Annotated in this window: 109 protein-coding genes (2 of these 109 running past the window's edge); 68 read left to right on the plus strand and 41 right to left on the minus strand. The window is 68.9% G+C overall.

Translation table 11 applies throughout. The features are described 5' to 3' along the window. The 4 genes from aroQ to ACQP06_RS34515 form a co-directional block, all read left to right on the plus strand. Window positions 1-197: the 3' end of a type II 3-dehydroquinate dehydratase gene (gene aroQ, locus ACQP06_RS34500; RefSeq protein ID WP_357097348.1), read on the plus strand. Its footprint begins 241 nt before the window's first position; 197 of the gene's 438 nt are visible here — the last part of the coding sequence; its start codon lies beyond the left edge, outside the window; the stop codon is at window positions 195-197. Between the two features lie 159 nt (window positions 198-356). Further along, complete coding sequence (locus ACQP06_RS34505; protein WP_433669268.1) at window positions 357-1286, plus strand: ABC transporter ATP-binding protein; 930 nt, start codon at window positions 357-359, stop codon at window positions 1284-1286. Then, window positions 1283-2134, plus strand: coding sequence for an ABC transporter permease (locus ACQP06_RS34510; RefSeq protein ID WP_433669270.1), 852 nt, complete (start codon window positions 1283-1285; stop codon window positions 2132-2134). The genes ACQP06_RS34505 and ACQP06_RS34510 overlap by 4 nt, the downstream gene beginning before the upstream one ends. After that, window positions 2124-2366: a helix-turn-helix transcriptional regulator gene (locus ACQP06_RS34515; RefSeq protein ID WP_433669272.1), complete on the plus strand. Its 243-nt coding sequence runs from the start codon at window positions 2124-2126 to the stop codon at window positions 2364-2366. The genes ACQP06_RS34510 and ACQP06_RS34515 overlap by 11 nt, the downstream gene beginning before the upstream one ends. Here the strand turns inward: ACQP06_RS34515 and ACQP06_RS34520 are convergent. Beyond that, a complete protein-coding gene (locus tag ACQP06_RS34520; RefSeq protein ID WP_433673520.1) occupies window positions 2294-3289 on the minus strand; it encodes an NAD(P)-dependent oxidoreductase in 996 nt (331 codons plus the stop codon). The two genes, ACQP06_RS34515 and ACQP06_RS34520, sit on opposite strands and share 73 nt — an antisense overlap. Window positions 3290-3364: 75 nt before the next feature. Here ACQP06_RS34520 and ACQP06_RS34525 point away from each other — a divergent pair, with 75 nt between their 5' ends. Further along, window positions 3365-3721 (plus strand): winged helix-turn-helix transcriptional regulator, encoded by a 357-nt coding sequence (locus ACQP06_RS34525; protein WP_379272881.1) that lies wholly within the window; start codon window positions 3365-3367, stop codon window positions 3719-3721. Here the strand turns inward: ACQP06_RS34525 and ACQP06_RS34530 are convergent. Then, on the minus strand, window positions 3718-4833 hold the full coding sequence (locus tag ACQP06_RS34530; protein ID WP_433669274.1) for a glycerate kinase: 1116 nt from the start codon (window positions 4831-4833) through the stop codon (window positions 3718-3720). The genes ACQP06_RS34525 and ACQP06_RS34530 overlap by 4 nt on opposite strands. Before the next feature lie 98 nt (window positions 4834-4931). Between ACQP06_RS34530 and ACQP06_RS34535 the strand changes: the two genes are divergently transcribed. Beyond that, window positions 4932-5255, plus strand: coding sequence for a GNAT family N-acetyltransferase (locus tag ACQP06_RS34535; protein WP_357097358.1), 324 nt, complete (start codon window positions 4932-4934; stop codon window positions 5253-5255). 3 nt (window positions 5256-5258) lie between these two features. Here the strand turns inward: ACQP06_RS34535 and ACQP06_RS34540 are convergent, their stop codons facing one another. Next, a complete protein-coding gene (locus ACQP06_RS34540) occupies window positions 5259-6020 on the minus strand; it encodes a lysophospholipid acyltransferase family protein (RefSeq protein ID WP_433669276.1) in 762 nt (253 codons plus the stop codon). A gap of 123 nt (window positions 6021-6143) precedes the next feature. Here ACQP06_RS34540 and ACQP06_RS34545 point away from each other — a divergent pair, with 123 nt between their 5' ends. The 3 genes from ACQP06_RS34545 to ACQP06_RS34555 all read left to right on the plus strand — a co-directional run bounded on the left by ACQP06_RS34545 (window position 6144) and on the right by ACQP06_RS34555 (window position 8163). After that, a complete protein-coding gene (locus tag ACQP06_RS34545) occupies window positions 6144-6758 on the plus strand; it encodes a YqgE/AlgH family protein (RefSeq protein WP_433669278.1) in 615 nt (204 codons plus the stop codon). A gap of 176 nt (window positions 6759-6934) precedes the next feature. Then, window positions 6935-7441, plus strand: coding sequence for a sigma-70 family RNA polymerase sigma factor (locus ACQP06_RS34550; protein WP_433669280.1), 507 nt, complete (start codon window positions 6935-6937; stop codon window positions 7439-7441). After that, on the plus strand, window positions 7438-8163 hold the full coding sequence (locus ACQP06_RS34555; protein WP_433669282.1) for an anti-sigma factor family protein: 726 nt from the start codon (window positions 7438-7440) through the stop codon (window positions 8161-8163). Before ACQP06_RS34550 ends, ACQP06_RS34555 begins: the two co-directional genes overlap by 4 nt. On the opposite strand, the gene ACQP06_RS34560 is transcribed toward ACQP06_RS34555, so the two are convergent. From ACQP06_RS34560 to ACQP06_RS34570, 3 genes are all read right to left on the minus strand, one after another. Then, on the minus strand, window positions 8160-8930 hold the full coding sequence (locus tag ACQP06_RS34560) for an ABC transporter permease (protein WP_433669283.1): 771 nt from the start codon (window positions 8928-8930) through the stop codon (window positions 8160-8162). The two genes, ACQP06_RS34555 and ACQP06_RS34560, sit on opposite strands and share 4 nt — an antisense overlap. Next, window positions 8927-9886: an ATP-binding cassette domain-containing protein gene (locus ACQP06_RS34565; protein WP_433669285.1), complete on the minus strand. Its 960-nt coding sequence runs from the start codon at window positions 9884-9886 to the stop codon at window positions 8927-8929. Before ACQP06_RS34565 ends, ACQP06_RS34560 begins: the two co-directional genes overlap by 4 nt. A 118-nt stretch (window positions 9887-10004) precedes the next feature. Then, a complete protein-coding gene (locus ACQP06_RS34570) occupies window positions 10005-10520 on the minus strand; it encodes an EXLDI protein (protein ID WP_404205185.1) in 516 nt (171 codons plus the stop codon). Between the two features lie 154 nt (window positions 10521-10674). On the opposite strand from ACQP06_RS34570, the gene ACQP06_RS34575 reads away from it, so the two are divergent. The 4 genes from ACQP06_RS34575 to ACQP06_RS34590 are packed head-to-tail and all read left to right on the plus strand — an operon-like array spanning window position 10675 to window position 15209. Further along, window positions 10675-12378, plus strand: a complete 1704-nt coding sequence (locus ACQP06_RS34575) for a thiamine pyrophosphate-binding protein (RefSeq protein ID WP_433669288.1) — start codon at window positions 10675-10677, stop codon at window positions 12376-12378. A 3-nt stretch (window positions 12379-12381) separates the two neighbouring features. Beyond that, a complete protein-coding gene (locus ACQP06_RS34580) occupies window positions 12382-13041 on the plus strand; it encodes an SRPBCC family protein (protein ID WP_357097374.1) in 660 nt (219 codons plus the stop codon). Between the two features lie 9 nt (window positions 13042-13050). Beyond that, window positions 13051-14094, plus strand: coding sequence for a 3-oxoacyl-ACP synthase III family protein (locus tag ACQP06_RS34585; protein WP_433669289.1), 1044 nt, complete (start codon window positions 13051-13053; stop codon window positions 14092-14094). After that, entirely contained in the window at window positions 14091-15209 is a 1119-nt protein-coding gene (locus ACQP06_RS34590) for an aminotransferase class I/II-fold pyridoxal phosphate-dependent enzyme (protein ID WP_433669291.1), read from the plus strand. Before ACQP06_RS34585 ends, ACQP06_RS34590 begins: the two co-directional genes overlap by 4 nt. Here the strand turns inward: ACQP06_RS34590 and ACQP06_RS34595 are convergent. Next, window positions 15163-16131, minus strand: coding sequence for a bile acid:sodium symporter family protein (locus tag ACQP06_RS34595; RefSeq protein ID WP_433669292.1), 969 nt, complete (start codon window positions 16129-16131; stop codon window positions 15163-15165). The two genes, ACQP06_RS34590 and ACQP06_RS34595, sit on opposite strands and share 47 nt — an antisense overlap. Before the next feature lie 127 nt (window positions 16132-16258). On the opposite strand from ACQP06_RS34595, the gene ACQP06_RS34600 reads away from it, so the two are divergent. Genes ACQP06_RS34600 through ACQP06_RS34620 form a run of 5 tightly spaced genes read left to right on the plus strand, consistent with a single transcriptional unit; the run spans window position 16259 to window position 19321 of the window. Beyond that, window positions 16259-17197, plus strand: coding sequence for a TIGR04222 domain-containing membrane protein (locus tag ACQP06_RS34600; protein WP_433669293.1), 939 nt, complete (start codon window positions 16259-16261; stop codon window positions 17195-17197). Beyond that, the gene (locus tag ACQP06_RS34605; RefSeq protein ID WP_433669294.1) at window positions 17194-18078 is read left to right on the plus strand and encodes a DUF692 domain-containing protein; all 885 of its coding nucleotides are present in this window, start codon (window positions 17194-17196) and stop codon (window positions 18076-18078) included. Before ACQP06_RS34600 ends, ACQP06_RS34605 begins: the two co-directional genes overlap by 4 nt. Continuing rightward, a complete protein-coding gene (locus ACQP06_RS34610) occupies window positions 18075-18425 on the plus strand; it encodes a hypothetical protein (RefSeq protein ID WP_433669296.1) in 351 nt (116 codons plus the stop codon). The genes ACQP06_RS34605 and ACQP06_RS34610 overlap by 4 nt, the downstream gene beginning before the upstream one ends. A gap of 27 nt (window positions 18426-18452) precedes the next feature. Continuing rightward, entirely contained in the window at window positions 18453-18875 is a 423-nt protein-coding gene (locus tag ACQP06_RS34615; protein ID WP_433669298.1) for a cupin domain-containing protein, read from the plus strand. A gap of 14 nt (window positions 18876-18889) precedes the next feature. After that, entirely contained in the window at window positions 18890-19321 is a 432-nt protein-coding gene (locus ACQP06_RS34620; RefSeq protein ID WP_433669300.1) for a GNAT family N-acetyltransferase, read from the plus strand. A gap of 1 nt (window position 19322) precedes the next feature. Here ACQP06_RS34620 and ACQP06_RS34625 read toward each other — a convergent pair whose 3' ends face one another. Then, window positions 19323-19727, minus strand: coding sequence for an SdpI family protein (locus ACQP06_RS34625; RefSeq protein ID WP_433669301.1), 405 nt, complete (start codon window positions 19725-19727; stop codon window positions 19323-19325). A 161-nt stretch (window positions 19728-19888) separates the two neighbouring features. On the opposite strand from ACQP06_RS34625, the gene leuS reads away from it, so the two are divergent. Next, window positions 19889-22762, plus strand: a complete 2874-nt coding sequence (leuS, locus tag ACQP06_RS34630; RefSeq protein ID WP_433669303.1) for a leucine--tRNA ligase — start codon at window positions 19889-19891, stop codon at window positions 22760-22762. A gap of 96 nt (window positions 22763-22858) precedes the next feature. On the opposite strand, the gene ACQP06_RS34635 is transcribed toward leuS, so the two are convergent. From ACQP06_RS34635 to ACQP06_RS34645, 3 genes are all read right to left on the minus strand, one after another. Next, window positions 22859-23641, minus strand: a complete 783-nt coding sequence (locus ACQP06_RS34635; protein ID WP_433669305.1) for a polysaccharide deacetylase family protein — start codon at window positions 23639-23641, stop codon at window positions 22859-22861. A gap of 54 nt (window positions 23642-23695) precedes the next feature. Beyond that, window positions 23696-24496, minus strand: coding sequence for a polysaccharide deacetylase family protein (locus ACQP06_RS34640; protein ID WP_433669307.1), 801 nt, complete (start codon window positions 24494-24496; stop codon window positions 23696-23698). An 85-nt stretch (window positions 24497-24581) separates the two neighbouring features. Further along, window positions 24582-25286: an SDR family oxidoreductase gene (locus ACQP06_RS34645; RefSeq protein WP_433669309.1), complete on the minus strand. Its 705-nt coding sequence runs from the start codon at window positions 25284-25286 to the stop codon at window positions 24582-24584. A 226-nt stretch (window positions 25287-25512) separates the two neighbouring features. On the opposite strand from ACQP06_RS34645, the gene ggh reads away from it, so the two are divergent. Both ggh and ACQP06_RS34655 read left to right on the plus strand, forming a co-directional pair. Further along, a complete protein-coding gene (gene ggh / locus ACQP06_RS34650; RefSeq protein WP_379272837.1) occupies window positions 25513-26853 on the plus strand; it encodes a glucosylglycerate hydrolase in 1341 nt (446 codons plus the stop codon). A gap of 140 nt (window positions 26854-26993) precedes the next feature. Continuing rightward, complete coding sequence (locus ACQP06_RS34655; protein ID WP_433669311.1) at window positions 26994-27668, plus strand: glycoside hydrolase family 25 protein; 675 nt, start codon at window positions 26994-26996, stop codon at window positions 27666-27668. Here the strand turns inward: ACQP06_RS34655 and ACQP06_RS34660 are convergent. From ACQP06_RS34660 to ACQP06_RS34670, 3 genes are all read right to left on the minus strand, one after another. Then, on the minus strand, window positions 27665-28390 hold the full coding sequence (locus ACQP06_RS34660) for an amino acid ABC transporter ATP-binding protein (protein WP_433669313.1): 726 nt from the start codon (window positions 28388-28390) through the stop codon (window positions 27665-27667). The two genes, ACQP06_RS34655 and ACQP06_RS34660, sit on opposite strands and share 4 nt — an antisense overlap. Further along, window positions 28387-30180: an ABC transporter substrate-binding protein/permease gene (locus ACQP06_RS34665; RefSeq protein ID WP_433669315.1), complete on the minus strand. Its 1794-nt coding sequence runs from the start codon at window positions 30178-30180 to the stop codon at window positions 28387-28389. The genes ACQP06_RS34660 and ACQP06_RS34665 overlap by 4 nt, the downstream gene beginning before the upstream one ends. Window positions 30181-30282: 102 nt before the next feature. Next, complete coding sequence (locus tag ACQP06_RS34670; RefSeq protein WP_433669317.1) at window positions 30283-31059, minus strand: LLM class F420-dependent oxidoreductase; 777 nt, start codon at window positions 31057-31059, stop codon at window positions 30283-30285. A gap of 117 nt (window positions 31060-31176) precedes the next feature. Here ACQP06_RS34670 and ACQP06_RS34675 point away from each other — a divergent pair, with 117 nt between their 5' ends. After that, window positions 31177-32247, plus strand: coding sequence for an ABC transporter ATP-binding protein (locus ACQP06_RS34675; RefSeq protein WP_433669318.1), 1071 nt, complete (start codon window positions 31177-31179; stop codon window positions 32245-32247). Window positions 32248-32277: 30 nt separating this feature from the next. Here ACQP06_RS34675 and ACQP06_RS34680 read toward each other — a convergent pair whose 3' ends face one another. After that, window positions 32278-32778, minus strand: coding sequence for a winged helix-turn-helix transcriptional regulator (locus ACQP06_RS34680; protein WP_357274614.1), 501 nt, complete (start codon window positions 32776-32778; stop codon window positions 32278-32280). A gap of 98 nt (window positions 32779-32876) precedes the next feature. Here ACQP06_RS34680 and ACQP06_RS34685 point away from each other — a divergent pair, with 98 nt between their 5' ends. Beyond that, window positions 32877-34046: a thiolase family protein gene (locus ACQP06_RS34685; protein WP_433669320.1), complete on the plus strand. Its 1170-nt coding sequence runs from the start codon at window positions 32877-32879 to the stop codon at window positions 34044-34046. A 56-nt stretch (window positions 34047-34102) separates the two neighbouring features. On the opposite strand, the gene ACQP06_RS34690 is transcribed toward ACQP06_RS34685, so the two are convergent. Next, window positions 34103-34957 carry a hypothetical protein gene (locus ACQP06_RS34690; protein ID WP_433669322.1) on the minus strand — a complete coding sequence of 285 codons (855 nt, stop codon included), beginning with the start codon at window positions 34955-34957 and terminating at the stop codon, window positions 34103-34105. Window positions 34958-35078: 121 nt separating this feature from the next. Between ACQP06_RS34690 and ACQP06_RS34695 the strand changes: the two genes are divergently transcribed. Then, window positions 35079-36056 (plus strand): o-succinylbenzoate synthase, encoded by a 978-nt coding sequence (locus ACQP06_RS34695; RefSeq protein WP_433669324.1) that lies wholly within the window; start codon window positions 35079-35081, stop codon window positions 36054-36056. Between the two features lie 8 nt (window positions 36057-36064). On the opposite strand, the gene ACQP06_RS34700 is transcribed toward ACQP06_RS34695, so the two are convergent. Both ACQP06_RS34700 and ACQP06_RS34705 read right to left on the minus strand, forming a co-directional pair. Beyond that, complete coding sequence (locus ACQP06_RS34700; RefSeq protein ID WP_433669326.1) at window positions 36065-36577, minus strand: TIGR04338 family metallohydrolase; 513 nt, start codon at window positions 36575-36577, stop codon at window positions 36065-36067. Window positions 36578-36588: 11 nt separating this feature from the next. After that, a complete protein-coding gene (locus tag ACQP06_RS34705) occupies window positions 36589-37431 on the minus strand; it encodes a DUF2786 domain-containing protein (protein ID WP_433669328.1) in 843 nt (280 codons plus the stop codon). A gap of 149 nt (window positions 37432-37580) precedes the next feature. Here ACQP06_RS34705 and ACQP06_RS34710 point away from each other — a divergent pair, with 149 nt between their 5' ends. The 6 genes from ACQP06_RS34710 to ACQP06_RS34735 all read left to right on the plus strand — a co-directional run bounded on the left by ACQP06_RS34710 (window position 37581) and on the right by ACQP06_RS34735 (window position 44294). Then, complete coding sequence (locus ACQP06_RS34710; RefSeq protein ID WP_433669329.1) at window positions 37581-38885, plus strand: ABC transporter substrate-binding protein; 1305 nt, start codon at window positions 37581-37583, stop codon at window positions 38883-38885. Between the two features lie 122 nt (window positions 38886-39007). After that, complete coding sequence (locus ACQP06_RS34715) at window positions 39008-40000, plus strand: carbohydrate ABC transporter permease (RefSeq protein ID WP_433669331.1); 993 nt, start codon at window positions 39008-39010, stop codon at window positions 39998-40000. Continuing rightward, a complete protein-coding gene (locus ACQP06_RS34720; protein WP_433669333.1) occupies window positions 40000-40890 on the plus strand; it encodes a carbohydrate ABC transporter permease in 891 nt (296 codons plus the stop codon). The genes ACQP06_RS34715 and ACQP06_RS34720 overlap by 1 nt, the downstream gene beginning before the upstream one ends. Before the next feature lie 126 nt (window positions 40891-41016). After that, window positions 41017-43230 (plus strand): transglycosylase domain-containing protein, encoded by a 2214-nt coding sequence (locus tag ACQP06_RS34725; RefSeq protein ID WP_433669335.1) that lies wholly within the window; start codon window positions 41017-41019, stop codon window positions 43228-43230. A gap of 175 nt (window positions 43231-43405) precedes the next feature. Next, a complete protein-coding gene (locus tag ACQP06_RS34730) occupies window positions 43406-43861 on the plus strand; it encodes an effector binding domain-containing protein (protein WP_387305169.1) in 456 nt (151 codons plus the stop codon). A 7-nt stretch (window positions 43862-43868) separates the two neighbouring features. Then, window positions 43869-44294, plus strand: a complete 426-nt coding sequence (locus tag ACQP06_RS34735; RefSeq protein WP_357097430.1) for a GyrI-like domain-containing protein — start codon at window positions 43869-43871, stop codon at window positions 44292-44294. Window positions 44295-44358: 64 nt separating this feature from the next. On the opposite strand, the gene ACQP06_RS34740 is transcribed toward ACQP06_RS34735, so the two are convergent. Then, window positions 44359-45456, minus strand: coding sequence for an inositol-3-phosphate synthase (locus tag ACQP06_RS34740; RefSeq protein ID WP_379276733.1), 1098 nt, complete (start codon window positions 45454-45456; stop codon window positions 44359-44361). Next, window positions 45449-46006 (minus strand): PadR family transcriptional regulator, encoded by a 558-nt coding sequence (locus ACQP06_RS34745; protein WP_357097434.1) that lies wholly within the window; start codon window positions 46004-46006, stop codon window positions 45449-45451. The genes ACQP06_RS34740 and ACQP06_RS34745 overlap by 8 nt, the downstream gene beginning before the upstream one ends. Window positions 46007-46200: 194 nt before the next feature. Between ACQP06_RS34745 and ACQP06_RS34750 the strand changes: the two genes are divergently transcribed. The 3 genes from ACQP06_RS34750 to ACQP06_RS34760 all read left to right on the plus strand — a co-directional run bounded on the left by ACQP06_RS34750 (window position 46201) and on the right by ACQP06_RS34760 (window position 51267). Continuing rightward, window positions 46201-46614 (plus strand): DUF5318 domain-containing protein, encoded by a 414-nt coding sequence (locus ACQP06_RS34750; RefSeq protein WP_357097436.1) that lies wholly within the window; start codon window positions 46201-46203, stop codon window positions 46612-46614. A 771-nt stretch (window positions 46615-47385) separates the two neighbouring features. Beyond that, a complete protein-coding gene (locus ACQP06_RS34755) occupies window positions 47386-49560 on the plus strand; it encodes a transglycosylase domain-containing protein (protein ID WP_433673521.1) in 2175 nt (724 codons plus the stop codon). A gap of 93 nt (window positions 49561-49653) precedes the next feature. Further along, a complete protein-coding gene (locus ACQP06_RS34760) occupies window positions 49654-51267 on the plus strand; it encodes a glycosyltransferase family 87 protein (protein WP_433673522.1) in 1614 nt (537 codons plus the stop codon). A gap of 33 nt (window positions 51268-51300) precedes the next feature. Here ACQP06_RS34760 and ACQP06_RS34765 read toward each other — a convergent pair whose 3' ends face one another. Further along, window positions 51301-52614, minus strand: a complete 1314-nt coding sequence (locus ACQP06_RS34765; protein ID WP_433669338.1) for a TerD family protein — start codon at window positions 52612-52614, stop codon at window positions 51301-51303. Between the two features lie 111 nt (window positions 52615-52725). On the opposite strand from ACQP06_RS34765, the gene ACQP06_RS34770 reads away from it, so the two are divergent. The 4 genes from ACQP06_RS34770 (at window position 52726) to dhaM (ending at window position 55902) form a co-directional block, all read left to right on the plus strand. After that, window positions 52726-53466 carry a hypothetical protein gene (locus ACQP06_RS34770; protein ID WP_433669339.1) on the plus strand — a complete coding sequence of 247 codons (741 nt, stop codon included), beginning with the start codon at window positions 52726-52728 and terminating at the stop codon, window positions 53464-53466. A gap of 101 nt (window positions 53467-53567) precedes the next feature. Further along, a complete protein-coding gene (dhaK, locus tag ACQP06_RS34775; RefSeq protein WP_433669341.1) occupies window positions 53568-54569 on the plus strand; it encodes a dihydroxyacetone kinase subunit DhaK in 1002 nt (333 codons plus the stop codon). Further along, window positions 54569-55180: a dihydroxyacetone kinase subunit DhaL gene (gene dhaL / locus ACQP06_RS34780; protein ID WP_433673523.1), complete on the plus strand. Its 612-nt coding sequence runs from the start codon at window positions 54569-54571 to the stop codon at window positions 55178-55180. Before dhaK ends, dhaL begins: the two co-directional genes overlap by 1 nt. Next, window positions 55177-55902 carry a dihydroxyacetone kinase phosphoryl donor subunit DhaM gene (gene dhaM / locus ACQP06_RS34785; RefSeq protein WP_433669343.1) on the plus strand — a complete coding sequence of 242 codons (726 nt, stop codon included), beginning with the start codon at window positions 55177-55179 and terminating at the stop codon, window positions 55900-55902. Before dhaL ends, dhaM begins: the two co-directional genes overlap by 4 nt. A 3-nt stretch (window positions 55903-55905) precedes the next feature. Here dhaM and ACQP06_RS34790 read toward each other — a convergent pair whose 3' ends face one another. From ACQP06_RS34790 to ACQP06_RS34805, 4 genes are read right to left on the minus strand one after another with little or no spacing between them, the layout of a single operon-like run. Beyond that, on the minus strand, window positions 55906-56712 hold the full coding sequence (locus tag ACQP06_RS34790) for an HAD family hydrolase (protein WP_433673524.1): 807 nt from the start codon (window positions 56710-56712) through the stop codon (window positions 55906-55908). A gap of 21 nt (window positions 56713-56733) precedes the next feature. After that, entirely contained in the window at window positions 56734-59160 is a 2427-nt protein-coding gene (locus ACQP06_RS34795; protein WP_433669345.1) for a phosphoribosyltransferase, read from the minus strand. After that, the gene (locus ACQP06_RS34800) at window positions 59157-60368 is read right to left on the minus strand and encodes an HpcH/HpaI aldolase/citrate lyase family protein (protein WP_433673525.1); all 1212 of its coding nucleotides are present in this window, start codon (window positions 60366-60368) and stop codon (window positions 59157-59159) included. The genes ACQP06_RS34795 and ACQP06_RS34800 overlap by 4 nt, the downstream gene beginning before the upstream one ends. Before the next feature lie 40 nt (window positions 60369-60408). Further along, window positions 60409-61611, minus strand: coding sequence for a hypothetical protein (locus ACQP06_RS34805; protein WP_433669346.1), 1203 nt, complete (start codon window positions 61609-61611; stop codon window positions 60409-60411). Window positions 61612-61874: 263 nt separating this feature from the next. Here ACQP06_RS34805 and ACQP06_RS34810 point away from each other — a divergent pair, with 263 nt between their 5' ends. Together ACQP06_RS34810 and ACQP06_RS34815 are read left to right on the plus strand one after the other, a co-directional pair. Further along, entirely contained in the window at window positions 61875-62450 is a 576-nt protein-coding gene (locus tag ACQP06_RS34810; protein WP_357097452.1) for a TerD family protein, read from the plus strand. Window positions 62451-62595: 145 nt separating this feature from the next. Then, complete coding sequence (locus ACQP06_RS34815; protein WP_433669348.1) at window positions 62596-63705, plus strand: DUF475 domain-containing protein; 1110 nt, start codon at window positions 62596-62598, stop codon at window positions 63703-63705. 56 nt (window positions 63706-63761) lie between these two features. On the opposite strand, the gene ACQP06_RS34820 is transcribed toward ACQP06_RS34815, so the two are convergent. Further along, a complete protein-coding gene (locus ACQP06_RS34820) occupies window positions 63762-64721 on the minus strand; it encodes a DUF389 domain-containing protein (RefSeq protein WP_433669350.1) in 960 nt (319 codons plus the stop codon). 35 nt (window positions 64722-64756) lie between these two features. After that, on the minus strand, window positions 64757-65671 hold the full coding sequence (locus ACQP06_RS34825) for a DMT family transporter (protein ID WP_433669352.1): 915 nt from the start codon (window positions 65669-65671) through the stop codon (window positions 64757-64759). 84 nt (window positions 65672-65755) lie between these two features. Between ACQP06_RS34825 and ACQP06_RS34830 the strand changes: the two genes are divergently transcribed. Continuing rightward, window positions 65756-66316, plus strand: a complete 561-nt coding sequence (locus tag ACQP06_RS34830) for a CGNR zinc finger domain-containing protein (RefSeq protein WP_433669354.1) — start codon at window positions 65756-65758, stop codon at window positions 66314-66316. Here the strand turns inward: ACQP06_RS34830 and ACQP06_RS34835 are convergent. Continuing rightward, a complete protein-coding gene (locus tag ACQP06_RS34835) occupies window positions 66218-67636 on the minus strand; it encodes a hypothetical protein (RefSeq protein WP_433669355.1) in 1419 nt (472 codons plus the stop codon). The two genes, ACQP06_RS34830 and ACQP06_RS34835, sit on opposite strands and share 99 nt — an antisense overlap. A gap of 236 nt (window positions 67637-67872) precedes the next feature. Here ACQP06_RS34835 and rpsF point away from each other — a divergent pair, with 236 nt between their 5' ends. From rpsF to ACQP06_RS34885, 10 genes are all read left to right on the plus strand, one after another. Then, window positions 67873-68163, plus strand: a complete 291-nt coding sequence (gene rpsF, locus ACQP06_RS34840; RefSeq protein WP_357097462.1) for a 30S ribosomal protein S6 — start codon at window positions 67873-67875, stop codon at window positions 68161-68163. 104 nt (window positions 68164-68267) lie between these two features. Next, complete coding sequence (locus ACQP06_RS34845; protein ID WP_433669357.1) at window positions 68268-68831, plus strand: single-stranded DNA-binding protein; 564 nt, start codon at window positions 68268-68270, stop codon at window positions 68829-68831. Between the two features lie 61 nt (window positions 68832-68892). Continuing rightward, on the plus strand, window positions 68893-69162 hold the full coding sequence (gene rpsR / locus ACQP06_RS34850; RefSeq protein ID WP_040814320.1) for a 30S ribosomal protein S18: 270 nt from the start codon (window positions 68893-68895) through the stop codon (window positions 69160-69162). Window positions 69163-69179: 17 nt separating this feature from the next. Next, window positions 69180-69635, plus strand: a complete 456-nt coding sequence (rplI, locus tag ACQP06_RS34855) for a 50S ribosomal protein L9 (protein WP_379276715.1) — start codon at window positions 69180-69182, stop codon at window positions 69633-69635. A 490-nt stretch (window positions 69636-70125) separates the two neighbouring features. After that, window positions 70126-71520 carry a replicative DNA helicase gene (dnaB, locus tag ACQP06_RS34860; protein WP_433669358.1) on the plus strand — a complete coding sequence of 465 codons (1395 nt, stop codon included), beginning with the start codon at window positions 70126-70128 and terminating at the stop codon, window positions 71518-71520. 37 nt (window positions 71521-71557) lie between these two features. Then, window positions 71558-72913, plus strand: coding sequence for an LAGLIDADG family homing endonuclease (locus ACQP06_RS34865; RefSeq protein WP_433669360.1), 1356 nt, complete (start codon window positions 71558-71560; stop codon window positions 72911-72913). Between the two features lie 166 nt (window positions 72914-73079). Then, entirely contained in the window at window positions 73080-74465 is a 1386-nt protein-coding gene (locus tag ACQP06_RS34870; RefSeq protein WP_433669362.1) for an MFS transporter, read from the plus strand. Window positions 74466-74510: 45 nt separating this feature from the next. Beyond that, window positions 74511-76442: a CocE/NonD family hydrolase gene (locus ACQP06_RS34875; RefSeq protein ID WP_433669364.1), complete on the plus strand. Its 1932-nt coding sequence runs from the start codon at window positions 74511-74513 to the stop codon at window positions 76440-76442. Window positions 76443-76558: 116 nt separating this feature from the next. After that, entirely contained in the window at window positions 76559-78484 is a 1926-nt protein-coding gene (locus tag ACQP06_RS34880; RefSeq protein ID WP_433669366.1) for a DUF6301 family protein, read from the plus strand. A gap of 9 nt (window positions 78485-78493) precedes the next feature. Beyond that, window positions 78494-79132, plus strand: coding sequence for a class I SAM-dependent methyltransferase (locus ACQP06_RS34885; RefSeq protein ID WP_433669368.1), 639 nt, complete (start codon window positions 78494-78496; stop codon window positions 79130-79132). A gap of 12 nt (window positions 79133-79144) precedes the next feature. Here ACQP06_RS34885 and ACQP06_RS34890 read toward each other — a convergent pair whose 3' ends face one another. Next, window positions 79145-79567: a winged helix-turn-helix transcriptional regulator gene (locus ACQP06_RS34890; RefSeq protein ID WP_433669369.1), complete on the minus strand. Its 423-nt coding sequence runs from the start codon at window positions 79565-79567 to the stop codon at window positions 79145-79147. 66 nt (window positions 79568-79633) lie between these two features. Between ACQP06_RS34890 and ACQP06_RS34895 the strand changes: the two genes are divergently transcribed. The 3 genes from ACQP06_RS34895 to ACQP06_RS34905 all read left to right on the plus strand — a co-directional run bounded on the left by ACQP06_RS34895 (window position 79634) and on the right by ACQP06_RS34905 (window position 83748). Then, window positions 79634-80557, plus strand: a complete 924-nt coding sequence (locus ACQP06_RS34895) for an NADP-dependent oxidoreductase (RefSeq protein WP_433669371.1) — start codon at window positions 79634-79636, stop codon at window positions 80555-80557. A 68-nt stretch (window positions 80558-80625) separates the two neighbouring features. Continuing rightward, window positions 80626-82161 carry an FAD-binding protein gene (locus tag ACQP06_RS34900; protein ID WP_433669373.1) on the plus strand — a complete coding sequence of 512 codons (1536 nt, stop codon included), beginning with the start codon at window positions 80626-80628 and terminating at the stop codon, window positions 82159-82161. Window positions 82162-82197: 36 nt separating this feature from the next. Beyond that, complete coding sequence (locus ACQP06_RS34905; RefSeq protein ID WP_433669375.1) at window positions 82198-83748, plus strand: phytoene desaturase family protein; 1551 nt, start codon at window positions 82198-82200, stop codon at window positions 83746-83748. A gap of 10 nt (window positions 83749-83758) precedes the next feature. Here ACQP06_RS34905 and ACQP06_RS34910 read toward each other — a convergent pair whose 3' ends face one another. Together ACQP06_RS34910 and ACQP06_RS34915 are read right to left on the minus strand one after the other, a co-directional pair. Next, on the minus strand, window positions 83759-84403 hold the full coding sequence (locus tag ACQP06_RS34910; RefSeq protein WP_433669376.1) for a class I SAM-dependent methyltransferase: 645 nt from the start codon (window positions 84401-84403) through the stop codon (window positions 83759-83761). A 35-nt stretch (window positions 84404-84438) separates the two neighbouring features. Then, window positions 84439-85359, minus strand: coding sequence for a LysR family transcriptional regulator (locus tag ACQP06_RS34915; RefSeq protein WP_433669378.1), 921 nt, complete (start codon window positions 85357-85359; stop codon window positions 84439-84441). A gap of 256 nt (window positions 85360-85615) precedes the next feature. Between ACQP06_RS34915 and ACQP06_RS34920 the strand changes: the two genes are divergently transcribed. After that, the gene (locus tag ACQP06_RS34920) at window positions 85616-87043 is read left to right on the plus strand and encodes a threonine/serine ThrE exporter family protein (protein WP_433669380.1); all 1428 of its coding nucleotides are present in this window, start codon (window positions 85616-85618) and stop codon (window positions 87041-87043) included. On the opposite strand, the gene ACQP06_RS34925 is transcribed toward ACQP06_RS34920, so the two are convergent. After that, window positions 86989-87615 carry a GDSL-type esterase/lipase family protein gene (locus tag ACQP06_RS34925; RefSeq protein ID WP_433669381.1) on the minus strand — a complete coding sequence of 209 codons (627 nt, stop codon included), beginning with the start codon at window positions 87613-87615 and terminating at the stop codon, window positions 86989-86991. The genes ACQP06_RS34920 and ACQP06_RS34925 overlap by 55 nt on opposite strands. A 196-nt stretch (window positions 87616-87811) precedes the next feature. Here ACQP06_RS34925 and ACQP06_RS34930 point away from each other — a divergent pair, with 196 nt between their 5' ends. After that, window positions 87812-90253 carry a lysylphosphatidylglycerol synthase transmembrane domain-containing protein gene (locus ACQP06_RS34930; protein WP_433669383.1) on the plus strand — a complete coding sequence of 814 codons (2442 nt, stop codon included), beginning with the start codon at window positions 87812-87814 and terminating at the stop codon, window positions 90251-90253. Between the two features lie 18 nt (window positions 90254-90271). Here the strand turns inward: ACQP06_RS34930 and fadD5 are convergent, their stop codons facing one another. Continuing rightward, window positions 90272-91837 (minus strand): fatty-acid--CoA ligase FadD5, encoded by a 1566-nt coding sequence (gene fadD5 / locus ACQP06_RS34935; protein WP_433669385.1) that lies wholly within the window; start codon window positions 91835-91837, stop codon window positions 90272-90274. Window positions 91838-92120: 283 nt separating this feature from the next. Here fadD5 and ACQP06_RS34940 point away from each other — a divergent pair, with 283 nt between their 5' ends. The 5 genes from ACQP06_RS34940 to ACQP06_RS34960 all read left to right on the plus strand — a co-directional run bounded on the left by ACQP06_RS34940 (window position 92121) and on the right by ACQP06_RS34960 (window position 98048). Beyond that, the gene (locus ACQP06_RS34940) at window positions 92121-93095 is read left to right on the plus strand and encodes an NAD(P)H-dependent flavin oxidoreductase (RefSeq protein WP_433669387.1); all 975 of its coding nucleotides are present in this window, start codon (window positions 92121-92123) and stop codon (window positions 93093-93095) included. A 158-nt stretch (window positions 93096-93253) separates the two neighbouring features. Next, the gene (locus tag ACQP06_RS34945) at window positions 93254-93421 is read left to right on the plus strand and encodes a type II toxin-antitoxin system VapB family antitoxin (RefSeq protein WP_357098794.1); all 168 of its coding nucleotides are present in this window, start codon (window positions 93254-93256) and stop codon (window positions 93419-93421) included. Between the two features lie 184 nt (window positions 93422-93605). Beyond that, complete coding sequence (locus ACQP06_RS34950; RefSeq protein WP_433669389.1) at window positions 93606-96431, plus strand: acyltransferase domain-containing protein; 2826 nt, start codon at window positions 93606-93608, stop codon at window positions 96429-96431. 56 nt (window positions 96432-96487) lie between these two features. Further along, window positions 96488-96877, plus strand: coding sequence for a hypothetical protein (locus ACQP06_RS34955; RefSeq protein ID WP_433669390.1), 390 nt, complete (start codon window positions 96488-96490; stop codon window positions 96875-96877). A gap of 7 nt (window positions 96878-96884) precedes the next feature. Then, window positions 96885-98048, plus strand: a complete 1164-nt coding sequence (locus ACQP06_RS34960) for a cation:proton antiporter (protein ID WP_433669392.1) — start codon at window positions 96885-96887, stop codon at window positions 98046-98048. Between the two features lie 9 nt (window positions 98049-98057). On the opposite strand, the gene ACQP06_RS34965 is transcribed toward ACQP06_RS34960, so the two are convergent. From ACQP06_RS34965 to ACQP06_RS34975, 3 genes are all read right to left on the minus strand, one after another. Continuing rightward, the gene (locus tag ACQP06_RS34965; RefSeq protein WP_433669394.1) at window positions 98058-98453 is read right to left on the minus strand and encodes an RNA-binding S4 domain-containing protein; all 396 of its coding nucleotides are present in this window, start codon (window positions 98451-98453) and stop codon (window positions 98058-98060) included. 16 nt (window positions 98454-98469) lie between these two features. Next, window positions 98470-99078: a C40 family peptidase gene (locus ACQP06_RS34970; protein WP_433669395.1), complete on the minus strand. Its 609-nt coding sequence runs from the start codon at window positions 99076-99078 to the stop codon at window positions 98470-98472. A gap of 284 nt (window positions 99079-99362) precedes the next feature. Next, window positions 99363-99617: a hypothetical protein gene (locus ACQP06_RS34975; RefSeq protein ID WP_433669396.1), complete on the minus strand. Its 255-nt coding sequence runs from the start codon at window positions 99615-99617 to the stop codon at window positions 99363-99365. Window positions 99618-99773: 156 nt separating this feature from the next. On the opposite strand from ACQP06_RS34975, the gene ACQP06_RS34980 reads away from it, so the two are divergent. Beyond that, window positions 99774-100958 carry an AAA family ATPase gene (locus ACQP06_RS34980; protein WP_433669397.1) on the plus strand — a complete coding sequence of 395 codons (1185 nt, stop codon included), beginning with the start codon at window positions 99774-99776 and terminating at the stop codon, window positions 100956-100958. A gap of 90 nt (window positions 100959-101048) precedes the next feature. After that, window positions 101049-103004 (plus strand): acyl-CoA dehydrogenase family protein, encoded by a 1956-nt coding sequence (locus ACQP06_RS34985; protein WP_433669399.1) that lies wholly within the window; start codon window positions 101049-101051, stop codon window positions 103002-103004. Window positions 103005-103063: 59 nt separating this feature from the next. On the opposite strand, the gene ACQP06_RS34990 is transcribed toward ACQP06_RS34985, so the two are convergent. Continuing rightward, the gene (locus ACQP06_RS34990; protein ID WP_433669401.1) at window positions 103064-103552 is read right to left on the minus strand and encodes a hypothetical protein; all 489 of its coding nucleotides are present in this window, start codon (window positions 103550-103552) and stop codon (window positions 103064-103066) included. Window positions 103553-103698: 146 nt separating this feature from the next. Next, window positions 103699-104127, minus strand: a complete 429-nt coding sequence (locus ACQP06_RS34995; RefSeq protein WP_433669403.1) for a hypothetical protein — start codon at window positions 104125-104127, stop codon at window positions 103699-103701. Between the two features lie 229 nt (window positions 104128-104356). Here ACQP06_RS34995 and ACQP06_RS35000 point away from each other — a divergent pair, with 229 nt between their 5' ends. Together ACQP06_RS35000 and ACQP06_RS35005 are read left to right on the plus strand one after the other, a co-directional pair. Beyond that, on the plus strand, window positions 104357-105343 hold the full coding sequence (locus ACQP06_RS35000; protein WP_433669405.1) for an alpha/beta fold hydrolase: 987 nt from the start codon (window positions 104357-104359) through the stop codon (window positions 105341-105343). Window positions 105344-105525: 182 nt separating this feature from the next. Beyond that, a complete protein-coding gene (locus ACQP06_RS35005; RefSeq protein ID WP_433669407.1) occupies window positions 105526-105813 on the plus strand; it encodes a hypothetical protein in 288 nt (95 codons plus the stop codon). A 12-nt stretch (window positions 105814-105825) separates the two neighbouring features. Here ACQP06_RS35005 and ACQP06_RS35010 read toward each other — a convergent pair whose 3' ends face one another. Continuing rightward, window positions 105826-107148 (minus strand): acetyl-CoA acetyltransferase, encoded by a 1323-nt coding sequence (locus tag ACQP06_RS35010; RefSeq protein ID WP_433669408.1) that lies wholly within the window; start codon window positions 107146-107148, stop codon window positions 105826-105828. A gap of 335 nt (window positions 107149-107483) precedes the next feature. On the opposite strand from ACQP06_RS35010, the gene ACQP06_RS35015 reads away from it, so the two are divergent. The 4 genes from ACQP06_RS35015 to ACQP06_RS35030 all read left to right on the plus strand — a co-directional run bounded on the left by ACQP06_RS35015 (window position 107484) and on the right by ACQP06_RS35030 (window position 111376). Further along, window positions 107484-108314, plus strand: coding sequence for a hypothetical protein (locus ACQP06_RS35015; RefSeq protein ID WP_433669410.1), 831 nt, complete (start codon window positions 107484-107486; stop codon window positions 108312-108314). A gap of 40 nt (window positions 108315-108354) precedes the next feature. Further along, on the plus strand, window positions 108355-110283 hold the full coding sequence (locus ACQP06_RS35020; protein ID WP_433669412.1) for a fumarate reductase/succinate dehydrogenase flavoprotein subunit: 1929 nt from the start codon (window positions 108355-108357) through the stop codon (window positions 110281-110283). Window positions 110284-110285: 2 nt separating this feature from the next. After that, a complete protein-coding gene (locus tag ACQP06_RS35025; RefSeq protein ID WP_357274730.1) occupies window positions 110286-111032 on the plus strand; it encodes a succinate dehydrogenase/fumarate reductase iron-sulfur subunit in 747 nt (248 codons plus the stop codon). A 146-nt stretch (window positions 111033-111178) separates the two neighbouring features. Further along, on the plus strand, window positions 111179-111376 hold the full coding sequence (locus ACQP06_RS35030) for a hypothetical protein (protein ID WP_357098833.1): 198 nt from the start codon (window positions 111179-111181) through the stop codon (window positions 111374-111376). Window positions 111377-111475: 99 nt separating this feature from the next. Here the strand turns inward: ACQP06_RS35030 and ACQP06_RS35035 are convergent, their stop codons facing one another. Both ACQP06_RS35035 and ACQP06_RS35040 read right to left on the minus strand, forming a co-directional pair. Then, the gene (locus ACQP06_RS35035) at window positions 111476-111679 is read right to left on the minus strand and encodes a DUF397 domain-containing protein (protein ID WP_357274734.1); all 204 of its coding nucleotides are present in this window, start codon (window positions 111677-111679) and stop codon (window positions 111476-111478) included. Beyond that, a protein-coding gene (locus ACQP06_RS35040; protein ID WP_433669414.1) for a helix-turn-helix domain-containing protein crosses the window boundary here: on the minus strand, window positions 111676-112227 show its 3' portion. The gene runs 336 nt beyond the window's last position; the window shows 552 of its 888 coding nt (coding positions 337-888); its start codon lies beyond the right edge, outside the window — the gene reads right to left on this strand; it ends in the stop codon at window positions 111676-111678. Before ACQP06_RS35040 ends, ACQP06_RS35035 begins: the two co-directional genes overlap by 4 nt.

Genomic DNA, 112227 nt, shown 5'->3' on the forward strand with positions numbered 1-112227 from the left:
TCACGCACACCTCGGTGGCGCTGCGGGACGCGCTGGTGATCCCGGAGGTGCCGATCGTGGAGGTGCACATCAGCAATGTGCACGCCCGCGAGGAGTTCCGGCACCACTCGTTCGTGTCCCCGATCGCGACCGCGGTGATCGCGGGCATGGGCATCCAGGGCTACGCGGCGGCCGTCGAGTTCCTCAGCACGCGCTGACCGGTTCCGCGCCCGCGCCGAGCGGCGCGGATCCTTCGCAGCAGGGCCCGGCTCTCCCCAGAGCCGGGCCCTTTTTCACGTTCTCGATAAATAGCTTGAGCACCTCAAAATGTAGTAGTTATGCTACATCCAATCCGGCTTCTACTACGGAGGGGTGCCATGACGGTCGGCGAGGACGTCGTACTCGACGTCGAGAATCTGCGTATGCGCTACGGCTCGCGCGACGTACTGCACGATGTCGGTTTCCAGGCGCATCGCGGCGAGGTGGTGGCCCTGCTCGGGCCCAACGGCGCGGGCAAGACCACCACCATCGAGATCCTCGAGGGCTTCCGCATGCGCTCGGCGGGCCGGGTCGAAGTACTCGGAACGGACCCCGCGCACGGCGAGGAGGCCTGGCGGGCGCGTCTGGGCGTGGTGCTGCAATCGTGGCGCGACCACGGCAAATGGCGGGTGCGCGAACTCCTCGAGTACCTGGGCATGTACTACGCGCCCTACTCCACCCCCGCCATCCGCCGGCCCTGGGACACCGACGAGCTGATCGCCGCCGTCGGCCTCACCGAACACGCGGGCGCCAAGGTGATGACCCTGTCCGGTGGCCAGCGCCGTCGCCTGGACGTGGCCATCGGCATCGTCGGCCGCCCCGAACTGCTGTTCCTGGACGAGCCGACCGCGGGCTTCGATCCGCAGGCCCGCCGCGAATTCCACGACCTGGTGCACCGTCTCGCCGACGACGACCACACCACCATCCTGCTCACCACCCACGATCTGGACGAGGCCGAGAAGCTGGCCGACCGCATCCTGATCCTGGCCGGCGGGCGCATCATCGCCGACGGCTCCGCCGATCAGCTCTCCCGCCGCATCGCCGGTGAGGCCGAGGTGAAGTGGACCCGCGACGGGCAGCGCTTCGTGCACACCACCACCGAGTCCACCAAGTTCGTCCACGAGCTGTTCAAGCAGTTCGGCGAGGCCGTCGAGGAGCTGGAAGTGCGCCGCGCCTCGCTCGAGGACACCTACATGACCCTGGTCCAGCGGTTCGAATCCGGCCAGGGCGACATCGAATTGCACAGTCTGGAAGAGGTGGCCCGATGAACGCGACGACCGTGGCGATCCGGGCCGGGCTCCGGCGCGGCCGCATCGAAGTGGTGCAGACCCTCACCAACGGGATGGACATCTTCTCGCAGTTCTTCTGGCCGGTGGCCACCATGGTCGCGGTGTTCTTCATGCGCCACGGCGACTTCGAGGGCACCGGCGTCGGACTGGGCGCGCTGGCGCTGCCCAGCGTGCTCGGCATGCTGGTCGCCTTCACCGGCATGTTCGGCATCGCCCAGGGCCTGGCCATGGACCGCGAGGACGGGACCCTGTTGCGCGCCAAAGCCACTCCCAACGGAATGCTGGGCTATCTGATCGGCAAGGTCGCCGCGGTCTCCGGTGTCACCGTGGTGCAGGTGGCCCTGATCCTCGGTTTCGGCCTGTTCGCGATCGGCGGGGTGAGCCTGGACAGCGTCGGCGCATGGGCCACGCTGATCGGCATCCTGGCGCTCGGCCTGCTGGCCTGCCTGCCGCTGGGCGCGATCATCGGCTCGGCGTTCGACAGCCCGCGCAGCATCGGCTTCGTGTCGTTCCCCATCATGGGTCTGGTGGCGATCTCCGGAATCTTCTACCCCATCACCAGCCTGCCCGGCTGGCTGCAGGCGGTGGCGCAGGTGTTCCCCATCTACTGGATGGGCCTGGGTATGCGCTCGGCCATGCTGCCCGACAATGCTTCGGTGGTGGAGCTGACCCACTCCTGGCGGCACCTGGAAACCGTCGCGGTGCTGGGCGCGTGGGCGATCGCGGGCATCCTGATCGCGCCGATGGTGCTGCGCCGCATGGCCCGCCGCGAATCCGGGGCGGCCGTGGCGGCCCGCCGCGAGAGGGCCATGGCGCGTGCCTACTAACAGCGAGGTCATCTACAACCGGATCGCCATGTTGCGGGCCGAGCGCGGGATCTCGCGGCGGGAACTGGCCGAGGCCCTGGGCGTGCACTATCAGACGGTCGGCTATCTGGAGCGCGGCGAGTACAGCCCGAGCCTGCACCTGGCGCTGCGGCTGGCGGCCTATTTCGAGGTGCCGGTGGAGATCATCTTCTCCACCGCCCCGTTCCCGCGCATCGGCTCCGAAACCGCCTGAGCCATCAGCTCGTAGGTCGACACCGGGCTCCCGGCCGCCCGGCTGGCGGCCACCGCCCGGCGCCAGAACGCCTGGGCGGTGTGCGAGAGCGTGGCGTCCACGCCGGCCTCCTCGCTGGCGTCGATGACGTGCTGCGCGCCCGCGTCCATCATGCGCAGCCCCGCCAGGTCGGCCCAGCCGCCGCTCGCGTTCCGCAACGAGAACTGCTCCATGAAGTACGGGAAGGCGGCATTGGAGCGCACCGCGAACGGCACGAACTGCGCGATGTCGTGACCCGCCCGGGCGATCATGGCCGTGGCCTGGTCGAAAGCCAGCAGCCAGGGATGGAAGATGGTGAGCAGGCCCTGGTAGAAGACCTGGGCCAGACCGTCATCCGCGCCCAGGTACTCCGGCGGGCTGAGCGGGCGCAGCAGCTCGGCGTGCGCGTCGAAGACCGCGCGCGGGCCGCTGTAGAAGATGTACGACGCCGGGTGCTCGATATTGTTGCCCGCCGACATGACGCCGCCGGACAGGAATTCGGCGCCGTGTTCCCGCACCCACGCCGCGCCCCGGCGCGCCTGCTCGGGCGAATCCGAGGACAGGTTGGCGATCACCTTGCCGCGCAGGCGATCCGCGACCGGGCCGAGCACGTCGTACATGGCGGCGTAGTGGGTGAGGCTGAGCACCACCACCTCGTTGGTGTCGAGCGCCTCGGCGACGGTGCCCACGCGCGTCGCCCCGAGCTCGACCATGGCGTCCGCCTTCTCGGGGCTGCGGTTCCACACCGTCACCTCGACCCCGGCCTTCAGGAAGGCCTTCACCATGGCCCGGCCCATCGGGCCCAGGCCGATGACGGTGACGGAACTGCGCTGATCGGACATGCTGTACCCCTTCGATTCCGGCTGTTCTGCGGTGGCGCGCCGGAATCGATGGTGGTCCGGGATCGGTAGCCTCGGGAAGACCGCACTCGCGGGTGCGGTTGCTTACCTGGAGGTTGGCAATCTGGTCAGGAGGGCGCGATGAGTACCGGCGGTGACGGGGATCACGAGGTGTGCGGCATGTCCATCGCCATCGGCGCGGTCGGCGGCAAATGGAAACTGCACCTGATGTGGGTGCTGGCCGAGGGCACCCAGCGCTTCGGGCAGATCCGGCAGCTGCTGACCGGCGTGAGCGAGAAGGTGCTCACCGAGAACCTGCGGCAGATGGAGGCGAGCGGCCTGGTGCACCGGGAGATCTTCCCGGAAATCCCACCGCGCGTGGAGTATTCGCTCACCGAGCTGGGCCAGGAGCTGAGCGCGGCGCTGCGACCGCTGGAGGAGTGGGGCGACCGCAATCGGAACCGGATTCCCGGCCGCGCGCTCACCCCGTCCGCCTAGGCTCCGCCGATCCGCTCACCGATCCGTTCCAGCAGGTCCGCGGCGTCCGCCATGCTGCGGGCCGGGTCGGGCTCCAGTTCCGACAGGGCATAGGCCGCCTCGAATCCGGCGTCCCGCACCTGGTCCGGGGTCAGTCGTACCCGGCCCGCGACCGCGATGACCGGCAGGTCGGCCGCCCGGGCCGCGCGGCAGACCCCGATCGGGGCCTTGCCGGACAGACTCTGCGCGTCCAGCGAGCCCTCCCCCGTGACGACCAGGTCGGCGTCCTTCAACTGGGCCGGGAAGTCGATGAGGTCGAGGATCAACTCGATGCCGGGGCGCAGCCGCGCGCCGAGGGCGGCGAGCGCCCCGAATCCGGCGCCGCCCGCCGCGCCCGCGCCCGCCCGGTCCGCCCATTCCGGCCCGAGCACGGCGGCCCAATTCTTCAGTGCCGCTTCGAGAGTGGCGACCTGCTCGGGGTCCGCGCCCTTCTGCGGGGCGTAGATGGCGGCCGCGCCGCCGGGCCCGAGCAGCGGGTTGTCCACATCGCTGGCCAGGGTCACGGTCGCATCGGCCAGTCCGGGATGCAGATCGCCGCGGTCCACCCGCACGGCGCGCGCGAGTGCCGCTCCCCCGCAGGGCAATTCATTGCCGTCGACGTCGAGGATGCGCAGGCCGAGAGCTTGCAGCAGGCCCGCGCCGCCGTCGGTGGAGGCGCTGCCGCCCAATCCGAGCACGATGTCGCGCGCACCCCGGTCGAGCGCGTCGCCGATCACGTCACCGACGCCGTAGGTGCTGGCGTGCAGGGGATCCGGTTGCCCGTCCGGTAGTTTCGCGAACCCGCTCACCGCGGCCAGCTCCACCACGGCCGTGCGCCCGCGCACCGCGTAGGAGGTGGTCACCGGTGCGAGGGTGGGGCCGAAGCTCTCGACCTCGACCCGCTCCCAGCCCGCCGCCACGAAGGCGTCCACGGTCCCGTCGCCGCCGTCGGCCACCGGTGAGCGTTGCACCTCGGCGCCCGGGTCGGCGCGGGTGATTCCCGCCGCGAGTGCGTCCGCCACCTGCGCGGCGGTCAGTGAGCCCTTGAATTTGTCCGGGGCGAGCAGCACCCGGCGCGGCCGTGGGTCCGTCATGCGTCCAGTGTGATCGCTGCGCCGGAAAGCGACACGCCAGGCGACACGGTTCGGTCGAACGGACAAATTGCCAGGGCCGGGGAACTAGCGTCGCACGCATGCCGAGTCAGTCGATCGAGGTCCGTAAGAATTCCGCGCTGGAGCGGTTCGAGTTGTATATCGACGATTACCTCGCCGGGGTCGCGGCGTATCAGGACACCGCCAATGAGCGGGCCTTCGTGCACACCGAGATCTATCCCCAGTTCGAGGGGCAGGGCTACGGGCGCAAGCTGGTGCAGGGTGCTCTCGATCAGACCCGGGACGCGGGGTTCGGGATCCTGCCGCTGTGCCCGATGGTGCACCACTTCGTCGAATCCCGGCCCGAATACCTGGCTTTGGTGCCGCACTGGTCCCGGGAACGGCTCAATCTGCCGCAGCACTGACGCCTAGTACGCCTTCACCGCTCCGTCCAGCGCGACCTGCAGTTCGTCGCGGACCACCCGGGTGATCTCGGCGGGTTTGGCGGGCAGCTCGGCGACCGGCACCCCGAAGTAGAAGCTGGCCGAGTACGCCTCCTCCTTGGTGGGTTCCACCGCCGGATCCAGGCGCGGTCCGTAGCTGAGCCCGAGGCTCACCAGCGCGGGTTCGGCGCCGAGCTTCTTGGCCCGGAAGGCGATGTGGCCGATGCCGCTTCCGATGGTCTGCACCTGGGTGGGGTCGACATCGTTGCAGGTCCCCTCCGGGAACACCGCGATCCCGTCCCCGCGCGCCATGCGCTCGGCGCAGATGTCGATCATGCGCTGTCCGGCCGCATTGACCGCGCGCACCCCGTGGTCCTTGCCGCGGAAGACCGGAATCCCGCCCATCATGTCGATGCGTCCGCGCAGCTTGGGCTCGGTGAACAGCTCGTCCTTGGCCAGCACCCGGGTGCGCCCGATGACCGGCCGCATGGCGCTGCGCCAGGCCGCGGCGGCGACCGTGTACGGATCCAGCTGGGAAAGGTGGTTCACCGCAATGAGCAGCGGACGCCGCTGGGAGATCAACTCGCGCAACTTCTCCCGCGCCCCGGCCGCGTAGGTGATACGGGGCCGGTAGCGACGACCGAGCAGCCAGTAGGCCGCCTTCGCCTTCAGCACGTTCTGCTGGTCATCGCGGTAGAAGTCGTACACGGTGTCGGCGTTCTCGAGGATGACCTCGGGGCGTTCCATAGCGCCCACCCTAGCTACCAACCGCAAGGTATGCGGGACAAGTTCTTCCGCCCCCGACGGCACAAAAGGGTAACCAGCAAATTAAGCAACGCAATTACCGTGTCTCAGTGCGATGATGGCTGAGTGGCGCGTGCAGAGGAACACGGTGACCGATCTCGACGCGAATTCCGGCATGAGGACCAGGTGGTTCGGCCAGGAACTCTGTTGGTGTCGGCAACCGATCTGACCGAGCCGTCCTTCCGGCGCTCGGTGGTCTACATCCTCGAGCACAATGACGGCGGCACCTGGGGCGTGGTGCTCAACAAGCCCAGCGACACCGCCCTGCACGATGTGCTCCCCAACTGGTCCGAACTCGCCGCCGGGCCGCGCGCCCTCTACATCGGCGGCCCCGTGAAACGCGATGCGGCACTCTGCCTGGCCACCATCAAGGTGGGCGCGTCCATCGCCGGGGTGGCCGGCGTGCGGCGGGTCGACGGCCGGGTGGCCCTGGTGGACCTGGATTCCGACCCCGACCGGATCGAAGGTCTGGTCGACGGCATCCGGGTCTTCGCGGGCTACGCCGGCTGGACCTTCGGCCAGCTGCAAGGCGAACTGGACCGCGGCGACTGGATCGTCCTCTCGGCCCTGCCCACCGACCCCCTGGCGGGCCGCGTCGACCTCTGGGCCCACGTCCTGCGCCGCCAACCCCTCCCCCTCGCCCTCCTCGCCACGCACCCGATCGAACTGGAACGCAACTAGGATCGTGGATCCGGTATGGCACACACTGCCGTCCCGAACGCGACCACTGATCCGGTGACCTATGGGTAACTCACCGGGTACGACCAGAACTCGACCAGCTTCACACCGCCGGTCCGGTGCGCGACCGATGTGGCACCCGGCCGTCGGCAAGAGTCGCGGAGAGGCGGGTTAGCGCGATGCCGGAGGACCAGGCCGCCTTGCTCCGTGCGCTCTACGAGGAGCACGCGGGCGCGTTGTGGCGCTACACCTACGGGTTGGTCGGGGATCCGGGCCGGGCCGAGGACATCGTGCAGGAGACCCTGCTGCGCGCCTGGCAGCGGCCGAATGTGCTGGATCAGTCCACCAGTTCCGCGCGAGCGTGGCTGTTCACGGTCGCCCGTAATCTGGCGGTCGACGAGCATCGCAGCGCGCGCAGCCGACGCGAATTCCGCACCGATCACCCGCCGGAGGTGCCCGAACCGGACAAGACCGATCGGGCGCTGGACGGCTGGCTGGTGGCGGACGCGCTGGCGCGGCTGAGCGTCGATCACCGCGAAGTGATCGTCCGCGCCTACTACCGGGGTCTGTCCACGCATCAGATCGCGGGGGAACTGGAGATCCCGGAGGGCACGGTCAAGTCCCGCATGCACTACGGCATGCGGGCATTGCGATTGGTGCTGCAGGAGATGGGGGTGACGAGATGACCGAGGGCCATGAGCTGTGCGATGGCTACACCACGTGGGATGGCGCGTATGTGCTCGGCGCTCTCGCCCGGGACGACCGCCGCGAGTACGAGGAGCATCTGACCGGATGCGAGTCCTGCCGCGCGGCCGTGTCGAAACTGGCGGGACTGCCCGGCCTGCTGGGGCTGGTGGACCCTGAGACCGCGCTGTCGATTACGGCGCAGGAGGATCCGTCCGCGAGCGTGCCGCCGCCGCCCGAACGCCTGCTGCCCGCCCTGGCGGACCGGGCGCTGGCGAGCCGTCGGCGCGGCCGCCGGTGGTCGATCGGCGCGGCGGTGGCCGCGGCGGCCGCGGCGATAGCGATCGCGGTGCCGGTGACCGCCACCGTCGCACAGTCCGACCGTCCGGCGGTGGTGCAGCAGGTGGTGGCGCAGGGACCGCTGAAGCCGCAGACCGACACCCCGATCCAGGCCACCTTCAAGGTGGTGTCGATCAACGGCCAGACCCGGGTGGACATGTGGTGCTCCTACCCGCCGTCCGACGAGAAGGACGAGGTGTACGGGTGGACGCTGTCGATGTGGGTGACCCGCGATGACGGCGTGCAGTCCAAACTCGCCGAGTGGACGGTCAAGTCGGGCCAGAGCCTGACCGTGGACGGCACCGCGTCGGCCTCGCCGGAGCAGTTGAAGACGGTGGAGATCCGCAATCCGTCCGGCAAGGTCCTGCTGGCGGCCGGGCTCTAGGTGGTCTTGCGACGGAAAGTCGTGGTGGCCCAGAAGTATCCGGCGACGGTGATCACCACGCACCAGCCGATGGCGAGCGCCCCGTTGTGCCCGATCGGCCCGCCCATCAGCAGCCCGCGCAGGGTTTCGGTGATCGGCGTGAACGGCTGGTACTCGGCGAACTGCTTCACCCCGGCGGGCATGGTGTCGGTGGGCACCAGCCCGCTGCCGAGGAAGGGCAGCAACATGATCGGCATGGGCAGGTTGGAGGCGCTCTCCGGGGTCTGGGCGACCAGGCCGAAGCCCGCGCCGAGCCAGTTCACCGCGAACACCATCAGCCCGAGCAGCCCGAACGCCGCCAGCCATTCCAGCGCGTTCGCGTGCGGCCGGAAGCCGATGGCGAGCGCGGCCAGCGTCATCACGACCACCCCGGCCATGCCCTGGATCCAGGTGCCCACCACATGCCCGGTCAGCACCGACGGATGCGAGAAGTGCATGGTGCGAAAACGATTGATGATGCCCTTGGTCATATCGGTGGACACCCCGACCGCGATGCCCGCGACCATGTAGGCCGGGATCAGCAGCATCATGCCGGGCGTCAGATAGTCGATGTACCGGCCGCCGGTAGCGGACTTCAGCGCGCCGCCGAACACGAAGTTGAACAACAGCAGCAGCACCACCGGCATGACGACCAGCGCGAAGGTCATGCCCGGATACCGCTTGGCGTGCACCAGATTCCGCCGCAGCATCGTCTTGGAATCGGCGAACGACGTGGTGAGAGTGCTCATCTCAGGTTCTCCTTTGCGGGAGCGTGGCCACCGGTGAGGGCGAGGAAGACATCGTCGAGGTCGGGGGTGTGCACGGACAGTCCCGCGGGCTCCACCCGTGCGGCGTCCAGCCGGTCGAGCACCTCGCGGACCGAGCGCACCGCGCCGTCGCTCGGAATGGCCAGGGTGAGATCGCCGTTGACCTGCGCCGCGTCGCCGAACAGCTGTGCGGCGGAGTCGAATTCACCGCGTTCGAGGAAGTCGAGCCGGATGTATCCGCCCGGCACCATGCGCTTGAGCTGGTCCGCCGTGCCCTCGGCCACCAGCCGCCCCTGATGCAGCACGGCGATGCGATCGGCCAGCTGATCGGCTTCTTCGAGGTACTGGGTGGTGAGGAAGATGGTGACGCCTCGCGCGGTGAGGTCGCGAATGATGTCCCACATGGCCCGGCGGCTGCGCGGATCCAATCCGACGGTGGGTTCGTCGAGGAAGATGATGCGGGGATCGCCGACCAGCGTCATGGCCAGATCCAGTCGCCGCGTCATGCCGCCGGAGTAGCTGGACGCGATCTTGTCGGCGGACTCCTCGAGATCGAAGGTGGCCAGCAGTTCCGCTGCGAGCCTGCGGTTCTCGGCGCGGGGCAGATGGTGCAGGTCTCCCATCAGCAGGAGATTCTCGCGCCCGGTGAGCAGTTCGTCGACGGCCGAGAACTGGCCGGTGACCCCGATGACCGACCGCACCCCGTCGGCATCGGTGACCGGATCGTGCCCGCCGACGCTGATCTCGCCGCCGTCGGGCCGCTTCAGTGTGGACAGGATCTCCACGGTGGTGGTCTTGCCCGCGCCATTGGGTCCGAGCAGCGAGAACACGCTGCCCGCGGGCACGGTGAAGTCGATGCGGTCGAGCACGATCTGCTCGCCGAAGGATTTGCACAGGCCGGTGACGCTGATGGCCGCCGGACCGGGGTCGAGGTTCATGTCTCCCTCTCATCAATTAATAGGCATGAATGCATGCGTTACCTACGCCGTGACCGCCGAGGCTTGCGGTCAAGGTTGCCGGTTACAGCTGTTCGGTTGTGCTACCGGGATTGCCGGATCAGATGTCGAGGTCCTCGACGTTCGGATGTTCGGTGGCGTCGATGACGCGGGCGTAGAGCCGATCCGGGATCTTGCCCTTCAGCTCCCGCACGGTGTCGAAGACCTCGAGGGTGAAGTCCCCCCAATTCTGTTCCCCCACACCGAGGAAGCGCCGCCACTGCCGCCAGTCCTTGAGGATGTTGGTGTCGGCCGGGAACTCCGACCAGTTGGAGAAGTGGCTGTGCACCGCGTACGCGCCTTTGCGTGTGCGGTACACCCGGATGTCCTCGATGCGCTCATTGGTCACCTGGTGCCAGTCGGTCAGCAGGGTGGCGGAGAATCGAACCTGTCGGATCCCGTCCTTGCCGACTTTGAGGACCACCTCGTCGTAGCCCTGCCGGCGGCCCTCCTCGAGCTCGATGAAGCGCCGCAACGCCGTCACGATCGCCCCCGAGAGATTGCCCCCGACCAGCTCCTGAGCCCGCTGAAAGAGTGCGAGGTCGTCATCGGACACGTAGATCGTCTTGTTCGGCATGACCCAACTATACGTAGACGTATACATACACGGCAAGGTTCGGTTCGAGAACGCCGGCGGTCGAGCAGCGGCATTGAACCGCTAGGTACCCGGATTTCGTATCCCGAGTGAGCGGTACTCGGTCGCCGGTGGCGACCACCGAAAGGAATCGCCCATGCATAGCGGGACACGGGTCGCGGACCGGCTGGTCCAGGCGATCTCGACGCTGGGCGTCCGGCACCTGTTCGGGGTCGGCGGCGCGAATATCGAGGATCTGTACGACGCGGCCTACGAACAGCGCGACCTGATCACCGCGGTGGTCGCCACGCACGAGTTCGGCGCGGCCACCATGGCCGACGGCTACGCGCGCTCCACCTCGGGCCTCGGAGTGGTCTGCGCGACCTCCGGCGGCGGGGCCGTGAACCTGGTCGCGGGACTCGCCGAATCCTTCGCCTCCCGGGTGCCGGTGCTGGCCCTGATCGGCCAGCCCCCGACCGCGTTGGAGGGCAAGGGCGCGTTCCAGGACTCCAGCGGGCAGGCGGGCAGCTTCGACGCGGTGGCGCTGTACTCGCCGATCTCGCGGTACTGCGCGCGCGTGGAGGCCCCCGCCGACCTGCCCGCGCACCTCGCCCGCGCCGTCGCCGCCGCCCGCCGCGGCGGCCCCGCGGTGTTGTTGCTGCCCAAGGACATTCAGCAGGCCGACCTGGTCACCCCGGATTTCGTGCCGCCCGCGCGCACCTACCGTCGGGAGATCGAGAGCCTGTGGCGGGTGGTGCACATCGTGCGCGGCGCCCGGGCCCTCGGCAAGATCGTGATCATCGCCGGGGATCAGGTGGCCCGCGACGACGCCCGTGAGGAACTGGCCCGCTTCGCCGCCCGGCTGGACGCGGCCGTCGGGGTCGCGCCCGACGCCAAGGACGTCTACCACCACGCCGACCCGGGGTTCTGCGGCGTCTCCGGCAGCATGGGCAATCCGGAACTGCTCGACGCGCTGCAGGGCGCCGCCCTGTGCCTGTTGATCGGCACCCGCATGCCGGTCACCGCGCGGGCGGGTATGGAGGACGCGCTGGCGGCCGTGCCGCTGGCGAGCGTGGGCGCGCTGCCGCCGTTCCTGCCCACCGCCCACGCGCACAGTAACTATCTGGCCAAGACACTCGACGAGCTGATCGCCGAATTGGATTCCGGCCCGGCCGAGGACACGGCCCGGATCATTCCGCTGCGGCCGCACCCGCACCGCGAGCCCGCCCTCACGCCGCTGCCCGTCCCGCCCGCACACGGTCCCGGACTGCGGTATCGCGAGGTGGTCGAGATCGTCAACGACGCGCTGCCGCCGGGCGCGGACGTATTCGCCGACGCGGGCAATACCGGTGCGGCCGTGGTGCATCACCTGCGGCTGCCGCGCGGCGGCCGGTTCACGGTGGCGCTCGGCATGGGCGGCATGGGGTACGCGTTCGGGGCGGGCATCGGATCCGCGTTCGCCCGCCACCGCCGCCCCGACGGCGGTCCGCGGCGCACCTTCGTGATCGCCGGGGACGGGGCGTTCTTCATGCACGGCATGGAGATTCACACCGCCGTCGAGCACCGGCTGCCGATCACCTTCATCGTCCTCAACAACAACGCGCACGCCATGTGCGTCACGCGCGAACAGCTGTACTACGGGGATCGGTACAGCTTCAACCGATTTCGTCCCGCGTATCCGGGCGCGGGGATGGCCGCCATGTTCCCGGATCTGTGCACCCACGCACCGGAGAACCGGGCCGAGCTCGCCGCGGCACTGCGGCACTGTCTCGACCGCCCGGGTCCGTCGTTCGTCGCGATCGACTGCGATCCCGACGAAATCCCGCCGTTCACACCGTTCCTGACGCCACCCAGGAGGTAATCCGTGACCACCAGCGCCCTGCCCGCCCTCAGTGACATTCCGGACGGAGTCGTGCCCGGCGTGCTGCGGATCGAGAACTCCGATCGCGACGCCACCACCCCGATCATCCTGGACATGCTCCGCTCGGTGTATCCGCACGACCAGATCTTCGGCGACTTCTGCCCGGTGCAGGGCTATATCGACGCCCCGCCCCGCGACCTGTACGAGTACCTCGCCGACACCCGGTGCCTGGAGGAGTGGACCTACAGCCTGCGCGGATTCACCGAGACCGAGGAACCCGGACTGTGGGAGTCCTACGACCGGCTGGGCGACAGCACCCGGATCTACACCCGCACGGTGGCCAATCCCGAGGCCATGACCGTGGACTACCACTGCGCCTGGGATCAGCGCGAACACCTGTGGATGGTCTATCTGATGCGGGTGGTCGACGCCCAGGTGGTGTTCGACAAGCCGGGCTCGGTGGTGCTGTGGACGAACTGCCATCACCCGTTCTACGACAAGAACCCCTACAAGGACACCGCGCCGGACAAGCGCAAGGTGTGGGTGGGCGACTTCTGGGAGATGTTCTCCGCCGGGCACCAATTGGAGCTCGACAACCTGCGGGTCATCGCGGAGTACCGCGCCTCGCACGGACTGCCCATCAAGCCCGCCTGGATGAAGTGAGGATGCGCCATGGACTTCACCGATCCCGCCCTGCGGACGCCGCCGGCGGTCAGCCTGGTCGACGTCGCCGGGTACCTGCCCGGTGATCCGGTCGGCACCGAGTACTTCACGCAGTTCTCGCGCTCGGACCGGATGGCCAAGAACGTCATGTTCCGCGCTCCCCAGGGCCGTCACCACGTGGGCCGCGACGAGACCGCCGTGGACATGGTCGAGCGGGCCGTCGCCCCGCTCATCGAACGCCATGGCGCATCGGAGATCTCGAACATCGACGTGCTGCTCACCCACACCCAGCTGCCCGACAATCCCGTGCTGGGGGCGGGACCGGAGGTGGCGCGGCGGCTGAACATGAAGCCGCGCTGGGTCTTCGACATCCACAACGGCGGCTGTGCGGCGTTCGTGCACATGATGTGGACCGCCCGCATGATCCTGCAGACCACCGACGCGCGCACCGCGCTCATCGCCTGCACCCAGAACTGCGCGGGCCCGGTGTTCACCCAGCCCGATATCCGCGGGCTCGCGCAGGCCCCCGTCCCCGGCGACGGCTGCGGGGTCGGCCTGCTGATGAAGAACAGCTCCGCGCCCATTCTCGACATCGAATGCCGCACCTATCCGGAGTTCGCGGGCGATATGGAATTCAGCACCAATGGCGACCGCAAGTACTGGGAGCCGGGCGAGGGCCAGGGTTGCGTCAGCTTCACCGAATCCAAAGTGGCCAAGGTGATGACGCGCGGCAATCGGCTGGTGCCGGAGGTCGCGCAGGCGGTGTGCAAGCGGATCGGCGTGAAGTCCAGCGATCTCGACACCTTCGTCACCAACCAGCCCAACCGGCTGTTCCTGCGCAACTGGAACGAGGCCATGGAACTGCCGCCCGAACGCCATCCCGACACCTTCGACAGCTGCGGAAACCTGTTCGCCGCGGGCATTCCGGTGACGCTCGACGCCGAGAACCGGGCGGGACGGCTGCGCAACGGCTCGGTGGTGCTGATGGCCGCCTTCGCGCACGCGGGCGACTTCGCCGGAGCCGCCGCCGTGCGCTGGGGAGCCGCCCGATGACGCGCCCGGTGCCGTGGCCGACGGGGCTGCGCGGCGACTCGTCCGCCGTCCGCTACGACCTGAGCCTGAGCGAGAATCCGTTTCCACCACTGCCTTCCGTCATCGCCGCGATCGACACCAGTCTCGGCGGTGCCAACCGGTACCCGGAATTCCTGCCGCAGCGGCTGCCCCGGCTGATCGGCGAGCACCTCGGGGTGGACGCCGACCGGATCGTGGTGGGGGCGGGCGCGACGGGGGTCGCCATGCAGATCATGCAGACCCTCCCCCGCCGCGGATCCGAATTCGTCTACGCCACACCGACCTTCGACGGCTATCCGATCATGGCGAACATGGTGGGACTGCGGCCGGTGGCGGTGCCGCTGGACGCCGACGGCCGCCAGGACCTGTGGGGCATGGCACGCGCCGTCGGCGATCGCACCGGACTGATCGCGGTGTGCCGGCCGCACAATCCGACCGGCACCGTGGTCGGGGCCAGCGAGCTGAAGGCGTTCCTGTGCTCGATCCCGGCCCGGGTGCCGGTAATCCTGGACGAGGCGTACGTCGAATTCCTCGGCGCGGCCGACGCACTGGACCCGCTCGAACTTATCCACAGGCATCCCAATGTGCTGGTCCTGCGCACTTTCTCCAAGGCGTACGGGCTGGCCGGGCTGCGGATCGGCTACGCCTTCGGCGCGCCGGAACCGGTGCGGCGGGTGCGGCGGCTGCAACTGCCGTTCGGGATGCCCGGCCCGGCGGTGGCGGCGGTGCGCGCCTCCTATGCCGCGGAAGCCGAACTGGGCGAACGGATTCTGCGCATCACCACCGAACGCGAGCTGCTCCGGATCGACCTGCGCCGCGCGGGCATCCGGGTGCCGCGCTCGAGCGCCAACTTCCTGTACCTGCCCGGCCGCGACATCGCGCCCGCGCTGGCCCGGGCCGGGATCGCGGCCAAGCGCTACCCGGATGGCAGCGCCCGCATCGCGGTGGGCGACCCGGGCGCGCACCGCGCCGTACTGCACGCCCTGGCCGACCGGCCCTCCGCCGGACTGCACCGCGCGCTGCGGCGCGAGGACAGCCGGCTGCTCTCGCTCACGGCGCGGTACGAGCCCAGCGTCCTGCGAGAGCGGCACAGGTGATCAGCTGAATCTGGTGGAACATCATGAGCGGCAGCACGACCAGGCCCACCGAGTGACCGGCGAACAGCACCGTCGCCATGGGCAGCCCGGTGGCCAGGCTCTTCTTGGAACCGCAGAACACCACCACGATCCGGTCCGCGCGATCGAACCGCACCGCCTCGCCGAGGAAACCGGTGGCCGCCAGCACGATCGCCAGGATCACGCAGCACACCGCCGCCAGGCCCAGAATCCGCCACGGCGACATGGCGTGCCAGATGCCCTCCACCATGCCCGCGCTGAACGCGCTGTAGACCACCAGCAGGATGGACCCGCGATCCACCAGCTTGGTCGGCTCGGCATAGCGGGACAGGAAGCCCTTCACCTTGGGCCGGATCAACTGGCCCACGAAGAACGGGACCAGCAGCTGCAGCACGATGTCTACCACCGCGGACGGATCCACGCTCGCCTGTCCGGTGGTGTTCATGAGCAGGATCACCAGCGCGGGGGTCAGGAACACGCCCAGCAGGTTCGACACCGTGGCGCTCACGATCGCGCCCGCCACATTGCCCTTGGCGATGGAGGTGAACGCGATCGAGGACTGCACCGTCGACGGCACCAGGCACAGGAACAGCACACCGGTGTAGAGGTCGGGGGTGAGGATGTGCGGCACCAGCACCCGCGCGGCCAGGCCGATCAGCGGGAAGATGACGAACGTGCAGGCCAGCACCGTCAAGTGGAGTCGCCAGTGCTTGAGGCCCTCGATCGCCTCGTGCGGCGCCAGGCGGGTGCCGTAGAGCAGGAACAGCAGCGCGATGGCAATCTTCGTCAGCCAGTTCACGACCTCGGCGGCATCGCCCCGGGCCGGGAAGATGCTGGCCAGGACGACCATCCCGAGGATCGACAGAATGAACCCATCGATGTAGAACTTGCTGAGAAATCGCACCGGATCAGGCTAATCACCGAAAGTTTCCTCGAATGACCACCCCGCGGTCGCTCGGATAACACGGCGCCCGCACAGCCGCGATACTGGAGTTGATCGACTGTCACGACGACTCCCGAGGGGAATCGCCATGGTCCATGGGACCGTCGCGGCCGCGGCCGCGACCAACACCTGGGGGATATCCGGCCCGGCCTTCCTCTTGTTCTATGTCATCGCCGGATTGCTGGCGATCGCCGCGGGATACGCGATCCGGGCGAGCGTGCTGCGGCGGATCGACCCGGCCTGGCCGCCCGCGGGACCCCTGACGCCCAGTGAGACCGCCCTGCTGGTCGACGACCGGCGGCCGGTGCTGGCGGCGCTCGCACAGCTGCGCGGCCACGGGATCATCGATTCCAGCGGCAAACCGGTCCGGCCCTACAGCGCGGGCGAGGCCTCGGACCTGGATCAGATCTCCCGCACCCTGTGGGCGAGCCTGAGCCGGTCGGACCAGCTGAACATGACGTCGATGCTGGTCGCGACGGCCGGCGTCACCGATCGGATGCGCAAGGATCTCAGCTACCGCGGCTACCTGTTCGGCGACCAGCAGCGAAAAGCTCTGCGGACGACCCGGTTTCCGCTCTTCGCCGTGCTGCTGCTCGGACTGGCCCGGCTGATCGCCGGTGTGGCGAGCCACCATTCGGTGGGCTTCCTGGTGATCGTCATGATCGTGCTGGGCGTCGTCACCATCGTGGTGGGGCGCGCGCCGCGGCTGACCCGACGCGGCCGCGACACCATCGAGCACGCCCGCAACGACAACCTGCATCTGCGACCCGCCAACGCGCCCGCCTACGCGGCGTACGGCGCCGGTAGCGCCGCCCTCGCGGTCGCGCTCTACGGCTCGCTCGTGTTGTGGACCCTGGACCCGGCCCTCGCCGGGGCGGCCGATCTCGCGGCCGGAGCCAGTGGCGGCGGAAGCAGTTCGTGCGGTAGCGGATCCAGCTGCGGCACCAGCGACAGCGGAGGCGGCAGCAGTTGCGGAAGTAGCAGCAGTTGCGGCAGCAGCTGCGGCGGAGGAGGCTGCGGCGGATGACCGGATCACCGCTTCCCGAGGGCGCGCTGGGCATCGGCTGGCGGCGCGAGATCTGCGGCATGGTCGCCGCGCTGGACGGCATCGGCTTCTGCGAGGTCATCGCGGAGACGTTGGCGCCGAACGGTTCCGGGCGGCGGCGCGGGCGGAGCGCCGGGGCCGTGGTGCCGGAGGAACTCGCCGCGTTGGTGGCGCGCGGGATACCGGCGGTGCCGCATGGTGTTTCGCTGTCCCTGGGCGGTGCGGAAGCGGTGGACGACCGGCGGGTCGCGCATCTGGCCGACTGCGCGCGGGCCCTGGGTTCGCCGCTGGTGAGCGAGCACATCGCGTTCGTGCGCGCGGGCGGACTGGAAGCCGGTCACCTGCTGCCGGTGCCGCGCACCCGGGAGGCGCTGGATGCCTTGGAGCGCAATATCTTCCGCGCGAGCAGGCAGCTGGACGTACCGCTGGCGGTCGAGAACATCGCGGCGCTGTTCGAATGGCCGGACGCCGACTACACCGAAGCGGAGTTCCTGCAGGAACTGGTCGAGCGCACCGGCGTCTATCTACTGCTCGATATCGCGAATGTCTATGCCAATGCCCGCAATACGTCACGTGACCCGCTGACCGAGCTGTTGCGGTTGCCCGCCGAACGGGTCGCCTACTGCCATGTGGCGGGCGGCCACGAGTCGGACGGACGCTACATCGACACGCATGTGCACAGCGTCCCCGCAGAGGTCCTGGACCTGGTGGCCGAGTTCGCCACCGGGCGATCGGTCCCGCTCATGCTGGAACGCGACGGAAACTACCCGCCCGCAACCGAACTCGCCGACGAACTCAACGCCATCGCCGCGGCATCCGGCCGCGCGCCCGTCACCCTGCGCCCGGAGGCGATTCCGGCATGACCACCGACTCGGAGCGCGCCGCGGGCACCCTCGCCGAACAGCAGGCCGCGATCGTGCGCGTCCTGGTCGCCGGGGACAGTCCGCCACCCGGCTTCGACACCGGCGACCTGGCGGCCACCGCCCACGGCCTGCTGCACAAGCGGGCCGACGAGGTGGCGCGGCGCTTCCCGGGACTGGCCGTCGCCGCCGGACCCGATTTTCGCGCCCGGTATCTGAAGTGGGCGCGCACCCGCCCGAAGACCAGCACCCCCGAGGACGCGGCCGCCTTCGCCGCATCGGCCGGCCTGCCCGACCCGCGCCCGCGCCGCGGCCTGCGGGCGCGACTACTCGGCCGCGGTCGGCACTGACGCCGACCGGATCGGCGATGATGGATCGTGGTCTTCTCCAGGCGTGATCCGCGACACGGCTTCCGGCCCAATCCCGCCCCGGCGGCCGGGACGGCCAGTCGGGTGCTGTTCCGATTCGGTGTGGCGCGGTGGGAATTCGTGCTGCGCCGAACGATCCTCGAGCCGGGCGGCCGGACCGGCTGGCACTACCACGACGGAACCCTGTTCGTGCTGGTCACCGGTGGCGTGCTCGATCATCCGCGCGCGGATTGCACACCGGTCACCGTACGGCCGTGGCGAATCTTCCGGGAGCCCAGCGGTGCCGCGCACGCGCATCTGGCGCGCAACAGCGGTGGGCGGCCCATCATGCTGACCGTGTTCTACGTGAATCCGAAGGGCAGCCCGCTCTCGCGGGGCATTCCGACCCCGCCCTGCGCGGGCGAACCCTCGGCGAGTGATCCGGCGCACTGAGGCATGCTGAGTTCATGATCGAGGTCGTCACCGTCAGCACCGAGCGGGAACTCGCCGAGGCCTACGCCGTGCGGTTGAAGGTCTTCGTCGCCGAGCAGGGCGTGCCGGAGGAGATCGAGATCGACGAGCTCGACGAGGTCGCCGATCATTTCCTGGGACTGCTGGACGGCCGGCCCGCGGGGGCCGGGCGGCTGCTCGTGCGCGACGGGATCGGGATCCTCGGGCGGCTGGCCGTGCTGGCCGAGACCCGCGGCACCGGACTCGGCGCGGCCCTGGTCCGAGCCATCGAGGAGCGGGCGCGGGCCCGCGGACTGGTCGCGATCGAACTGCACTCGCAGACCCACGCCACCGGCTTCTACGAGAAGCTGGGCTACCGGCAGTTCGGGGAGATCGGCATGGACGCGGGCATCCCGCACATCTGGATGCGGCGCTCCCTCACCGACTGAGTCAGGCGGTCTCGCAGGTGTCGCGCAGCGAGCACCCGCCGCAGGCGCTGCCGCACCCGCCGACCTTCTCCTCCGGGAACGCGTTCGCGATGGCCTTCTCCGCCGCCGCCGCGCCCGCACCCATGGTGAACAGGGCGATCACCACGGCGACCGCCGCGAGCACCAGCGCCGGGACGCCCCCGGACACCAGCGCCACCGCGCCGCTCGCCGCGAGCAGCAGACCCGCGACGATGGAGGTCGGCCCGGCCACCTTGTTGGCCAGTTTGAAGGCCTCCTCGGTCTTCAGCGCCGCGTCGGAGTGCACCCCGAAATAGCGGTTGCCGGGCAGGGTGCCGGTGAGTCCGAGCACGCCCGTGACCACGGCCACAGCCGCGAGGACAAAGAGGATCAGCGCCACGACGAACACCCCGCCACGGTACCTGTCAGGCCGGTGGGGACCCGCCGCGGGCCTGCTCCGGACACCGGCGGCGGAACCAGCCTCGACCCTTTTTGGGGCCCGAGGTACCGACGTTTTACCCTGGTGAGCGACCTTTATCGGGGATTGGCTGGACAAGCGAAGGCAGGACCGTGCAGGACACCCGTGCAACCGAAACACCCACCGCGACCGCGGCGGGGGGCGGCGACGTTCCCGCACACCGCTACAACGCCGACCTCGCCGGCCGCGTCGAACGCAAGTGGCAGCGCAACTGGGACGAGCGCGGCACCTTCTTCGCGCCCAACCCGGTCGGCCCGCTGGCCGCCGGCGTTCCCGCCGACAAGCTGTTCATCCAGGACATGTTCCCGTACCCGTCGGGCGCGGGCCTGCACGTCGGACACCCGCTGGGCTACATCGCCACCGATGTGTTCGCCCGCTACCACCGCATGCAGGGCCGGAACGTGCTGCACGCGCTGGGTTATGACGCCTTCGGCCTGCCCGCCGAGCAGTACGCGGTGCAGACCGGCGCGCACCCGCGCGACACCACCATGTCGAACATCGCGACCATGCAGCGGCAGCTGGACCGGCTGGGCCTGGGCCACGACCGCCGCCGGTCGTTCGCGACCACCGACCCCGAGTACTACAAGTGGACGCAGTGGATCTTCCTGCGCATCTACAACGCCTGGTACGACGAGGGCCTGAACAAGGCGCGCCCGATCACCGAGCTGATCGCCGAATTCGATTCCGGCAAGCGGTCTCCCGCCGACGGCCGGGCCTGGGCCGACCTGTCGCCGGTCGAGCGCAACGCCGTGGTCGACTCCTATCGCCTGGTGTACCAGACCGATTCGATGGTCAACTGGTGCCCGGGCCTGGGCACCGTGCTGTCCAACGAGGAGGTCACCGCCGAGGGCCGCTCCGAGCGCGGCAACTTCCCGGTGTTCCGCAAGCGCCTGTGGCAGTGGATGATGCGCATCACCGCCTACTCCGATCGCCTGGTCGACGACCTGGACGAGCTGGACTGGCCGGAGAACGTGAAGTCCATGCAGCGCAACTGGATCGGCCGCTCACGGGGCGCGCAGGTCAAGTTCGAGGCCGGCTCGGACCTCATCGAGGTCTTCACCACCCGCCCCGATACCCTGTTCGGCGCCACCTACGTGGTGGTCGCGCCCGAGCACGAGCTGGTGGACCGGCTGACCGGCACCACCTGGCCGTCCGGCACCGAGGCCCGCTGGACCTTCGGCAATGCCGACACCCCGGCCGAAGCCGTTGCGGCGTACCGCAAGTCGATCGCGGCCAAGTCGGATCTGGAGCGCCAGGAGAACAAGGAGAAGACCGGCGTCTTCCTGGGCACCTACGCCACCAACCCGGTGAACGGCGCCCGCGTCCCGATCTTCATCGCCGACTACGTGCTGTCCGGCTACGGCACCGGCGCCATCATGGCCGTCCCCGGCCACGACCCGCGCGACTGGGAGTTCGCCACCGCCTTCGGCCTGCCCATCGTGGAAGTCGTGGCGGGCGGCGACATCTCGCAGGCCGCCTACTCCGGTGACGGCACCCTGGTGAACTCCGGATACCTGGACGGCCTGGACATCGACACCGCCAAGGCCAAGGTGATCACCCAGCTGGAGTCCGACGGCCACGGCAGGGGCACCGTCCAGTACAAGCTGCGCGACTGGCTGTTCGCCCGCCAGCGCTACTGGGGCGAGCCCTTCCCGATCGTCTACGACGAGGACGGCGCGCCGCACGCGCTGCCGGAATCCATGCTGCCGGTGACGCTGCCGGAGATGGAGGACTTCGCGCCGGTCACCTTCGACGCGGACGACGCCAACTCCGAGCCGTCCCCGCCGCTGGCCAAGGCCACCGAATGGGTGCACGTCGAGCTGGATCTGGGCGACGGCCCCAAGAAGTACCGCCGCGACACCAATGTCATGCCCAACTGGGCGGGCAGCTCCTGGTACCAGCTGCGCTACGCGGACCCGACCAACAGCGAGGCCTTCTGCGCCCCCGAGAACGAGAAGTACTGGCTGGGCCCCCGGACCGCCGAGCACGGTCCGAAGGATCCGGGCGGGGTGGACCTGTACGTCGGCGGCGTGGAGCACGCGGTGCTGCACCTGCTGTACGCGCGCTTCTGGCAGAAGGTGCTGTTCGACCTGGGTGACGTGTCCGGCTTCGAGCCGTACCGCCGCCTGTTCAACCAGGGCTACATCCAGGGCTTCGCCTACACCGACGAGCGCGGCGCCTACGTGCCCGCCGCCGAGGTCGTGGAGCGGGACGGAAAGTTCTTCTGGACCAACGCCTCCGGCACCGAGGAGGAGGTCTTCCAGGAGTACGGCAAGATCGGCAAGTCGCTGAAGAACGCCATCTCCCCCGACGAGATGTGCGACCTGTACGGCGCGGACACCTTCCGCTTCTACGAGATGTCGATGGGTCCGCTGGACACCTCGCGCCCGTGGGCGACCAAGGACGTCGTCGGCGCGCACCGCTTCCTGCAGCGTGTGTGGCGACTGACCGTGGACGAGGAGACCGGCGCGCTGAAGGTCACCGACGCCGAGCCCTCGGCCGAGGCGCTGCGCTTGCTGCACAAGACCATCGCCGGGGTCGACGACGACTACGCCAACCTGCGCGACAACACCGCGGGCGCGAAGCTGATCGAGCTGACCAACTACCTGACCAAGAACTACGGGGACGGCGCTCCCCGCAAGCTGGTCGAGCCGCTGGTCCTGATGCTGGCCCCGATGTCCCCGCACGTGGCCGAGGAACTGTGGGAACGCCTGGGCCACCACACCGCCCTGGCGCACGGCCCCTTCCCGAAGGCGGATCCCGCACTGCTGGTGGAGGATTCGGTCGAGTACCCGATCCAGGTCAACGGCAAGGTCCGCAGCCGGATCAGCGTCCCCGCCGACGCCGATCAGGCCGCGGTCGAGGCCGCCGCCCTGGCCGACGAGAAGATCGCCGAGCTGCTGGGCGGCAAGCCGCCGCGCAAGATCATCGTGGTGCCCGGCCGCCTGGTGAACATCGTCGCCTGACGCCGAATTATCGGGCCCGCATGCGCAGTGCGCATGCGGGCCCGAGTTTTTCGGGGGGTTCGGGGGCGAAGCCCCTGAGAGCCTCCGAGGTTGGAATTACCGCGGCGGGATCAGGACGTCGTTGAGGGTGACCAGTTGCAGGTTGCGCTCACGGACGATGTCCATGAGCTGGTCGTAGATGTGGGTGACGGTCGGCCGGTTGGCATGGCCGATCACGATGGACTGCGCCCGGAACCACTGGTGGGCGGCGTCGAGCAGCATGCCCTCGTTGATCACCGTATTGGTATCGCTCAGGCTGCCGTACCACATGGTCGGGACGGTGTAGCCGCAGTCCGCGGCCACCGCGTCGACGCCGGCATTGTGCCTGCCGAAGGGTGGGCGGTAGTACGGCGTGGTGTCCACACCGTACTGATCCCACAGGAAGTCCTTGCACCGGTTCAGCTGGTCGGCGATCGCACCGCCGGACAGCCGGGTCAGGTCCGGATGGTCCCAGGTGTGGTTGCCGAGCTGGATCTGCCCGGAATCGACCATGGGGCGCAACGCATCCCGGTGCTCGAGCCAGCCCGGGTAGTAGGCGGTGACGAAGAAGGTGAGCCGCGCGCCGGTATTGCGCGCGAAATCGATGAAGCCACCGATGGTTTCGGAGCTGGCTCCGTCATCGATGGTGAGCGCCATATGGTTTCCGTCGCCGGGCAGCCCCTGGATGGTTCCCGGCCCGATCGCCGTCTTGGGCCCGAAATCCGGTGTCACCCCGGGCAATGGCGGAACGATCCCGGAAGACCCGGTATCGAAGGGGAATTCGGCGCGGGCTTCCCCCGCTCCCAGCAATCCGGCGACCCCACCCGCAGCCAGCAACGTCAACAGCCGACGTCTGTCCATCTCGACCTTCAATCACTCTTCCGAACGAAACTCCCGCGCCCCCCGGCGCAGCCGTCAGGCCGGTGACACCAGCACGTCGTTGAGGGTCACCAGCGAAAGGTTGCGCGCACGGATGATCTCGACCAGACGGTCGTAGCAGTGCGTCACGGCGGGGGCGTTGGCGTGGCCGATCACGATGGCCTGCGCGTTGAAGTACTTCTGCGCGCACTCGATCAGATAGTCCTCGGTGATGACACCGGAGTCGGACAGCGAGCCGTACCACATGGTGGGGACGGTGTAACCGAGATCGGCTGCCACCTTGTCGACGGTAGCATCGTGGCGGCCGAAGGGGGGCCGGAAATACGGGGTCCCGTCCACGCCGAAGTTGTTGTGCAGGAAGGACTTCGCCTTGGTCAGCTGGGCGGCGATCTCGGTCGAGGACAGCTTGGTCAGGTCCGGGTGATCCCAGGTGTGATTGCCCAGCTGGATCTGACCGGACTCCACCAGCGGCCGCAGCGCGGCCTTGTGCGTGGTCCACGAGTCGTAGTACGCGGTGACGAAGAAGGTGAAGCGGGCCCCGGTGTCCTTGGCGAACTTCACGTAGGCCCCGACCACCTCGGGGCTGGCGCCGTCGTCGACGGTGAGGGCCAGGCTGTTGCCGTGCCCGGGCAGCGCCGTGATCGTGCCCGCGGGAATCGCGGACTTCGGCGCGGCGGGCGGCCCGGCGATCGACTTCGGCGCCGCGGACGGCGAAGGCGTCGCGACGGGTCCACTGATCCGCGGGGTCACCTTCGGGGTGGGGCCCTCCGAAGAGCACCCGGTCAAGGCGGCCGCAGTGCCCGCGGCGAGCATCGCGAGCAGCTGTCGTCTGTCCATCGCGTTCGTTATATCCATACGGCGTGAACCGGGCACCAATTCTGTGCGAAATGATCGCAATTCAGCGCGTAAATTCAGGTTCCTCTCAGCGGGCGATGGGACGCAGCACGATCTCGGTCGGATGGGCGTCGCGCGGGGTCTCCACGGCATTGCGAACCGCCCGCGCCACCGTCTCCGCGGTGAGGAACTCGTTCGGGTCGTAGTCGCGGCCCTCCCCCGCGATGATCTCGCGCTGCATGTCGGTGTCGATCCGCCCCGGATGCACCGAGGTCACCCGCAAGGCCGGTTCCTCCAGCCGCAGCGCGTCACCGAAGGCGCGCAAACCGAATTTGCTGGCCGCGTACACGCCCCAGCCCGGATTGGCCCGCAGTCCGGCACCCGAATTGATCAGCACCACATGGCCATTGGCGGCGCGCAGCGCGGGCAGCAACAGTCTGGTCAACTCCGCGACCGCGATCAGGTTGGCTTCCAACGTATTCCGCCACTGCGCCACCGACGAATCGGCTATCGTTCCCAGGTCGGCGATCCCGGCATTGTGCACCAGGACATCCAGCCGTTCGATGCCGTCCACCGCGCGCGCCACCGCCGCGTAATCGGTGAGATCGACCGGCCATCCGGCACTGCCGGGCAGCTCGCGCAGCACCGGTTCCAGGGCCTGCTGCGTGCGCGCGCCCAGCAACAATCGGTGTGCCGGAGCCAGTTCCCGCGCAATCGCCGCCCCCAGCCCCCGGCTGGCCCCGGTGATCAACGCTGTCGGCCGGTCGGATTCGGGCCTCGCGGAATTCGCCATGTGATCACCGTAACCGGCCGCGTCGGTCCGGCGATGCTCCGGACGGGCACACCACCGCTAGCTGATTCATGAGAAGGCGAACGAAGTGCAATCTGGCGATCAGGAGTCGTCCACGGGCGACCCAGCGCAGTCCACTGTCCACGCGTCATCCACGATCCACCGAGCGTCGAACCACACCTCCTCGCCCTATCGCGCATACCTACGGGTACCGGCGCAGAATAGGGCGATGACACACCCGGGATTCACGCCCACCCAGCTCGCGGCCCGCGCGGCCTACCTGCTGCGCGGCAACGACCTGGGCACCATGACCAGCGCCGCGCCCAAGCTGTATCCACACATGTGGAGCTGGGACGCGGCATTCGTAGCGGTCGGTCTGGCGCCGCTCAGTGTCGAACGCGCGGCCCTGGAACTGGACACCCTGTTGTCGGCGCAGTGGCGCAACGGGATGATCCCGCACATCGTCTTCGCCAACGGGGTGGACGGCTACTTCCCCGGGCCCTCCCGCTGGGAATGCCGCCGCCTCGCCGCCGACGCGCCCGACGGGCCCGACACGTCGGGAATCACCCAGCCGCCCGTGCATGCCATTGCGGTGCAACGGATTCTGGACCACTCGCGCCGGCACGGACGCAGCACCCGCGCGGTCGCCGAGGACTTCCTGAACCGGCGCTGGCCCGACCTGATGCGCTGGCACCGCTGGCTGGCCTACGCGCGAGATCCCAAGCAGCACGGGCGAATCACGCTCTACCACGGCTGGGAATCCGGCATGGACAACTCGCCGCGCTGGGATCGCGCCTACGAGAACGTGATTCCCGGTCCGGACCTGCCGCCGTACCAGCGCGCCGACACCCAGGTGGTGGGCGACCCGACGCAGCGTCCCTCCGACCGCGAGTACGACCGCTACCTGTGGCTGGTCGAGCAGATGCGCCGCGCCGGATACGACGACTACCAGCTGGCGTCGACCATGAGCTTCGCGGTCGAGGACGTGTTCGTGACCGCCATCTTCGCGCTGGCCTGCGACGTGCTCGCCAATATCGGCGAGGACTACAAGCAGCCGCACGCGGACGTGCGCGAACTCTACGAGTGGGCCGACTACTTCCGCGCGGGCGTGATCGCCACCACCGACGCGCGCACCGGCGTGGCCCGGGACTTCGACGTGCGCGCGGACAAATGGATCGAGACCGAGACGCTCGCGAGCTTCGCGCCGCTGCTCAGCGGCGGACTCCCCCGCGACGCCGAACGGCGGCTGCTGCGGCTGTTCGAGGGCCCGCGCTGGTGCGGGCACCCGGATCTGCGCTACGCGCTGCCGCCGTCGACCTCCCCGGTGGCGCGGGACTTCCGGTCCCGCGAGTACTGGCGCGGGCCGGTGTGGCCGGTGATCAGCTGGCTGTTCTCCTGGGTGTTCGCCCGCCGCGGCTGGGCCGAGCGCTCGTTCATGCTGCGCGCGGAGGGACTGCGCCAGGCCAGTGACGGCAGCTTCGCCGAGTACTACGAGCCGTTCACCGGTGAACCCCTGGGCAGCATGCAGCAGTCCTGGACCGCGGCGTCGGTGCTGGATTGGCTCGGCTGACCGCCGGACAGTTCGGCTAACGATTGGCGAATTAGACAGTCGCGCCTTCACCGCTCCGGCGGTGGTTCGGCCTAGCGTTTTTACGCATGACCGGACGCACACTGATGAAAGTGCTAACTGTCGCGGCTACAGGCATCCTCATGGCTACCCCCGCCGGGGTGGCTGCCGCCGATATCGAGGGCCCGGACGTGGCCTCGTGGCAGCACCCCGGCGGCGGCAGCATCAACTGGTTCGGTGTGCGCGCCGCCGGATACTCGTTCGCCATGCTCAAGGCGACCGAGGGCCTCAACTACGTGAACCCGTACTTCGTGCAGGACAGCCTGTCCATGCGAGTGGCCGGCGTCGCGCGCGGCACCTACCACTTCGCGCGCCCGAACCTGCTTCCCGAGGCGCAGGCCGCGTTCTACTCGGCCCTGGTGCTGGGCCAGAACGGGCCCATGGACCTGCCGCCGGTGCTGGACCTCGAGGACTCCGGCGGGCTGCCCCCGGCCGCGCTCATCGACTGGACCCACCGCTACCTGAACACGGTCCGGGCCCTGACCGGCCGGATGCCGATCATCTACACCTATCCGCGCTTCTGGCAGACCGCCATGGCCGACTCCAACGAGTTCACCGCCTACCCGCTGTGGATCGCCGACTACCGCGGCAACGACCAGCCCGAGGTCCCGGGCGGCTGGCCGCACTGGACCTTCTGGCAGACCACCGACGCCGGACGGATCCCCGGCATCGCCGCGGGCGTGGACATGAACATCTACAGCGGAGCCCAAGGTGACTTCGGCCGCTACGCGAACCTGCCCTTCGCGGGCAGCAGCTAGAGCACCTGGGACAGGAACTGGCGCAGCCGAGGGGTTTCCGCGTTCTCGAAGAGCGCCTCGGGTGTGCCGGTTTCCACCACCCGGCCGTGATCCATGAAGACCACCAGGTCGGACACCGAACGCGCGAAGCTCATCTCGTGGGTGACCACGATCATCGACATGCCGCCGCTCGCCAGCTCCGACATGAGCGCGAGCACGCCCTTCACCAGCTCCGGATCCAGCGCCGAGGTGGCCTCGTCGAAGAACATGATGTCCGGCTTCATGGCCAGGGCCCGGGCGATGGCGACCCGCTGCTGCTGACCGCCGGACAGCGACGAGGGGCGCGCGTCCGCCTTCCCCGCCAGCCCGACCGCCTCCAGCTGCTGCAGCGCCAGCGTCCGCGCCTGCTCCTTGGACAGCCCGTGCAGTTTGCGCGGACCGAGCGCCACATTGTCGGCGACGGTCCGGTGCGGGAACAGGTTGAAGTGCTGGAACACCATCCCGATTCGCTGCCGCAGCCGGTCCGGGTTCTCGCCCAGCACCGACGCGCCGTCCAGCAGGATGTCGCCGGAGTCGGGTTCGTGCAGCCGGTTCAGCACCCGCAGCAGCGTCGACTTACCGGACCCGGACGGCCCGATCACCGTGGTGGTCTTGCCCGCGTCCACGTGCACGTCCACGCCGCGCAGGATCTCGGTGCGGCCCAGCGTCAATCGCAGGCCGGTGCCGGTGAGGGAGGCACTCATGCTCCACGCCCTTCCGTGATGACGGCCTGTTCGACGGGTTCGGCGGGATCGCCGCCGGCGGGGCGGCCGTCGCGCATGCGCTTGTCGATGTAGTTGACCAGGTGCGTGAGCGGCACCGTCAGCAGCAGGTACACCAGGCCCGCCGCCACCAGCGGCGACAGATTCCCGGTCTGCGCGTTGAGATCCCGGCCCACCGCGAACAGTTCGCGCTGGGAGGCCAGCAGGCCCAGGAAGTAGATCAGCGACGAGTCCTTGATCAACGCGATGAACTGGTTCATCAGCGCGGGCAGCACCCGGCGCACGCCCTGCGGGATCACCACCAGCGTCATGGCCTGCCGGTAGCCGAATCCGATGGCGCGGGCCGCCTCCAGCTGCCCGGCCTCCACCGACTGGATGCCCGATCGGAATATCTCACCGATGTACGCCGAGGCCAGCAGCGCCAGCGCCACCGCGCCCAGCCAGTACGGGTTGTTGCCGGTGATGCCCTTGACCACCGGTCCCACGCCGAGACCGATGAGCAGGATGATCACCACGGCGGGCAGGCCGCGGAAGATATCGGTGTAAACCCTTGCGGGCCAGCGCAGCCAGCGGGTGCGGGAGATGCCGGCCACCGCGAGCAGCATGCCGAGCACGGTGCCCAGCAGGCCCGAAACCAGCGCCAGGATCAGAGTATTGGGCAGACCCGTCTTGATCAGGTCCGGGAAGGCCTTGCGATACAACGACCAATCGAAGAACGTGTCCTTCAACTGCCGCAGCGTCGACTTCGGCTGCACTGTGCCAGCCCCGGACCGGTCGCCCGCGTGTTCGGCCGCGATCTTCGCGAAGTCCGGAAGCTGCGGTGCGGCCGCGGCTTTGGAGCCCGGCTTCCAGCCCGGCGGCAGTTCGCGCGGCACCCAGTTCTCGTACAGCTTTGCGTAGGTGCCGTCCGCGATCACCGCGTCCAGGCCCGCGTTGAGCGCGTCGGTGAGCGGTTGATGCCCCTTGCGCACCGCCCAGGCGGTGAAGTTGTTGACGCTGAACGTGTTCTGCGTGATCGAGGTCGGGTCGCCCGGCTTGATCGCGCCGATGGCCTGCTGCGAGGGCGCCACCCAGGCGTCGATCTGCCCGGACTTCAGGTTCGCGTAGGCGGTGTTGTAGTCGGGGAACTTCACCGGATCCAGGTGCAGTTCGTTGACCACGTACTCGTCCTGCACGGTGCCCTGCACCACGCCGATCCGCTTGCCCCGGTTCAGGTCCCCGAAGCCGTGGATGGCGCTGCCGTTCGGCACCACCAGGGAGAAGTAGCCGAAGTCGTAGCCGTTGGTGAAGTCGACCAGCTGCCGCCGCGCGTCGGTGGTGGTGATGCTGGACGAGCCGATGTCGAAGCGGCCGTTGGCGACCTGGGCCAGCAGGCCCGCGAACTCGGTGCCGGTGAACTCCACCTGCAGGCCGAGTTTCGCGCCGATCGCCTTCAGCAGCTCGTTGTCGAAGCCGGTGAAGGTGCCCTTGGAGTTCACGCAGATGCTCGGCGGGGCGTCCGACAGGGTTCCGACGCTCAGTTTGCCGGGCGTGAGCAGCCCCAGCTTGGTGACGTCGATCGTGTTCAGCGGCACCGTGGTGGACGTCGTGAACCGGTCCGCGCTCTGGTTCCGCTGCCCCGAGGCCAGGTTGGTCGGCGCCGCGCTGGCCGCCGCCGGACCGGGCGGCGAACACAGATCACGGTCGTCGGCCGCCGCGCCGCCCACGCCGAGCGTGGCGACGCCGACCAGCCCTACCAACAGGACACCCGCCAGGTGCCGCAAGGAAACCATGGCAAATCACCCTAGTGCCGGATGTTTGCCACTCCAGGTTTAGCCTCACGCCGATTCGGAAGCGTCACCTTCCGAGCCCGATCCATCCCTGATCGACCCGGTCTACCCCTGATTGACGCGGTCGCGCCAGGCCACTGCCTCCTGGATCCGGGCGGTGTCGTAGTCGGGTCCGCCGGAGCTCACGGTGAACAGGGTCACGCCCGCCGCGTGATAATCGTCGGCCTGGTCCAGGCCCGGCCAGGCCACCGACTTCTCGATCGCCGCGGCGTCGGTGCCGACCTCGGCGCAGTGCTCGCCCAGGATGCCGGTCTTGCGCCGCAGCACGTCGAGGTCGGAGAAGCTGTGCCAGATGTCGGCGTACTGGGCGACCAGCCGCAGCGTCTTCTGCTCCCCGCCGCCGCCGATCAGGATGGGGATGTCGCGCACCGGCTGCGGATTCAGCTTGGCCAGCCGGTCGGTGATCCGGGCCATCGACTCCTTGAACAGCGCGAGACGGCTTCCAGCCGTGCCGAATTCGTACCCGTACCGGTCGTAGTCCTTCTCGAACCAGCCCGCACCGACACCGAGCACGAGCCGCCCGTTGCTGATGTGGTCCACGGTGCGCGCCATATCGGCCAGCAGGTCCGGATTGCGGTAGCCGCCGCCGGTGACCAGCGCGCCGAGCTCCACCCGCTCGGTCTGCTCGGCGATCGCGCCCAGCATGGTCCAGCACTCGAAGTGCGCGCCCTCGGGATCGCCGTACAGCGGATAGAAGTGGTCCCAGTTGAAGACGATGTCCACCCCGATGTCCTCACATCGACGCACCGCGTCCCGGATCAACCCGTAGTCGGGCGCATGCTGCGGCTGAAGCTGGACTCCGATACGAACCGGTCGGCTCATGAATGCTCCTGGTCTCGGTGATCACTGCCGCCCATTCTGCCCTCGGCTACGCTCTGGGGCCGACCCTCGAACTCGGATCGTCCGGCACGTTCCTGCCGGTGAAGGGAAGTGTTAACCGTGGCAACGGTGACTTTCGACCAGGCCACCCGGCTGTACCCCGGCTCGGGCAAGCCCGCCGTCGACGCATTGAACCTGGAGATCGCCGACGGCGAGTTCCTGGTGCTCGTCGGCCCCTCGGGCTGCGGCAAATCCACCTCGCTGCGCATGCTCGCGGGGCTCGAGGAGGTGAGCGACGGCCGAATCCTGATCGGGGACAAGGACGTCACGCACGCCGAGCCCAAGGAACGCGATATCGCCATGGTGTTCCAGAACTACGCGCTGTACCCGCACATGAGCGTGGCCGAGAACATGGGCTTCGCGCTGAAGATGGCCAAGGTCTCCAAGGAGGAGCGGCAGCAGCGCGTGCTCGAGGCCGCCAAGCTGCTGGACCTGGAGCCCTACCTGGACCGCAAGCCCAAGGCCCTGTCCGGCGGTCAGCGCCAGCGCGTCGCCATGGGGCGCGCCATCGTGCGGTCCCCGCAGGTGTTCCTGATGGACGAGCCGCTGTCGAACCTGGACGCCAAGCTGCGCGTGCAGACCCGCACCCAGATCGCCCAGTTGCAGCGCCGGCTCGGCACCACCACCGTCTACGTCACCCACGACCAGGTCGAGGCCATGACCATGGGCGACCGGGTGGCGGTGCTCAAGGACGGGCTGCTGCAGCAGTGCGCGTCCCCGCGCGACCTGTACCGGGATCCGGCCAACCTGTTCGTCGCGGGCTTCATGGGCTCGCCCGCCATGAACCTGTTCACGCTGCCGGTCGCCAATGGCTCGGTGACGCTGGGCGGCTGCCCGCTGCCCCTGCCGCGCTCGGTGGCGGCGACCACCGGCGAGCGGGTCGTGGTCGGCATCCGGCCCGAGCACCTGGACCTGGTCGGCACCGGGGCGGGCATCGCCATGGAGGTGGACGTGGTCGAGGAGCTGGGCTCCGACGCCTACATCTACGGCCGCACCTTCGGCGAGGGGGAATCGATTGTGGCGCGCGCGGATTGGCGCAACCCGCCGACCAAGGGCGCGCAACTCTCGCTGGTCGCGGACCCGGCGCACACCTACTTCTTCCACCCGGAGGACGGCAGCCGGCTGCACTGACGGCTCAGGTTCGCACCGACGGTTCAGGTTTCAGGAATGGCGGCGGGCTTTCCGCCGCCATTCGTCGTTCACCCGGATGCGCAGGTTCTCCAGCGGCACTTCGTTTCCGGAGGCGCTGCGCAGTTCGGCGCGGACCGGCTCGCCGCTGGAGTCCTCCAGCCGTTCCAGCGGCGCGGGCCCGTCCTGCAGGTATTTGTCACCCCACTGCCAGAGCGCGACCACGGCGGGCAGCAGGTCCCGTCCCATCTGGGTGAGCACGTATTCGTTGCGGGTGCGCTTGCCCTCTTCCTGGTAGGGCCGCTTCGCCAGCAGTCCGGCGTCGACGAGTTTGCGCAGAGCGCTGGAGGCCGCCGCGTCGGTGATCCCCACCCGCGCCGCGAAGCCGTCGAAGCGCGTGGTGCCGTAGTACGACTCCCGCAGGATGAGCACGGCCGAGCGGGTGCCGACGATGTCCATCGCCTTGGCGATCGAACACTCCTCGGGCTTCCACGAGCTCAGGTCGCTGAGTTTTCCCTCCAGTACGGCCGACATGGCGTACATCATACCCTGCTGACTTGCCCTCACTATGGCCAGCTCCTACCCTGACTTTAGAGACATCTAGTCAGATGCCCGCTCGGAAGGGAACGTCAATGAGAGACGCAGTCATCGTCGAAGCCGTCCGCACTCCCATCGGCAAGGGCAAGGCCACCGGCGCCCTGCACGGCGTGCACCCCGCCGACCTGCTCGCGCACAGCCTGCGGGAAGTGGTGCGACGCTCCGAGATCGATCCGGCGCTGATCGACGATGTGATCGGCGGCGTGGTCACCCAGGTCGGCGAACAGGGCTCCAACCTCACCCGCCGCGCCGCCCTGGCCGCCGGATACCCCGAATCGGTCCCGGCCACCACCGTGGACCGGCAGTGCGGCAGCAGCCAGCAGGCCATCCACTTCGCCGCCCAGGGCGTGATCGCCGGGGCCTACGACATCGTGGTGGCCGCGGGCGTGGAATCCATGAGCCGGGTTCCCATGGGGGCCAACCTGATCGGGGCCGAGGACATCGCCGGGGTCGGCTTCGCCGAACGGTACCCGGAGGGCCTGGTACCGCAGGGCATCAGCGCCGAGCTCATCGCCGCGAAGTGGGGGCTGACCCGCACCCAGCTCGACGAGTTCGCCCTCGCCAGCCACGAGAAGGCCGCCGCCGCAACCAAGAACGGGGCCTTCGAAGCCCAGCTGTCGCCCTTCAACGGACTGTCCGAGGACGAGGGCATCCGCCTGGGCAGCACCCTCGAGACCCTGGCCGCGCTGCGCCCCGCGTACTACAGCGAGGAGATGGCGGCCCGCTTCCCGCAGATCGGCTGGAACATCACCGCCGCCAACGCCAGCCAGATCAACGACGGCAGCGCCGCCACCCTCATCATGACCGGAGAACGCGCCGCCCAGCTGGGCCTGCGTCCGCTGGCCCGGGTGCACAGCTTCGCCGTCGCGGGCGACGACCCCCTGCTCATGCTCACCGCGGTCATCCCCGCGACCCGGAAAGTGTTGCAGCGCTCCGGACTCGACCTCGCCGACATCGACCTGTTCGAAGTCAACGAGGCCTTCTCCTCCGTCGTCCTGGCCTGGGCCCGGGAAACCGGAGCCGACCTGTCCAAGGTCGATGTGAACGGCGGCGCCATCGCCCTCGGCCACCCGCTCGGCGCCTCCGGAGCCCGCCTGGCCACCACCCTCGTCCACGCCATGCACGACCGCGGCGCCCGCTACGGCCTGCAAACCATGTGCGAGGCGGGCGGTCTCGCCAACGCCACCATCTACGAACGCCTCTGAAACCGAACGCCGCCCCGGCAACCACCGGGGCGGCGACTCATCGCAGCGCGGCGCGCTCAGCTGATGGCCGTGGCCACCAGGACATGCCCCGCACCGCCCGCGACGAGGATCACCGGCAGCGCGACGGCCGTCCAGATCCACGCGCGACGACCGGTCATGGCGGCCACCGAGGCGAGCACCATGGCCCCCACCAGCGCCAGGAACATGCCGCCCCCGCCGATCAGCAAGCCCCACAGGGCCGAGGCGGGCGGGCGGATCACGATGCACTGCACCGAGAAATCCCTTTTCGCGGTGCAGCGGTTGTGGACCAGGTCGAACAACTTCGCGAACAGGTCGTAGCCGAAGCCGAAGGCCGCGACCACGCCGAGCAGGTAGAGGCCCAGCGACAGCGCGATGTCCTTGCGGTGCAGCGGCTTCCGCTCGTCGGGTGCGGCGGTCTGCGCCGGTGCGGCCGTCTCCGCCCGCGGCAGCGGGGCGGGCACGGTCCGATCGTCGGCATCCACCGGCGATCCCACGACGAGACTGCCGGGCCCCGGCGGCGGGACCTGGCCCGCCGCGGGATTCCGTGGCGGCTGCTGCGGTCCGCGCGGGCCGGCGGGCGCAGGCTGGCGCGAATCCTGCGGCATGCCGACCGGCCCGCCCGATCGCGGTGGGGGCCCGGCGTTTACGGGCGCCTGCGGCGGAATCCGGGGCGGCGGGGCCTGACGGCCACCCAGGTGCACGGTGGCGGCGGCGGGATCCCCCGGGCCGGGACGCGGCCCGCCGACCGGCGGTCCGGGCGGCGGAGGCGGCGGGGCCTGCCTGCCGCTACTGGGCAGGGTCGGGCCTTCCGGTCCCGCCGGACCGAACCCGTCCGTGGGTCCCCCCGGTCCGGGCGGTTGCGGGCGGCGGGGCTCGTTGGGCGGGTTCATGATTGCGGTCTCCCCCAAGGCGCAGGGCTGTGGAGCCGGAATGGCTTCCTTCGGCATTGTCGCCGGGAGCGGGCCGCGCCGCCACCTCGGATCGGCGCGGGCGGTGGGTAGGGTGCGGTGGGTGAACGAGAGCGCGGTGGATTTCGAGTCGGCGGCGGTGTACGCGATTCCGATGCGAACCCGGTTCCGGGGGATCACCGTTCGCGAAGGGATGCTGATTCCCGGGGCCGCCGGGTGGGGCGAGTTCTGCGCGTTCCCGGAGTACGGCGATCGCGAGGCGGCGTCGTGGCTGGCCACAGCGGTGGAGCAGGCCACGGTGGGATGGCCGGAGGCGGTGCGGGATCGGGTGCCGGTCAACTGCATCGTGCCGGCCGTCGGGCCCGAACGGGCGTACGAGATCGTGACGGCGTCGGGGTGCCGGACCGCGAAGGTCAAGGTCGCCGACCATCCGGAATCGCTCGGCGAGGATCTGGAACGGGTGGCGGCGGTGCGCGACGCGCTCGGACCGGACGGGGCCGTGCGCGTCGACGCCAACGGCCTCTGGGACGTGGACACCGCGATCGACCGGATCGGGCGGATCGACCGGGCCGCAGGCGGTTTGGAATATGTCGAGCAGCCGTGCCGGACCGTCGAGGAACTGGCGGCCGTGCGCAAGCGGGTGGAGGTCCGCATCGCCGCCGACGAGTCCATCCGCCGCGCCGAGGACCCGCTGCGAGTGGCGGTCGCGGGCGCCGCGGATGTGGCGGTGCTGAAATGCACTCCGCTGGGCGGGGTGCGGCGTGCGCTCGAGGTCGCCGAGGCGGCCGGGCTGCCGTGCCTGGTGTCGTCGGCGCTGGAGACCAGCGTCGGACTGGCCGCGCAGGTCGCGCTGGCCGGAGCGCTCCCCCACCTCGATTTCGCCTGCGGCCTCGACACTTTGTCGCTGCTCACCGGCGATGTGGTCACCGCGCCGCTACGCCCGGTCGACGGCTGGCTGGACGTGCCGCGCACTCCCCCGGCCCCGGACCCCGAACTCCTGGACCGGTACCGCCACCCCGACGCCGAACGCACCGAGTGGTGGCGTCAGCGCCTGGCCCGAGTCCGGAAAATGCTGCCCTAGCGCGCTGTTCAGGCGATCCGGACGCCGCACGAGTACATCGTGGTGCGCAGCAACAGTGCGGCTTCCGGCCCGATGACGCCGTCCACCAACTCCACATACCTGGCGCAGAAGTCGGGGCCGTGCGGCGCGGCCTCGGTCAGTTCCGGATCCAGATGGTGCGCGAGCTCGTGCAAGATCACCAATTCGCGGAGCGCCCAGGCACTTCCACCGGCGTGCAGCGGCACCGCGAGCACGGCGCCCGCCGACTCGTAGTGCGCGGCCTTGGTCCCGGCCCGGGCGCGCACCGTCATCGGCACCCCCGCCCGATCCCACCGGGCACGCACCCAATTCAGCGCCAGCACCCGGTCCGCGTAGGTCTGCACCGATTCCACCGACCCGAACCGCCGCTCGATGGGCAGCGTCAGATGCGATCCGTGCACCTCGACCGTCCGCGTCTCGAATTCGTCGGCACGGTCGAACATTCCGCGCACCAGCCCCTCGGCGTCGTACACCTGGGACCGCTGCGCATCCCGGGCAGCCATGCGCGCGTCCGCTATTCGCCCGAACCGCGCGGCAACTGCCCGCGCGCGCCACCGAGTTCGGCGGCGCCGCCCAGTCGCGCGGCCTTGCCCGCCCGGTCCCCGGCTCGCCGGGCGGCCGCCGAGTACCCGGCCGAGGCCTGCGGGCCCCGCCAGGTGCCACGCGCCTCCGAGGTGCGCGAGTAATAGTCGGTGAGCTCGAGCTCCTTGTCCCGCAACGCGAGCGCGGTGCCCGTGGGCGCGGCTCCGGCGGCATCGGCCCGCACGGCTTCCTTCTCGACCTCCGCCTTCACCTCGCCGAGGCGACGGCCGATTCGCGCGGCGAAGGCCATCTGGAAGTTCAGGCGGGCCGTCACCGCCGCGACCGGCACCTCCACCGGATGGTGGTAGACGCGGCCGAATTTTCTTTCGACGACGACCTTCTGCGCGGTGGCCGTCTTGTACGCGCCCGTTTTGATGTAGTGGTCGGAGGCACGCACCATCTGCACCAGCAGGCTGGTGTACAGCGCCGAACAGGTGTCGATATCGGTGTCGAAACCGTAGGCGTACACCGTCGTCGAACTGCGGGCCACGTCACAGCGCACGTCATTGGCGGCGGCGATGGCCACGAACAGCTGAACATACGTGCGTAGACCACGTTTTCCGGGTTCCCCGATCGGGATCACCCGCTGCGTCGGCGTGGGGCGTCGTTCCCGGTTGGCGATATGCGCCCGCGCCACCGCCAGATCCACCGACGAGCCGGTCGCGAGCCGCTGCGCGGCCGCGAGGAAAGCCTCGGCTTCATGCTCGTTGTCGGTCGATTCGGCCTGCCGCAGCAGCCCCCCGATCCGCGTGAGCATCTTGTCCTGAGAAGACATCGCGACCCAGCGTAGCGGTATCGGTGATCACGGTGGTCACGCGCGATCGGACCAGGTACTCCAGGCACGGGGAACAGCCACCATGTATCTTCCCTTGTGCAACCGGCTGGGTGTGCCGCCGCTCACGTCTCGACCCTGGAGTATCCGCGATGGCTTTGAAGAAGGTGTCCTCTCTACGTTCGACGTTGGTGCCGCGTGCCGTGCTGGCCGTCACCTCGACGGCGTTGCTGGCCGCGACGTTCGCCAGTGGCTGCTCGAGCAGCTCCAGCGGCAACGGATCGATCGGTGAGAACCTCACCGGCCGTGGCCCGATCACCTATGTGGAGGGCAAGGACACCACCGAGACCGGTGCGGTGAAGCAGCTGGTCGAGCGCTGGAACGCCGCCCACCCGGACGAGAAGGTGACGTTCAAGGAGCAGTCCAACGACGCCTCCCAGCAGTACGACGACCTGAAGCAGCACATGCAGGCCAAGGCGTCGGACTACGACGTGGTCGCGCTGGACGTGCCGTGGACCGCGGAGTTCGCCGCCAAGGGCTGGATCCAGCCGTTGAAGGACTCCTTCCAGATCGACACCTCCACCCTGCTGTCGCCGCCGGTCGCCTCGGCCACCTACAACGGCACCCTGTACGCGGCGCCCCGCAACACCAACGGCGGCCTGCTGTTCTACCGCAAGGACCTGACGGCGGAGCCGCCCAAGACCTGGGCCGAGATGATCTCCATGTGCCCGAAGGCCCGGGACGCCGGAATCGGTTGCTACGCAGGCCAGCTGGCCCCCTACGAGGGTCTGACCGTGAACACCGCCGAAGTCATCAACGCCTTCGGCGGCAGCTTCGTCGGCGCCGACGGCAAGACCCCGACCGTGAACAGCGCGCAGTCCAAGGCCGGTCTGCAGACCCTGGTCGACGCCTACAAGAACGGCGACATCCCGAAGGAGGGCATCTCCTTCAAGGAACCGGAGTCGCAGAACGCCTTCGTCACCGGCAAGCTCATGTTCATGCGCGGCTGGCCGTCCACCTTCGGTGACGCCGGTTCCGACGCCTCCGCGGTGAAGGACAAGTTCGGCGTCGCCCCGCTGCCCGGCAAGGACGGCGTCGGCGCCTCCACCCTCGGTGGCTACAACGCCGCGATCAGCGCCTTCTCCAAGAACAAGGCCACCGCGCTGGACTTCCTGCGCTTCCTGATCAGCGAGGACGCCCAGCACATCGTGGCCTCCGGCGCGCTGCCGTCGGTCCGCGCCTCGGTCTACGACGACCCGGCGCTGATCGCCAAGATGCCGTATCTTCCCGCACTGAAGGAATCCATCGCCTCCGCGGTGCCGCGGCCGGTGACCCCCTTCTACCCCGCGGTGTCGAAGGCCATCCAGGACAACGCCTATGCTGCGTTGACCGGAAACAAGTCGGTCGACGATGCCATCGCGGGCATGCAGAAGGGCATCGAGACCGCCGGATCGTAGGGCGTGCTCGACGGCGAAGCCCCGGAGAACGATCAAGGGCCGAGTCCCGTAGGAGAAGAGAACAGGTGTCACGTCCTTCGGGAGCGACCGATATCGAGTCGCCCGACCGTACGGAGCCGAGCGTGAAATCCGTAGCGCCACAGAACAACGCGCCGCAGACCAAGCGCCGGGGTGAGCGACTGGGCGTCTCCGCCCGCGCATGGGTGTTCGTCACACCGGTGCTGCTCGCCCTGGCCGTGGTCATCGGCTATCCGGTCGTCCGGGCCCTGATCATGTCCTTCCAGAAGGACTCCGGCCTGGACAAGTCCACCGGCATGTTCGTCGAGGGCGGCGGCGCCGGCTTCAGCAACTACACGCACTGGCTGCTGCAGCAGTGCACCAACTCGCTCGGCGAGACGGTGGACTGCCCGACCGGCAACCTGGGCTCGCAGTTCTGGGCCGCCATCGGCGTCACCCTGCTGTTCACCGTCGTGACCGTCGCGCTGGAGGCCAGCATCGGCCTCGGCATGGCGGTCATCATGGGCAAGACCTTCAAGGGCCGCGCCCTGCTGCGCGCCGCCGTGCTCATCCCGTGGGCCATCCCGACCGCCGTCACGGCGCGGTTGTGGGAGTTCATGTTCCAGTACGACGGCGTGGTGAACCGCATCTTCGGCACCCACATCCTGTGGACCGCCGACCCGTGGCCGGCCCGCTTCGCGGTCATCGCCGCCGACGTGTGGAAGACCACCCCGTTCATGGCGCTGCTGATCCTCGCGGGCCTGCAGGTGATTCCGGAGGACGTGTACGAGGCCGCGCGCGTGGACGGCGCGTCCGCGTGGCAGCGGTTCCGGCACATCACCCTGCCGCTGCTGAAGCCGGCGCTGCTGGTCGCGGTGCTGTTCCGCACCATGGACGCGCTGCGCATGTACGACCTGCCCGCGATCATGACCCAGTCCAACCCGGCCACCCGCACCATCTCCATGCTGGTGGTGGATCAGGTGCGCCAGGGCCCGAACAGCGCGTCGGCGCTGTCGGTGATCACCTTCCTGCTCATCTTCACCGTGGCGTTCTTCCTGGTGAAGGTGTTGGGCGCGAACGCCGTTCGCACCCAGGAAGAACAGCGGGAGGCCCACTGATGAGCACCAACGTCGTCGAGCGGGCCGCGAACAAGCCCGCGCCGCAAGCGCTTCCGTGGAGCAAGCGACTCGCGTCCGGCCGCGTCTACCTGGGCGCGCTGATCGTGCTGGTGTGGGGTCTGGGACCGTTCTACTGGATGGTCGTGACCGCGCTGCGCGATCCGGCCTACACCTTCGACAACACGCCGTGGCCCACCCACGTCACGCTCGAGAACTTCCGCAACGCCTTCGACACCAGCCGCGGCAACAACTTCGGCCGGGCGCTGGGCAACAGCGTGATCATCGGCGCGGCCACCACGGTGGTGGCGCTGCTGATCGGCATCATGGCCGCCTACGCGCTGGCGCGGCTCACCTTCAAGGGCAAGTACCTGGTGTCCGGACTCATCCTGTCCGCCTCCATGTTCCCCGTGGTGGTGCTGGTGACCCCGCTGTTCCAGCTGTTCACCGACCTCGGCTGGATCGGCCACTACCAGGCCATGATCATCCCGAACATCTCGTTCGTGCTGCCCATGACCGTGTACATCCTGGCGTCCTTCTTCGCCGAACTCCCCTGGGAGCTCGAAGAAGCCGCGCGGATCGACGGCGCGTCGCGGTTCCAGGCGTTCCGCCTGATCATGCTGCCGCTGGCCGCGCCCGCCGTGTTCACCACCGCCATCCTCGCGTTCATCGCGGCGGTCAACGAATACCTGCTGGCGCGACTGCTCTCCAGCGACAAGACCGAGCCGGTGACGGTCGCGGTGGCCCGCTTCTCGGGCAACAACCCGCTGGTCCAGCCGTATACGGCGATCATGGCCGCGGGCACCATCGTCACCATTCCGCTGGTCATCATGGTGCTGCTGTTCCAGCGCCGCATCATCTCCGGCCTCACCGCGGGCGGCGTCAAGAGCTAGGCAAATGGGCGGAGTCGCGGGGGACCTCGATTAGCATGGGTCCCACCGCGGCCGGTGCTGCGGGGTTCTCGTGTGCTCCCCACCCGGGTGGGGTCGAACCGCGCTTTGTCGACGCTCCGGAAGGAGATGCTCGTGAGCTCGTCCTACGACCGGCACGCAGGAGAACCGGAAGCGTCCGCCGCCAGGGCGGAGTGGAACGAGCTGGCAGCCAGCGCATCCCATCGGCAGCGGCATCCCTCGCCGAGCCGCCCACGGCGGCGAGTCAAACCGCCCGTCAACCCTGATCAGCCGGATACTCCGCCGACACGCACCCGCGGACAACAGATCCGGCGACTGGTCCTGGCACTGTTCCTGGTCCTGGTGGTCATGCCGACCACCCTGCTGGGCGTCGCCTACTGGAGCGCCGAGATCCCGGACCCGAACGCGGTGCAGACCAACCAGATCGCCACCATCTTCACCTCCGACGGCGCCACCGTGACCGCGAAGGTCGTTCCGCCGGACGGTAATCGGGTGCCGGTGCCGCTCACCGACGTGCCGCTACCCGTACGCCAGGCCGTCCTATCGGCGGAGGACCGCAACTTCTACTCCAATCCCGGCTACTCCACCTCGGCCTTCCTGCGCGCGGCCCGCGACAACCTGCTCGGCCGCGACGACGCGGGCGGCGGCTCCACCATCACCCAGCAATACGTGAAGAACGCCTTCCTGAGTTCGGAACGCACCCTGAGCCGGAAGATGCGCGAGCTCATCATCTCCGCCAAGATGGCCCGTGAATGGAGCAAGGACGAGATCCTCGCCGCCTACCTCAACACCATCTACTACGGTCGCGGCGCGTACGGCATCTCCGCCGCCGCCCACGCCTACTTCGGCAAGCCCGCCCCCGAACTCACCCTGGCCGAGGGCGCCGTGCTGGCCTCGGTCATCCGCACCCCGTCGCTGCTGGACCCGGAGACCCACCTCGACCAGCTGCGCGCCCGCTGGGCCTACGTGCTCGACGGCATGGTCGAGATGGGCACGCTGACCCGCGACGACCGCGCCGCCACCCAGTTCCCGCTCATCATCCCGGGCACAGCGGCGGACGACGGCACCTCGCGCGGCCCCGAGGGCCTGATCCGCGCCCAGGTGCTGCGCGAACTGCGCGCCTCCGGGATCAGCGAACGCGAACTGAATACCGGCGCCCTGCAGATCATCACGACCATCGACGCCAAGGCCCAGCAGGCCGCGCTGACCGCGGTCGGCAGAGCGCTGGCCGGGCAGCCGGGCGAACTGCGCTCGGCGGTGGTGTCGGTCGACCCGCGCACCGGCGCGGTGCGCGCCTACTACGGCGGAGCCGATGGCATCGGCTTCGATTTCGCGCAGGCCCCGCTGCAAACCGGTTCCGCCTTCAAGACTTTCGCGGTGGTCGCCGCGCTGGAGCAGGGAATTCCGCTGACCTACCAGCTCGACAGCGCTCCACTCACCGTCAACGGCGAGAAGATCCAGAACGTCGACGGCGAATCCTGCGGCACCTGCTCGCTCGGGGAGGCGTTCAAGCGCTCGCTCAACACCAGCTTCTACCGGCTGTCCGGAACCCTGTTCGAGGGCCCGAAGGCGATCGCCGACGCGGCCCACCAGGCCGGCATCCCCGACCAGATCCCCGGCGTGTCCGGCAAGACCCTGACCGAGGACGGCGGCGGCCCGCCGCTGCCCGCCATCGTGCTGGGCGCGTACTCGGTGCGCCCGATCGACATGGCCTCGGCCTACGCCACCCTGGCCGCCTCCGGCGCCTACCGCGCACCCTATTTCGTGCAGAAGGTCGTGACCGGCGACGGCCGGGTGCTGCTCGACCGTGACGCCGCGCCCGGCCGGTCCGAGCAGCGCATCCAGGCCGGCGTCGCCGACTCCGTCGCCCAGGCCATGCTCCCCATCGCCGCCTACTCCAACGGCCACGGCCTGGCCGGCCGCCCGTCCGCGGCCAAGACCGGCACCACCCAGCTCGGCACGACCGGCCAGAACAAGGACGCCTGGATGGTCGGCTTCACCCCGGCCCTGTCCACCGCGGTCTGGGTGGGAACCGAACAGCCCCAACCGATCCGGACCGCCCGCGGCGCCGCCATCTACGGTTCCGGCATGCCGTCCGACATCTGGAAGCAGACGATGGACGCCGCGCTGGCCGGAACACCGGTGGACCAGTTCCCCGGTTCGGCGCCGGTCGCCGGAAATCCCCCGGCCAACGGCAATTACGACATCCTGAACCCGCCGGCCCCGGCCCCCGCGCAGGCACCGGTCCTGGTCATCCCGCCCGCTCCCACGCCCCGCGAGGTCGAGATCTTCCCCGGCCTCAACGTCCCCGTCCCCGGGTAGCGTTCATAACATTCATGTCCTGTTGATCATGTTTCGTGCCTACCGCTCCATCCGCGCGCGGCCGCGGATATTGTGGAACCCGCTACCGGATTCAGCGACTCCGAATGCCGGTGGCAGGATGCGGGTTGGGAGCAGGGTGGGGTCGGAGACAGCACGAGACTTAGGGGCGACGCCGGTGGAATTCAATGTTGTTGAACGCCACGAAACGCTGGTAGCCGGAACGGTGCTACGCAGCCCGGCACTCGCGGTCGAAGGGCCGCGCCGCGCGAAGGTCGAGGAGGCCTGGAAAAGAACGATCGCACGTGATCTGCCGGGCCCGCCCGCGACCGCGTACGTGGATCACGCACCCGAGATCGGTTCGTATCTGACCCATATCGTCGGCTACGAATGCAAGAATCCGGACGACCTATTGCCCGGCGATGTACTGGCGCGTATCCCGGGCGGCGTATTCGCGCGCTTCATTCGCAGCGGCGACAATCTCGGCGACGTGATCGTGTCGATCTGGCGGACGGTCTGGGACCTCGAGGCGGCCGGCAGCCTGGTGCGCGCCTACACCGGGGATTTCGAGCACTATCCGGACAACCGGACGGTGGAGGTTTTCGTCGCGCTGGATCCGAGCGCGGAGGGGTAGGGGAGCAGTGGACTTCGAAATCGTCACCCTGGAGGAATTCCTGGTCGGCGGGCTGACCATCCCCCTGGCGGGCCGCGAGGTGACCGCCCGCGACCTGGACCTGGTGAACTTCACCTGGGACCGCTACCTGGCCCGGGAGAAGAAGGCCGAACGCGTCGCCGCCTACATCGGCCAGAACGATCACGCGGTAGCCGTTCTCGGATACGAGCTTTCGGGCCTGCCCGACCTGGACACCGGCGACGTGATGACCCGCATCCCCTCGGGCCGCTACGCGAAATTCGTTGTCTCGGACAAGCCTTACGACCTGCTCCGCACCGCCTGGGCCCAGGTCGCCAAGGCCGAGAACGCGGGCACCATCACCCGCTCCCACGCCGCGGAGATCGAGCGCTACACCGGTCCCACATCCGTCGAGGTGTACGTCTCCCTCGACTGACGTCGAAAAGCGATAAAGGGCGGCATCGCGATTGCGATGCCGCCCTTTGCCTTACGAGCGTCGACTACTCGGCGTCGATGATGAAGGCTTCGAGCTGGGCGCGGGCCACGTCGTCGGCCAGCTGCTTGGGCGGCGACTTCATCAGGTAGGCCGAGGCCGGGAGGACGGGTCCGCCGATGCCGCGATCCTTGGCGATCTTGGCGGCGCGGACGGCGTCGATGATGATGCCGGCCGAGTTCGGCGAGTCCCACACCTCGAGCTTGTACTCCAGGTTCAGCGGCACGTCACCGAAGGCGCGACCCTCGAGCCGGACGTAGGCCCACTTGCGGTCGTCGAGCCACTCGACGTAGTCCGACGGGCCGATGTGCACGTTGCGGTCGTACACCTTGCCCGAGAGCGGGCCCTCGAGGTTGGAGGTCACGGCCTGGGTCTTGGAGACCTTCTTCGACTCCAGGCGCTCACGCTCGAGCATGTTCTTGAAGTCCATGTTGCCGCCGACATTCAGCTGGTAGGTGCGGTCCAGCACGACGCCGCGGTCCTCGAACAGCTTGGCCATCACGCGGTGGGTGATGGTCGCGCCGACCTGGGACTTGATGTCGTCGCCGACGATCGGCACGCCTGCGTCGACGAACTTCTGGGCCCAGACCGGGTCGGAGGCGATGAACACGGGCAGCGCGTTGACGAAGGCCACGCCCGCGTCGATGGCGCACTGCGCGTAGAACTTGTCGGCCTCTTCCGAACCGACCGGGAGGTAGGAGACGAGGACGTCGACCTTGGCATCCTTCAGCGCCTGGACGACGTCGACCGGCTCGGCCTCGGACAGCTCGATGGTCTGCGCGTAGTACTTGCCGATGCCGTCCAGCGTCGGTCCACGCTGCACGGTCAGACCCGACGGCGGCACGTCGGAGATCTTGATGGTGTTGTTCTCGCTGGCGAAGATCGCGTCGGACAGGTCGAAGCCGACCTTCTTGGCGTCGACGTCGAACGCGGCGACGAACTTCACATCACGGACGTGGTACGGACCGAACTTCACGTGCATGAGTCCGGGGACGGTCGAATTCTCGTCGGCGTCCTTGTAGTACTGCACGCCCTGAACCAGGGAAGATGCGCAGTTACCCACGCCGACGATGGCCACCCGAACTTCGGTGTTGATCTCACTCATGGCCGATATTTCCCTCTTTCTGTGGTGCCGCCTTCGTCGATTGCTCCGCAGCAATCAACTCGTTGAGCCAGCGCACTTCGCGCTCGCTTGATTCGAGACCGAGTTGATGGAGCTGGCGGGTATAGCGGTCCAGTTGCCCACTGGCTCGCTTTATCGCTTCCCGCAGTCCTTCTCGGCGCTCCTCGACCTGCCTCCGCCGCCCCTCCAGGATTCGCATCCGCGCTTCCGCGGGGGTGCGGCCGAAGAAGGCCAGATGAACGCCGAAGCCGTCGTCGGTGTAGTTCTGGGGTCCGGTGTCGGCGAGCAGTTCGGCGAACCGCTCCCGTCCCGGGTCAGTCAGGTTGTAGACCCGCCGCGCACGGCGCGTTGCCAAGCCCTGCGGACTCTCCTCCGCGATGAGGCCGTCGGCCTGCATGCGCCGCAGGGTCGGATACAGCGACCCGTAGGAGAAGGCCCGGAAGGGGCCCAGCAGACCGGTGAGCCGCTTGCGCAGCTCGTAGCCGTGCATCGGCGACTCGAGGAGCAGCCCGAGGATTGCCAACTCCAGCACCGGGCTTCACCCCCTGACTGTTGTGTTCAGACCTAACCGATGGATGCAGTTCCAAACTATATCGCGCCGATATAAACGGCGCACCGAACCACCGCGATGCGGTGTGTGGTGAGCCGCGTTACGCCGTGTGGCGAATTGATCAGAGTCCGTCCGGGGCGTGCGGGCCGAGGGCCACCGCAAGTACTCTGGGTCGCGTGCGAATACAGCGGCAGGTAGTGGACTATGCGCTTCGGCGCCGGTCCCTGCTGGCCGACGTCTACGCGGGACGGGTGGACGTCGCGGATGTGTGCGATGCCAATCCGTACCTCCTGCGGGCGGCGAAGTTCCACGGGCGGGGAAGCGAGGTCACATGCCCTATCTGCAGGAAAGAGCAGTTGACACTCGTCTCGTGGGTCTACGGCGACGGCCTGGGCGCCGTCGCGGGCTCCGCTCGCGCGCCGGAGGAACTGGTCCGGTTGGCCGAGACTCGGGAGGAGTTCTCGGTGCATGTGGTCGAGGTGTGCCGGACCTGCAGTTGGAACCATCTCGTGCAGTCCTATGTGCTGGGCCTAGCCCCGGCGCCGACGGGCCGACGCCGCACCGGCACCCGTCGTACGGCCGCCGAGTGAGAGGCCACGTCGACTGCTGATCCGCGGGCACGCATGCCCGCCGCGGTGCACCGACAGTGACCGCATCGAGCCCTGCCCGGGGACCCGGACCGTATCGAGAAGTAATTGGAGAGCCAGGCTGTGACATCGCCCTATGACGACGGACCGCACGGCGGCCGCCCCCGTGGCGGTTCGCAACCCGGCCCCGGTGGTTACCCGCCGCCGGCCCAGGGAGGACGGCCCGCGGGGCCGCCGCCCGGGGCGCGTCAGCCCATGGGGCCCGGTGGCCCGCAGCGCGGCAATGGCGGCGGTCCCGGCGGGATGCCGCCGCGCGGACCGAACGGCCAGCCGCAGCGCGGGGGCGCGCCGCAGGGCGGGCAGCCGGTCCGGCGGCCCGGATCGCCGCCGCCCAGACCCGGCAATCCGGATGCGACCCGCAAGCTTCCGAACCCCGCCGCCGATCAGCGCGTGAACACCGGCGCGCGACAGGCGGTTCCGAATCACGTCTCCCGGGCGGCCGCCTCGGACCGCACCCAGCGGGTCGACGATCGCGGGGTCCGCGCGGGCGCCGCGGCGGGCGCGGGCGCGGCGACGCGGACCCGTCCGGCCGAGGGCAATCGACCGCCGACCGGCGGCCAGCCCGCCACCCGGCGGCCCCAGGGCGGCACCCCGCCCGGCCCGCCGCCGCGGCGGCCGGGCGGCAACGGTTCCGGGGGCGGCAAGGGCGGCGGTAAGGGCACGCCCCGCAAGACCTCCATCTGGCGGATCATCCGCCGGACCATCTACGTGGGCATGGCGCTGGTGCTGGGCCTGGGCAGCACGGTCTTCCTGTACGCCTATTCGACGGTGAACGTGCCGCAGCCCGGCGACCTGAAGAACAATCAGGTGGCCACCATCTACATGGCCGACGGCAACTCGGTGCTGGCGAAGATCATTCCGCCGGAAGGCAACCGGACCGATGTGACGATCGACCAGATCCCGCCGCACGTCCGCAACGCGGTCATCGCGGCCGAGGACCGGTCGTTCTACACCAACCCGGGCTTCTCGATCCAGGGCTTCGGCCGCGCGTTCGTCGGTCAGCTGACCGGCAATTCGAGCGCCGGTGGTGGTTCGACCATCACGCAGCAGTACGTGAAGAACGCGATGGTCGGCAACGAGCACTCGCTCACCCGAAAGCTGCGTGAGCTGGTGATCTCGGCCAAGATGGCCAAGCAGTGGTCCAAGGACCAGATCCTGGCCGCCTACCTCAACACCATCTACTTCGGCCGCGGCGCGTACGGCATCGACGCGGCGTCCAAGGCGTACTTCAACAAGCCGGTGCAGGATCTGAGCGTGGCCGAGGGCGCGGTCCTGGCTGCCACCATCCAGCAGCCGTCGAACCTGGATCCGGAGAAGAATCCACAGGGCGCGCAGACCCGCTGGAAGTACGTGATGGACGGCATGGTCGACGGCGGCAACCTGCCCGCCGCGGACCGCGCCAGCATGCAGTACCCGCCGGTGATCTCGGCCGCGGAGGCGCAGCACGACAAGACCCTGGACTCGGGCCCGGAGGGCCTGATCAAGACCCAGGTGCTCAAGGAGCTGGAAGCCGCGGGCATCTCCGAGCACGACCTGAACACCCAGGGCCTGCAGATCACCACCACGATCGACCAGAAGGCCCAGGACGCCGCCGTCAACGCGGTGACCAAGGTGATGGACGGCGAGCCGGAGAAGCTGAAGACCGCGGTGGTGTCGGTGGATCCGAAGACCGGTGCGGTGCGCGCCTACTACGGCGGTTCCGACGGCCAGGGCTTCGACTTCGCGAATGCCGGTCTGCAGCCGGGCTCCTCGTTCAAGGTGTTCGGCCTGGCCGAGAACCTGGAACTGGGCAAGCCGCTCTCGACCATGTACGACAGCTCCTCGCCGTTCAAGGTCAACGGCATCGAGATCCACAATGTCGCCGACGAGAACTGCGGCATGTGCACCATCGCCGAGGCCACCAAGCGGTCCTACAACACCAGCTTCTACCGGATGATGCTGGACATGCCGGGCAACGGCCCGCAGAAGATCGCCGACATGGCGCACCGGCTCGGCATCCCCGCGAGCGTCGACGGCATCGGCAAGACGCTGGTGGAGCCGGACGGCTCGTCGCCGAACAACGGTATCGTGCTGGGCCAGTACAACGTTCGCGTGCTGGACATGGCCTCGGCCTACGCCACGCTGGCCGCGTCGGGCATGTACCACGCGCCGCACTTCGTGACCAAGGTGGTCGCCTCCGACGGCACCGTGCTGATGGACCGCGGCGACGTGGCCGGTGAGCGCAAGGTCTCGGCGGCGGTGGCCGACAACGTGACCGACGCGATGAAGCCGATCGCGCAGTACTCGAACAAGCATCAGCTCGCGGGTGACCGCCAGTCGGCCTCCAAGACCGGTACCGCCCAGCTGGGCGACACCATCGAGAACAAGGACGCCTGGATGGTCGGCTACACGCCGTCGCTGTCCACCGCGGTGTGGATCGGCACGGCCGCCGGAAACGAGAAGCTGCGCAACGTCAATGGCGGCATGATCTACGGTTCGGGCCTGCCGTCCGACATCTGGAAGTCGACGATGGACGGCGCGCTCAAGGGCACGACGAACGAGTCCTTCCCGAAGCCGGGCAATATCGGCAGCTCGCAGGGTGGTGTGCCGTCCTGGTCGGCGCCGTACACCGCGCCCTCGACCACCGAGGCGCCGCTGCCCCCGGTCGTCACCACCAGCCAGATGCCGATCCCGGGTCTGCCCGGGTTCTCCATCCCGGTGCCGGGCCTCGCGCCGAACCCGCAGAACCAGCGGCAGCAGACCCAGCCCGAGCCCACCCAGGAACAGCAGGGCGGCGGCACCGGTCCGATGTCCGGGCAGCCGGTCGCGCCCGCGGACGGGGGCGCCACGACCACGGCTCCGAACAGCGGTGGCGGTACCGGCAACGGCAATGGGCGGCCGAATCGGTAGCCTGCTGGCGTGATCGAGCAGCAACTGGCGCACCGGTCGGCCGCCGCGAGCGGACCGGCCGGCGCGGCGCCGGAGCCGGGGGAGGCAGCAGGAGTGGAACAGGCTCGCGCGCAGCGTGATACGCCGGTCGGCTACGAGTCGCCGGCGCCGCTGGCGGACGATCTGCGGTCGGTCGACGACCGGGACAAGCCGAGTCGCACCGACACGCTCACCGCGCAGCTGTGCGATCCGCTCGGCGGCCCGGTGGGCGACCACGCGGTGATCGGCCGGGTCCGCTTCTGGACCCCGATGCGGGTGCTGATGGCGTTCGCGGTGCTGTTCCTGGCGTTCGGCTGGTTCGGCAAGGCGGGTTGCATCCAGCAGCGGCCGGACTCCTCGGGAGTCATGGGCCTGGACTGGAACAACGGCCGCCAGTACCTGGCCATGTGCTACTCGGACACGGTGCCGCTGTACGGCGCCGAGCATCTCAACGAGGGCGCGTTCCCGTACAAGAAGCAGTGGGTCGAGTTCAGCGACGGCAAGCCGCAGGTCCGCTACATGGAGTACCCGGTGCTGTCCGGGATGTACCAGTACATCTCCATGGGAATCGCCAAGGCGTGGAAGGTTTCTCCGCTGCCGGGCAGCGGCGCGCTGGAGGTGGTCATCTACTTCAATGTGGTGGCGATCGGCCTGGCGCTGGCCTGGCTGGTGACCATCTGGGCGACCGCGCTGTCGGCGGGACGGCGGGTCTGGGATGCCGCGCTGGTGGCGCTGTCGCCGCTGGTGGCGGTGCACGCGTTCACCAACTTCGATTTGCTGGCAACGGCTTTCGCGGCGGGCGGCCTGCTGGCCTGGGGCCGCCGCCGCCCGGTGCTGGCGGGCATCCTGCTGGGCTTGGGCGGGGCGGCGAAGCTGTATCCGCTGCTGCTCCTGGGCCCGATCCTGATCCTGTGCGTCCGCGCCTATCGGCGCGACGAGGACGACGCGGCCTTCGGCGGCCTGCCGCCGATGCGGGCCGCGGGCGCGGCGGTGGCGTCGGCCGCGATCACCTGGCTGGCGGTGAACGCGCCGATCGCGGCGCTGTACCCGAACGGCTGGTGGGAGTTCTTCCGGCTCAACACCGAACGGCACGCGGACCCGGATTCGATCTACAACGTGATCACCTCGTTCACCGGCTGGGCCGGATTCGACGGGGTGCTCGGTCCGCAGGACGTGCCGACCGTGCTGAACACGGTGTCGCTGCTGCTGTTCCTCGCGGCGTGCGCGGGCATCGGCTGGATCGGCCTGACCGCCGCGCGGCGGCCGCGGCTGGCGCAGCTGGCCTTCCTGGTGGTGGCGGCGTTCCTGCTGACCAACAAGGTGTGGAGCCCGCAGTATTCGATCTGGCTGGTGCCGCTGGCCGTGCTGGCGCTGCCGCACCGGCGGATCCTGTTGGCGTGGATGACGATCGACGCCCTGGTGTGGGTGCCGCGCATGTACTACTACCTGGGCCCGGACCACAAGGGTCTGCCCGAGCAGTGGTTCACCGGCACCGTGGTGGTGCGCGATCTGGCGGTGATCGCGTTGTGCGTCCTGGTGATCCGCCAGATCTACCGTCCCGCCGAGGATCCGGTGCGCCGCGACGGCGCCGACGATCCGGGCGGCGGTGTGCTCGACCGCGCCCCGGATCCCCAGGATCCGTGGCTGCCGTCGTGGCTGTGGCCGCGGCGGCCGGAACCCGTGCCCTGAGCGGTCGCTCAGGGCCGGGGCCCGCTCACCGCCTCAGAGGAAGCGGGCCAGCTGCGGTACGGCCTCGCCCGGGTGCTTGGCCTGGAAGCCCTCGCCGAGGGCCTGGAACTTCCAGTCCGCGCCGGGGGCCGGGCGGAACATCTTGCCCATGGCCATGCCGGTGAACGGCATGCCGCCGGTGAGGGTGAAGCGCGCCATCTCGGCATTGGTGGCGCTGTCCACCAGGCGGCAGTAGGCATTGGCGAGCTGTTCGAAGGTGTGGCCCTTGTAGGAGGTCACGATGAACAGCAGGGTGGTGACCGACGGCGAGATGCGCGACAGGTCGACGCTGATCTCCTCGTCGTCGCCCTCGCCCTCACCGGTCAGATTGTCGCCCTGGTGGCGGATCGACCCGTCCTTGGAGCTGAGGCTGCCGTAGTACACGACGTCCACGGGGCCGTGCCCGGCGAACATCACCACCGAGGCGTCCAGGTCCACGTCCACGGCCTTGTTGCCGAAGATGCCGCCGCGCTTGACCGGATCCCAGCCCAGCCCCATCTTCACGTAACTCAGTGCGCCGCCGCCCTCTTTGCGCAGGTTGATGCGCTGGCCCTTGACCAGGCTGACGACATGTCCGGTGGGCAGATCGCGATCGTCCTGCGGCGCGGGCGGCGGCGGAGGCGGCGGCGGGTAGCCCCCGGTGGGCTGGCCCTGCGGGGGCGGCGGCGGGAAGCCGCCGGTGGGCGCCGGTGGCGGCGGGTAGCCGCCCGTGGGCTCGAATTGCGCGGGCGGGGGCGGATATCCGCCGGTGGCCGGGGCGAACTGCTCGGGTGCGGGCGCGGACACGGGAGCGGGCTGCGGCGCGTCGTCGACGCGCACGCCGTGGTCGGTGACCAGCGCGGCGAAGCCGCCCGCGTACCCCTGCCCGACCGCGCGGGCCTTCCAGCTGCCCTGGCGGCGGTACAACTCCAGTGCGATGACGATGGATTCGGTGCTCAGGCCCTCGATCCGGTACTCGTACAGCGAGTTTCCGGCGGCGTCGGAGACCCGGGCCACGGGCGCGGACAGCTGCCCGAAACTGCCGTTGGCGTCGTCGAGGGTGATGACGGCCCGAAGCTGTTCGATATCAGCGGGAATCGCGTCCAGCGACACCGCCAGCACGGCGGGCGTGCCCGGCGCACCGGGGCGCAGCGTCACCCCCGGCCCCGAGGGCTGGTTGAAGAACACGAAATCGGCGTCGGTGCGCACCGTGCCCGCCGGGGTGACGAGTAGCGCGGACAGATCGGCCGGTGCGGCCACCTCCACGCTGATCACCAGTTCGTGGACACTCAGCGGACCGTTCTGGCCCTTCACCAAAACTGCGGACACGATCGACCCTTCGCTTGACAGTGCGGTCGCTGCCACTCTACGAGAACGCGGCGACACGGGCTGGAGGCGTGGTGGCCGAGTATGCCGGGAACGCGTGGCAGTATCGGCACCGTGAGCGACGGTGAGGTGGAACCCGCGGAAGCGCACGAACAGTACCTACGCGCCTTCCGGCACCCGGCCGTGTCCCGTGACCAGCTGCGCGACCTGCTCGACGCGGTGAACGCCTTCCTGGACACCATCACGCCCAAGGAGGGCGAGTTCACGCCGCGCGGCGGCTGGGCCCCGGAATCCACCGCCATGGCATTCCAGATCGGGCGCGCGGTCGAGCAGGTGCTGTCCGAGCGCGAGGACGCCGATCGGGAGCTGGTGCGCCGCCGCGATATTCGGGACCGCCTGGTGGCGGCGCTGGACGCGGTGCTGGACTGCCTGCGCACCCTGCCGGAGCTGGCCGAGGCCGAGGTGTCGCTGGGCACCCTCTGCGTGAACGAGGGCTTCCAGGTCTTCGACGACGGTTCGGTCCGCACCACCCCGGAACAGGAGGCGAGAGCGGACGCGGGTCTGCTGGAGCGCCGCCGGATCGAGTTGGACGAGCAGATGACGGCCGCGGTGGCCGCGCGCACCGCCCTGGTGGAGGACACCACCGATCTGATCCGGGAACGGCTCGGCGTGGCCGAGGTGGGGATTCCGTGGGTGATCCTGGCCGCCACCCAGGGCGGCCTGGACGTCTCCGAACCCTTCGAATTCGCCGCCGACCATCTGCCCGACGGTGAACTGCGGGATCTGATGGTGCAGCTGGTCACCGACATCGAACTGGCCCGCACCCTCGAGGAAACCGCGGAACCGCTGGCTTAGCCCGAATCCCGTCGCAAAAGCCCGAAACCGCGTCGCCGCCGCACGGGCGGTGCGAGTCTGACTCACAGGGACCCGAACCGGCCTTCCGACGGGAGATTTCGGTGAAGAAGCTCATCAACGATCCGGCCGACGTGGTGGACGCCGCCCTGGCCGGGATGGCCGCGGCGCATCCGGAGCTGCGGGTGGACACGAAACAACGCATCGTGGTGCGCGCCGACGCGCCACGCCCGGGCAAGGTCGGCCTGGTCTCGGGCGGCGGCTCCGGTCACGAACCCCTGCACGGCGGCTTCGTCGGCCTCGGCATGCTGGACGCGGCCTGTCCCGGCGAGATCTTCACCTCCCCGGTGCCCGATCAGATCCAGGCCGCCACCGCCGCCGTGGATTCCGGGGCGGGCGTGCTGCACATCGTGAAGAACTACACCGGCGACGTGATGAATTTCGAGATGGCCGCCGAACTGGCCGCCGCCGAATCCGGCGCGCAGGTCCGCGCGGTCGTGGTGAACGACGATGTGGCGGTACAGGACAGCACCTACACCGCCGGGCGGCGCGGCGTCGGCGCGACGGTGATCCTGGAGAAGATGGCGGGCGCGGCCGCCGAACAGGGCCGGCCGCTCGACGAGGTGGCGCGCATCGCGGAGCGGGTGAACGCGTGCTCGCGCAGCATGGGGATGGCGTTGACCTCCGGCACGGTCCCCGCCGTCGGGCACCCCACCTTCGAGCTCGGCGACGCCGAGATGGAGATCGGCATCGGCATCCACGGCGAGCCCGGCCGGGAGCGGGTGCCGCTGGCCCCGGCCCGCGAGGTGGCGGGGATGCTGCTGGAGCCGATTCTCACGGATCTGCCGTTCACCGCGGGTGATCGGGTGCTGTGCTTCGTCAACGGCATGGGCGGGACGCCGCTCATCGAGCTGTACCTCATGTTCGACGAAGTGGCGCGGATCCTGCGCGGGCGCGGGATCCACCTCGAGCGCTCGCTGGTCGGGCCGTACATCACATCACTCGACATGGCGGGCTGCTCGGTCACGGTGACCCGGCTGGACGAGGAGCTGACGGCACTGTGGGACGCGCCGGTGCGCACTCCGGCGCTGCGGTGGGGCATCTGATGGCGGCGGTCGACGTCTCGGCGTGGGTGCGCGGATTCGCGGCGCTGGTGGACGAACACGCCACCGAGTTGACCGCGCTGGACGCCGCCATCGGCGACGCGGACCATGGGACGAATATGCAGCGGGGCATGACAGCGGCCATTGCGGCACTGGATGATTCGTCGTCACCGGCCGAGACCATGAAGCAGACCGCCCTGGTACTGATCCGCACCATCGGCGGCGCCAGCGGTCCGCTGTTCGGAACGTTCTTCCTGCGCTTCGCCGGCTCCATCGAGAGTGGTTCGGAGATCGGTGATTTCGCTCGGGCGTTCCGGACGGGTCTGGACGGTGTGATCGCCCGCGGGAAGGCCGATCGCGGGGACAAGACCATGGTGGATGCCCTCGGTCCAGCGGCCGACGCCCTGGACGAGGAAGTCGCGGGCGGCGCCTCGGCCGAGGTCGCGCTGGACGCCGCGGTCGCCGCGGCGGAAGCCGGTCGCGATGCCACGACGCCGCTGGTGGCGCGCAAAGGCCGGGCGTCGTATCTGGGTGAACGCAGTGCGGGACACCAGGATCCGGGTGCGACCAGTGCCGCCCTGCTGGTGCGGGCGGCCCGGCAGGCCCTGCGATGATCGGACTGGTGGTGGTCTCGCACAGCCGCGCGCTGGCCGAGGCCGCGGTGGCGCTGGCCGCCGGGTTGCTGCCCGATCAGGGTGTGGCGGTGCGGATCGCGGCGGGCCTGTCCGCGGCGGAGTTCGGCACCGACGCGGTCGCGGTCGCCGACGCTGTCCGGGAGGCCGATTCCGGGGACGGCGTGCTGGTGTTGATGGATCTGGGGAGCGCCGTGCTGTCCGCCGAGACCGCGCTCGATCTGCTCGAATCCCCGGTGCGGGTTCACCTCTCGGCAGCACCGCTGGTCGAGGGTCTGGTCGTGGCGTTGGCCGTGGCGGGTGGCGGCGCTGATCTGGAGACCGTCGCCCGCGAAGCCGACGGCGCGCTCACCGCGAAGCGGTCGCAGCTGGGTTCATCCACAGAACCGGGGGGCGCGATCGATCCACATTCATCCACAGGTAGTGCACCTGTGGATAACTCGGCCGTCACCGAGATATTCGAAGTGACCGGTCGGCACGGATTGCATGCCCGACCGGCAGCCGAGCTGGTCTCGGCTCTAAGGGATTTCGACGCACACGTCGAACTGCGCAATGACACCACCGGCGTCGGACCGGTGCCCGGCGACAGCCTGACCCGTGTCCTCACCCTCGGCGTACTCCCCGGGCATCGGCTGGAAGTGCGCGCGACCGGACCCGAAGCGGCCCTGGCCGTCTCGAAAGTTCGTACCCTGACCGCGGATTGACGCCTACCGCAGCGCCCTCACGCCGAGGAAGAAGTCGACGATCTCCTCGGACGCCTGGATACCGGAAGCCCCGGTGACCGCCACGCGGGGATGACGCCAGTTCCGCTGCTCCAGCTCACCGTGCCGTGGCCGGATGGCGGCGTCGGCGCTGATCAGCATCTCCGCGTCGAGTGAGCCGTCGCCGGCGGCCAGCAGCGGCGACCCGGCGCGCAGTTCGCCCGAGTCGAGCATGCGGCGTCGAACTTCGCGCACCGCATGGCTTTTGCACACCGGGGTCGGCATGGCGTAGATCTTGCGGCCCTGCTGCGAGGCCGACCAGCCGCGCGGGCGGCACCAGGCGTCCCAGTCGGCGAGGAATCCGGCGGGCAGCCGCTCCTGGTCCACGACCAGGTAGCAGAACAGGTCGTCGGCCTCGCGCAGTCGCAGCGCGAACGATTCGTCCACGCGGGCACGCAATTCCGCGCGCACCTCGACGAGGGTGGCGCATTCGGCGCGCACCCGGGCGTCGAGGGCGGAACGCCAGCGCCGGTCCGGCAGCCCGTTGCGCAGGATGCTGCCGCCATTGCTGGTGACGGCGTAGGGCCACGGCCCGCCGGGCAGGCGGATGCGCTGGAACTGCTCGATGGTGCGGGTGGTGACCGGTACCACGGCGGCGGTCTCGGTCAGGATCTTCAGCCGTTCGGCCGCCGTCACCGTCATGTACGAGAGCGGCTGTCCCTCATACTCTTCCACGCACACCGTGTCGGGGTTCGCGTTCCCGAAAGCCGCTCGCGTATAGATCAGCGTCCGATCGAGATCGGTCGCCACCATCACCTCGCGCTGCTGCACCAGCTATCCCTTCACTTCCTTGATCAAGCCCATACAGGCGTACGCCAAATCCGGCACGACTTCGACCGGCACGCCGCGCGCCGCGGCGAGCAGCCGGATGTGCGCGTGCTCGCCGGCGTCCGGATCACGCACCAGCACCCGCCACGGCACCCGCCGCAGCAGCACCCGGGTGGTCTCCCCCACACCGGGTTTCACGAAGTTCACGCTCGAGATCCCGTACTCGGCCCGCACCCGCTCCACCGAGGCCCAGCCGGCCCAGGTGGGGGTCCGGTCTGCGGCCAGCAGCTCGCGCACCCGCGCGTCCACCTGCGGGCGCACCCGGTCGAAGCAGTCGCTCACGGCGTCCAGCAGGCGGTTGGACTGGTCCTCGCCCGCGAGGTCGCGGTAGAACTTGGCGCCGTGGAACTGTCCGGGCGCGAGCAGCCGGTCATTGAGCACCGTGCGCGAAATCAGGCCCGACACTGTCGAATTCAAGCACGCGGAGGCGATCAGGAAATCGTCCCGGGTGCCGAAGGTCCGCGCGCAGCCACCCGGATCGGCCAGTACCGCCAGGTCCGGGTCGAACCGGGCCCCGCCCGCCGCGTGATACGCCGCCAGCGCCGCGTCGAGCTCGCGGGTGATGGCTCCCTTGCCGGTCCAGCCGTCCACGAACACCACCCGCGCCGGATCGTGATCGCGCGCGAGGTGATCCAGTGCGGCCGAATCGATTCCGCGATCGCGCACGATCGACACCGCGTAGTGCGGGACCTCGATCCCCCGGCTCCCCAGCCACCGGCGCATGAGCACCCCGACGGGTGTCCCGGCCCGTGCCAGCGACGCCAGCACGATGTCGTCCCCGCGCTCGGCGACCACCAGTTCCGCGACGGTCGCCACCGCCAGCGCCAGCCGCTCGGCGCTCTGCGCGAGCACCCGGTCGAACAGCTCCCGGTACTCGGCGTCCGGCTGGTACTCCACCGGCAGCGATTCCGCGTAGTGCGCCGCCCCCGATTGGATCCGCCGTTCGCGCTCGGCCACATCGGCTTCCAGGGCGACACCGGACAGATCCGTGAGCAGCCACGCCACCTCGTCGCGCGCGTACGACCCGAACTCCGGCCCGTACAACGGTTCCGGCCGCGCCGCACGCGTCGCGGCGAGCGCGCGCGGGTCCGATTCGGTCAGCACGGCCAGCAGCACGTCGGAACCCGACGCGGTGAGCACGTCGACGAGTCCGCCTGCGGCCGTGAGCCGTTCGGTGTCCGCCGGAGTGTCGACGACGACCAGCAGGATCGGATCGACCGCCCGATCCTCGCCCGGCCACCGGGCGTTGTACAGGTATCGCGGGGCGTCCTCGCCGGTCTCGGGCGCGGTGAAGCGGAATCCGCGGCGCAGCGGGTACCCCGGTTCGTCGAGAACATAGGCCGGTGACCGCGTCGTCGTCTGGTAGCGGGCGGGAATCCCGTTGTCCGCCAACCCCGCCGCGATGCGCAGCGGCAGGTACATGAGTTCTTCGTGGGCGATGACGATGACCGGCCGCGGTTCGGCCAGTTCGGCGGAGAGGGCTTTGGTGGCGCGGGCGAGCGCCGCCTCGAAGGGTTCGGTGTCGGAGTCGAGGAAGCCGTGGCGGCCGCCCTCGGGAACATCGTGGGGCCAGGGGATCTCGACCCGGGCGCAGGCGCCCCGCCGTTCGGCGACCGGGTTCAGCACGGGTTCGGGCAGTGCGGCGACCGCGTCGATCAGGTCGGTGGGCAGCACGGTGCTGCCGCCCGCCAGGCAGACGGTGTCGATGCGCGCGCCGAGGTCGGCGGCCGCCTGTTCGAAAGCGCGGCGGTCGGCGTCGGTCCGCATGTCCACCAGGGACGCCAGGACGTAGTGCGTGCGCGGGGTCAGGGCGTGCAGGGCGCGGACGGCGTCCAGCGCTGTTGCGCCGGTGGAGATCTCGTCGTCGACCAGCACCATGGGCAGGTCGTTGTGGAAGACCCCGGCGGGCATCGGTTGCAGCAGATGGGAGGTGGCGTGCGAGTGGCCCTCCTCGAAGCCCGCGAGGGTGTCGGCGGTCGGCACGTCGCGGCGCGTGGAGTGCAGGTAGCACCACGCGCCGATGCGGGCCGCGACGGTGTGGCCGAGCCCGGTCGCGGTTTCGGCGAAGCCGAGCACGACGGCGCTGCCGGGCCGGTCACCGGACGCGGCGAGTACGTCGAGCACCAGGTCACCGAGCCGGTCCCCCGCGTCGAGCACCCGGTGCGGGTCGGTGGGCAGATGCTTGCCGAGCACCGTCGAGACCAGCAGGTGGGCGCGGCGCGGATTGCGGCGCAGCCCGGGTTCGACGAGCGTCTCCACGCGCCATTCCGGACCGGGCAGGCAGGTGCCCGTGTGGTGCAGGGTGAGGCCGAGTTCACGGGTGGCCCAGGGGAGTTCGCGGGTGGCCGCGGGTAGGGCGGGGTCGGCGCTCACGATTCGACCAGGGCCTTGAGCAGGTCCACGAAGGAGACTCCTTTGTTGGCGACGCCGAAGACCCGGGCGCGCAGCATGATCTGGTGGGCCCAGCTGCGGTGCGGGCGCATCTCGTTCATCTTGTTGCGGTACTCGGAGGCGGCGACGCCGCCCGCGCCGGTGCTGAGAATGTCGGCGGCATCGGCGTATTCCTCGTGGGTCACGATGGACAGCGCGTGCACGACCGCGACGTGGGTGGGGTGGATGACGGTCTTGCCCTGGATGCCGTTGGCGCGGTCCAGGGTGATCTCCCGCAGCAGCCCGTCCATGTCCCGGCTGACCAGCGACTGCCGGAACGGGACCGCGTCCACCTCGGCGAAGGGGGCGGTGCGCAGCAACGGCCGGAACATGCGGGTGTGGTCGGCGAAGTACTCCCAGACCGGTCCGGTGATGGTGAATCCGGTGCCGTCGGCGCGGCCCAGATAGTTGACGATGTCGGCGATGACGTCGGCGACCACGCGCACGTCGTAGATGGTCAGGTCGCGGTCGCGGCGAATCCCGAAGGTGGAGCACATGTCCGTGGCCCCGATGCGGACGGCGAGGATGCGGTCACGGTGCGCGGTGAGCAGTTCGCCGATGCGGCCCAGTTCCCGGTCGCGGGTCTCGCGGTGCACCAGGGCGGGGGATTCCAGCACGGGCATGCCGAAGACGGTGCGGCCCAGCCGTTCCGAGGCGAGTTCCAGCGCGTCCAGGTAGTCGGCGGCGCAGGCGCTGTCGAACTTGGGCAGCACGAATCCGGTGAGCGCCGTCGCGCCCGCCCCGAGTCGTCCGGCGATCTCGCCGATGCTCTGCGGGTCGCGCACCCGCACGAACAGCAGCGGGTAGGCCTCGCCGCTGGCCGCCAGTTCGTCGAGGGTGACGGCGGCCTGCCATTTCCCGTATTCGACGGCGTGGTCGGCGACCGCGTCCTCGAGGTCGATGACCATCGAGCAGACGCCGCGTTCGGCGCGGCGCAGGATGGTGGCGGTGAGGTCGGCGCGGGTCGCGGGCACGTACAGGGTCGCGCCCAGCGCCATGGCGAGCAGGTCGCGATCGCGGGAGCCGCCGAAGGCCTCGGGCAGGCGGTGGAACAGCCGCCGCAGCTCCGGACCCGGCACCTGCCGGAAATGCCGCAGCGGGAAGCGCTTCCGCAAGGAGACCGGTGCGACGTCCGGGTCGCTGGTGATCATCGCGGTCATCGTCGCGGACGTCCTCCTGGTGACTTTCGGTCTATCTGTCGGTATTTCGCATGCGTTCGACGACTCCGGCGACGAACGCGGTGATCGCGTCGAGTTCGGACACGTACGCCCAATAGTCGGGATGGCGGCCGGTCAGGCCCGCGGTGGCCCGGTCCAGGCGTTCGGCCTGGGCGTCGAGCACCGAACCCCATTGCGGGACGACGCCCTTGTTGACCGCCAGCATCTGCGCGTCGCGCAGTTTGAAGCGAACGGTCTTGGCGCGCTCGGCCGGTTGCTCCCGGACCGCGCGTAGCTGGGCGAGCCGGTCGGTGACGGCCTCGGCGCTCTCCTCGGCGGCGGCGAGGCGGGCGCGGGCGGTGGTGGTCAGGTCGAGCGCGTCCTCCGGGTCGTGGGCGGCCAGGGCGGCCCGGGCGCGGGCCAGGTCCGCGTCGGCGGCCTCGACGGCCTCCCGGGCTTGTCGCTCATTGTTGGCCAAATCGTTCGATGACGCAGCCGCGAATTCCCGCAGCAGCGCGGACATGGCCGGGGGGACGCGGTCCAGACGGTTGCGGGCGGCATCGAGCCGGGTGGCCGCCGACGCCAGCGCGGTGCTGGCCGAATGCTGTTTGCCGGGAGCGGCTTCCAGGGCGCTGGACAGCTCGCGGGTACGCGAGTCGAGCCGGGTCGCGGCGTCGCGGGCGGGTGCCCCGGCGCCGCCGATCGCGGCGGCCTCGAGTGTGAGCAGCGCCTCATCCAGAGCCGCCGCGCATTGCCGCACCGAGGGGTAGGCGGCGTACGGGGAGGCGTCGGCCTGCTGCCGGATCCGCTGGGCGTCCGCGCGGGTCTGCGAGACCAGCTGCGGCACCGAGCCGAACACCGCGACGGCGTGCTCGAGGTGGGCTTGATCGCCGCGGTAGAAGTCGTCGACGGCCCGCGCGGCGTCGGTGAGCCGCCGGACCACGCCGTCGATCTCGGGCTGCGCGACGACCCCCGTGCCATCGCGTTCCACCTGCTCGAGGCGCTCGTCGAGGGCGAGGTAGGCGCCGGACGCGTCATAGCAGCGGGCGCGCACCGGTTCCCAGCGCGCGGCCGCGCCGCGTTCGGGGAACAGCGCGGCGGACGCGTCGACGGCGGCCTCGGCGATGCTCTGCCGCCGATCCATATCGAGGAAGGCCGCCGTCAGCATCGACCGGGCCTGCTGCACCCATTCGTTGTTCCGGGGTGCCCGGAACCATCCGCTTCGACGGCCTGCCACGCCACCGATCGTAGGCAACCGGGAACGATCACGGCGACCGTGCGTCGGCGAACATCTCGGCCACGCGTTGACGATTGCCGCGACCGCGGCGATGGAGTGTGTGACCCTGTCCTGTGACAGGCTGTCGTCGCACGGTTGCCTTGACCCATTCCTACCCATGGCTTGGGGAAACCATTACTGTCGACGTCGGCGGAACCTGGACAGTGGGCGAAGCCGTTAGACAAGAAACGCTTCGAACGCTTAACAACGGAAGGATCCCCGCAATGGGTGTCAGTTTGTCCAAGGGCGGTAACGTTTCACTGACCAAGGCGGCGCCGAACCTGACTCAGGTCGCCGTCGGCCTGGGCTGGGACGTGCGCACCACCACCGGCACCGACTTCGACCTCGACGCCAGCGCCATCGCGACCGGCGTCGACAAGAAGGCGCTGTCGGACAAGCACTTCGTGTTCTTCAACAACCTGCAGTCCCCGGAGGGCACCATCGTGCACGCCGGCGACAACCTCACCGGTGAGGGCGAGGGCGACGACGAGGTCATCAACATCGACCTGGCCAACACCCCGCCGGCCGTGGAGTCCGTCTTCTTCCCGGTCTCGATCTACGACGCCGACTCGCGCGGCCAGAGCTTCGGCCAGGTCCGCAACGCCTACATCCGGGTCGTGGACCGCTCCAACGGAACCGAGCTGGCCCGCTACGACCTGTCCGAGGACGCGTCCACCGAAACCGCCATGGTGTTCGGTGAGCTCTACCGCAACAATGGTGAGTGGAAGTTCCGGGCCATCGGTCAGGGCTACGCCTCGGGCCTCTCGGGCATCGCCCGGGACTTCGGCGTCAACGTCTGACGCGACCAGCTCGCGACGGCGCGAAGTACCAGCGTCTCAATAGAACACACGGCGACACGTCGAGGGCTCGATCGCACGAGCCCTCTTCGTGTGTCCGCTCGACCGGCATGTCACCCGACCCCGGCACAACGAAAGGCCCACTGCGGTGCGAATATTCGGCCTCTCCATCATCGTCACCGTACTGTCGCTGATCGCGGCGCTGGTGTACGGCGGACCCACGGCCCTGGTGCTGTGCGCCATCCTGGGCATCCTCGAGGTGTCCCTATCCTTCGACAACGCGGTCATCAACGCCAGCATCCTGCAGCGGATGAGCGAGTTCTGGCAGCGCATCTTCCTGACCATCGGCGTCGTCATCGCCGTCTTCGGTATGCGCCTGGTGTTCCCGCTGGCCATCGTGTGGATCACGGCCGGGCTCAGCCCCGTTCGCGCCTTCGACCTGGCCATGAACCCGCCCGCGGACGGCGCGCTCAGCTTCCCCGACGGCAGCCCGTCCTACGAGAAGCTGCTCACCGACGCGCACCCGCAGATCGCGGCCTTCGGCGGCGCATTCCTGCTGCTGCTGTTCTTCAACTTCATCCTCGAGGAGCACGAGGTCACCTGGCTGGGCTGGATCGAACGCCCGCTGGCCAAGCTCGGCAAGCTGGACATGCTCGCGGTGGTGCTCACCCTGGCGGGCATCGTCATCGCGGCGGAGTTCATCGCCCATGACGACGACCGCGGCACCGTGCTGCTGGCCGGCATCCTCGGCACCATCACCTACATCGTGGTCGACGGACTCGGATCACTCTTCCACACCGAGGAACACGCGAACGGCGAAGGCGGACCCTCCGAAGTCGTGAAGGCGACAGGTAAGGCGGCGTTCTTCCTGTTCCTGTACCTGGAAGTGCTCGACGCCTCGTTCTCCTTCGACGGCGTGATCGGCGCGTTCGCCATCACCTCCGACCCGATCCTGATCGCCCTGGGCCTGGGCCTGATCGGCGCCATGTTCGTCCGCTCGATCACCGTGTACCTGGTGCGCAAGGGCACCCTCTCGGAGTACGTGTACCTCGAGCACGGCGCGTTCTGGGCCATCGGCGCCCTGGCGGTCATCCTGCTCATCACCATCGGCGTGCACGTCAACGAGGTGATCAGCGGTCTCGTCGGCGTGGCGTTCATCGGCGCGGCGTTCGTCACCAGCATCATTCGTAATCGTCGCGAGGAAGCGGAAGCCGACGATGCGGAACCCGAGCTGGAGAAGTCGCCCAGCCTGAGCTGATCCGCACACGAAAACACGAAGCCCGCCGTCCGATTTCGGACGGCGGGCTTTTCCGTTCACACCATGCGGCGCGGGACGACCAGATGCTTGGCGCGCCGCACCGACACCCGCGACCACAGCACCTGTTGCAGGAACAGGGTCAGCCACCCCGCGATCGCCATGCCCGCGATATTGACCAGCAACTGCGCCAGACTGCCCCACACCGTCGCACCGTCGGCGATCGCCACGCCGAGTGCGATATTGCCCGCGGCGGGCACCGTGGTCACCGAGATGAAAACCCCGGCCAGGCCGAGGGATTTGGCCGAGGTGATGGCCAGCACCCCCGCCGCCCCCGCGATCACCGCGACGATGAACGACCACTTGTCCGGGGTGTAGATGAAGGCGGTGGCCGGACGCGGGCCCGTCACCTGCGCCTCGGTGATCCAACCCAGCGCCCGCCCGATCAGCGCCAGCACGATGGTGACGCCGATGGCCGCCACGAAGCCGAACACCAAGGTGCGCAAGGCCAGCCGGAACAGCACGAATCGCCGCCGGACCAGGGCGACGCCCAAGGCCGCGATGGGTCCGAACTCCGGTCCCAGCACCATGGCGCCGACGGTGAGGATCTGGGAGTCGGTGACGATGGCGATGCTCGCGATGACGATGGCCAGCGTCAGGAAGCTCAGGTAGGTCCAGTTCAGTTCGGATTCGTCGTAGGCCCGCTGCGCCACCTGCGCCCACACCACCGAATCCGAACTGCTGCCCGGGGTGCGCACCTCCGCCTCGAAACCGCTGCGCGACAGCCAGGTTCCGACCTGCTCGACCTCGATGCTGCCCTCCTGATGCACCCGCAGGTCGCGCAGCCGCTGGACGACGTCGTTGGCGGCCTCGCGGGCGAGCTGCGCGGTGATCAGGTCGCCCGCCGGGCGCACCGCCGCGCCGCGCAGGACCACCAGGCCCGTCACCGCGTCGTCGTCGAGTACCTCGAGTACCGGGTCGGTCAGGGTGGCGGGGGCCAGGATCCGCAGGTGCAGCATGCGCCCAGTCTGCCGTGCCCGGGTGCCCGGAACCGTCAGGCCCGCACGGGCTGTCGCCCGGCGATACCGGGTCGTTCGGCGGCGGCGGGCGCGGCCGGCGCCCGGCGCGACGCCAGGACCAGGCCGACCAGTCCGACGCCCAGGCCCGAGATCGTCAAGGGCCGCAACGGCTGATCGATCACCAGCCAGGCCATCACCGCGGTGACGGCCGGAATCGCGAAGAAGAAGCGGCTGACCCGGGTGGTGTCCCAGCGCTGCAGCATGGTGTTCAGCAGCAGGAACGCGCCCATCGAGTTCACCAGCACCATCCACACCATGGAACCGGCGAAGCGGGACGGGTCGGCGACGTGGAATTCCCCACCGGCCCAGGCCATCACGCCCGCGAAGGGCGCGCTCACCGCCACGTGCAGGGCGGTGCCCGTGCGCGGATCGAGCGCCGGGGTGAAGCGCTTCTGATACACGGTGCCCAGGCTCAGGCCGAGCAGCCCGACCACGCACAGCAGCAGGCCCGGCAGCGAGAAGGCCGGTTGATCCAGCACCGCGAGGCCCACGCCCACCCCGCCCACGCCGAAGCCCAGCCACTGCCGCGCGTTCACGGATTCGCCCAGGGCCCCGGCGAATACCGCGATCACCACCGGGCTCAGGCCCTGGACCAGGGAGATGACCGCGGCGGTGACGTGCTCGTGCATGGCGGTGTAGAACGCGCCGAACTGGACCATCTGCATGAGCAGGCCCGCGACCAGGGTGTGCGCGAGCATCTTGCCCCGCGGCCAGACCGCGCGCGACAGCAGCGCGAACACGATGAGCAGCGCGCCCGCGATGCCGAAGCGGGCGAAGAGCACCAGCATCGGCGGGGCCGCGCCGACGCCGATGATCCCGGCGATGAAGGCGCTGCTCCACATGAGGATCAGGGCCGGTGGGCCCGCCACGTCCAAGAGCCGGTTCTCCACGGTCCCTCCAACCACTAACCCGTTCAGGTGGTTATCACCGTCGCACCGCGGTGCATAACCTGTCAAGGGGGTTATGATCGGGACATGTCTTCGTTCGCCGACCCGCACCTGTTCGTCAGCGGCAATCTCGCGCTGAACTTCATCGGCACGGCACAGGAACGGCGCACCACCTTCATCGAGCGCCTCACCAGCGCCGCCGACCTGGGCGAATGGACCGTCGCGGCCGGAATCCTCGACACCGCGCCCGACTGCGCGGACGCCCTCGAACCCGCGCGCCGGCTGCGCGAGGCGGCCTGGCGGCTCATGCAGGCCACCCTGCACGGCGAACCCCTCGCCGACGCCGACCGCCGGCTGCTCAACCGGCACGCCCACGGCGACCTGCCCAAACTCACGCTGTGCGCGGACGGTTCGGTCACCCGCGGCGGGGCCATCGAATCCGCGCTCACCGCCATCGCCCGCTCGGCCGTCGAACTACTCGGCGGCCCGGAACGCGAACGGCTCAAGGAATGCGGGCGAGACGCCTGCACCCGCCTCTACCTGGACACCTCACGCGGCGGTTCGCGCCGGTGGTGCGATATGACGGTCTGCGGAAACCGGGCCAAGGGCAAGGCTTTCCGCGCCCGGAACGCCGATGCGGAAGGGTGACCGCTCCGAGGCGGACACGAACACGAAGAAGAACACCAGCAGCAGCACCGCCCGGCCCCACACGCCGATCTGCACCAGATACTGCTCGACCTCGTACGGGTGACCCGACCCGAGCTCGTAGAAGTAGCGGAAGACACCGACGCCGATGCACAGGTCCGCCAGCAGATAGGCGATCACCAGGCTCCACGGCACCCGCAGCAGCACCAGGAACGGGATCAGCCACAGCGTGTACTGCGGTGAATGCACCTTGTGGAACAACAGGAATCCACACAACATGGCGCCGCTGACCCCGATCCACGGATACACCCCGGCCAGCCGATACCGGCGCACACCCAGCCAGCAGGCCAGCACGAACGACGCCACCACCAGCGTCGGCGAGAGCACCGACACCAGGTGCTGGAAGGCCGATTCCGACTCCTCCGACGGACCGAACAGCGGGCGCAGTCCCCAGTACCAGATGGAATTCGTGGTGATATCGGCCTGCCGCAATTGCTGGAAGGTGATCGACGCGCGCCAGCCGTCATAACCCGCGAGCGCGAACGGCAGATTGATCGCGACCACCGTGCCGATCGCGGTCGCGGCCACCATCAGCGCGCCGCGCACATCGAATCGCTTCTCCCGCAAGGGATGTTCACCGAGCAGCACATAGATCAGCAACGGCAGCACGAAGATGCCGGGATACAACTTGAAACAGAAGCCGATCGCCAGGAATACCGCGGCGGCGATCCCGCGATCCCGCAGTGAATACCGGGTCAGCGTCGTCATCACATAGAACGCGGCGACCGCGGTCGCGACCACCGGCAGTTCCCAATTGTGAAAGGCGTAGAGCACCAACGGCGGTGCGGCCGCCCACAACAAAGCCGCCGGGCCGGCCATGCGGGCCAGCAGGTACGCGGTCAGCAGGGCGAACGGGGCCAGCAGCAGCGCCGAATGCCACAGGAAGGCCGCGTCGGTGTGCGCGCCGATGCCGCCGATCCACATGAACAGGCCGCTGAGCACCGGATACTCCACCGCGCCGCCGGTCAGCTGACCGTCCGGGGTGATGCCGCCGGCTATATAGGGGAAGACGTGGTGATCGATGCCGCGACCCAGCCACAGGTACTGGATGTCGGAATAACAGACATCCGAATCCTTGATCACGTCGAACAGCACGCTGCGCCCGGATTCGTCGTACGGGCCGACCGCGCAGCGCGCCTTGTTCACGAACGCGATCAACAATGTGACCGCGCACACCAGCGTCGAGACGACCGCGATCATCGACCCGCGCGCATCGCGACGGCGGGAAGCGGCCGCAACGCTGACGACCGGTCGATTCGGCATGCGCATCACCCTAGGTGGCTGGTCGGCGTGTTCGCCTGTTCAAAATGTGGACTGACCCGATTTCGCAGGCCACGCGTTGGTTATCTACCCCGGATCCGGCGCCGTGAACGCCGTCCGGCCCCCTTTTCGTTCGTCGCGGCCGCTCATGTAGCCTTGTCGGGTTGCTGACGCAACGAACCCTCCTGCCCACGGACAGTCCGTGGGCCGTTTACAGTCCACAGGAGGTGATGAGGTCCGTGCGTCATTATGAAGTGATGGTCATCCTCGATCCAGCAATGGACGAGCGCACCGTAGGCCCGAACTTGAACACCATGCTGGGTGTCATCGGGACCGAGGGCGGCAAGGTCGACAACGTCGACATCTGGGGCCGCCGTCGTCTCGCCTACGAGATCAACAAGCAGGCCGAGGGCATCTACGCGGTCGTCACCCTGACCGCCGAGTCCGCGACCGTGAGTGAGCTCGATCGCCAGCTGGGGCTGAACGAGTCGGTGCTGCGCACCAAGGTGCTGCGTACCGACAAGAAGTAAGACCCAGTCCTCCCGCGACGTCGCTCGTAACCGTCGGTCCCTGTCTCTAGGCTGACCGATGAACGCGAGCGCATTGCGGACTGCACCGGAAAGCAGGAGGAACCATGGCCCAGGGCGACACGGTCATCACCGTCATCGGCAATTTGACGGCTGACCCCGAGCTTCGATTCACGCCCGCGGGAGCGGCCGTCGCGAACTTCACCGTCGCGTCGACTCCCCGTGTGTTCGACCGTAATACCAATGAATGGAAAGACGGCGAAGCGCTTTTCTTGCGCTGCAACATTTGGCGAGAAGCTGCGGAGAACGTTGCCGAGAGCCTGACCCGCGGCTCGCGAGTGATCGTGAGCGGACGACTGAAGCAGCGCTCCTACGAAACCCGCGAGGGTGAGAAGCGCACGGTCGTCGAACTCGAGGTCGACGAGGTGGGTCCCTCCCTGCGGTACGCGACCGCGAAAGTCAACAAGACCACCCGTGGCGGTGGTGGCGGCGGCTTCGGCGGCGGCGGACAGGGCGGCGGCGGCCAGCAGAACGCTGGCGGCGGCGGCTTCTCCGGTGGTGGCAGTGGCGGGGGTCGTGGCGGCCAGAGCGCCGGCGACGACCCGTGGGGCAGCGCCCCCGCGGCCGGCTCCTTCGGGGGCGGGCCCATGGACGACGAACCGCCGTTCTAGACAACGGCTTTCCCCGGAATCCGCTTCGGCAGGGTTCCCAAAATTACGGAGTTGAAAGACCATGGCCAAAGCACCGGCACGCGAAAAGGTGCTGAAGAAGAAGGCTTGCACCTTCTGCAAGGAAGACAAGGCCGGCAAGAAGAACAACACGGCCGGCGCGAAGATCGACTACAAGGACACCGCGCTGCTGCGCAAGTACGTGTCCGACCGTGGCAAGATCCGCGCGCGCCGGGTGACGGGCAACTGCGTCCAGCACCAGCGCGATATCGCTGTCGCCGTGAAGAACTCGCGTGAGGTCGCTCTGCTGCCTTACGTCTCCACCGCTCGCTGAGAAGGGAAGGCACAGAGATGAAGCTCATCCTCACCGCTGATGTCGACAACCTCGGTGCGCCCGGCGACACCGTGGAAGTCAAGGACGGCTACGGCCGTAACTTCCTGCTCCCGCGCGGCCTGGCGATCGTCGCCACCCGTGGCGCGGAGAAGCAGGTCGAGGGCATTCGCCGGGCGCAGGACGCCCGCCGCGTGCGCGACCTGGACCACGCCAACGAGCTGAAGCAGGCCATCGAGGGCCTGACCGGTGTGTCGCTCGCGGTCAAGACCGCCGGCACCGGCAAGCTCTTCGGTTCGGTCACCGCGGCCGACGTCGCCTCGGCGATCAAGACCGCCGGCGGCCCGGTCGTCGACAAGCGCAGCATCGAGCTGCCGAAGGCCCACATCAAGAGCACCGGCAAGCACGGTGTCGTGGTGCATCTGCACCCGGATGTGATCGCCAAGGTCGACCTGCAGGTCACTGCCGCCGAGTAATTCGGTTGATCGGAGGCCGCCTCACCCGTGGGGGCGGCCTCCGATTTCTTTTGTTTGCTCAGGAATCGCCAGATTTCGGATCGGTTGTGGATTGCCCAGCAAACCAACCGTTTTCGTTGTGCGCCCGGTCACATCCGCGTGACCGTTCGTTTACCCAACACGCCCGGCTGTTGCCGTCCAGCGACACGCCGCACGAAATTGATCCACAGTTGCGAACAATGAGAATTCCGCCACTACCAGCGCTTTGAGCAGCGACATCGACTGTTGTCCCCAAGTTTTCCACAGGGGGTGCACAACAGGCGGTGAACAATACCCACGTTATCCACAGGTGTGTACACAGCTCGGTTTGGCGGGTCACCGCCCGGTCGCCTAGGTTCGCCTTCGAGGTCGTGACCACGGCTCGAGCGTGGCGGTCCCAACATGTCGGTGCGCTGGCGTACAACGGGTCTTGCACGCCGTTGCGGCGCGAGCAGAGAGGACGGTCGAGCCCATGGCAGTCGTCGACGATCGCGGCCGCGACGATCACGGGCCCTCCGACTATCCCGACGCTCCCGGTGAGGATTTCGGCCGTCAGCCGCCCCATGACATGGCGGCGGAACAGTCCGTTCTCGGCGGCATGCTGCTGTCCAAGGACGCCATCGCCGACGTCATCGAAGTCATCCGCCCCGGCGACTTCTACCGCCCCGCGCACCAGGCCGTCTACGACGCCATCCTCGACCTTTACGGCCGCGGCGAGCCCGCCGACCCGGTCACCGTCGCCGCGACTCTCGACCGCAAGGGCGAACTCAAGCGCATCGGCGGCGCACCGTATCTCGTCACCCTGACCCAAACGGTCCCCACCGCCGCCAACGCCGGCTACTACGCCGAGATCGTCGCGGAGAAGTCGGTGCTGCGCCGCCTGGTCGAAGCGGGCACCCGCATCGTCCAGTACGGCTACGCGGGCGCCGACGGCCAGGACGTGGCCGAGGTCGTGGACCGCGCCCAGGCCGAGCTCTACGACGTCACCGAACGCCGCTCCAGCGAGGACTTCGCCCCCCTCACCGACATCCTCCAGCCGACGATGGACGAACTCGACTCCATCGCCTCCCGAGGCGGCATCTCCCTCGGCGTCCCCACCGGTTTCACCGAACTCGACGAGATCACCAACGGCCTGCACCCCGGCCAGATGGTCATCGTCGCGGCACGACCCGGCGTGGGCAAATCGACCCTGGGCATGGATTTCATGCGCAGCTGCTCCATCAAGCACGGCATGGCCAGCGTCATCTTCTCCTTGGAAATGAGCCGCACCGAAATCGTCATGCGCCTCCTCTCCGCCGAGGCGAAGATCAAATTGGGCGATATGCGTTCCGGCCGCATGAGCGACGACGACTGGACCAAACTCGCCCGCCGCATGAGCGAGATCAGCGAAGCCCCACTCTTCGTGGACGATTCGCCGAACCTCACCATGATGGAAATCCGGGCAAAAGCCCGCCGCCTCAAGCAACGCCACGACCTCCGCCTGATCGTCGTCGACTACCTCCAGCTGATGAGCTCCGGCAAGAAGGTCGAATCCCGCCAGCAGGAAGTCTCGGAATTCTCCCGAAGCCTCAAACTGATGGCCAAGGAGCTCGAGGTCCCCGTCATCGCGATCTCGCAGCTCAACCGTGGTCCGGAACAGCGAACTGATAAGCGGCCTATGGTGTCCGACCTTCGTGAATCGGGCAGTCTAGAACAGGATGCCGACATGGTTATCCTGCTGCATCGCCCAGATGCCTTCGAACGAGACGACCCTCGCGGCGGCGAAGCAGACCTCATTCTGGGCAAGCACCGTAACGGCCCAACCGCAACCATTACCGTTGCGCACCAATTGCATCTGAGCCGGTTCGTAGATATGGCTCGCGGATAGCGCCACATCGAACACAGATTCGATATATCGTTTTGGCATGCAGCCGAAACAGTCTGTCGAGGAGTGGAACTGTAAGGGCATCAACACTTTTGAATCTCATGGTGCAGCCTGGCTAACGGCCGCTACGCCAATCAGCCGGGCGGACACCGGAGTCGCGGTGCCGCTGGAGACCCTGATCCGGGATGAGCTGCGTCCGCTTGTTTGGTCACTTGATCCGCAGATGCGCTTCACGGCTCGCCCGCTGGAGTATGTACACCCGAGTGGGAGTTGCACGGTCGATCGAGTGCGGTTGGCCTCCGGCCGTTCGATCGACACCGCGACCGAAGCACGGCTGCTGACCATCAATGGATGGCGCAAGGTAGGGCAGCTGGGTATCGGCGATCGCGTCGCCATCCCCCGATGGATTCCAGCGCCTACCCGAACCCAGGAGATGCCCGATCCCGAGGTTGTCATGCTGGCGCACATGATCGGTGACGGGTCTTGCGTTCGACGGCAGCCGATCCGATACGCGAGCATCGACGAGGAGAACCTCGCCGCCGTCACCGAAGCAGCCATGCATTTCGGCATCACCCCGATCCGAGACGAGTACGCAGCTGCTCGGGTCACGACCCTGAGATTGCCTGCGCCGTACCGCCTTACCCACGGTAGACGCAACCCCATCGCCAAGTGGCTCGACGAACTCGGACTCTTCGGTTTGCGCAGCTACGAGAAGTTCGTCCCTGAAAGAGTTTTCGGGATGCCCACAGACCAGGTCGCGATCTTTCTCCGCCATCTCTGGGCGACCGATGGCTCGGCGCGCTGGGACAGGACCGGAAAGCAAGCCCGCATCTACTACACGTCGACCAGTCGGCGGCTCATCGACGATGTGTCCGACCTCCTGCTCCGGCTGGGCGTCCATGGACGGATCCGGCTCGTGCCCAAAGCAGGCTATCGGGACTGCTGGCACCTCACGATCGACGGTGGGGACAACCAGATCACCTTCCTCGAGGACATCGGGGCCCATGGCACGCGTGGTATCACTGCCGCGGAATGTCTGGCCGAACTCGACACGATGACCTCGAATCCCAATGTGGACACGGTCCCCAAGGAGGTGTGGAATATCGTCCGCACGCTTCTCTCTGCCCGCAAGATGACTCATCGGGAGTTCCAGGCGGCGATGGGGACCAAGTTCTGCGGCTCCACAATGTGGAAGCACTCGCCGAGCCACCAGCGCCTGGCTCGCGCTGCGGACATCCTCGAGGCCCCTGAACTTGCAATGCTCTGTACCGACGATGTCTTCTGGGATCGAATCACCGCGATCACGGATCTGGGAGAGCAACCCGTGTACTCGGTAACCGTCCCCGGCACTGAGAACCTCATTGTCCAAGGGGTGCCGGTCTACGCCGGGTGGTAAGTACCACTGAATTCGACCAGATATAGCAACACGCACCATTCGGCGATGGAACGGGTTGCAGATCGCGCGTACGTTCGCCGGTCCCTGACGATTACTCATAGGTCGCGCCGGTCCATCCGCGGGAGTCCTGTTCGTCGGGTCGGTAGGACTCGGGAAAGGACCTACCGTGGATATCACCGACAAACCAGTGACGACCGCACGGGGGCGGGAATGGCTCGGGTTGGCCGTGCTCGCACTGCCCATTCTGTTGATATCGGTCGACTTCAGTGTGTTGAATCTGGCGTTGCCGACGCTGGCGGTCGAGCTGAAACCCAGTGCTGCACAGCAGTTGTGGATACTCGATGTCTACGGATTCATGATCGCCGGGTTTCTCATCATCATGGGGACGCTCGGGGATCGAATCGGCCGGAGACGCCTGCTGCTGTGGGGTGCCGCGGCTTTCGGGACGTGTTCGGTGTTGGCGGCGTATGCGGACAGTGCGGGGATGCTGATCGCGGCTCGGGCGGTGATGGGTGTCGCGGGGGCGACGCTCGCGCCGTCGGGGTTGGCGTTGATCGGGGCCATGTTCGCCGATCCGAAGGAGCGGGCGGGGGCGGTCGCGGCGTTCACCGGGTGTTTCATGGGTGGGGCGATCGTCGGGCCGATCACGGGCGGTGTGCTGCTGGCGCATTTCTGGTGGGGGTCGGTGTTCCTGCTGGCCGTTCCGGTGATGCTGCTTCTGCTGGTGGCGGGTCCGGTCCTGCTGCCCGAACATCACGATCCCGAGGCGCCGCGGCTCGATGCGCTCAGTGTCGCACTGTCTTTGGCGGGGATCCTGCCGGTTGTCTACGGCATCACGGAGCTCGCCCGGGACAGTGGCCGGGTGCTCGCTTGGACGGCGCTACTGGTGGGCGTGTTCGCATTCGCCGCGTTTCTGTTGCGGCAGCGGGTAATTCGCTATCCGGTGCTGGAGTTGCGGCTCTTCCGGGCAAGGGTCTTCCGGGGCGCATTCATCCTCAGTCTGCTGGTGGGCGCGGTGCAGGGCGGGACGATCCTGATGATCAATCTGTACCTGCAATCGGCGCTCGGGTATTCGACGCTGCGGGCGGGACTGTGGATGGTGCTTCCGGCGGTGGCCATGCTGTTCACGATCGGCCTCGGTCCGGCTCTGGCCCGCACCATTCGCCCGGCCTACATCACCGCGGCGGGTCTGCTGGTCGCGGCGCTCGGGTACGCCGCGGTCACCGTCGTGGGTGACGGAACCGGGCTGTGGCCCTTGACCATGGGTTTCGCGGTGGCGATGGCGGGCATCGGTCCCGGCATGTCGCTGGGCTACAACTTGGTCCTGGGCGCGGCTCCGCCCGATATCGCGGGTGCCGCGTCGGCGACCGCGGAGGCGGGTGGGCAGTTCGGGGTGGCGGCGGGCGTCGCGATTCTCGGCAGTATCGGCACCGCGCGCACCCTCGCCTCCGGCCTGCATACCGTGGCGGGTCTCGGCGCGATCCTGTTCGTGGCGTTGGCGGTGCTGGCGGTCGTCGAGCTGCGGCAGGCTCCGCCCACCGGTGCGGTTTGAGCGATTGTCGGCCGGTCGGGGCGGGCGCGGCGTTACCGTCGATCCATGACCCGGAGTGGGCGCCGGCGTGGCCGGATCGCACAGGTGGGAGCGGTGGTCAGCGTGGTCGCGCTGATCGCCGCCGGGTGCGGGGGCGGCGGGGGCGGGTCGGGGCCGCAGGACGCGGCGAGCTGGCCGCCCGCGGGTGGCCGCGGGGCGTGCGCGGTCGACAAGCAGGAGAACGTGCCCGCGACCATGCGGGACGGGGTGGTGTTGAAGGCCGATGTGTATCGGCCGAAGACCGGCGATGCGGTGCCCGTGGTGCTCATGCGGACGCAGTACGGGAAGGCGGCGGGGCAGATCCAGCCGTACCGGTATCGGACGCCGGAATGGTTCGCTTCGCACTGTTATCTCGTTGTGGTGCAGGACATTCGCGGCCAGGGTCAGTCGGCCGGAGTGTTCACCGAATTCGGGAACGACATCACCGACGGCTACGACTCGGTGGAGTGGGCGGCCGCGCTGCCGGGGACGAATGGCAAGGTCGGCATGTACGGGTCGTCGTATGTCGGTGCGACGCAATGGCTCGCGGCGGTCAGCACGCCACCGCATCTGACCACGATCGTCCCGGCCAATACCGCGTCGGATTACTACGACGGGTGGACCTACGAGGGCGGGGCGTTCCGGTTGGGGTTCGTGGAGCCGTGGGCCATGGAGACGATCGGGGCGAGCGCGGCCGCGAATCGCGGGGATACCGGCACCGCCAAGCAGCTTGCGGCCGACGGCACGAACTACACCCGGTGGCTGGGTTTTCGCCCCTATCAACAGTTTCCGCCGCTGCACCCGGGTGATCCGGTGATCGCGCCGTGGTTCTACGACTGGGTGCGGCATTCCACCCGCGACGACTACTGGAAGCAGTGGAGCATTCGGGACCGGTACGCGAAGGTCACGGTCCCCGTCCTGAGTTTCGAGGGCTGGTACGACGCGTTCCTGGCCGGCGGGGTGGAGAACTTCACGGGGATGGTGGCCGGGGGCGGTTCGCCGGAAGCGCGGGCCGGGCAGCGGTTGGTGCTGGGGCCGTGGGATCACCTGGGGTGGGGTCGGCCCGGGAGCGGGGTCACGACGCCCATGCTGGCCGCGACCGGGGAGGCGGGCGACAGTCCGATCAATGAGCTGATGCTGGCCTGGTTCGACCATTTCCTGAAGGGCGTGGACAACAAGGTTTCCGGGCGGCCGGTGGTCGACTATTTCGTGATGGGTGCGAACAAGTGGAAGTCGGCGTCGGCGTGGCCGGTGCCGAATACCCGCTGGACCACCTACTACCTGTCCGGGAACGGCGGCAATTCGATGCTGGGGCGGACGGGCGCGCTGACCACCGATACGCCGAAGGATCCGCAGCAGCCGGATCGGTACGAGTACGACCCCTTGAATCCGGTGCCTAGCGCGGGCGGGCATTCGTGTTGCGGGGCGTCGTCGGGGCCGCAGGGGCCGGTGGATCAGTTCGTGGTGGAGCAGCGGTCGGATGTGCTGACCTATACGACCGCCCCCATGGCGGGCGATACCGAGATCACCGGGCCGGTTCGAATGACGTTGTGGGCGGCTTCGAGTGCGCCGGATACCGATTTCACGGCGAAGCTGGTGGCGGTGGCGCCGGACGGGTCCACGGTGAACCTCAACAATGGGATCATCCGGGCGGCGTTCCGGGATTCGCTGGAGCATCCGACGCCGCTCGTGCCGGGGCAGCCGTACAAGTTCTCGATCGATATCTGGCCGACGAGTTATCTGGTGAAAGCGGGATACAAGATCCGGGTGGAGGTGTCGAGCAGCGATTTCCCGCAGTTCGCGCCGAATCCGAATACCGGTGATCCGTTCGGGGAGAACACGAATACGCAGGTCGCGACGCAGACCGTCTATCACGACCCGGACCATCCGTCGGCGCTGGTGCTGCCGATCATTCCGGCGGGCGACGCGGGAAGTGCGCGATTCCCGACCGAGCATTGAAGACCGTGGCCGGGCTTCCCGTGAGTTGTCCGCCCCGTGGGAAGCGCCGGCCGATTACATAATAGTCGCGGCGGGGAAGTTTCCCGGCATGGCCGGGCCGGGGTTAGTGTCGCGGGGTGGGATTCGAGGTACGGGTCGATATCGCGGGTGCGGTCGAGATCGTCGGTGCGGCCGCGGGGTTCGGCTGGCGTTGGGGTTCCGGGAATGTCGCGGAATTCGCCCGACTGGTCGGTTGGACCGGGCCGCAACCGGTCGGCACCCTCCGCAATGGTCCGGTCTTCTCGCGCACGGGCCTGCCGGTGTGGTGGGACTCTGCCATGTTCTGGGGCAGTGACCGCGGCCTGGACCATGTGCGCGTGGCCATCTCCGACTGCCCGGATCCCGCGGCCCCCGGCAGCCGGGACCTGCTCGCCGCCGCCATGGCCCGCGCCGCCGCGGAGTTCACCACCCGCTGGGGCGATCCGGAGACCACCTCCGCGGGTCCCGCCGAGGGCCTGGCCTGGCGTTTCCCGAATGTCTTCGCGGGCCTGACGATCGGCGCGGACACCGTGGACCTGCTGCTGGTGAACCCGACCGCGCAACGGTATTGGATGGAGCGCCGCCACGAGGCCGCCCGCCGCCGCGCCGCCGCGGGCCCCTGGATCCGGTTCGCCGAGAGCCTGGCCGGATTCCTGGAGACGCTGCCGGTCGACGGGCGACTGCTGGTGACCGCGCCCGGTGGGCGCTTCGTGCAGTTCGAGGCCGGGCCGGAGCAGCTGGCGGCGGAGCTGGCCCGCAGCGAATTCATCGATCCCACCTGGTATTACGGCCCCGAACTGGAACGACAGCTCATCGAGCTGGGCTGGACCCCGCCCCGCGAGGGCAATTGGACACGCGGCCTCTCCCGGCGCGCGGGCACCGTCGCCATGAGCGGGCTGGCCCTGCGCACCACCGACACCCTGCGCGCGGTCGGGGTCGCCGCGCCGACCGAACTGGTGGCCGACGCCTGGGTGGAGGGCGGCGCCGATCTGGAGGTGACCGCGCTCGGCATTCCGCCGCACCCGACCTCCCGCACCCAGCGCGCGGAATTCCTACGCCGCCACGCCGTCTCCGAATTCGATGCCGGGCCGCTGCGCGTGGATGTGCCGGCCGGGGTCGAGATCGCCCGTGCCGCCCGCGCCTTCGCGTGGACCTGGACCCGCGCCGACCTGGACGGTTTCGCCGCCGCCGTGGGCTGGAAACCGGTGCACGACACCGATGTCGGGGAGCGCACGGTGTGGGCCGGCACCGAACTCCACGTGGACGATCCGCGCGCCCGCTTCTGCTTCGACGGCGACCGGCTCGAGGCGGTCTGCGTCACGCTCAGCGACAGCATCGAGTCCTTCCTCTACGACGAGGGCCTGCCCGCCGAGGTCGCGGCGCAGCGCACCGCCGCCCAGGCCCGCGCGCTGGACGGGTTCCGCGCCGAGTTCGGAGCGCCCCGGCACGCGGTGCTGGGCCAGGCGTACGGACCGGCCTGGCCGGAGGACCGCCTCACCCTGGGCCTGGTTCCGGAGGCCGACACGGTGGAGCTGTATCTGGTGCGGCCGGGCGAACGCGACCGCCGCCTCATCATCGAGCAGCAGCGGGCCGCGCATCGCGCGCACGATCGCGAATGGGAGCAGTGCTACGAGGAATTGGCCGCTCTCATCACCGATCTGGCGGACTCCGGCCAGCTCACCGTGGATGCCGGGGACCCGCATCGGGCCCGCGTCGACCGGGACGGCGACCTGCTGCGTCTGGAACTCGCCACCGCCACCGCCCGCGAACTGTCCCCGCGCGTCCTGAAGTTCATGCTGCGCGACGGCTGGCAGCATCCCGATCACCGGTATCCGCTGTGGCACATCGACCTTCAACTGCCGGCGCTGCCCCGGGACCTGCGCCGCCTGGCCCGGCTGGCCATTCTGCCGCTGCGCACCCTGATGCCGCCACAGGCTCGGCTGCGGGTGCTGTTGAACGGTGAGTACCTGCCGGTTCGGGCCCCGTCCACGGGCGCGATCGGGGCACTGCCGACGGAGGCCTAGAGTCGAAACATGGTGGACAGTGCGGACATAACGGTGACCCGGGACGCGTACGACGAGGTCGCGGAGCTGTACACCGATCTGTTCCGGCGGCAGTTACAGGACAGCCCGTTCGACGCCGTGATGCTGGACGCGTTCGCGCACACGGTGCGGGAGCACGGGGCGGGCCCGGTCGCCGATATCGGCTGCGGTCCGGGCCGGGTCACCACGCATCTGGCGGCGGCCGGACTGGAGGTGTCCGGCATCGACCTGTCGCCGGAGATGATCCGGATCGCCCGCGAGCTGTACCCGGACCTGTCCTTCGAAGTCGGCCCGATGGAGCGGCTGCGGTTCGAGGACGAGTCGCTGGCCGGAATCGTGGCCTGGTACTCCATCATTCACACCCCGCCGGCCCGGGTTCCGGACGTACTGACCGAATTCGCCCGGGTGCTGCGGCCCGGCGGGCACGCGCTGTTCGGCTTCCAGGCCGCCGACGAGGCGACCGGCGTGCACGCCTACCACCACAAGGTCGCGCCCGCCTACCGCTGGGCTCCGGTCACGTTCGCCGAAGTGCTGGCCGCGCACGGCTTTCGCGCCACCGCGACACTGGCCCGGGAGGCCCGTCCCGACGAACGCACCCCACAGGCCATGGTGCTGGCGGTCAAGGTGTGAGCGACTCCGGGTTCAGGAGCTGATCGGTTCCGGCGCGCGGGCAGCCCGTTCGTCGAAAGCCGTTCGGGCGACGGCGATCTCATCGGCGTGCCGCAGCGCCCACTGTCCCATGGCGTGGGTGATGTGGCCGAGGTCCGCGCCGAGCTCGGTCAGCGCGTACTCGACTCGCGGCGGCACGGTCGGGTACACGGTCCGCCGGACCAGCCCGTCGCGTTCCAGGTCCCGCAGCGTGCGGGTGAGCACCTTCTGGGTGATGCCGTCGAGGCGGCGGCGCAGTTCGTTGAACCGGATCGGGCCGCCCTCCTTACGCAGCGTGCCCAGCACCAACAGCACCCATTTGTCGGCGAGCACGGCGAGCACGTCGCGGGCGGGGCAGCGCCGCAGGTAGCCGTCGACCAGATTTCCGGATGGCTCCCAGTCGGAGACGGTATCCATGAGGTACCTCGGGATCGAAATAGTGCCTTCTTCCCGACAGAGACTATCCCGCGCAGGATCGAGATCATGAAAGCGATCAGTCAGCGCACCCTCGGCGGACCCGGCGTGCTGGAGACGGTGGAGGTCGAACGGCCGCGGCCCGGCGCGCGCGAGGTGCTGGTTCGGGTAGCGGCCACCTCGATCAATGCCGCCGATTGGAAACTGCGCTCCGGTGCGATCACCAAACTGGGCCCGCCGCCGTTCACGTTGGGCCTGGACCTGTCCGGCGAGGTCGCCGAGGTCGGGGCGGAGGTCACCGAATTCCGGCCCGGAGACGAGGTTTTCGGCAATGTGGTCAGCCGCTCGGGCGCGAACGCCGAATACACGGTGACCCCCGCGGAATTCCTCGCCACCAAGCCCGCCGGACTCGATCACATCCGAGCCGCCGCGCTGCCGACCGCGGCGCTCACGGCATGGCAGGCTCTCTCCGAAGTCGAACCGGGACAACGGGTTCTGGTGCACGCGGCAGCGGGCGGAGTCGGCCATCTGGCGGTGCAGATCGCGAAGGCGCGTGGCGCGTACGTGATCGGCACCGCCCGCACCACCAACCACGAATTCCTGCGCGACCTGGGCACCGACGAGCTGATCGATTACACGACAACCGATTTCACCACCGCCGTGCGCGACGTGGACCTGGCCTTCGATCTGGTCGGCGGCGACTACGCGGCCCGATCACTGCGCGTGCTCACCCCGCACGGCCGCGTGATCGACGCCCAGGGCGAGGAGGCGCTCGACGATCCGCGCTACCACCGCCACTACTTCACGCCGTCCGGCGCGGACCTCGCCCGGGTGGCGGAGCTGGTGGTGGCCGGTCGTTTGCTCGCGGTGATCGATCGGGTGCTGCCGCTCGCCGACGCGGCCGCGGCACACGCGCTGGGCGAGTCCGGGCGGGTGCGCGGCAAAATCGTTCTGACCTCCTGGAACAGATCGGCTATCCGGCCATTGGGATAGTTGATGCGCGGGCCGCGCCCGGCCGCATACCGTCGCGCGAAGAGACCGCGTCGATCAGGGAGCAAACGGTGACGGACTGGAACGAAGAAGTCGATGTCCTGGTGGCAGGGTCGGGCGGCGGCCTGGCCGGGGCCTATACGGCCGCCCGCGAGGGGCTGAGCGTGGCGGTGGTCGAGGCCACCGAGAAGTTCGGCGGCACCACCTCGTTCTCCGGTGGCGGCGGCGTCTGGTTCCCCTGCAACCCGGTGCTGCGGCGTGAGGGCGTGGACGACACCGTGGAGGACGCGCTCACCTACTTCCGCGCGGTGGTCGGCGACCGCACCCCGGCGGACCTGCAGGAGACCTACATCCGCAATGGCGCGAAGGTCATCGAGTACCTGGAGCAGGACGAGGCGTTCAAGTTCCAGATGTTCCCGTGGCCGGACTACTTCGGCAAGGCCCCGAAGGCGCGCCTGGACGGCAAGCGGCACATCGTGCCCGCGCCGCTGAAGGCCGCCAAGCTCGGTGAGCTGAGCGAGTCCGTGCGCGGACCGCTGGCCACCGAACGGCACGGCGACCCGCAGCCGGACTATCTGATCGGCGGGCGCGCCCTGGTCGGCCGCTTCCTGCTGGGCCTGTCGAAGTACCCGAACGTGGCGCTACACCTGAACACCGCGCTGGTCGAGCTGGTGACCGAGGACGGCGCGGTGACCGGTGCGATCGTGGAGCGCGACGGGCAGCGGATCGCCATCCGGGCCCGTAAGGGCGTGCTGCTGGCGGCCGGCGGTTTCGAGGGCAACGACGAGCTGCGGCAGCGCTACGGCGTGCCGGGCGTAGCCCGGGACACCATGGGGCCGTGGGGTAATCAGGGCAAGGCGCACGTGGCGGGCATCGCGGCGGGTGCGGACACCGACCTGATGGATCAGGCGTGGTGGTCGCCGGGCCTCATCCATCCCGACGGGCGCGCGGCGTTCGCGCTGTGGTTCACCGGCGGCATCTTCGTCAACCAGGCCGGTGAACGGTTCGTCAACGAGTCCGCGCCCTACGACCGGCTCGGCCGCGACATCATCGAGCACCTGGACGACGGGTCGGCGACCCTCCCGTTCTGGATGGTCTACGACGACGCCGAGGGCGTGGTGCCGCCGATCAAGGCCAGCAATGTGCCGATGGTCGAGGCGGAACGCTTCATCGAGGCGGGCCTGTGGAAGACCGCCGACACCCTGGAAGGCCTGGCCGCGGAGATCGGCGTCCCCGCCGACGCGCTGGTCGCCACCGTGGCCCGCTTCAACGAATTCGTGACCGAGGGTGTCGATCCGGACTTCGGCCGCGGCGACGAGGCCTACGACCGCGCCTTCTCCAATGGCGAACCGCCGCTGGCCCCGATCGTGCAGGGCCCGTTCCACGCGGCCGCCTTCGGCATCTCCGATCTGGGCACCAAGGGCGGCCTGCGCACCGACACCGCCGCCCGCGTCCTGAACGAGGCGGGCGACCCCATCCCGGGTCTGTACGCCGCGGGCAACACCATGGCCGCGGTCAGCGGCACCGTCTACCCCGGTGGCGGCAACCCGATCGGCGCGTCGGTGCTGTTCAGCTACCTCGCCGCGCTCGACATGAGCACCCGCTAGCCGCTCGCGCCGCCCCCGGTGTGATGCGATGGGTGTATGACGCAGGCGGGATACGACGTGATCGTGGTCGGCGGCGGCCACAACGGGTTGGTGGCCGCCGCCTACCTGGCCCGGGCCGGGAAGTCGGTGCTGGTACTGGAACGCGCGGACCATACCGGCGGCGCGGCCGTCTCCGAGCGGGTGTTCCCCGGCTTCGACGCGCGGCTGTCGCGGTACTCGTATCTGGTGAGCCTGCTGCCCGAACGGATCGTCCGGGACCTGGATCTGAGTTTCGAGACCCGCAAGCGCCGCGTCTCCTCGTACACGCCGATCGGCGATGCGGGGCTGCTGGTGGACAACGGCTCCGAGTCGGCGACCCGCGCGAGCTTCGCGCAGGTCACCGGGTCCGAGCGGGATTACGAAGCGTGGCAGCGGTTCTACGCCACGACCGGTCGGCTGGCCGAGCGGGTGTTCCCGACGCTCACCCACCCGCTGCCCACCCGCGCCGAATTGCAGCGCACGGTCGATGATTCCGCCGCCTGGGAGGCGATCTTCGAACGGCCCCTGGGGGAGTCGGTGGAGGCCGCCTTCACCGACGACACCGTGCGCGGCGTGGTGCTCACCGACGCGTTGATCGGCACCTTCACCCACGCCCACGATCCGTCACTGCTGCAGAACCGCTGCTTCCTGCATCACGTGATCGGCGGCGGCACCGGCGACTGGAACGTGCCGGTCGGCGGTATGGGCGCGCTCACCGACGCGCTCGCGGCGGCGGCCCGCCGGGCGGGGGCGGAGATCCGGACCGGCCGCACCGTCATCGGCATCGACACCGACGGCGACACCGCGGAAGTCCGCTTCACCCAGGGCGATCGCACCGGCACGGCCGGTGCCCGGCACGTGCTGGTGAACGCCGCGCCGTACACGCTGGCGGGCCTGCTGGGCGAGTCGGCCGACAAACCCGAAGGCGCGCAGCTGAAGATCAATATGCTGCTGCGGCGGCTGCCGAAACTCCGTGACCCACGCGTGGATCCGCGCACCGCCTTCGCCGGAACCTTCCATGTCTCCGAATCCGCGGCCCAGCTCGACCGCGCCTACCGGGAGGCCGCGGCGGGCGAGCTGCCCTCGGCGCCGCCGTCGGAGATCTACTGCCACACCCTCACCGACCCGTCGATCCTCGCGCCGGAGCTGATCGAGAACGGCTTCCACACCCTCACCCTGTTCGGCCTCCACACGCCCGCACGGCTTTTCGCCGACGACCCGCGCGGCGCGAAGCGGCGCCTGGTGGACGCCACTCTGGCGCAGCTGGATTCGGTGCTGGCCGAACCCATCGGTGACTGCCTGGCCCTGGACGGCGAGGGCAACCCGTGCATCGAGGCCCGGACCCCGGTCGAACTCGAACGCGAAGTGGGCCTGCCCGGCGGGCACATCTTCCACGCGGACTTGGCTTTTCCCTATCGCACCGGCACCGCCGACAGCCCGGCGGAGCGCTGGGGAGTCGCGACCGGGCATCGGAATGTCCTGCTGTGCGGGGCGGGCGCGGTGCGCGGCGGCGGGGTCAGCGGCATCGGCGGGCACAATGCCGCCATGGCCGTCCTGGAACAGGACTGAGCGGGTCTCGTCAGCGGGAGGGCAGCAGCTGGGTGACCCGCCACAGCCGCCGCGGCAGCTCGCCCTCCTCGAACGAGTGCCGGTCGCGCAGTTCCCAGCCCGCGGCCAGGCTGTCCACCAGCGCCTCGGAGAAGAAGTGCACCGCGAACCCGCCGTGCTCGTAGATGTCGTCGCCCAGCGCCTTACCGGTGCCGAAGTGCGCGTCGTCGGTATTGCGGACGGTGTAGACGAACGCCCCGCCGGGCTTGAGCACCCGGCGGATCTCGGCGACCAGGTCCCGCAGTTCCTGGGTGCTGAGGTTCATGCACAGCAGCATGTGCGCGTAGACCGCGTCCACGCTGCGGTAGGGCAGCGGAATCGGCTGGCGGACATCGTGTTCCAGGGTGGTCACTCGCGCGCTCAACCCGGCCGCGTCCGCCCATTCCCGCAACTGGGCCAGCCCGACGGCGCTGAAATCGGTGGCCGTCACCCGAAAACCGCGGCGCGCCAGGTAGATCGCGTCGCGGCCGTGGCCCGCACCCAGTTCCAGCACCTCGACGGCGCCCTGCTCGCGGAACAGGTCGGCCGCGTACACCGCGGCCTCCGACGGCTGCTCGCCGTACATGCCCGGATGCGTGCGATAGGTGCGCTGCCAGTGTTCGTGCTGGTCGCTCATGTCTCCATCATGTCCGACCGGCGGCTCCCCGGGGGCTAGGACGTGCGGCGACCGTCCGCGCCGTGCTGGCCGCCCATGATGTCGGAGCAGCAGCGAATGAAGTAGCGCACCACCGGATCGGCCTCGGAGGCGTCCGGCCACACCACGGCGACCCGGGTGGGGCCGATGCCGTGCACGGGCCGGAACACCACGCCCGGGAATTCGGTGCGGGAGGTGGAGGCGGGGGTGAAGCTCACCCCGAAGCCGTTGGCGATGGCGCGCAGCCATTCGTCGGTATTGCGGGCGATGGCGCCGATGATGGCGGTGTCCGCGGGCCGCGAGTCCAGGCCCATCCAATAGTCGCGCCACCAACCGGTTTCGGCGGGGGAGGCGACGTAGGGCTCGTCCCACAGCTCCCGGAACGCGATGTCGTGGCGGTCGGCGAGCGGATGGTCCTCGGGCAGCGCGATCCAGCGCGGTTCGGCGAACAGTTCCCGCAGGTGATATTCGTCCTGGCCGGGAAAGGGCAAGCGCAGCAGGGCGACATCCACATCGCCCTCGTCGAGTCCCGCGGTCGGGTCGGTCCAGCCGCCCTGGTGCAGATCGACCTGCCAGTCCGGGTGCAGCCGGTGGAAGACCCGGATGATCTCCGGGATATGGCTGTCGGCCGCGCTGTTCACACAGCCCAGCCGCAGCACCCGGGAGGCGCGGCTGGAGTCGCTCTTGGTGTCGCGCAGGATCCGGTCCCAGGACGCGAGCAGCGCGGGCAGCCGCTCGGCGAGCACCTTGCCGGCCGCGGTCAGGGTCCAGCCCGCCCGAGACCGGATGAACAGCTCCACACCCAGCTGCTGTTCGAGCTGTTTGATCTGGGTCGCCAGCGCGGGCTGCGCGACATGCAGTCGCTGCGCCGCCCGCGGCAGGTTCTCCGCATCCGCGACTGCCAGGAAGTAACGCAGCAGTCGCGTGTCGATATCCATGCCACCAGGTTAGGAACAGGGCAACCGGTAGGCATACCCCCTGGCTTGGAAGGTGGGATTCGGGCGGCATGCTACCGGCGGTTCCGTGTCGGGAGGGGCGGCACGCGGGGAGTGACGGTGGTCGCGTCCGGCGATTCGGGCGTTCGCGCGCGCTAGATTCGAATTGCTACGAGGTTGCCCTATTCGAAAGGCGAGGACGACGAGTCAGTCCCGGCACCATCCCCAGCACCGGCGCGCCACCCGCGGGCAGGCCGCCGTGTCGCGCGGTCTGTACGAGGTCACCCGCCGGGCCGCCGGATCGATGGACCGCTGGCTGCGCCGGGTGAGCGCCGACGCCTCCGCGCCCGCCGATCAGGCCCCGCCGCCGGAGGAACCGCCGATCTCCGCCGATCTGCTGGATCTGCTGCGGCACATGGGCGTCGCGCTCATCCGCTCCGGCGAGACCACCACCATGGTGCAGGACATCCTCGACGATCTGGCCCACCGCTACGACGCCACCGAGGTGCACTTCTTCGTGCTCCCCACGGGAGTGTTCGTGCGCGTGCAGGATTCGCGCGGCTCGGCGGTGGACCTGCTCGAGGCGGACTCCGGCACCCTGCGCCTGGATCAGATCGCGGAGCTCTACCGGCTCATCGACCGGATCAAGCGGGAGGTGCCACCGCCCGCCGAGGCCACCGCCGACCTCGCGGAGATCCTCACCTCCCCGCAGCCGACGCCGGTGTGGCGGCTGCTGCTCGGCAATGTGGTGCTCACCGTGGGACTGGGCCTGATGCTCAACCCCACCTCGACCGCGCTGCTCGGCTATGTCGTGCTCGGACTCATGGTGCAGCTGCTGATCATGGGCGCCGACCGGTTCCGGCTGGTGTCGACGGGCCTGCCGGTGCTGGCGGGCGCGGTGGTCACCTTGCTGTCCTTCGGTTTTCCGAACGCGCTGGGCGGCGGCAATCCCTCCCAGCTGCTGGTGCCCGCGGTGTCGAGCCTGCTGCCGGGCGCCATGCTCACCACCGGCTCGATCGAACTGGCCACCGGGTCCATGATCGCGGGAGCCAGTCGCACCATCTACAGCTTCAACAAGCTGATCCTGCTCGCCTTCGGGGTGCTGGTCGGTCTGCAGCTGCTGGGCGACCGGGCGACTACGGTCGCGCCGCAGCCCGGGCACGGATTGGGTTGGTGGACACCGGCGCTCGGTGTGCTGCTGATCGGGCTGGGGCACAGCTGGCGGGCCAGCGCACCGCCCAAATCCCTGCCCTGGCTGTTGATCGTGCTGTACGCGGCGTTCGCGGGCCAGCAGGTGGGCACGCATCTCGGCGGCGGACTGCTCGGCTCGTTCCTGGGCGGCATGATCGCGGTGCCGGTCGCCTACCTGGTGCAGCGATACCGCAACGCGCCGCCGACGCAGGCGGTGTTCCTGCCCGCCTTCTGGATGCTGGTGCCCGGCGGCATGAGTTTGAGCGGGGTGTCGGATCTGATCACCCGCAACGACCCCAACAGCCTGCACATCCTGGTCACCGCGGTGCTCACGGTGCTGGCCATCGCGCTCGGGGTGCTGGTCGGTTCCGGGCTGGTGGCCTCCACCCGGCAGCCGCGGCTGGAGGGCATGGTGGACCAGTGGCTGGGCCCCGGCGAGAATCAGCGCACGACAGGCAGTTCCGAGCCTGGATCGGCGAGCCAGAGCAGCCAGTGAGGGGCGAGCAGGGCGGCGAATTCGTCGTAGCCGGTCGCGCTCGGGTGGAAGCCGTCACCGGCGGCGATATCGCGCATCCAGATCCGGTTCTCACGTAAGGGCTGATGGGCCCGCAGGTAGGGCGCCTGCGCCTGCTCGCACAGCTCGGCGTAGCGGACGTCGAGGTCCAGCAGCCGGGCATTGTGCTCGTCGTCGACGTTCGGCGGCGGCGCGACCACCATTGCCCGCCAACCCTTTTCCCGCGCCCGGCGCAGGATATCGGCCAGATTGCGCACCGACTCCGCGGAATCGACTCGGGGACGCCCGTTCTCGAACTGGGTGTCGTTGACGCCGGTGGAGATCACCACCCGGCAGTCCGCGCTCGCGGGCAGCCGGGGCGCGCATTCGGCCTCCCACCGCCCCCGTAGCTCGGTGCTGTTCTCGCGGCGGATCCCCAGGTTGTAGTAGGTCAGAGGCTGCCCGGCCGCAGTGGCGCGGGCCGCCAGCCGCCCCGCCCACCCCAGGCATTTATGATCACCGACCCCGGCGACGAATGACTCCCCCAGAAAGCAGACACGCAGATCGAGCACCACGGGCAGATCCTCGCACGCCGGTCGAACCGCCGCCCGATCCTCGGAATAAGCCGCAAAAACCGATACCGGAACCGGGCGCGGCGGAGGCTTCGGGCCGGGCTTGTCGGGCAGTGTCCGACGCACGGGTTACGGTTAGCGGCGTCAGCCGACCCTGGGACCACAGCCGTTCCCACGATCCGAAAGCGCGAACTAGGACATGCGAGTCGACGGGCGGGAGATTCCCGTCTCCGGCAGCCTGCTGCAGCCGCGGATCCGCCGAACCAGTGACATCCTGCGCGTCGTGCTGTCCGCACTGTCGGTGGCCGTGGTCATCGCGGGATCGCTGATCAGCAGGCCGCAATGGGAGGCGCTGGAAGGATCGGTCTCCAAGATCGTGGGGTTCTTGACCCCGGAACAGTCCAACCTGGTCTACATCGTCTACGGCATCGCCGTGCTGGTGCTGCCCTTCGCCATCCTGGTGCGGCTGGTGCTGCGCCGGCAGTGGAAGCTGCTGGCGGGCTTCACCTCGGCGGGCCTGATCGCGCTGGCGCTGTTCTCCATCACCGACAGTGGCTTCTCCGCGCCGCGCTGGCATCTGTCCGCACCGGGGCAGGTCAACACCTTCCTGTCGCAGTTCCTCGACGACCCGCGCTGGATCGCCATGCTGGCCGCCACGCTCACGGTGGCCAGCCCGTGGCTGCCCGCCCGGGCCCGGCGCTGGTGGTGGACGCTGCTGCTGGCGTTCGTGCCGATCCACCTGTTCGTCTCGCTGGTGGTGCCCGCCCGCGCGGCGCTGGGCCTGGTGGTGGGCTGGCTGGTGGGCGCGGTGATCGTGCTGGTGGTCGGTACTCCCGCGCTGGAGGTGCCGCTGGCCGCCGCGGTGCGGGTGCTGGCCCAGCGCGGCATCCGGGTTACCGCGTTCACGGTGCTGCGCCCAGCCGCCCGTGGGCCGCTGGTGCTTTCGGCCTCGACGACGCCGCAGGCGGAGCTGAGCGCCTCGCCCAACGGCCCGACCGGCGCGGCCGAGACCGGCGAATCCGCGTCCCCCGATGACGAATTGATCGTCGAGATGTACGGCGCGAACCAGCGCAGCCGCGGCATGCTCCAGCAGTTGCGGCGCTGGCTGACGATTCGCAGCGGCGAGTATCCGGCCCCCTTCGCGTCCATGCGGCGCGCGGTCGAGCACAAGGCGCTGATGGGATTCGCCATCGCCGATCTGGGGCTGGCCAGCAACAAGCCGCTCACGGTGGCGGCGCTGGACCGCGGCTGGACGGTGTACGCGCACACCGTGCCCCAGGGCCACCCGCTCACCGCCGCCGACGGCGAAGCCGCGCTGACCCGGGTGTGGCAGGCGCTGCACCGCATGCACCAGGCCCAGATGTCGCACGGCGATCTGCGCACCGACGAGATCCGCATCCTCGATGACGCCGTCCTCTTCGGCGGCTTCGTGCAATCCGAATTCGGCACGTACCAGGTGCGTTTCGACTCCGACGTGGCGCAGCTGCTGCTGTCTTCGGCGAACCTGTTCGGCACCGGTCCGGCGGTGCGGACCGCGCTCGAGGTGCTCGACAAACAGGCCGTTCTCGACGCCTCGGCCCGGCTCACCAAGACCGCCATGCCCGCCCACGTCCGCAAGGCCGTGCCGGACGCGGGCGATCTGATGAAGGACATTCGCGCCGAGGTGGCCGCGCAGACCGGGCAGGACAAGATCGAGGCCGCGCAGATCAACCGCTTCTCGCGCAACCAGATCATCCAGCTGGTCCTGCTGATCGGCCTGGTGTACGTGGCCTACCCGTACATCAGCGCGGTGCCGACCTTCGCCTCCGAACTGGGCAACCTGAACTGGGGGTGGGCGCTGCTCGGGCTGACCGTGTCCGCGCTGACCTACGTGGGCGCGGCGATGGCGTTGTGGGCGTGCGCCTCCGAGGCCGTGAAGTTCGGCAACCTGCTGCTCATGCAGATCGCCAACACCTTCGCCGCGACCACCACCCCGGCCGGCGTGGGCGGTCTGGCCTTGAGCGTGCGCTTCCTGCAGAAGGGCGGGCTGGGCGCGGTGCGCGCTACCGCCGCGGTCGCCCTGCAGCAGACCGTGCAGGTGGTGACCCACGTGGTGCTGCTGCTGATCTTCGGCGCGCTCGCCGGAACCTCCACCGACCTCTCGCATTTCGTGCCCAGCGCCACTGTGCTGTACCTGGTGGCGGGCGCGCTGCTGGGCTTGCTGGGTGTGACCATGTTCGTCCCCAAGGTGCGCAAGTGGCTGCTCAACGAGGTGCGCCCGCAGCTGGCGGACGTGCTGGGCCAGTTGAAGGATCTGGCCCGGCGGCCGGGACGGCTGGCCATGATCGTGGGCGGCTGCGCCACCACCACCCTCGGTATGGCGCTGGCGCTGTGGGCCAGTATCGAAGCCTTCGGCGGCAGTACGACTTTCGTGACCGTCACCATCGTCACCATGATCGGCGGCACGCTGGCCTCGGCCGCGCCGACGCCCGGCGGTGTGGGCGCGGTGGAGGCCGCGCTCATCGGTGGTCTGGCCGCGTTCGGAGTGTCGGCGGGGATCGCGGTCCCCGCCGTGCTCCTCTATCGCGTGCTGACCTGCTGGCTGCCGGTGTTCTGCGGCTGGCCGATCATGCGCTGGCTCACCGCCAAAGACATGATCTGAACGACCAGCCGTAGCCGATCAGGCCGAATACTGGTCGCGCAGTGCGACCTTCACGACCTTGCCGCTGGCATTGCGGGGCAGTTCGGGCACCACCACCAGGTGCTTGGGGTGCTTGTAGCGGGCCAGGGACTCGTTCAGGAACGGCTCGAGCTCCTCGAGGGTCAGCTCGTCGATGCCCGCCGCCAGCGCGACCACCGCCACCGGCACCTCGCCCCACTTCTCGTGGGCGCGGCCGACCACGGCGGCCTCGTGGATCTTGGGGTGCGCGAAGAGCACGTTCTCGACCTCGGCGCAGTAGATGTTCTCGCCGCCGGAGATGATCATGTCCTTCTTGCGGTCCACCACGTAGACGAAGCCCTCCTCGTCGCGGCGGACCAGGTCACCGGAGTGGAACCAGCCGCCGTGGAAGGCCTCCGCGGTGGCTTCGGGCTTGTTCCAGTAGCGCTGCATGAGAGTCGGTCCGCGGTAGACGATCTCGCCGATCTCGCCCGGGGCGACATCGTTCATCTCGTCGTCGACGACCCGGACCTGCAGGGTCGGGATGGGCAGGCCGACCGAGCCGAGCTTGCGCAGCGCGTCCTTGCCCTCGAGCACGCAGGTGATGGGTGACAGCTCGGTCTGACCGAAGACCGCCACGTTGAAGGCGTCCGGGAAGCAGTCGGCCATGGCCCGCAGCACCGTGTCCGAGGCGGGGGCCGCGCCCCACGACAGCGCCCGCAGGGCCAGCTTGCGCTGCTTGACGGTGGGCTCCTCACAGATGAGCTGCCACTGCGCCGGAACGCAGAACGCGGTGGTGGCCTGCTCGGCCTCGATGGCGTCCAGGAACTCGGTGGCGTCGAACGCGCCCAGCGGGTGCAGCACGGTGGTGCCGCCGAGCATGAAATACGGGGCGAGACTGCCCAATCCGGCGATGTGGAACAGCGGGGAGGTGCAGAAGCCGATGGAATCGGGGCTGATCTCCAGGGCCCGGATACAGGTCAGCGCCTGCGCGTTCATGTTCGCGTGGGTGAGCACCGCGCCCTTGGGGCTGCCGGTGGTGCCCGAGGTGTACATGATCAGGCAGGGCGTGTCCTCCGGAATGTCCAGCGGCGCATGGGGTTCGCCCGGCTCGGCGAGCAGCTCGTCGTAGCCGAGCACGCCCTCCCCGGACTGCCCGTTGATCACGACCACGGTGGACAGCTCCGCGGCCTGTCCGGCCACGCCCACCGCGAGCGGCCGCAGCACCGAGTCGGTGACGATCGCCCGCGCGCCGGAGTCGGCCACGATGTAGGCGACCTCGGGCGGGGTGAGCCGGAAGTTCACCGGCACCGCGATGGCGCCGAGGGCGTTGATGCCCATGACCGCCTCGATGTACTCGGTGTAGTTCAGCGCCAGGATGAGCACGCGATCGCCGAACCCGACCCCTCGACGGGACAGCGCGTCGGCGAACTTCTCCGACCGCTCGTGCAGCTGCTTCCAGGTGGTCTCCGCGCCCTTGAACTTGAAGGCCACGTGCCCGGGCCGCATGGCCGCGTGCGTGGCGATCTGGTTCACCCAGTGGTTGCGAACCGATCGGATCGGCTCGTCTAGCGGCTGGAAGGTCATGCGGTGTCCTTTCACGCTGATCAACCGTGAGAATACCGCTTAACTTTCTGACGTGACAAGGGTTACAGAGAAGGATTCATCGATAAGTTCTCACCCAGTCATCCAGCAGTTCAGAGGCTGTATTCGGGGGTGTACTACCCGGTTGTCCACAGGCACCCATCCACAGACCCACAGGTGACGGCACTGCGTTTATGCAAACTCCGACTCACATCAGGGTTGTCGCTCCATATGCAACTATGCGAGTATCGGGGCAGTTGCGAGAGGCAGGGAGAGGACAGCGCCCATGGCACTGAAGACCAGATTCACCGAGACCTTCGGAGTGGAGCACCCCATCGTGCAGGGCGGCATGATGTGGGTCGGCCGCGCCGAGCTCGCCGCGGCCGTCTCCGAAGCGGGCGGCCTCGGCATCATCACCGCGCTGACCCAGCCCACCCCCGACGACCTGCGCCGCGAGATCGACCGCGCGCGGGAGCTGACCGACAAGCCCTTCGGCGTGAACGTCACCATCCTGCCGTCGATCAACCCGCCGCCGTACCAGGAGTACGCGCAGGCCATCATCGACTCCGGCGTGAAGATCGTGGAGACCGCCGGCTCCAACCCCGAGCCGTTCCTGCCGTACTACAAGGAAGCCGGGATCAAGGTGCTGCACAAGTGCACCAGCGTCCGGCACGCGCTCAAGGCCCAGAAGATCGGCGTCGACGGCGTGTCCATCGACGGCTTCGAATGCGCCGGCCACCCCGGCGAGGACGACGTGCCCGGTCTGATCCTGATCCCGGCCGCCACCCGGGCGCTCGACATCCCGGTGATCGCGTCCGGCGGTATCGCCGACGCGCGCGGCCTGGTCGCGGCGCTGGCGCTGGGCGCGGACGGCGTGAACATGGGCACCCGTTTCATGTGCACCCAGGAGTCGGCCATCCACCAGACGGTCAAGGAGCAGATCGTCGCCAACTCCGAGCGGGCCACCCAGCTCATCTTCCGCACCATGCACAACACCGCGCGGGTGGCGGACAACGAGATCAGCCGCAAGGTCGTCGAGATCGAGAAGGCCGGCGGCAAGTTCGAGGACGTCCGGGACCTGGTCGCGGGTGCCCGCGGTCGCCGCGTGTTCGAGGAGGGCGACCTGGACGCCGGCATCTGGTCGGCCGGTCAGGTGCAGGGCCTCATCGACGACATCCCGACCTGCGGCGAGCTGGTGTCGCGCATGGTCGCCGAGGCCGAGGCGCTGATCGGGCAGCGACTGGCGGGCATGCTCGGCTGAGACCCGTCGGGATGATTCCGGCGAAAGCCGGTACGTCCCAGACAATTACGACAAGAGCCCTTGGCACTCGTGCCGAGGGCTCTCGTCATTCGGGGTATCCGCGGACGCTGGATCCGTCATGCTTTTCGGTAACGACGGATGCGGCGGAGGTGCCTGAAATGGCAATCACTCGAATCTATCTCGACGACGACGCGCTGCGCCGGACCATGGCCATCTCCGGTGTGTACACCGAACAGGACGCGGTGAACCTAGCACTGCGCTTCTTCAGTACCCACGCCACGGCCGAGGATTTCGACCAGCCCTTTCACTCTCGCACCGCCTCGTAATCCCAGGCGGCGGTGAGCCTCGCGCCGGTTGCGGGGCCGTGCCTGCACGAAAGGTCTTCAGACCGCGAGGAAATCTTGGCAGAATCGCCGGAGTACCTCGACGGCCGACAGCGCGCGGACACGGGAGGGCATTCCTGTGCACCACAGTACGAGAACGACCACCGATCACATCCCGGCGACGAGGGTGTCGATTGTCGGTGTCGGCTGCCGGGCCACCGGCACCGACTTCGACCACGCGTGGTTCGGGCTGGACCGGCTCGCCGCCGTCGGCCTGACCCCGCGCCAGCGCACCACCCTCGAAGCGGCCGTCGAAGCCCTCGACGACTCCGGATTGGGTTGCCTGGCAACGGGTTCCCAGGCGGCGGTCGTGTTCGGCGCGATCGGCGGCACCAATACGGCACACCACCTGTCGCGTGCACTCGACCTGCGCGGACCCAGTCTGACGGTGGACAGCCAGCGGGCCTCACCGCTGGTGGCGGTGGACATGGGCGTCCGGCTGCTGGCCGACGAATCCGTGCCGTTCGTCCTCGCCGGGGGCGTGGATCTCACCCTGCTCCCGGACATCTCGGACCTGCGCCTGCCACTGCCGCGGGGCGCGGGGCTCGAGGGCGGCGACCGCGCGAGCGGTGGCGCCGGGGTGTGCACCGTTCTGGTGCTGCAACGCACCGGCGACGCGCTGCGCACCCGAACCCGCCGGTACGCCGAAATCGGCGGCCCCGGAATCGGTTTCCGCGAGGCGCGCGGTGTGGACGCGCACATCGCCCTCGACGATCCGCGCCGGGGTGGATCGTCCGACGCCGACCGCGGCGAGGAACCGCCCGTCCTCATCCCGGTCTCCGGACCCGACGCCATCACCATCCACCACCTGGCCCTGCGCTGGGCCGTCGCGCTCGGCTCGTACCGATCCCTGCGCGAATTCGCCGCCGCCACCGCCAGACTCGTGCCCGAACCGGCCCGCGCCGCCGTCATCGCGCGCGACGGCATCGAAGCCGCCGCCCAGTTGCGCGCCCTCGCCCGCCGGATCGAGGTGAGCACCACGACGGGTCGCGCCCCGGATCACGCCCGGGCACCGCTGGCGACGCCCGGCGCCGGCCCCGTGACAGCCGCCCCGTTCGCGACGGTCTCCGGGCCCGATGTCTTCACGCCGGTCCGCGAACGTGCCGACGGCGGCGTGCTTTTTCTGTTCCCCGGAACCGGAGACCATCCGCGCATGGGCCGCGCCCTCGCCGCGCGCTACCCGGTCTTCGCCGCCGCCCTCACCAGGGCTGTCGACGCGGTCGTCACGGTGGGCGGGCCGCGAGTGTGGACGCCACGCTACGGTTTCGGTCGGAACGGGCATGTCCCCGTACCGACCTCGGCCCACCCGCACCCGGCGTCGGACCACTCACCGCCGTCCGCGGCCGGCGCCGCATCGAGTCGCGGCGAGGACCGGGCAGATGCCTCGGAGCTCGACGAGACACACTGCGCGGGTGATCTTCCCGATGGGGAGACCGGCAATGGGATCGACGGCGATCTCCGAAACTCCAGTAGCGGCGACGGGGGAGACACGGGCATCCCGGATGGCCGCGATGGGATCGTCTCCGGCCAGATCTCGCTGTTCGTCTTCCAGTACGCGCTGGCGGAATTGCTGGAGTCGTGGGGTATTCACGCGGACGGGGTCGCCGGACACGGTGCGGGCGAGACCGCTGCGGCGGTCGTGTGCGGCGCGCTGTCACTCGAGGACGGGGCGCGGGTCGCGGTGGCGCGAGCGCGGTTGGTGGCCCGGGCCGGTGGCGGCGGGACCGCGGCGGTGCTGGAAGCGACCCCCGCCGAGGTGAATCAGCTGGTCACGCCGATGAGCGCGGAAGTCGCGGTGGCCGCGGTGGACGGCCTCGCGATCACCGTGGCGGGCGAGCCACGGTATGTCGATGTGCTGGTCCGGCGAGCCCATCGGCGCGCCATCTTCGCACAGCGGGTACCCGCCGGATCGGACCACGAACCGCCACACCTGCCGATGGTCCGCGGCCGCGCCCACGAATTGCGCGGCGAGCTCACCGATCTCGCGCCCCGGCACCCATGGTGGCCGCTCTATTCGACCACCCGCCGCGGCGGCGTGCTACGCCCCGACACCCCGGATGGCTCGGCCCACGACACCGGCACTCCCACCCTCCCGACCAGCCCGAACAGCGCGCTCCGGATGGACGGCGCGTACTGGGCCGAGAACGTCTCGCAGACGGTCGAGCTCGCGGCGGCATTGGACGGTGTTGTCGCGGACGGCTTTTCGACCGTGGTCGAGGTCGGTCCCACCTCGGCGCTGACCTCCGCGGTGCGGGAGCGGATCGCGCTGCGGGACGGCGCGTGGCCCGTGCTGGCGGCGGATGACGAGGCGGGGAGTCTGTTGCGCACGATCGCGCGGCTGTATCTGGAAGGGCGGACCGTGGATTGGACCGCGCTGGGTCCGCACACGATCGCACCGCCGCAACGGCAGTGGCGGCGACCGGATTCCGGCGATTCGGGCAGTTGGCCGCGACCCGGGTTCGCCTCGGACGGACATCCACCCGGTCCGCTGTTCCCGGAGGTCGAGATCCGCCCGGAAGGGACGTACGTGGTCGCGGGCGGCCTGGGGCCGCAGGGGGAGGCCGCGGTGCGGTGGCTGCTGGCGGCCGGGGCGCGGGACGTGGTGGTGCTGACCCGCACGCCGCGGCCGCTGCCCGCCCGGCTGACCGGCATGGAGGATCGGATCGTCATGATGCGGTGCGACTGCGCCGACCGCGCCGACCTCGCGACGGCACTGCAGGACATTCGCGAATGCGGATCGGCGGTGCGGGGCGTGGTGCACGCCTCCGGCGCGACGCGACTGGTCGCGGCGACCAATCTGCTGGAGCTGACCGCGGCCGATCCCACGGATTTCGCGGTGCTGCTGACCTCGGCGCCCGGCGCGGGCGGGCCGGAGGCGGTGCGGGAACTCGCGGAAGCGCACATGGATCGGCGGGTCATCTGCGTGGAGTGGGAGGTCGGGCCCGCGGCCTGAACCAGGATCGGCGCAGGCTGAGCCAGGATCGGGACCGGCTGAGGCATGATGACTGGATGACGGATCCCGAGATCACGGTCAAGTGGAAGAAGGAGCCGGACGACCACGATTACCCGGCCGCCGCGGACTACCTCGAGATGCTGGCGGAGCCGGACGTCATCGAGCGGGTCGTCCAGTCGCTGCGCGACGCGCCGGTCACCCACAAGAAGGCCAAGGACCTGTTGCGGGCGTCGCACCTGAAGATCCTGCCGAGCTACAACCCCTATGTGCGGCGCGACCTGGCCAAGATCACGGCCGGGAAGGCGTTGTCGCCGATCCTGGTGGTGCGCGGCGACTTCCGCAAGGGCGTGCCCATGCAGATCGTGGACGGCTACCACCGGGTGTGCGCCATCTATTACACCGACGAGAACATCGCGATCCCGGTGAAGATCGCCCCGATGCCGTGAGCTCGGCGTGAACTTCCAGACCCTCACCCTGATCACCCTGCTCGGACTGGCCGGGCCCTGGCTGGCCTGGCGGCAGTCCTGGCATCTGCCGGTGATCCTGGGCGAGCTGCTGGCCGGAATCATCTTCGGCACCACCGGCTTCGGCCTGCTGCACCCGTCCGACCCGACCTTCACCTTCCTGGCCGACGTCGGCTTCGCGGTGGTCATGTTCGTGGCGGGCACCCACGTGCCGGTGCGCGACGCGGCGATCCGCTCGGCGCTCGGGCGCGGCGCGGTGCGCGCGGTGGCGGTGGGTGTGCTGGCCATGCTCGCGGGGCAGGGCATCGCGGCCTGGTTCGACACCGGGCACGGGCTGCTCTACGCGGTGCTCATCGCCTCGTCGTCGGCGGCCATCGTGCTGCCGATCATCGACTCCCAGGGCCTGGGCGGAAAGCCGGTCCTGGAGTTGACCGCCCAGGTCGCCCTCGCCGACGCGGCCGCGGTGGTCGCCTTGCCGCTGGTGATCGATCCGGGCAATGCGGGCCGGGCCGCCATCGGCGCCCTGCTGGTCGCGGCGGCCGCGCTGATCGTCTACTTCTTTCTGCACTGGCTCGAGGAATCCGGCATCCGGCACCGGCTGCACACCGTGTCCGAGGACCGGAAGTTCGCTCTCGAATTGCGGGTCAGCCTGGCGCTGCTCTTCGCCCTCGGCGCGCTGGCCACCCGCAGTCACGTGTCGATCATGTTGGCGGGCTTCGCCCTCGGCCTGGCGGTGGCGGCGGTCGGCGAACCGCGCCGGGTGGCCAGGCAGCTGTTCGCCCTGAGCGACGGATTCCTCGCACCCTTGTTCTTCGTCTGGCTGGGTGCGCGACTGAACCTGCGCGAGTTCGGCGACCACCCGTACCTGATCCTGCTCGGACTGGCGCTCGGGGCGGGCGCGGTGCTGGCCCACGCGCTCATGCGGGTGCTGGGTCAGCCGGTTCCGCTGGGCGCCATCGCCTCGGCGCAGATCGGGGTCCCGGTCGCGGCGGTCACGGTGGGCACCCAGCTGCATGTGCTGAAACCGGGCGAACCGGCCGCCCTCATGCTGGGCGCACTGGTGACCATTGCCGCGGCCGCCTGGGGAGCCCGATCGGCCGCGACGACGCAATCGGGGAATCCGGCTCCGGTGCAGGGCGATAAGAAGTCCTGATCGACCCGATCAGTCGGATTCGCGACCCAGCAGTTTGTCGGTCTCGCGGCGTTCCCGTTTGGTGGGGCGGCCCGCACCGCGATCGCGGCGCGGGATCAGAGCGGTCAGCTGCGGATCGGGCGGGGGCGGGCTCTTGTCGATCATGCACTGCACCGCCACGGCCGCACCCACCCGTTTGGTGATGAGCTGCTCGACGATGACGATGCGTTCGATCCCATTGACGCGCACCCGGATCTCGTCACCGGGTTTCAGCGAGTGCGCGGGTTTCACCGGCACGCCGTTCACCCGGACATGCCCGGAGCGGCAGGCCGCGGCGGCCGCCGAGCGGGTCTTGAAAATGCGGACGGCCCAGGTCCAAGAATCAACTCGGGCCTGGGCCGTAGTGCTCAGTGGAGCAGGGGTCACGCTCTAGACGATACGGTCACGCCACGACGCGACGCGCGGTGACCACCTGGCCCGCGTGCAGCGGGGTGTAGGAGACCGGGGTGCCGGACTGGACCGCGTTCAGCAACTTGCCGTCGCCGGCGTAGATGCCGACGTGGCCGCCGCCGTTGGTGATGACGATGTCGCCGGGCTGCAGGTCGTCGAAGGAGACCGGGGCGCCGACATTGGACTGCTCGAAGCTGGTGCGGGGCAGCTCGATTCCGGCCTGCTTGTAGGCCCACTGGACCAGGCCGGAGCAGTCGAAGCTGTAGGGACCGGTGGCGCCCCAGGAGTACTGGGCGCCGACCTTGGTCTCGGCCGCGTGCAGGGCGATGTCACCCACAGAGCTCGGCTTGTTGAAGATGGTCGGCAGCTGGAACTGCGGAGCGGGCGCGACCGCCGGGGCGCCGACCTGGGCGCCGCCGCCCAGAGCGCCGGGGGTCTGCAGCGCCGTCGCGGCGTCCTTGACCGTCTGGTTGAACTGCTGCACCTGAGGCGTGAATTCGTCCGGCACATCGAAGTTTCCGATGCCGGGGATCTCGACGGTGGCGGCCGTGGCGGTGATCGCCGGGAAGACACCAGTAGTCGTCGCCGCCATCGCACCCATGACGATGGCACCCTTCACGGAAGCCGGAAGCTTCGATTCCTGCTGCAAGCTGTGCTTACCCACTGAGACGCATCTCCGATCGTGCTGCTTGTAACTTCGCGGGCTGCCTCTCCGATGAAGCAACAGACTCCGCTAAGTCACGAGAAGATTACGACTCGGTCGCCCGGTTGTCCACCCGACACGGGTGGCGTGTCCGATGTTTCCGAAAACGTCCCGCTAAGCGGTCATTTCGGTGTAAAGAGCCATGGATCACGAGACGATCTAGGTGATCGTTCCGGCCGTTATCAACTCTTCGCCTGGGCGCCCCGCTCCAGTTCGGCAATCCGCCGGCGCGCGTCGGCGAGGTCCACTTCCAACTGGCCCAGGGCCATCACCAGCGGTCCCACCGCGAGGTCGGCCACCAGCTGCGGATCGTCGTACCCGCGCTCGATGGCGACCAGGATGTTGTTGCGGATGCGCGCGGCGACCACCGCCTCGGCGGGGACGTTCCAGGACTCGACCACCTCCGCGACGGTGGGGGGTACGACTTCTTCCGACATGAACCCTCCTGCCCTGGATCCCAACGAATCAGGCATAAGGGTAGAGACCCCCGGCGACACCGCGGGCACATGTGCCGCATGCCGGTCGATAGCTGCGTCTAGGGGCCACCGTAGATACCCGGATAATCCGTGATTCCCGCGCTACGGTTGGGCCGCATGGACCCCGTCAAGAATCCGTACGCGCCCGGCGCGGGGCAGCGGCCACCGGAGCTCGCGGGCCGGGACCGGCAGCTCGCGGCCTTCGACATCGTGCTGGAACGGGTGGCGAAGGGCAGGCCGGAGCGCAGCGTCATGCTCACCGGACTGCGCGGGGTCGGAAAGACGGTGCTGCTCAACCAGCTTCGCTCCGCGGCTCGTACCCGCGGCTGGGGCACCGGCAAGCTGGAGGCACGACCGGATCAGGAACTGCGGCGGCCGCTGGCCTCGGCGCTGCACATGGCGGTGCGTTCCCTGGCTGTGGGACACCGCAATCCGGAGCAGGTGGACGATTTCCTGGGGATTCTCAAGGCTTTCGCGCTGCGCTCCACCGCCGACAAGGGCATGCGGGACCGCTGGAACCCGGGCATCGACGTGCCCGCGGTGACCGGGCGCGCCGACTCCGGAGACATCGAGATCGACCTCGTCGAGCTGCTCGTGGAGGCGGCGGCGCTGGTGCGCGATCACGGGATCGGGATCGCGGTGTTCATCGACGAGATGCAGGATCTCGGGGCCTCCGACATCTCCGCCATCTGCGGGGCCTGCCACGAATTGAGCCAGGACGCCGCGCCTTTGATCGTGGTCGGGGCGGGGCTGCCGCACCTGCCCGCGGTGCTGACCGCGTCCAAGAGCTACTCCGAGCGGTTGTTCTCCTATCACCGGATCGATCGGCTGGATCGGGAGTCGGCGGACCAGGCGTTGATCGCGCCCGCCGAGCGGGAGAGCGTGGAGTACTCGACGGAGGCGCTGGACGCGCTCTACAAGAAGGCCGACGGCTACCCGTACTTCGTGCAGGCGTACGGCAAGGCGGCGTGGGACGCGGCGGCGCGGAGTCCGATCTCGGCCGAGGACGTGGCGGTGGCGTCACCCGCCGCCGAAGAAGAATTGGCGGTCGGTTTCTTCGGTTCCCGCTACGAACGCGCAACGCCCGCCGAGCGTGAATACATGCGCGCGATGGCCGATCTGTCCGGAGACGACGGACCGGTCGCCACCTCGGCGGTCGCCAACGAATTGGGGCGAAAACCTGCGTCTCTGTCCCCGGCCCGGGACGGGCTGATCAAGAAGGGACTCATCTATTCGGCCGAGCGCGGCACCATCGGATTCACGGTTCCGCATTTCGGCCGCTATCTCCGTGGCGTGCAATAGGAAAAGGTGAACGGTGGATCTACCCCTACCGGTGGGTAACAAAGGCTCCTACACTCGAATGTGATTCTCATCACGGTCGAGGAGGACATCATGGCGACTGTCGCCAAAGTCGACGCCACCGAAGAACAGGCCCGAGCACTCGTCGAGGAATCCCGCGAAACCACCTGGGCCAAGCCATCCTTCGCCAAGGAGATGTTCCTCGGCCGATTCCGGCTCGACCTCATCCATCCGTTCCCCCGCCCCAGCGCCGCCGACGAGGCCAAGATCGAGGCCTACCTGACCCGGCTGCGCGCGTTCTGCGAGACCATCGACGGCCTCCGCATCGAGGCCGAGGGCCGCATCCCCGACGAGTACGTGCGCGGGCTGGCCGAACTCGGTTGCTTCGGGCTCAAGATTCCCGAGGAATACGGCGGCGTCGGGCTCTCGCAGGTCGGCTACAACCGCGCGCTCATGCTGGTCGGTTCGGCGCACGCCAGCCTCGGCGTACTGCTCTCGGCGCACCAGTCCATCGGCGTGCCGGAACCGCTGAAGCTGGCGGGCACCCCGGAACAGAAGCGGGAGTTCCTGCCGCGCTGCGCCAAGGGCGCGGTCAGCGCGTTCCTGCTCACCGAACCCGATGTCGGCTCCGATCCGGCGCGCATGGCCTCCACCGCCACCCCGACCGCCGACGGCGAGGCCTACGAACTCAATGGCGTGAAGCTGTGGACCACCAATGGCGTGGTGGCCGAACTGCTGGTGGTGATGGCGCGGGTGCCCAAGAGCGAGGGGCACCGCGGCGGCATCTCCGCGTTCATCGTGGAGGCCGACAGCCCCGGCATCACGGTGGAACGGCGCAACGGGTTCATGGGTCTGCGCGGCATCGAGAACGGCGTCACCCGCATGCACAATGTGCGGGTCCCGAAGCGAAACCTGGTGGGGCGTGAGGGCGACGGGCTGAAGATCGCGCTCACCACCCTCAACGCGGGCCGCCTGGCGATTCCGGCCATGTGCACCGCGGCGGCCAAGTGGTCGTTGAAGATCACGCGGGAATGGTCGGCCACCCGGGTGCAGTGGGGCCGCCCGGTCGGCGAGCACGGCGCGGTCGCCACCAAGCTGTCCTTCATCGCCGCAACGACTTTCGCGCTGGAGTCGGTGCTCGACCTGTCCGCCACCATGTGCGACGAGAACCGCAACGACATCCGCATCGAGGCCGCGCTGGCCAAGTTGTGGGCCTCGGAGATGGCCTGCCAGATCGCCGACGAACTGGTGCAGATCCGCGGCGGCCGCGGCTACGAGACCGCCGCCTCGCTGCGGGCCCGCGGCGAAAGGGCGGTCCCCGCCGAGCAATTGGTGCGGGATCTGCGGATCAACCGCATCTTCGAGGGCTCCAGCGAGATCATGCGCCTGCTCATCGCCCGCGAGATGGCCGACGCCCACATGGCCGCCGCCGGCGCCCTGGTCGACCGCAATGCCGAACTGAAGGACAAGGCCAAGGCGGCGGTCGGCGCGAGCGGCTTCTACGCCAAGTGGTTCCCGCAACTGGCCGTCGGCGCCGGTACCGCCCCGGTGAGCTACGGCGAGTTCGGCCCCCTCGCCCGTCACATGCGCTACGTCGAACGCATGTCCCGCAAGCAGGCCCGCGCCCTCATGTACGGCATGGCCCGCTGGCAGGCCAAGCTCGAATACAAGCAGGGCTTCCTCGGCCGCATCGTCGACATCGGCGCCGAACTGTTCGCCATGGCCGCCGCCTGCGTCCGCGCCCAGTCCCTCCGCGTCGCGGGCAGCCCCGACGGCGAGGCCGCCGAAGAACTGGCCGAAGTCTTCTGCCGCCAGTCCCGCATCCGCATCGAGCGCCTCTTCGACGCCCTCTGGTCCAACACCGACGACGCCGACACCGACCTGACCCGCGGCATCCTCGACGGCCGCTACCGATGGGTCGAAGGCGGCGCCCTGGACCCGAGCGAAGGCACCGGCCCCTGGATCGCCGAATGGCAGTTCGGGCCGTCGGTGGAGCCGAACCTGATCCGCCCGTTCCTGCCATCCACGAAGACGGGAGCCACGACCTAGGCGGATCGGCCGAGCGGCTGGCGGACACCCGGATGCCGAAATGGGTGTCCGCCTGCCGACTACAGGCCGAGAGCGCTCAGCAGACCACCGAGAACCGGAATCGAGTCGGCGCTACCGGTCTTGGGCGCCGGAGCCGGCGCCGGGGTCTGCGTCACAGTCACCGTGATCGTCTGCTGCGGGATCGCGTTCGCCTCGGGCGTGAGCTGTTCGGCCACGATGGTGTGCGTACCCGTTGTCTTCGGTGTCCAGGTGAAATACGCGTTCCCGGCCACCGCGACCCCATTGGCGTCGTAGATCGCGGTCGGCCCCACGGTACCGAGCACTGTGCCGTTGTCCGAGAACGTCACGGTGGTATTGAGATAGAACCCGCCGCCGAGGCCTGCCGTGAGCTTGTACGGGGTGTCCACATAGTGATCCCCACCGGCGTTCTCGATCGACAGACCGTAGACGCTGGCAGCCGCCATCGGCGCTGCCAGGACCGCGGCCGACGCGGCGACGGCGAAGCCCACGGCAGTGAAACCGGAACGGCGGATTCGAAGATCGAGCACGTTGGTAGATCCTTTTCCTAGCTCAAAACTGAAGGCACCCAGCGGGATACCGCGGAGAGGTTGAAACAGAATGCACGCCGTTTCTGACCGAGGGTGCAATAGAAGTCTGCCGATATCTAGTGACTTACCTATATAGCGGCAGATTCTCAGGACGAGGGGTGGGGGGCGAAGGCTCGGGCCCAGATCTCGCGGAGGGCGATGGCGAGGAGGACGGTCGGCAGGGCGGGGAGGATGGCGGAGGTGCCGTGGCCGCCGCAGCCGGTCGGATTCACCGACCAGAGCACGATGGCGGCGACGAACGGGGTGCCGACGGTCATCAGGCCAGGGAGCAGGCGGCCGACCGCGGCCGCTTCGACCGCGGCGGCGATGATCAGGACGAGGAAGGCTATGACCGCGATCGGGCTGGCCGTGCAGAAGCCGTCGGAGGGGATGTAGTCGGCGTAGCTGCGGGGCATGTCGGTGTCGCCGGTCCAGCTGAAATCGGCGCCGGCCGGCCACAGGGTCGCGACGACGAAGACCCACCAGCACACGTGGCCGGTGATATGGACGAACCCGAACAAGCGGTCTCGTGTCACCGGGTCAACTTTAGTCGTGGCTTATCTACGAGTTTCTATTGTTTTCGCTAGATCTAAGTAGATATTCATGAGGTGCAAGTTGCCGAGGGCGGGGAGGATCCGTCGGCAGGCTGTATAGATCAGCGGAGACAGTTGGACAACTTGTGCATAACGCCTGGTGTGGGGGGTTAACGCCGGGGGCATCCATTCCGACAACCGGGCAAGAAGGCGCACTCTTCAGGAGGACGTCATGTCCACGCTCAACTCTCGCGCGGCCGATTTCGACGGCCGCCACATCACCGTCACGGCGGATGACGGCGTGCCCCTCGCGGTTCGCGAGTTCGGCGCCACCGATGCCCCGGTCACCGTGGTGTTCGTGCACGGGCACTGCCTGCGCGCCGAATCGTGGGCGTTCATGCGCGGGCACCTGATGGAGACCTGGGGCGAGGACACCCACATGGTGTTCTACGACCATCGCGGACACGGTGATTCGGGCAATGCGGACCCCTCGACCTACACCATCGAGCAGCTGGCCAAGGATCTGGACGCGGTGCTGCGGTCCGTGGTGCCGACCGGACCCGTTGTGCTGGTGGGGCATTCGATGGGCGCGATGACCGTGCTGGCGTACGCCCGGCTGCACCCGCTGGCCATCGGCACCCGGATCGTGGGCGTCGGCCTGATCTCCAGCGCCGCCAACGGCGTGACCCGGGTGGGGCTGGGACGGCTGCTGAGCCCGCCCGCGGTGAGCTCGCTGCGTGCCGCGGTGAAGCGCGCGCCGCGGGCCATGCAGGCCTCGAAGCACCTGAGCCGCCGGATCTTCGAGCCGATCATGCGCGATGCCACCCTGGGCACCCGGAAGGTGAGCCCGCGCATGCTGGCGGTGGCGACGGCCATGCTCAACGACACCTCGCTGCTGACCATGGCCAGCTTCCTGGAGTCGCTGATCCAGTTCGACGAGTCCGCGACCCTGCACCGGCTGGGCTCGATTCCGGTGCTGGTGCTGGCCGGGTCGGCGGACATCATGATCCCGTTCGCGCATTCGGTGGTACTGGCCTCCCAGGTCGACGACGCCGAGCTGGTGCGCCTGGACGGGGCCGGGCACAGCGTGATCCTGGAGCGGGCCGAGGAGGTGGCCGCGGCGGTGGTCGGGCTGGTGGCGCGGGCGACCGCGGCCATGCGGGCCGGGGACCCGGATTTCGGCCCCGACGGCGGTCCCGAGTACGCCATCGCGGGGTAGCCGGAAGCCGCTCGGCAACGGCCCGATTCGTGGATCTGAAACGTGTCAGACCCCAATTCGAGCCCTCTCGACAGGCCCTCGACCAGCAAATATCCATCGCGAACGAGACGAATCCCGCATGATCACGTACTGTGTTGTAGATCACGATGTGTGGTCTGTCACACGGGTCGAGGAGGTTTTCGATGACACGCAGCGAGATTGCGGAACTCCGCTACGCGGTTGGCCAGCTCCGCCAGTGCGTGGGCGCGTTGCGCTCGCACTACGGAGACGCGGGCACCGTCCGCCGGCTGGAGAACGATCTGGAGCGGCTCAGCATCGATGCCGACGAGTTCGAGCAGACCCCGCCGCCGGAGTCCCCCGCCGCGAAGCAGGAGACGATCTACGTCCCGGACGCCAAGCACGACGAGGCGGCTTGGATGGGCGCGCAGGACGAGGGTCTCGGCTTCCACTCCCGTCCCCGCACCGAGTAGTCCCGACGATCCTCAGGGCCGGTGGCGACCCCGGCCCGGCCGTCTGCCGCCCGCACCACGGAAGCGGGCCCCGCGCGGAGCCTCGGAAACCGGTGTCCGATCCGGTGATTCGAAGACCGCGGCCAGGGCGCGGCCGGCGCCCGTCGGCGTCACGGCGAGCCCGAGGCTGCCGTCGCGCCGCGCCAATTCGTGCAGCATGGTGGTGACCATGCGCAGGCCCGCGGCCCCGCCCGGATCGCCCAGGGCGATCGAGCCGCCGTGCACGTTCAGCCGGTCACCGGCGGTGTCCGTGAGACCGCCGGTGTGGCTCACGAGACCCAGGGTGCGCGCCACGGCCAGCACCTCCACCGCGGACGTCTCCTCGACCTCCAGCAATTCCAGTTCGGGCAATCCGACTCCGTTGCGCCACAGGGCCTTCGCGACCGCGGCTGTCGCGGCGGGCGCCGTCGTCCCGGCGGCCGCGCCGGCACTGGCCCAATCCGTCAGATAGCCCAGGGGTTCGAGGCCCAGATCCACCAGGCGATCCTCCGCGACCACCAGGCAGGCCGACGCGGCGAGCCCGCGGGTGCTGCTGTTGGCCGCGGTGGACACGCCGCCGGACCGGAACGGGGACAGTGCGGCGAAGGCGCGTGGGGAGACGTCGTCGCGCAGGCCTTCATCCCGGTCGACCAGACGCACCACGTCCGAACTCGGGTCGTCGGGCCGTGAGCACACCACCACCGGCGCGATCTCCGCGCCGAAGACGCCTTGGCGGTGCGCACGGGCGGCGCGGCGGTGACTCGCGGCGGCGAAGTCGTCGGCGGCGCCGCGGTCCAGACCGTGATCGTGGGCGAGTTGTTCGGTCAGCAGCGATTCCGCTTGTCCGCGCGGCGGTTCGGCAGCCCAGAGCGCGATCTGCTCGTCGGTGCTGGGCCCCGCGGGGTCCCCGGGCCCGGGACGGGGCGCCGGAAAGAGCGGCACGCTGGCCGATTGCGCATCGAATGAGTCTGCTGCGCAAGGGTATTCGGAGCCCACGGCAAGAACCACATCGGCCGCGCCGGTGCGCACCATCATGGCGGCGGTGACCAGGGCGCGTAGTCCGCCACCGGATCCCGTGCCCACCGCGAAGTCACCGAGCTCGGCGGACAGGCCGCAGTGCGCCAGGGACGGGCGGATGGCGTCGAAGTCGGGGACCGCGGTGACCAGCTGTTCCACTCGCTTCGGGTCGATACCGGAACGGCCGAGCACCGCCGAAAGCACTGTTCCGACCAGACGGTTCGGTGACACCGCGGCCAATGCTCCACCGGGCAAGCCCACGGGCGTGCGCATCGGCATCACGATGGCGGCTCGTCTCATCAGCGGCTCCCTTCAGCCCTCATCAGGGGCACAGGCCACCACACCGTTGTTGCTGCCGTGTGACGGCGTGTAACCGGCGGAAACGACACCCCGGAGCTGCGAAATCCCGAATCGCCCAATCCCCGTGACAGCCCGCCGGGTTCGCGCGATTGCCGTTAGTTCACTACGCGAACGAAACATGAAAGCTCGCAGGAAATGTGGCGTAAATCACGGGATCACGAAATAGCTGATGCGAGCTCGAGTAATAGCACTCCTGTCGTAGGGTGCTCACCATCACATTCGATGCCGGAGGTAACGATGACGTTCCACGGGGTAGAGCAGCGAGGCATCCAGCAGTGAGCGCCGCACCAGTCAAGGCTTCTGAATCGAGTACCGGGGTTTTCAGCAGGGGTCGGGCCGCCATCGCGGCACGGACGCTGCGCACCGACCGGTGGTGGTTGCCGCCGGCATTGACGGTGCTCGGACTGGGGGCGTTCGTTGTCTACGCGACCGTCAGATCCTTTGTGCGGACCGCGTATTGGGTGAACGACTTCCACTATCTGACACCGTTCTATTCGCCCTGTCTGAGCGCTTCGTGCGTCGAGGGCTCGAGCCACTTCGGCACCCCGATCGGCAACCTGCCCATGTGGATTCCGCTGGGCTTCCTGGTGCTGCCGTTCCTGTTGCTGTTCCGGCTCACCTGTTACTACTACCGCAAGGCCTACTACCGGTCGGTGTGGATGTCCCCGCCGGCCTGCGCCGTGGCCGAGCCGCACGCCAAATATTCTGGGGAGACCAAGCTTCCGCTGATCATCCAGAACGCGCACCGCTACTTCTTCTACGTCGCGGTGCTCATCTCGGTGATCAACACCTATGACGCGGTGATCTCCTTCCACGCCAAGGACGGTGGCTTCGGCATCGGCCTGGGCACGGCGATCATCACCGGGAACGCCCTGCTGCTGTGGGCGTACACGCTGTCGTGCCACTCCTGCCGGCACATCGCGGGCGGGCGGCTCAAGCACTTCTCGCAGCACCCGGTGCGCTACCGCTTCTGGACCGTGGTGTCGAAGCTGAACACCCGGCACATGCAGTTGGCCTGGACCACGCTGGGCACGCTGGTCCTCACCGATTTCTACGTCATGCTGGTCGCGAGCGGAACCATCTCCGATCCTCGCCTCATCGGCTGACAGTCCTCTATTCCTCAGTCTCCCAGGAGTATTCGGTTCCATGCCTGAAGTCGAGCGGCACAAGTACGACGTCGTCGTGATCGGTGCCGGCGGTGCCGGTCTGCGTGCGGTGATCGAGGCCCGCGAACACGGCCTGTCGGTGGCGGTGGTCTGCAAGTCCCTGTTCGGCAAGGCGCACACCGTCATGGCCGAGGGCGGCTGCGCGGCCGCCATGGGAAATGCCAACGAGAAGGACAACTGGCAGGTCCATTTCAAGGACACCATGCGCGGTGGGAAGTTCCTCAACAACTGGCGCATGGCCGAGCTCCATGCCCAGGAGGCCCCGGACCGGGTGTGGGAGCTGGAAACCTATGGGGCGCTGTTCGACCGGACCCCGGACGGGCGGATCAGCCAGCGCAACTTCGGCGGCCACACCTATCCGCGGCTGGCGCACGTCGGTGACCGCACCGGCCTGGAGATCATCCGCACCATGCAGCAGAAGATCGTCTCGCTGCAGCAGGAGGATTTCGCGCAGACCGGCGACTACGAGGCGCGGATCAAGATCTTCGCCGAGTGCACCATCACCGAACTGCTCAAGGACGGCGACAAGATCTCCGGGGCCTTCGGCTACTGGCGGGAATCGGGCCGCTTCATCCTGTTCGAGACGCCCGCGGTGGTCATCGCCACCGGCGGTGTCGGCAAGTCCTACAAGGTGACCTCCAACTCCTGGGAGTACACCGGCGACGGCCACGCGCTCGCGCTGCGCGCCGGGGCCTCGCTGATCAATATGGAGTTCCTGCAGTTCCATCCGACCGGCATGGTCTGGCCGCCCTCGGTGAAGGGCATCCTGGTCACCGAGGGTGTGCGCGGCGACGGCGGGGTGCTCAAGAACTCCGACGGCAAGCGGTTCATGTTCGACTACATCCCGCCGGTGTTCAAGGGGCAGTACGCCGAGAGCATCGAGGAGGCGGACCAGTGGCTGAAGGACAACGACTCCGCCCGCCGCACCCCGGACCTGCTGCCCCGTGACGAGGTCGCCCGCGCCATCAACGAAGAGGTGAAGGCGGGGCGCGGCACCGAACACGGCGGCGTGTACCTCGACATCGCCTCGCGGCTGCCCGCCGACCAGATCGTCAAGCGGCTGCCGTCCATGCACCACCAGTTCAAGGAGCTGGCGGACGTGGACATCACGAAGGAGCCGATGGAGGTCGGGCCGACCTGCCACTACGTCATGGGCGGCATCGAGGTCGACCCGGACACCCAGGCGGCGAAGGTGCCCGGCCTGTTCGCGGCCGGTGAGTGCGCGGGCGGCCTGCACGGATCCAACCGGCTCGGCGGCAACTCGCTGTCGGACCTGCTGGTGTTCGGCCGTCGCGCCGGGCTGGGCGCGGCCACCTATGTGGAGCAGCTGGCTGCGCGGCCCAAGATCTCCGACACCGATATCGCCGCGGCCGCGAAAGCGGCGGTGACGCCGTTCGATCCGCCGGACGAGGGCCGGGGGGAGAACCCCTACACCCTGCACATGGACCTGCAGCAGACCATGAACGACCTGGTCGGCATCATCCGCAAGGAACACGAGCTGAAGCAGGCCGTGGAGAAGCTGTCCGAACTGCGCGACCGCTACGACCACGTCACCGTGGAGGGGCACCGGCAGTTCAACCCGGGCTGGCACCTGGCCATCGACCTGCGCAACATGCTGCTGATCAGCGAATGCGTCGCGCAGGCGGCGCTGTTGCGCACCGAGAGCCGCGGCGGCCACACCCGCGACGACCACCCGGGCATGGATCCGGTGTGGCGGAATCAGTTGCTGGTCTGCACGATCGGCGACGACGAGGTCGGCTTCTCGGTGCCCGCGGTCACCGTCACCTCCGAGGCCCAGATCCCGATGCGCGCCGAGCTGCTGCGGCTGTTCGACCTGGCCGAACTCGAAAAGTATTACTCCCCCGCCGATCTCGCGGAGCTGCGGGACGACGCCGGAAAGGCGGAATAGCCATGGGTTATCAGGCGAAGTTCAAGGTGTGGCGCGGCGATACCGAGGGCGGCGGCCTGCACGACTTCACCGTGGAGGTGAACGAGGGCGAGGTGGTGCTCGACATCATCCACCGTCTGCAGGCCACCCAGGCCCCGGATCTGGCGGTGCGCTGGAACTGCAAGGCGGGCAAGTGCGGTTCGTGCTCGGCCGAGGTGAACGGCCGGCCGCGGCTGCTGTGCATGACCCGGATGTCGACGTTCACCGAGGACGAAGTGGTGACGGTGACGCCGATGCGCACCTTCCCCGTCATTCGCGACCTGGTCACGGATGTGTCGTTCAATTACCGGAAGGCGCGCGAGGTTCCGTCGTTCACGCCGCCGGTGGATCTGAAGCCCGGCGATTATCGGATGCAGCAGGCCGATGTGGAACGGTCACAGGAATTCCGCAAGTGCATCGAGTGTTTCCTGTGCCAGAACACGTGTCACGTCGTGCGTGATCACGAGGACAACAAGCACGCATTCTCAGGCCCGCGTTACCTGATGCGAATTGCGGAACTCGAAATGCATCCTCTCGATGTGGCGGATCGCCGCGATCTGGCTCAGGAGGACGCCGGGCTGGGCTACTGCAATATCACGAAGTGCTGCACCGAGGTGTGTCCCGAGCACATCAAGATCACCGACAATGCGCTGATCCCGCTCAAGGAACGCGTGGTGGACCGGAAATACGATCCGATCGTCTGGCTGGGAAACAAACTGTTCCGTCGCTGACGAACACCACAGAAGATCTGCCACCGGGGCCCCGCGCACCAGCGCGGGGCCCCGGATTCCCAGCGCTGGAAGTTGATCACGAAACGGCAGCCGTTCGGCAACGAAACCATGTTTACGCGCGTTAAAACATGGGTATCCAACTATTCGTGGACCGAGGACTGAAGAATGCACGTCCCCGGTACCGCAAATTGGGTCCTGACGACTGGGTCGAACGGCTGATCGTAGGGATGCTCTTCGCGGTATCGGCGATGGGCGTATACGTACTGACCGGCGCTTTGATGCCTTCGGTCGCGATCGGTGTGCTGGTGGCCGCCGTCGCGATCGGAGTAGTCGCGATTCTCTGAGTGTGATCGTGAACGACTGATACCGAGGTGCGCGGGCCCAAGAGCCCGCGCACCTCGTTCAGTTCTCTCAACGCTCGCGAATCGTCCGCCGCACGCGAATCACCTGTCGAAGCACCCGTTTTCGAGGCCGGCGGTGAACGACGACCACTCCGCGGCGCCGAACACCAGCGCCGGCCCCTGCGGATTCTTGCTGTCCCGCACGCCGACCCGGCCCGCGGGCAGGAACGCCACTTCGACGCATTCCTTACCGGCCCCGCTGCGGCTGCTCTTGAACCAGCGGGCCCCGGAAAGCTCCACACTCATGCCGAATACTCCTTCGCCACCTGCCGCAGCAGGCTTCTGCTGTCCTGGACGTCCAACGCGCAGCGTTCCAGCCCTTCCTGGGCCCGGCGGTAACGCTGAACGTCGCCCTGTCTCTCGAGATACAGATCGCCGGTGAACCCCTCCACGTAAACCACCGGGGGCTCCACCGGCTGCCCCTTGCTGTCGGATCCGAACTCCAGGATCACGAACGGGCCGGTCGAAAGTCCCAGGGGGACACCGGCGGCGAAGGGCAGGATACGCAGGACGACATTGGATCGTGTACTCAGTTCCGCCAAGTGCCGCACCTGCGCCGCCATCACCCTTGCACCTCCCACCAGGCGGCGCAATACCGATTCGTGCAGCACCATGGCGATGGCGGCCGGGTGCATGCGCCGGGTGATCATGGCCTGGCGCTGCATGCGCAGCTGAACGCGCCGATCCACCTCGGCCACCGTCTCTTCCGGGTATCCGAGCCGGTTCAGGGCCCTTGCGTAGTCGGAGGTCTGCAGCAGGCCCGGCACCAATTCCGATTGGTAGCAGGACAACTG

This window comes from Nocardia sp. CA-136227 (assembly GCF_050955695.1).
Taxonomy (GTDB): Bacteria; Actinomycetota; Actinomycetes; order Mycobacteriales; family Mycobacteriaceae; genus Nocardia.

Excerpts from the sequence above, each read along its gene's own strand:
- ACQP06_RS34835 (WP_433669355.1), bottom strand. The coding sequence starts at position 67,636 with ATGCCGAATCGACCGGTCGTCAGCGTTGCGGCCGCTTCCCGCCGTCGC.
- ACQP06_RS34585 (WP_433669289.1), top strand. The coding sequence starts at position 13,051 with ATGGACTTCACCGATCCCGCCCTGCGGACGCCGCCGGCGGTCAGCCTG.
- ACQP06_RS34810 (WP_357097452.1), top strand. The coding sequence starts at position 61,875 with ATGGGTGTCAGTTTGTCCAAGGGCGGTAACGTTTCACTGACCAAGGCG.
- ACQP06_RS34535 (WP_357097358.1), top strand. The coding sequence starts at position 4,932 with ATGCCGAGTCAGTCGATCGAGGTCCGTAAGAATTCCGCGCTGGAGCGG.
- ACQP06_RS34665 (WP_433669315.1), bottom strand. The coding sequence starts at position 30,180 with ATGGTTTCCTTGCGGCACCTGGCGGGTGTCCTGTTGGTAGGGCTGGTC.
- rpsR (WP_040814320.1), top strand. The coding sequence starts at position 68,893 with ATGGCCAAAGCACCGGCACGCGAAAAGGTGCTGAAGAAGAAGGCTTGC.
- ACQP06_RS34930 (WP_433669383.1), top strand. The coding sequence starts at position 87,812 with ATGCGAGTCGACGGGCGGGAGATTCCCGTCTCCGGCAGCCTGCTGCAG.
- ACQP06_RS34720 (WP_433669333.1), top strand. The coding sequence starts at position 40,000 with ATGAGCACCAACGTCGTCGAGCGGGCCGCGAACAAGCCCGCGCCGCAA.
- ACQP06_RS34820 (WP_433669350.1), bottom strand. The coding sequence starts at position 64,721 with ATGCTGCACCTGCGGATCCTGGCCCCCGCCACCCTGACCGACCCGGTA.
- ACQP06_RS34910 (WP_433669376.1), bottom strand. The coding sequence starts at position 84,403 with ATGAGCGACCAGCACGAACACTGGCAGCGCACCTATCGCACGCATCCG.
- ggh (WP_379272837.1), top strand. The coding sequence starts at position 25,513 with ATGACACACCCGGGATTCACGCCCACCCAGCTCGCGGCCCGCGCGGCC.
- ACQP06_RS34865 (WP_433669360.1), top strand. The coding sequence starts at position 71,558 with ATGCAGCCGAAACAGTCTGTCGAGGAGTGGAACTGTAAGGGCATCAAC.
- ACQP06_RS35010 (WP_433669408.1), bottom strand. The coding sequence starts at position 107,148 with ATGAGACGAGCCGCCATCGTGATGCCGATGCGCACGCCCGTGGGCTTG.
- ACQP06_RS34605 (WP_433669294.1), top strand. The coding sequence starts at position 17,194 with ATGACCGGATCACCGCTTCCCGAGGGCGCGCTGGGCATCGGCTGGCGG.
- ACQP06_RS35005 (WP_433669407.1), top strand. The coding sequence starts at position 105,526 with ATGACACGCAGCGAGATTGCGGAACTCCGCTACGCGGTTGGCCAGCTC.
- ACQP06_RS34970 (WP_433669395.1), bottom strand. The coding sequence starts at position 99,078 with ATGGGTGCGATGGCGGCGACGACTACTGGTGTCTTCCCGGCGATCACC.
- ACQP06_RS34685 (WP_433669320.1), top strand. The coding sequence starts at position 32,877 with ATGAGAGACGCAGTCATCGTCGAAGCCGTCCGCACTCCCATCGGCAAG.
- ACQP06_RS34660 (WP_433669313.1), bottom strand. The coding sequence starts at position 28,390 with ATGAGTGCCTCCCTCACCGGCACCGGCCTGCGATTGACGCTGGGCCGC.
- ACQP06_RS35035 (WP_357274734.1), bottom strand. The coding sequence starts at position 111,679 with ATGAGTGTGGAGCTTTCCGGGGCCCGCTGGTTCAAGAGCAGCCGCAGC.
- ACQP06_RS34565 (WP_433669285.1), bottom strand. The coding sequence starts at position 9,886 with ATGAACCTCGACCCCGGTCCGGCGGCCATCAGCGTCACCGGCCTGTGC.
- ACQP06_RS34555 (WP_433669282.1), top strand. The coding sequence starts at position 7,438 with ATGACCGAGGGCCATGAGCTGTGCGATGGCTACACCACGTGGGATGGC.
- ACQP06_RS34690 (WP_433669322.1), bottom strand. The coding sequence starts at position 34,957 with ATGAACCCGCCCAACGAGCCCCGCCGCCCGCAACCGCCCGGACCGGGG.
- ACQP06_RS34610 (WP_433669296.1), top strand. The coding sequence starts at position 18,075 with ATGACCACCGACTCGGAGCGCGCCGCGGGCACCCTCGCCGAACAGCAG.
- ACQP06_RS34740 (WP_379276733.1), bottom strand. The coding sequence starts at position 45,456 with ATGAGTGAGATCAACACCGAAGTTCGGGTGGCCATCGTCGGCGTGGGT.
- ACQP06_RS35020 (WP_433669412.1), top strand. The coding sequence starts at position 108,355 with ATGCCTGAAGTCGAGCGGCACAAGTACGACGTCGTCGTGATCGGTGCC.
- fadD5 (WP_433669385.1), bottom strand. The coding sequence starts at position 91,837 with ATGACCTTCCAGCCGCTAGACGAGCCGATCCGATCGGTTCGCAACCAC.
- ACQP06_RS34980 (WP_433669397.1), top strand. The coding sequence starts at position 99,774 with ATGGACCCCGTCAAGAATCCGTACGCGCCCGGCGCGGGGCAGCGGCCA.
- ACQP06_RS34505 (WP_433669268.1), top strand. The coding sequence starts at position 357 with ATGACGGTCGGCGAGGACGTCGTACTCGACGTCGAGAATCTGCGTATG.
- ACQP06_RS34575 (WP_433669288.1), top strand. The coding sequence starts at position 10,675 with ATGCATAGCGGGACACGGGTCGCGGACCGGCTGGTCCAGGCGATCTCG.
- ACQP06_RS35000 (WP_433669405.1), top strand. The coding sequence starts at position 104,357 with ATGTCCACGCTCAACTCTCGCGCGGCCGATTTCGACGGCCGCCACATC.
- ACQP06_RS34640 (WP_433669307.1), bottom strand. The coding sequence starts at position 24,496 with ATGGACAGACGACAGCTGCTCGCGATGCTCGCCGCGGGCACTGCGGCC.
- ACQP06_RS34680 (WP_357274614.1), bottom strand. The coding sequence starts at position 32,778 with ATGTCGGCCGTACTGGAGGGAAAACTCAGCGACCTGAGCTCGTGGAAG.
- ACQP06_RS34985 (WP_433669399.1), top strand. The coding sequence starts at position 101,049 with ATGGCGACTGTCGCCAAAGTCGACGCCACCGAAGAACAGGCCCGAGCA.
- ACQP06_RS34710 (WP_433669329.1), top strand. The coding sequence starts at position 37,581 with ATGGCTTTGAAGAAGGTGTCCTCTCTACGTTCGACGTTGGTGCCGCGT.
- ACQP06_RS34830 (WP_433669354.1), top strand. The coding sequence starts at position 65,756 with ATGTCTTCGTTCGCCGACCCGCACCTGTTCGTCAGCGGCAATCTCGCG.
- ACQP06_RS34800 (WP_433673525.1), bottom strand. The coding sequence starts at position 60,368 with ATGATCACCAGCGACCCGGACGTCGCACCGGTCTCCTTGCGGAAGCGC.
- ACQP06_RS34885 (WP_433669368.1), top strand. The coding sequence starts at position 78,494 with ATGGTGGACAGTGCGGACATAACGGTGACCCGGGACGCGTACGACGAG.
- ACQP06_RS34905 (WP_433669375.1), top strand. The coding sequence starts at position 82,198 with ATGACGCAGGCGGGATACGACGTGATCGTGGTCGGCGGCGGCCACAAC.
- ACQP06_RS34600 (WP_433669293.1), top strand. The coding sequence starts at position 16,259 with ATGGTCCATGGGACCGTCGCGGCCGCGGCCGCGACCAACACCTGGGGG.
- ACQP06_RS34895 (WP_433669371.1), top strand. The coding sequence starts at position 79,634 with ATGAAAGCGATCAGTCAGCGCACCCTCGGCGGACCCGGCGTGCTGGAG.
- ACQP06_RS34550 (WP_433669280.1), top strand. The coding sequence starts at position 6,935 with ATGCCGGAGGACCAGGCCGCCTTGCTCCGTGCGCTCTACGAGGAGCAC.
- ACQP06_RS35025 (WP_357274730.1), top strand. The coding sequence starts at position 110,286 with ATGGGTTATCAGGCGAAGTTCAAGGTGTGGCGCGGCGATACCGAGGGC.
- ACQP06_RS34955 (WP_433669390.1), top strand. The coding sequence starts at position 96,488 with ATGACGGATCCCGAGATCACGGTCAAGTGGAAGAAGGAGCCGGACGAC.
- ACQP06_RS34590 (WP_433669291.1), top strand. The coding sequence starts at position 14,091 with ATGACGCGCCCGGTGCCGTGGCCGACGGGGCTGCGCGGCGACTCGTCC.
- ACQP06_RS34705 (WP_433669328.1), bottom strand. The coding sequence starts at position 37,431 with ATGTCTTCTCAGGACAAGATGCTCACGCGGATCGGGGGGCTGCTGCGG.
- dnaB (WP_433669358.1), top strand. The coding sequence starts at position 70,126 with ATGGCAGTCGTCGACGATCGCGGCCGCGACGATCACGGGCCCTCCGAC.
- ACQP06_RS34540 (WP_433669276.1), bottom strand. The coding sequence starts at position 6,020 with ATGGAACGCCCCGAGGTCATCCTCGAGAACGCCGACACCGTGTACGAC.
- ACQP06_RS34845 (WP_433669357.1), top strand. The coding sequence starts at position 68,268 with ATGGCCCAGGGCGACACGGTCATCACCGTCATCGGCAATTTGACGGCT.
- ACQP06_RS34875 (WP_433669364.1), top strand. The coding sequence starts at position 74,511 with ATGACCCGGAGTGGGCGCCGGCGTGGCCGGATCGCACAGGTGGGAGCG.
- ACQP06_RS34670 (WP_433669317.1), bottom strand. The coding sequence starts at position 31,059 with ATGAGCCGACCGGTTCGTATCGGAGTCCAGCTTCAGCCGCAGCATGCG.
- ACQP06_RS34655 (WP_433669311.1), top strand. The coding sequence starts at position 26,994 with ATGGCTACCCCCGCCGGGGTGGCTGCCGCCGATATCGAGGGCCCGGAC.
- ACQP06_RS34890 (WP_433669369.1), bottom strand. The coding sequence starts at position 79,567 with ATGGATACCGTCTCCGACTGGGAGCCATCCGGAAATCTGGTCGACGGC.
- ACQP06_RS34940 (WP_433669387.1), top strand. The coding sequence starts at position 92,121 with ATGGCACTGAAGACCAGATTCACCGAGACCTTCGGAGTGGAGCACCCC.
- ACQP06_RS34915 (WP_433669378.1), bottom strand. The coding sequence starts at position 85,359 with ATGGATATCGACACGCGACTGCTGCGTTACTTCCTGGCAGTCGCGGAT.
- ACQP06_RS34700 (WP_433669326.1), bottom strand. The coding sequence starts at position 36,577 with ATGGCTGCCCGGGATGCGCAGCGGTCCCAGGTGTACGACGCCGAGGGG.
- ACQP06_RS34530 (WP_433669274.1), bottom strand. The coding sequence starts at position 4,833 with ATGACGGACCCACGGCCGCGCCGGGTGCTGCTCGCCCCGGACAAATTC.
- rplI (WP_379276715.1), top strand. The coding sequence starts at position 69,180 with ATGAAGCTCATCCTCACCGCTGATGTCGACAACCTCGGTGCGCCCGGC.
- dhaM (WP_433669343.1), top strand. The coding sequence starts at position 55,177 with ATGATCGGACTGGTGGTGGTCTCGCACAGCCGCGCGCTGGCCGAGGCC.
- ACQP06_RS34560 (WP_433669283.1), bottom strand. The coding sequence starts at position 8,930 with ATGAGCACTCTCACCACGTCGTTCGCCGATTCCAAGACGATGCTGCGG.
- ACQP06_RS34790 (WP_433673524.1), bottom strand. The coding sequence starts at position 56,712 with ATGGTGGCGACCGATCTCGATCGGACGCTGATCTATACGCGAGCGGCT.
- ACQP06_RS34570 (WP_404205185.1), bottom strand. The coding sequence starts at position 10,520 with ATGCCGAACAAGACGATCTACGTGTCCGATGACGACCTCGCACTCTTT.
- ACQP06_RS34620 (WP_433669300.1), top strand. The coding sequence starts at position 18,890 with ATGATCGAGGTCGTCACCGTCAGCACCGAGCGGGAACTCGCCGAGGCC.
- ACQP06_RS34525 (WP_379272881.1), top strand. The coding sequence starts at position 3,365 with ATGAGTACCGGCGGTGACGGGGATCACGAGGTGTGCGGCATGTCCATC.
- ACQP06_RS34510 (WP_433669270.1), top strand. The coding sequence starts at position 1,283 with ATGAACGCGACGACCGTGGCGATCCGGGCCGGGCTCCGGCGCGGCCGC.
- ACQP06_RS34645 (WP_433669309.1), bottom strand. The coding sequence starts at position 25,286 with ATGGCGAATTCCGCGAGGCCCGAATCCGACCGGCCGACAGCGTTGATC.
- ACQP06_RS34755 (WP_433673521.1), top strand. The coding sequence starts at position 47,386 with ATGGCGCTGGTGCTGGGCCTGGGCAGCACGGTCTTCCTGTACGCCTAT.
- ACQP06_RS34945 (WP_357098794.1), top strand. The coding sequence starts at position 93,254 with ATGGCAATCACTCGAATCTATCTCGACGACGACGCGCTGCGCCGGACC.
- dhaL (WP_433673523.1), top strand. The coding sequence starts at position 54,569 with ATGGCGGCGGTCGACGTCTCGGCGTGGGTGCGCGGATTCGCGGCGCTG.
- ACQP06_RS34635 (WP_433669305.1), bottom strand. The coding sequence starts at position 23,641 with ATGGACAGACGTCGGCTGTTGACGTTGCTGGCTGCGGGTGGGGTCGCC.
- ACQP06_RS34725 (WP_433669335.1), top strand. The coding sequence starts at position 41,017 with ATGCTCGTGAGCTCGTCCTACGACCGGCACGCAGGAGAACCGGAAGCG.
- ACQP06_RS34975 (WP_433669396.1), bottom strand. The coding sequence starts at position 99,617 with ATGTCGGAAGAAGTCGTACCCCCCACCGTCGCGGAGGTGGTCGAGTCC.